This is a genomic window from Kineococcus lubricus, assembly GCF_050871965.1.
GTDB lineage: Bacteria > Actinomycetota > Actinomycetes > Actinomycetales > Kineococcaceae > Kineococcus.
Genome location: NZ_JBJLSK010000012.1, coordinates 1 through 115,343 on the forward strand (window position 1 = coordinate 1; position 115,343 = coordinate 115,343).

Annotated in this window: 102 protein-coding genes (1 of these 102 running past the window's edge); 66 read left to right on the forward strand and 36 right to left on the reverse strand. The window is 74.8% G+C overall.

Annotation, left to right across the window (positions count from 1 at the left end; translation table 11 throughout):
* A partial coding sequence (locus ACRYRX_RS10585) for a nicotinate-nucleotide--dimethylbenzimidazole phosphoribosyltransferase (RefSeq protein WP_432511846.1) occupies positions 1–406 on the reverse strand: 406 nt, incomplete at its 3' end.
* Between the two features lie 161 nt (positions 407–567).
* On the opposite strand from ACRYRX_RS10585, the gene ACRYRX_RS10590 reads away from it, so the two are divergent.
* The 8 genes from ACRYRX_RS10590 to ACRYRX_RS10625 all read left to right on the forward strand — a co-directional run bounded on the left by ACRYRX_RS10590 (position 568) and on the right by ACRYRX_RS10625 (position 9,225).
* On the forward strand, positions 568–1,824 hold the full coding sequence (locus ACRYRX_RS10590) for a GAF domain-containing protein (RefSeq protein WP_432511848.1): 1,257 nt from the start codon (positions 568–570) through the stop codon (positions 1,822–1,824).
* Between the two features lie 88 nt (positions 1,825–1,912).
* Positions 1,913–3,436 (forward strand): aldehyde dehydrogenase, encoded by a 1,524-nt coding sequence (gene adh / locus ACRYRX_RS10595; protein ID WP_432511850.1) that lies wholly within the window; start codon positions 1,913–1,915, stop codon positions 3,434–3,436.
* Position 3,437: 1 nt separating this feature from the next.
* The gene (locus ACRYRX_RS10600; RefSeq protein WP_432511852.1) at positions 3,438–3,794 is read left to right on the forward strand and encodes a DUF779 domain-containing protein; all 357 of its coding nucleotides are present in this window, start codon (positions 3,438–3,440) and stop codon (positions 3,792–3,794) included.
* A 34-nt stretch (positions 3,795–3,828) separates the two neighbouring features.
* Positions 3,829–4,860, forward strand: coding sequence for a Gfo/Idh/MocA family protein (locus ACRYRX_RS10605; RefSeq protein WP_432511853.1), 1,032 nt, complete (start codon positions 3,829–3,831; stop codon positions 4,858–4,860).
* 169 nt (positions 4,861–5,029) lie between these two features.
* A complete protein-coding gene (locus tag ACRYRX_RS10610; protein ID WP_432511855.1) occupies positions 5,030–6,337 on the forward strand; it encodes an MFS transporter in 1,308 nt (435 codons plus the stop codon).
* Between the two features lie 35 nt (positions 6,338–6,372).
* Positions 6,373–7,446 carry a quinone-dependent dihydroorotate dehydrogenase gene (locus ACRYRX_RS10615; protein ID WP_432512013.1) on the forward strand — a complete coding sequence of 358 codons (1,074 nt, stop codon included), beginning with the start codon at positions 6,373–6,375 and terminating at the stop codon, positions 7,444–7,446.
* A gap of 145 nt (positions 7,447–7,591) precedes the next feature.
* The gene (locus tag ACRYRX_RS10620) at positions 7,592–9,001 is read left to right on the forward strand and encodes an MFS transporter (protein ID WP_432512014.1); all 1,410 of its coding nucleotides are present in this window, start codon (positions 7,592–7,594) and stop codon (positions 8,999–9,001) included.
* Positions 9,002–9,015: 14 nt separating this feature from the next.
* On the forward strand, positions 9,016–9,225 hold the full coding sequence (locus tag ACRYRX_RS10625; protein WP_432511856.1) for a hypothetical protein: 210 nt from the start codon (positions 9,016–9,018) through the stop codon (positions 9,223–9,225).
* 56 nt (positions 9,226–9,281) lie between these two features.
* Here ACRYRX_RS10625 and ACRYRX_RS10630 read toward each other — a convergent pair whose 3' ends face one another.
* Genes ACRYRX_RS10630 through ACRYRX_RS10640 form a run of 3 tightly spaced genes read right to left on the reverse strand, consistent with a single transcriptional unit; the run spans position 9,282 to position 11,845 of the window.
* Positions 9,282–10,292 carry an aldo/keto reductase family protein gene (locus ACRYRX_RS10630; RefSeq protein ID WP_432511858.1) on the reverse strand — a complete coding sequence of 337 codons (1,011 nt, stop codon included), beginning with the start codon at positions 10,290–10,292 and terminating at the stop codon, positions 9,282–9,284.
* 25 nt (positions 10,293–10,317) lie between these two features.
* Positions 10,318–11,214 (reverse strand): COX15/CtaA family protein, encoded by an 897-nt coding sequence (locus tag ACRYRX_RS10635; RefSeq protein WP_432511859.1) that lies wholly within the window; start codon positions 11,212–11,214, stop codon positions 10,318–10,320.
* Positions 11,215–11,254: 40 nt separating this feature from the next.
* The gene (locus tag ACRYRX_RS10640) at positions 11,255–11,845 is read right to left on the reverse strand and encodes a DUF3043 domain-containing protein (RefSeq protein WP_432511860.1); all 591 of its coding nucleotides are present in this window, start codon (positions 11,843–11,845) and stop codon (positions 11,255–11,257) included.
* Between the two features lie 79 nt (positions 11,846–11,924).
* Between ACRYRX_RS10640 and ACRYRX_RS10645 the strand changes: the two genes are divergently transcribed.
* From ACRYRX_RS10645 to ACRYRX_RS10680, 8 genes are all read left to right on the forward strand, one after another.
* Positions 11,925–13,316 carry a dipeptidase gene (locus ACRYRX_RS10645; RefSeq protein ID WP_432511861.1) on the forward strand — a complete coding sequence of 464 codons (1,392 nt, stop codon included), beginning with the start codon at positions 11,925–11,927 and terminating at the stop codon, positions 13,314–13,316.
* 78 nt (positions 13,317–13,394) lie between these two features.
* Positions 13,395–13,748 carry a HesB/IscA family protein gene (locus ACRYRX_RS10650; protein ID WP_432511863.1) on the forward strand — a complete coding sequence of 118 codons (354 nt, stop codon included), beginning with the start codon at positions 13,395–13,397 and terminating at the stop codon, positions 13,746–13,748.
* Between the two features lie 55 nt (positions 13,749–13,803).
* Complete coding sequence (gene aat / locus ACRYRX_RS10655; protein WP_432511864.1) at positions 13,804–14,538, forward strand: leucyl/phenylalanyl-tRNA--protein transferase; 735 nt, start codon at positions 13,804–13,806, stop codon at positions 14,536–14,538.
* Positions 14,539–14,666: 128 nt separating this feature from the next.
* The gene (gene ctaC / locus ACRYRX_RS10660) at positions 14,667–15,605 is read left to right on the forward strand and encodes an aa3-type cytochrome oxidase subunit II (protein WP_432511866.1); all 939 of its coding nucleotides are present in this window, start codon (positions 14,667–14,669) and stop codon (positions 15,603–15,605) included.
* Between the two features lie 95 nt (positions 15,606–15,700).
* The gene (gene ctaD / locus ACRYRX_RS10665) at positions 15,701–17,371 is read left to right on the forward strand and encodes an aa3-type cytochrome oxidase subunit I (protein WP_432512015.1); all 1,671 of its coding nucleotides are present in this window, start codon (positions 15,701–15,703) and stop codon (positions 17,369–17,371) included.
* Positions 17,372–17,376: 5 nt separating this feature from the next.
* Positions 17,377–17,778 carry a cytochrome c oxidase subunit 4 gene (locus ACRYRX_RS10670; RefSeq protein ID WP_432511868.1) on the forward strand — a complete coding sequence of 134 codons (402 nt, stop codon included), beginning with the start codon at positions 17,377–17,379 and terminating at the stop codon, positions 17,776–17,778.
* A 349-nt stretch (positions 17,779–18,127) separates the two neighbouring features.
* Positions 18,128–19,186, forward strand: a complete 1,059-nt coding sequence (locus ACRYRX_RS10675; protein ID WP_432511870.1) for a L,D-transpeptidase — start codon at positions 18,128–18,130, stop codon at positions 19,184–19,186.
* On the forward strand, positions 19,183–20,133 hold the full coding sequence (locus tag ACRYRX_RS10680; RefSeq protein WP_432511871.1) for a lysylphosphatidylglycerol synthase transmembrane domain-containing protein: 951 nt from the start codon (positions 19,183–19,185) through the stop codon (positions 20,131–20,133). The genes ACRYRX_RS10675 and ACRYRX_RS10680 overlap by 4 nt, the downstream gene beginning before the upstream one ends.
* A 32-nt stretch (positions 20,134–20,165) precedes the next feature.
* Here the strand turns inward: ACRYRX_RS10680 and ACRYRX_RS10685 are convergent, their stop codons facing one another.
* From ACRYRX_RS10685 to ctaE, 5 genes are all read right to left on the reverse strand, one after another.
* Positions 20,166–20,927 (reverse strand): SDR family oxidoreductase, encoded by a 762-nt coding sequence (locus ACRYRX_RS10685; protein WP_432511873.1) that lies wholly within the window; start codon positions 20,925–20,927, stop codon positions 20,166–20,168.
* Between the two features lie 90 nt (positions 20,928–21,017).
* The gene (qcrB, locus tag ACRYRX_RS10690; RefSeq protein WP_432511874.1) at positions 21,018–22,691 is read right to left on the reverse strand and encodes a cytochrome bc1 complex cytochrome b subunit; all 1,674 of its coding nucleotides are present in this window, start codon (positions 22,689–22,691) and stop codon (positions 21,018–21,020) included.
* On the reverse strand, positions 22,688–23,719 hold the full coding sequence (gene qcrA / locus ACRYRX_RS10695; protein WP_432511876.1) for a cytochrome bc1 complex Rieske iron-sulfur subunit: 1,032 nt from the start codon (positions 23,717–23,719) through the stop codon (positions 22,688–22,690). Before qcrA ends, qcrB begins: the two co-directional genes overlap by 4 nt.
* A gap of 49 nt (positions 23,720–23,768) precedes the next feature.
* A complete protein-coding gene (gene qcrC, locus ACRYRX_RS10700; RefSeq protein WP_432512016.1) occupies positions 23,769–24,563 on the reverse strand; it encodes a cytochrome bc1 complex diheme cytochrome c subunit in 795 nt (264 codons plus the stop codon).
* A 117-nt stretch (positions 24,564–24,680) separates the two neighbouring features.
* Positions 24,681–25,340: an aa3-type cytochrome oxidase subunit III gene (ctaE, locus tag ACRYRX_RS10705; RefSeq protein WP_432511877.1), complete on the reverse strand. Its 660-nt coding sequence runs from the start codon at positions 25,338–25,340 to the stop codon at positions 24,681–24,683.
* Positions 25,341–25,648: 308 nt separating this feature from the next.
* Here ctaE and trpD point away from each other — a divergent pair, with 308 nt between their 5' ends.
* Positions 25,649–26,707, forward strand: a complete 1,059-nt coding sequence (gene trpD / locus ACRYRX_RS10710) for an anthranilate phosphoribosyltransferase (RefSeq protein ID WP_432511878.1) — start codon at positions 25,649–25,651, stop codon at positions 26,705–26,707.
* Between the two features lie 5 nt (positions 26,708–26,712).
* Here trpD and ACRYRX_RS10715 read toward each other — a convergent pair whose 3' ends face one another.
* The 3 genes from ACRYRX_RS10715 to ACRYRX_RS10725 form a co-directional block, all read right to left on the reverse strand.
* Positions 26,713–26,991 carry an Lrp/AsnC family transcriptional regulator gene (locus ACRYRX_RS10715; protein ID WP_432511880.1) on the reverse strand — a complete coding sequence of 93 codons (279 nt, stop codon included), beginning with the start codon at positions 26,989–26,991 and terminating at the stop codon, positions 26,713–26,715.
* Entirely contained in the window at positions 26,988–29,732 is a 2,745-nt protein-coding gene (locus ACRYRX_RS10720; RefSeq protein ID WP_432511881.1) for a DEDD exonuclease domain-containing protein, read from the reverse strand. The genes ACRYRX_RS10715 and ACRYRX_RS10720 overlap by 4 nt, the downstream gene beginning before the upstream one ends.
* Before the next feature lie 83 nt (positions 29,733–29,815).
* A complete protein-coding gene (locus ACRYRX_RS10725; protein ID WP_432511883.1) occupies positions 29,816–30,301 on the reverse strand; it encodes an STAS domain-containing protein in 486 nt (161 codons plus the stop codon).
* A 203-nt stretch (positions 30,302–30,504) separates the two neighbouring features.
* On the opposite strand from ACRYRX_RS10725, the gene ACRYRX_RS10730 reads away from it, so the two are divergent.
* From ACRYRX_RS10730 to ACRYRX_RS10740, 3 genes are read left to right on the forward strand one after another with little or no spacing between them, the layout of a single operon-like run.
* On the forward strand, positions 30,505–30,723 hold the full coding sequence (locus ACRYRX_RS10730) for a hypothetical protein (protein ID WP_432511884.1): 219 nt from the start codon (positions 30,505–30,507) through the stop codon (positions 30,721–30,723).
* Positions 30,724–30,730: 7 nt separating this feature from the next.
* Positions 30,731–31,852 (forward strand): hypothetical protein, encoded by a 1,122-nt coding sequence (locus ACRYRX_RS10735; RefSeq protein ID WP_432511886.1) that lies wholly within the window; start codon positions 30,731–30,733, stop codon positions 31,850–31,852.
* Entirely contained in the window at positions 31,849–33,033 is a 1,185-nt protein-coding gene (locus tag ACRYRX_RS10740) for a glycosyltransferase family 4 protein (RefSeq protein ID WP_432511888.1), read from the forward strand. The genes ACRYRX_RS10735 and ACRYRX_RS10740 overlap by 4 nt, the downstream gene beginning before the upstream one ends.
* Here ACRYRX_RS10740 and ACRYRX_RS10745 read toward each other — a convergent pair.
* Both ACRYRX_RS10745 and ACRYRX_RS10750 read right to left on the reverse strand, forming a co-directional pair.
* Positions 32,933–34,300, reverse strand: a complete 1,368-nt coding sequence (locus ACRYRX_RS10745) for a hypothetical protein (protein ID WP_432511890.1) — start codon at positions 34,298–34,300, stop codon at positions 32,933–32,935. The two genes, ACRYRX_RS10740 and ACRYRX_RS10745, sit on opposite strands and share 101 nt — an antisense overlap.
* Before the next feature lie 22 nt (positions 34,301–34,322).
* Positions 34,323–36,122: an AMP-dependent synthetase/ligase gene (locus ACRYRX_RS10750; RefSeq protein ID WP_432511892.1), complete on the reverse strand. Its 1,800-nt coding sequence runs from the start codon at positions 36,120–36,122 to the stop codon at positions 34,323–34,325.
* Between the two features lie 186 nt (positions 36,123–36,308).
* On the opposite strand from ACRYRX_RS10750, the gene ACRYRX_RS10755 reads away from it, so the two are divergent.
* The 4 genes from ACRYRX_RS10755 to ACRYRX_RS10770 all read left to right on the forward strand — a co-directional run bounded on the left by ACRYRX_RS10755 (position 36,309) and on the right by ACRYRX_RS10770 (position 39,913).
* Positions 36,309–36,953, forward strand: coding sequence for a hypothetical protein (locus ACRYRX_RS10755; protein ID WP_432511893.1), 645 nt, complete (start codon positions 36,309–36,311; stop codon positions 36,951–36,953).
* 106 nt (positions 36,954–37,059) lie between these two features.
* The gene (locus ACRYRX_RS10760; protein WP_432511895.1) at positions 37,060–38,046 is read left to right on the forward strand and encodes an ROK family glucokinase; all 987 of its coding nucleotides are present in this window, start codon (positions 37,060–37,062) and stop codon (positions 38,044–38,046) included.
* A 23-nt stretch (positions 38,047–38,069) separates the two neighbouring features.
* Positions 38,070–39,161: an ROK family glucokinase gene (locus ACRYRX_RS10765; protein WP_432511896.1), complete on the forward strand. Its 1,092-nt coding sequence runs from the start codon at positions 38,070–38,072 to the stop codon at positions 39,159–39,161.
* Positions 39,161–39,913, forward strand: a complete 753-nt coding sequence (locus tag ACRYRX_RS10770) for an endonuclease/exonuclease/phosphatase family protein (protein ID WP_432511897.1) — start codon at positions 39,161–39,163, stop codon at positions 39,911–39,913. The genes ACRYRX_RS10765 and ACRYRX_RS10770 overlap by 1 nt, the downstream gene beginning before the upstream one ends.
* A gap of 18 nt (positions 39,914–39,931) precedes the next feature.
* Here the strand turns inward: ACRYRX_RS10770 and ACRYRX_RS10775 are convergent, their stop codons facing one another.
* On the reverse strand, positions 39,932–40,558 hold the full coding sequence (locus ACRYRX_RS10775) for a hypothetical protein (RefSeq protein WP_432511899.1): 627 nt from the start codon (positions 40,556–40,558) through the stop codon (positions 39,932–39,934).
* Positions 40,559–40,650: 92 nt separating this feature from the next.
* Between ACRYRX_RS10775 and ACRYRX_RS10780 the strand changes: the two genes are divergently transcribed.
* From ACRYRX_RS10780 to ACRYRX_RS10790, 3 genes are all read left to right on the forward strand, one after another.
* Positions 40,651–41,451 (forward strand): lysophospholipid acyltransferase family protein, encoded by an 801-nt coding sequence (locus tag ACRYRX_RS10780; RefSeq protein WP_432511901.1) that lies wholly within the window; start codon positions 40,651–40,653, stop codon positions 41,449–41,451.
* Positions 41,452–41,523: 72 nt separating this feature from the next.
* Positions 41,524–42,555, forward strand: coding sequence for a 6-phosphofructokinase (locus ACRYRX_RS10785; RefSeq protein WP_432511903.1), 1,032 nt, complete (start codon positions 41,524–41,526; stop codon positions 42,553–42,555).
* Positions 42,556–42,597: 42 nt separating this feature from the next.
* Complete coding sequence (locus ACRYRX_RS10790) at positions 42,598–43,995, forward strand: class II 3-deoxy-7-phosphoheptulonate synthase (RefSeq protein ID WP_432511905.1); 1,398 nt, start codon at positions 42,598–42,600, stop codon at positions 43,993–43,995.
* 52 nt (positions 43,996–44,047) lie between these two features.
* Here ACRYRX_RS10790 and pknB read toward each other — a convergent pair whose 3' ends face one another.
* Entirely contained in the window at positions 44,048–45,934 is a 1,887-nt protein-coding gene (pknB, locus tag ACRYRX_RS10795) for a Stk1 family PASTA domain-containing Ser/Thr kinase (RefSeq protein WP_432511907.1), read from the reverse strand.
* Positions 45,935–45,966: 32 nt separating this feature from the next.
* Positions 45,967–47,079 carry a lytic transglycosylase domain-containing protein gene (locus tag ACRYRX_RS10800; RefSeq protein WP_432511908.1) on the reverse strand — a complete coding sequence of 371 codons (1,113 nt, stop codon included), beginning with the start codon at positions 47,077–47,079 and terminating at the stop codon, positions 45,967–45,969.
* A 176-nt stretch (positions 47,080–47,255) separates the two neighbouring features.
* On the opposite strand from ACRYRX_RS10800, the gene ACRYRX_RS10805 reads away from it, so the two are divergent.
* Positions 47,256–47,651: an Rv2175c family DNA-binding protein gene (locus ACRYRX_RS10805; RefSeq protein ID WP_432511910.1), complete on the forward strand. Its 396-nt coding sequence runs from the start codon at positions 47,256–47,258 to the stop codon at positions 47,649–47,651.
* 34 nt (positions 47,652–47,685) lie between these two features.
* Here the strand turns inward: ACRYRX_RS10805 and ACRYRX_RS10810 are convergent, their stop codons facing one another.
* From ACRYRX_RS10810 to ACRYRX_RS10820, 3 genes are read right to left on the reverse strand one after another with little or no spacing between them, the layout of a single operon-like run.
* The gene (locus ACRYRX_RS10810; RefSeq protein ID WP_432511911.1) at positions 47,686–48,669 is read right to left on the reverse strand and encodes a phytoene/squalene synthase family protein; all 984 of its coding nucleotides are present in this window, start codon (positions 48,667–48,669) and stop codon (positions 47,686–47,688) included.
* The gene (gene crtI, locus ACRYRX_RS10815; protein ID WP_432511913.1) at positions 48,654–50,201 is read right to left on the reverse strand and encodes a phytoene desaturase family protein; all 1,548 of its coding nucleotides are present in this window, start codon (positions 50,199–50,201) and stop codon (positions 48,654–48,656) included. Before crtI ends, ACRYRX_RS10810 begins: the two co-directional genes overlap by 16 nt.
* The gene (locus tag ACRYRX_RS10820; protein WP_432511914.1) at positions 50,198–51,307 is read right to left on the reverse strand and encodes a polyprenyl synthetase family protein; all 1,110 of its coding nucleotides are present in this window, start codon (positions 51,305–51,307) and stop codon (positions 50,198–50,200) included. Before ACRYRX_RS10820 ends, crtI begins: the two co-directional genes overlap by 4 nt.
* A gap of 100 nt (positions 51,308–51,407) precedes the next feature.
* On the opposite strand from ACRYRX_RS10820, the gene ACRYRX_RS10825 reads away from it, so the two are divergent.
* On the forward strand, positions 51,408–52,052 hold the full coding sequence (locus ACRYRX_RS10825) for a CDP-alcohol phosphatidyltransferase family protein (protein ID WP_432512017.1): 645 nt from the start codon (positions 51,408–51,410) through the stop codon (positions 52,050–52,052).
* Here ACRYRX_RS10825 and ACRYRX_RS10830 read toward each other — a convergent pair.
* The 8 genes from ACRYRX_RS10830 to ACRYRX_RS10865 all read right to left on the reverse strand — a co-directional run bounded on the left by ACRYRX_RS10830 (position 52,049) and on the right by ACRYRX_RS10865 (position 59,083).
* Positions 52,049–53,515, reverse strand: a complete 1,467-nt coding sequence (locus ACRYRX_RS10830) for a phytoene desaturase family protein (RefSeq protein ID WP_432511916.1) — start codon at positions 53,513–53,515, stop codon at positions 52,049–52,051. The genes ACRYRX_RS10825 and ACRYRX_RS10830 overlap by 4 nt on opposite strands.
* Positions 53,512–54,615 carry a glycosyltransferase family 2 protein gene (locus tag ACRYRX_RS10835; RefSeq protein WP_432511918.1) on the reverse strand — a complete coding sequence of 368 codons (1,104 nt, stop codon included), beginning with the start codon at positions 54,613–54,615 and terminating at the stop codon, positions 53,512–53,514. Before ACRYRX_RS10835 ends, ACRYRX_RS10830 begins: the two co-directional genes overlap by 4 nt.
* Positions 54,612–55,397: a carotenoid biosynthesis protein gene (locus tag ACRYRX_RS10840; protein WP_432511920.1), complete on the reverse strand. Its 786-nt coding sequence runs from the start codon at positions 55,395–55,397 to the stop codon at positions 54,612–54,614. The genes ACRYRX_RS10835 and ACRYRX_RS10840 overlap by 4 nt, the downstream gene beginning before the upstream one ends.
* Before the next feature lie 63 nt (positions 55,398–55,460).
* On the reverse strand, positions 55,461–56,168 hold the full coding sequence (locus tag ACRYRX_RS10845; RefSeq protein WP_432511922.1) for a monooxygenase: 708 nt from the start codon (positions 56,166–56,168) through the stop codon (positions 55,461–55,463).
* A 9-nt stretch (positions 56,169–56,177) separates the two neighbouring features.
* The gene (locus ACRYRX_RS10850; RefSeq protein ID WP_432511924.1) at positions 56,178–56,999 is read right to left on the reverse strand and encodes an alpha/beta fold hydrolase; all 822 of its coding nucleotides are present in this window, start codon (positions 56,997–56,999) and stop codon (positions 56,178–56,180) included.
* Positions 56,996–57,235, reverse strand: coding sequence for a YbaK/EbsC family protein (locus tag ACRYRX_RS10855; RefSeq protein WP_432511926.1), 240 nt, complete (start codon positions 57,233–57,235; stop codon positions 56,996–56,998). Before ACRYRX_RS10855 ends, ACRYRX_RS10850 begins: the two co-directional genes overlap by 4 nt.
* A gap of 373 nt (positions 57,236–57,608) precedes the next feature.
* Positions 57,609–58,247 (reverse strand): PKD domain-containing protein, encoded by a 639-nt coding sequence (locus tag ACRYRX_RS10860; RefSeq protein WP_432511928.1) that lies wholly within the window; start codon positions 58,245–58,247, stop codon positions 57,609–57,611.
* Positions 58,248–58,459: 212 nt separating this feature from the next.
* On the reverse strand, positions 58,460–59,083 hold the full coding sequence (locus tag ACRYRX_RS10865) for a DUF6318 family protein (RefSeq protein ID WP_432511929.1): 624 nt from the start codon (positions 59,081–59,083) through the stop codon (positions 58,460–58,462).
* Positions 59,084–59,434: 351 nt separating this feature from the next.
* Here ACRYRX_RS10865 and ACRYRX_RS10870 point away from each other — a divergent pair, with 351 nt between their 5' ends.
* From ACRYRX_RS10870 to ACRYRX_RS10895, 6 genes are all read left to right on the forward strand, one after another.
* Positions 59,435–59,851, forward strand: coding sequence for a DUF6504 family protein (locus ACRYRX_RS10870; protein ID WP_432511931.1), 417 nt, complete (start codon positions 59,435–59,437; stop codon positions 59,849–59,851).
* Between the two features lie 44 nt (positions 59,852–59,895).
* Positions 59,896–60,330, forward strand: coding sequence for an SAV_6107 family HEPN domain-containing protein (locus ACRYRX_RS10875; protein ID WP_432511933.1), 435 nt, complete (start codon positions 59,896–59,898; stop codon positions 60,328–60,330).
* 78 nt (positions 60,331–60,408) lie between these two features.
* Positions 60,409–64,350: a DNA polymerase III subunit alpha gene (locus tag ACRYRX_RS10880; protein ID WP_432511935.1), complete on the forward strand. Its 3,942-nt coding sequence runs from the start codon at positions 60,409–60,411 to the stop codon at positions 64,348–64,350.
* A 58-nt stretch (positions 64,351–64,408) separates the two neighbouring features.
* Positions 64,409–65,194 (forward strand): methyltransferase domain-containing protein, encoded by a 786-nt coding sequence (locus ACRYRX_RS10885; RefSeq protein WP_432511937.1) that lies wholly within the window; start codon positions 64,409–64,411, stop codon positions 65,192–65,194.
* A 33-nt stretch (positions 65,195–65,227) separates the two neighbouring features.
* A complete protein-coding gene (gene dinB / locus ACRYRX_RS10890) occupies positions 65,228–66,454 on the forward strand; it encodes a DNA polymerase IV (protein ID WP_432511939.1) in 1,227 nt (408 codons plus the stop codon).
* Between the two features lie 200 nt (positions 66,455–66,654).
* On the forward strand, positions 66,655–67,053 hold the full coding sequence (locus tag ACRYRX_RS10895; RefSeq protein WP_432511940.1) for a DUF3040 domain-containing protein: 399 nt from the start codon (positions 66,655–66,657) through the stop codon (positions 67,051–67,053).
* A 128-nt stretch (positions 67,054–67,181) separates the two neighbouring features.
* Here the strand turns inward: ACRYRX_RS10895 and ACRYRX_RS10900 are convergent, their stop codons facing one another.
* From ACRYRX_RS10900 to ACRYRX_RS10910, 3 genes are read right to left on the reverse strand one after another with little or no spacing between them, the layout of a single operon-like run.
* Entirely contained in the window at positions 67,182–69,470 is a 2,289-nt protein-coding gene (locus ACRYRX_RS10900) for a transglutaminase family protein (RefSeq protein WP_432511941.1), read from the reverse strand.
* Positions 69,467–70,774, reverse strand: coding sequence for a DUF58 domain-containing protein (locus tag ACRYRX_RS10905; protein WP_432511942.1), 1,308 nt, complete (start codon positions 70,772–70,774; stop codon positions 69,467–69,469). The genes ACRYRX_RS10900 and ACRYRX_RS10905 overlap by 4 nt, the downstream gene beginning before the upstream one ends.
* Positions 70,771–71,790, reverse strand: a complete 1,020-nt coding sequence (locus ACRYRX_RS10910; protein ID WP_432511943.1) for an AAA family ATPase — start codon at positions 71,788–71,790, stop codon at positions 70,771–70,773. The genes ACRYRX_RS10905 and ACRYRX_RS10910 overlap by 4 nt, the downstream gene beginning before the upstream one ends.
* A gap of 474 nt (positions 71,791–72,264) precedes the next feature.
* On the opposite strand from ACRYRX_RS10910, the gene mraZ reads away from it, so the two are divergent.
* The 29 genes from mraZ to ACRYRX_RS11055 all read left to right on the forward strand — a co-directional run bounded on the left by mraZ (position 72,265) and on the right by ACRYRX_RS11055 (position 106,892).
* On the forward strand, positions 72,265–72,696 hold the full coding sequence (gene mraZ / locus ACRYRX_RS10915; protein ID WP_432511944.1) for a division/cell wall cluster transcriptional repressor MraZ: 432 nt from the start codon (positions 72,265–72,267) through the stop codon (positions 72,694–72,696).
* 197 nt (positions 72,697–72,893) lie between these two features.
* Positions 72,894–74,045 carry a 16S rRNA (cytosine(1402)-N(4))-methyltransferase RsmH gene (gene rsmH / locus ACRYRX_RS10920; RefSeq protein ID WP_432511945.1) on the forward strand — a complete coding sequence of 384 codons (1,152 nt, stop codon included), beginning with the start codon at positions 72,894–72,896 and terminating at the stop codon, positions 74,043–74,045.
* Positions 74,045–74,485 (forward strand): hypothetical protein, encoded by a 441-nt coding sequence (locus tag ACRYRX_RS10925; RefSeq protein ID WP_432511946.1) that lies wholly within the window; start codon positions 74,045–74,047, stop codon positions 74,483–74,485. Before rsmH ends, ACRYRX_RS10925 begins: the two co-directional genes overlap by 1 nt.
* 100 nt (positions 74,486–74,585) lie before the next feature.
* Positions 74,586–76,424, forward strand: coding sequence for a peptidoglycan D,D-transpeptidase FtsI family protein (locus ACRYRX_RS10930; RefSeq protein WP_432511947.1), 1,839 nt, complete (start codon positions 74,586–74,588; stop codon positions 76,422–76,424).
* Between the two features lie 90 nt (positions 76,425–76,514).
* On the forward strand, positions 76,515–78,065 hold the full coding sequence (locus tag ACRYRX_RS10935) for a UDP-N-acetylmuramoyl-L-alanyl-D-glutamate--2,6-diaminopimelate ligase (RefSeq protein ID WP_432512018.1): 1,551 nt from the start codon (positions 76,515–76,517) through the stop codon (positions 78,063–78,065).
* Complete coding sequence (locus ACRYRX_RS10940; RefSeq protein WP_432511948.1) at positions 78,062–79,471, forward strand: UDP-N-acetylmuramoyl-tripeptide--D-alanyl-D-alanine ligase; 1,410 nt, start codon at positions 78,062–78,064, stop codon at positions 79,469–79,471. The genes ACRYRX_RS10935 and ACRYRX_RS10940 overlap by 4 nt, the downstream gene beginning before the upstream one ends.
* On the forward strand, positions 79,468–80,559 hold the full coding sequence (gene mraY / locus ACRYRX_RS10945; protein ID WP_432511949.1) for a phospho-N-acetylmuramoyl-pentapeptide-transferase: 1,092 nt from the start codon (positions 79,468–79,470) through the stop codon (positions 80,557–80,559). Before ACRYRX_RS10940 ends, mraY begins: the two co-directional genes overlap by 4 nt.
* Positions 80,556–82,121, forward strand: a complete 1,566-nt coding sequence (gene murD / locus ACRYRX_RS10950) for a UDP-N-acetylmuramoyl-L-alanine--D-glutamate ligase (RefSeq protein ID WP_432511950.1) — start codon at positions 80,556–80,558, stop codon at positions 82,119–82,121. The genes mraY and murD overlap by 4 nt, the downstream gene beginning before the upstream one ends.
* 1 nt (position 82,122) lies before the next feature.
* Entirely contained in the window at positions 82,123–83,445 is a 1,323-nt protein-coding gene (ftsW, locus tag ACRYRX_RS10955) for a putative lipid II flippase FtsW (RefSeq protein ID WP_432511951.1), read from the forward strand.
* Positions 83,442–84,530, forward strand: coding sequence for an undecaprenyldiphospho-muramoylpentapeptide beta-N-acetylglucosaminyltransferase (gene murG, locus ACRYRX_RS10960; protein WP_432511952.1), 1,089 nt, complete (start codon positions 83,442–83,444; stop codon positions 84,528–84,530). Before ftsW ends, murG begins: the two co-directional genes overlap by 4 nt.
* Positions 84,527–85,918 (forward strand): UDP-N-acetylmuramate--L-alanine ligase, encoded by a 1,392-nt coding sequence (murC, locus tag ACRYRX_RS10965; protein ID WP_432511953.1) that lies wholly within the window; start codon positions 84,527–84,529, stop codon positions 85,916–85,918. Before murG ends, murC begins: the two co-directional genes overlap by 4 nt.
* Entirely contained in the window at positions 85,918–86,871 is a 954-nt protein-coding gene (locus ACRYRX_RS10970) for a cell division protein FtsQ/DivIB (protein WP_432511954.1), read from the forward strand. Before murC ends, ACRYRX_RS10970 begins: the two co-directional genes overlap by 1 nt.
* A 274-nt stretch (positions 86,872–87,145) precedes the next feature.
* On the forward strand, positions 87,146–88,546 hold the full coding sequence (gene ftsZ / locus ACRYRX_RS10975) for a cell division protein FtsZ (RefSeq protein ID WP_432511955.1): 1,401 nt from the start codon (positions 87,146–87,148) through the stop codon (positions 88,544–88,546).
* A 19-nt stretch (positions 88,547–88,565) separates the two neighbouring features.
* On the forward strand, positions 88,566–89,291 hold the full coding sequence (gene pgeF, locus ACRYRX_RS10980) for a peptidoglycan editing factor PgeF (protein ID WP_432511956.1): 726 nt from the start codon (positions 88,566–88,568) through the stop codon (positions 89,289–89,291).
* Positions 89,288–90,001: a YggS family pyridoxal phosphate-dependent enzyme gene (locus tag ACRYRX_RS10985; protein ID WP_432511957.1), complete on the forward strand. Its 714-nt coding sequence runs from the start codon at positions 89,288–89,290 to the stop codon at positions 89,999–90,001. The genes pgeF and ACRYRX_RS10985 overlap by 4 nt, the downstream gene beginning before the upstream one ends.
* A 73-nt stretch (positions 90,002–90,074) precedes the next feature.
* Positions 90,075–90,653, forward strand: a complete 579-nt coding sequence (locus tag ACRYRX_RS10990) for a cell division protein SepF (protein ID WP_432511958.1) — start codon at positions 90,075–90,077, stop codon at positions 90,651–90,653.
* A gap of 30 nt (positions 90,654–90,683) precedes the next feature.
* On the forward strand, positions 90,684–90,983 hold the full coding sequence (locus ACRYRX_RS10995) for a YggT family protein (protein WP_432511960.1): 300 nt from the start codon (positions 90,684–90,686) through the stop codon (positions 90,981–90,983).
* 108 nt (positions 90,984–91,091) lie between these two features.
* Positions 91,092–91,748: a DivIVA domain-containing protein gene (locus tag ACRYRX_RS11000; RefSeq protein WP_432511961.1), complete on the forward strand. Its 657-nt coding sequence runs from the start codon at positions 91,092–91,094 to the stop codon at positions 91,746–91,748.
* Positions 91,749–91,948: 200 nt separating this feature from the next.
* Positions 91,949–92,431 carry a TraR/DksA family transcriptional regulator gene (locus ACRYRX_RS11005; RefSeq protein WP_432511962.1) on the forward strand — a complete coding sequence of 161 codons (483 nt, stop codon included), beginning with the start codon at positions 91,949–91,951 and terminating at the stop codon, positions 92,429–92,431.
* Between the two features lie 85 nt (positions 92,432–92,516).
* Positions 92,517–93,059 (forward strand): signal peptidase II, encoded by a 543-nt coding sequence (gene lspA / locus ACRYRX_RS11010; RefSeq protein WP_432511963.1) that lies wholly within the window; start codon positions 92,517–92,519, stop codon positions 93,057–93,059.
* Positions 93,052–93,975: an RluA family pseudouridine synthase gene (locus ACRYRX_RS11015; protein ID WP_432511964.1), complete on the forward strand. Its 924-nt coding sequence runs from the start codon at positions 93,052–93,054 to the stop codon at positions 93,973–93,975. Before lspA ends, ACRYRX_RS11015 begins: the two co-directional genes overlap by 8 nt.
* A 100-nt stretch (positions 93,976–94,075) precedes the next feature.
* Entirely contained in the window at positions 94,076–97,621 is a 3,546-nt protein-coding gene (dnaE, locus tag ACRYRX_RS11020; protein WP_432511965.1) for a DNA polymerase III subunit alpha, read from the forward strand.
* Entirely contained in the window at positions 97,609–98,097 is a 489-nt protein-coding gene (locus ACRYRX_RS11025; RefSeq protein WP_432511966.1) for a hypothetical protein, read from the forward strand. The genes dnaE and ACRYRX_RS11025 overlap by 13 nt, the downstream gene beginning before the upstream one ends.
* A 239-nt stretch (positions 98,098–98,336) precedes the next feature.
* Positions 98,337–100,367, forward strand: coding sequence for an alginate lyase family protein (locus tag ACRYRX_RS11030; RefSeq protein ID WP_432511967.1), 2,031 nt, complete (start codon positions 98,337–98,339; stop codon positions 100,365–100,367).
* A 170-nt stretch (positions 100,368–100,537) separates the two neighbouring features.
* Positions 100,538–101,887: a DUF1972 domain-containing protein gene (locus tag ACRYRX_RS11035; RefSeq protein ID WP_432511968.1), complete on the forward strand. Its 1,350-nt coding sequence runs from the start codon at positions 100,538–100,540 to the stop codon at positions 101,885–101,887.
* Positions 101,884–102,480 (forward strand): hypothetical protein, encoded by a 597-nt coding sequence (locus tag ACRYRX_RS11040; protein ID WP_432511969.1) that lies wholly within the window; start codon positions 101,884–101,886, stop codon positions 102,478–102,480. The genes ACRYRX_RS11035 and ACRYRX_RS11040 overlap by 4 nt, the downstream gene beginning before the upstream one ends.
* Positions 102,481–102,529: 49 nt before the next feature.
* A complete protein-coding gene (locus ACRYRX_RS11045) occupies positions 102,530–104,809 on the forward strand; it encodes a fibronectin type III domain-containing protein (RefSeq protein WP_432511970.1) in 2,280 nt (759 codons plus the stop codon).
* Positions 104,806–105,972 (forward strand): glycosyltransferase family 4 protein, encoded by a 1,167-nt coding sequence (locus ACRYRX_RS11050; RefSeq protein WP_432511971.1) that lies wholly within the window; start codon positions 104,806–104,808, stop codon positions 105,970–105,972. Before ACRYRX_RS11045 ends, ACRYRX_RS11050 begins: the two co-directional genes overlap by 4 nt.
* Entirely contained in the window at positions 105,969–106,892 is a 924-nt protein-coding gene (locus ACRYRX_RS11055; RefSeq protein ID WP_432511972.1) for a glycosyltransferase family 2 protein, read from the forward strand. Before ACRYRX_RS11050 ends, ACRYRX_RS11055 begins: the two co-directional genes overlap by 4 nt.
* On the opposite strand, the gene ACRYRX_RS11060 is transcribed toward ACRYRX_RS11055, so the two are convergent.
* Together ACRYRX_RS11060 and ACRYRX_RS11065 are read right to left on the reverse strand one after the other, a co-directional pair.
* Positions 106,834–108,294, reverse strand: a complete 1,461-nt coding sequence (locus tag ACRYRX_RS11060) for a hypothetical protein (protein WP_432511973.1) — start codon at positions 108,292–108,294, stop codon at positions 106,834–106,836. The two genes, ACRYRX_RS11055 and ACRYRX_RS11060, sit on opposite strands and share 59 nt — an antisense overlap.
* A gap of 50 nt (positions 108,295–108,344) precedes the next feature.
* On the reverse strand, positions 108,345–109,799 hold the full coding sequence (locus ACRYRX_RS11065) for a Wzz/FepE/Etk N-terminal domain-containing protein (RefSeq protein ID WP_432511974.1): 1,455 nt from the start codon (positions 109,797–109,799) through the stop codon (positions 108,345–108,347).
* Between the two features lie 116 nt (positions 109,800–109,915).
* Between ACRYRX_RS11065 and ACRYRX_RS11070 the strand changes: the two genes are divergently transcribed.
* Complete coding sequence (locus tag ACRYRX_RS11070) at positions 109,916–111,280, forward strand: MATE family efflux transporter (protein ID WP_432511975.1); 1,365 nt, start codon at positions 109,916–109,918, stop codon at positions 111,278–111,280.
* A gap of 3 nt (positions 111,281–111,283) precedes the next feature.
* Positions 111,284–112,414: a glycosyltransferase gene (locus tag ACRYRX_RS11075; RefSeq protein ID WP_432511976.1), complete on the forward strand. Its 1,131-nt coding sequence runs from the start codon at positions 111,284–111,286 to the stop codon at positions 112,412–112,414.
* On the opposite strand, the gene ACRYRX_RS11080 is transcribed toward ACRYRX_RS11075, so the two are convergent.
* The 3 genes in view from ACRYRX_RS11080 to ACRYRX_RS11090 are tightly spaced (at most 12 nt apart) and all read right to left on the reverse strand, a layout consistent with a single transcriptional unit that may run on beyond the window.
* Positions 112,401–113,948 carry a glycosyltransferase family 39 protein gene (locus tag ACRYRX_RS11080; protein WP_432511977.1) on the reverse strand — a complete coding sequence of 516 codons (1,548 nt, stop codon included), beginning with the start codon at positions 113,946–113,948 and terminating at the stop codon, positions 112,401–112,403. The two genes, ACRYRX_RS11075 and ACRYRX_RS11080, sit on opposite strands and share 14 nt — an antisense overlap.
* The gene (locus tag ACRYRX_RS11085; protein WP_432511978.1) at positions 113,945–114,976 is read right to left on the reverse strand and encodes a glycosyltransferase; all 1,032 of its coding nucleotides are present in this window, start codon (positions 114,974–114,976) and stop codon (positions 113,945–113,947) included. The genes ACRYRX_RS11080 and ACRYRX_RS11085 overlap by 4 nt, the downstream gene beginning before the upstream one ends.
* Before the next feature lie 12 nt (positions 114,977–114,988).
* Positions 114,989–115,343: the 3' portion of an adenylyltransferase/cytidyltransferase family protein gene (locus ACRYRX_RS11090; RefSeq protein WP_432511979.1), read on the reverse strand. The gene runs 62 nt beyond the window's last position; the window shows 355 of its 417 coding nt (coding positions 63–417); the start codon falls outside the window, past its right edge; it ends in the stop codon at positions 114,989–114,991.

Here is a 115,343-nt window from a genome sequence, read left to right on the forward strand (position 1 = left end):
CGCCGGCAGCCGGCCCTGCCGGTCCTGCGCCGGGGCGGACCAGGCCGACAGCACCCCCAGCAGCGCCGCGAGGGACCCCGCGGCCGACAGCCACGACGCCGCCGCGGGGGGCCGCCGCGCCCCCCCCCCCCCGCCCCGCGCCGCCCCCCCCCCCCCAGCCCGGCTCCAGGCGGGAGATCCCGCGGGCGGCGACCCCGTGGTCGCCGGCGAACACCACGAGGCGCGCCCGGTCGACCGGGCGGGGCACGTCGCGGTCCTGCGTCCCGGCCAGCCAGCGGGCCAGCTGGTCGGCGCGCGAGGCCGGCAGCAGCGGGGCCACCCGGCGCGGCCGGGCCGCGGGGGTGTGCGGGGACCGCAGGCCCTCGGCGATCTCGCGCAGGTTCAACGGCCGCGGGCCGTCGGTCATCGGGACTCCTCGGGGACGGGACCGGCGTGTGCTCCCGGCATGCTCCCACCCTCCCCGGCCCCCTCCCGCCCGTCCGGGGGGGACGGGGTTGTCCGGTCGGCGACCCCCGCCTACGGTTCTGCGTACCCGGGTCCGAGGGAGGGCCCGACGGGAGGTCACCGGTGTCGGCAGGTCTGTCCAGGGCGCGCGAGGACTGGCTGGCGTCCACCGCCAGCGGGGTCGTGGGCACTCCGCTGCCCGGCGCCCGCGCACTGGTCTCCTCCTCGTGGTGGCGGGCGCGCAGCACCGGCCTGGACCCCGACCGGGTCCTGCCGCCCGTGCTGGCCGACCCCGCGGACCTGCGCTCCCGCCGGGAGGCCCACCCGCTGGCCGCGGTCCTGCCGACCGCCCGTCGCCTGCTGCTGGCCGAGCCGCTGGGGGTGCCGGTGCTGATGGCCGTCAGCGACCGGGACGGCACCCTGCTGTGGGTCGAGGGCGACCCGGGGCTGCGCCGGGCCGCCGAGGCCATGGCCTTCGTCGAGGGCGCCCGCTGGAGCGAGGACGTCGCCGGCACGAACGCCCCGGGCACGGCGCTGGCGCTGGAGCGCCCCGTCCGCGTCCGGCGGGGTGAGCACTACGCGACGGCCGTGGCGGGGTGGAGCTGCTCGGCGGCCCCGGTGCGCGACCCGGTGACCGGGCAGGTGCTCGGCGTCCTGGACCTGACCGGTGGGGACGACCTGGGCCGCGAGCGCGCGCTGGAGCTCGTCCGCGCCGCCGTGGGTGCCGTCGAGGGCGAGCTGCGCGTCGCCGCGGTGCGCCGCCGGCTGGTCCCGGGGGCCGCGGGCACCCCCGCCAGGCCGCGGCTGACCGTGCTGGGGCCCGCCCCGGTCCTGGAGAGCGCCGGGCAGCGCCGGCCGCTGTCCCTGCGGCACGGCGAGCTCCTCGTGCTGCTGAGCACGGGTCCCCGGGACGGGTGGTCGGCCGCGCAGCTGGCCGCGGACCTCGACGACCGCGACCTGGCCCCGGTCTCGGTCCGGGCCGAGGTGCACCGGCTGCGGGCGGTCCTGGCCGACCGCACCCGCGGGGCGCTGGACGTCTGCCCGGCGCCGTACCGGCTGCTGGGGGAGCTGCGCTGCGACGCCCTGGACCTGCGGGAGGCGTTGCGCGCCGGGCGCACCCGCGAGGCGGTGCGGGCCTGGACGGGGGACCTGCTGCCCGGCTCGGACGCCCCCGGCGTCCGCGACCTGCGCGAGGAGCTGCGGCTGGAGCTGCGCTCGGCCGTCCTGGAGGGCGACGACGACCAGGCGCTGCTGGAGTACTCCCGGACCGCGCCCGGGCGCGAGGACGCCGTCGTGGCCCGCGACCTGGTCGCCCGGCTGGGACCGGGGGACCCCGGCCGGGCCGAGGCCGTCGCCCGCCTGCAGCGCCTGCAGGGCTGACCCGCCTGCAACGGGGTTGCAACGCGCCCCGCCGCAGGGTGGGGCCACGGCGACGGAGCAGTCGCCGGTCCCTACCGTGGAGGTCGCCATGACGGTCTACGAGGCACCCGGACGCCCCGGCAGCGTGGTCCAGTACCAGGACCGCTACGACCACTGGATCGGGGGCGAACGCGTGGCCCCCGCCGAGGGCGGGTACTTCGAGAACCCCAGCCCGGTCACCGGCCAGGTCTTCACCGAGGTCGCCCGCGGCACCGCCGCCGACGTCGAACGCGCCCTGGACGCCGCGCACGCCGCGGCACCGGCCTGGGGCCGGACCCCGGTCGCCGAGCGCGCCCTGGTCCTGAACCGGATCGCCGACCGGATCGAGCAGAACCTCGAGAAGCTGGCGGTCGCCGAGACCTGGGACAACGGCAAACCCGTCCGGGAGTGCCTGGCCGCCGACCTGCCCCTCGTGGTGGACCACCTGCGCTACTTCGCCGGCGTGGTCCGCGCCCAGGAGGGCGGGATCTCCCAGATCGACGACGACACCGTCGCCTACCACTTCCACGAACCGCTCGGCGTCGTGGGCCAGATCATCCCGTGGAACTTCCCGCTGCTGATGGCGGTCTGGAAGCTGGCCCCCGCGCTCGCGGCCGGGAACGCGGTCGTCCTCAAGCCGGCCGAGCAGACCCCGGCCTCGATCATGCTGCTGATGGACCTCATCGGCGACCTGCTGCCGCCGGGGGTCGTGAACGTCGTCAACGGGTTCGGCGCCGAGGCCGGCAAGCCCCTGGCGAGCAACCCGCGCATCCGCAAGATCGCCTTCACCGGCGAGACGACCACGGGCCGGCTGATCATGCAGTACGCCAGCCAGAACCTCATCCCGGTGACGCTGGAACTGGGCGGCAAGAGCCCGAACATCTTCTTCGACGACGTCGCCCGTTCCCGCGACGACTTCTACGACAAGGCCCTCGAGGGTTTCACGATGTTCGCCCTCAACCAGGGGGAGGTCTGCACCTGCCCGTCGCGAGCGCTCATCCAGGACGGCATCTACGACACCTTCCTCGCCGACGCGCTGGAGCGCACGAAGGCCGTCAAGCAGGGCAACCCGCTGGACACCGACACGATGATCGGGGCCCAGGCGAGCAACGACCAGCTCGAGAAGATCCTGTCCTACATCGACATCGGCACGAAGGAGGGCGCCCGGCTGCTCACCGGTGGGGAGCGCGCCGACCTCGGCGGCGAGCTGTCCGGGGGGTACTACGTCACGCCCACGGTGTTCGAGGGCGACAACTCGATGCGCATCTTCCAGGAGGAGATCTTCGGTCCCGTCGTCTCGGTCGCGCGGTTCGGCGACCCCGACGACGCCCTGAAGATCGCCAACGACACCCTCTACGGCCTCGGGGCCGGGGTGTGGTCCCGCGACATCCACCTCGCCTACCGCATGGGCCGCGGCATCCAGGCCGGCCGCGTCTGGACGAACAACTACCACGCCTACCCGGCCCACGCGGCGTTCGGCGGGTACAAGAGCTCGGGCATCGGGCGGGAGAACCACCGCATGATGCTCGACCACTACCAGCAGACGAAGAACCTGCTGGTCAGCTACTCCACCTCCAAGCTCGGGTTCTTCTGAGGTGCCCGTCGGCCTCACCCCGGAGGCTGCGGACGAGCTCCGCAGCCTCCGGGCCCGGCACGGGGACCTGATGTTCCACCAGTCGGGCGGGTGCTGCGACGGCAGTTCCCCGATGTGCTTCCCCGACGGGGAGTTCATCGTCTCCGACGCCGACGAGTTCCTCGGCGACGTGCGGGTCCCGGCGCGCGAGGGGGCCGAGGCCTTCACGGTGGGGGTGTGGATGTCCAAGGAGCAGTTCCTGCGGTGGTCGCACACCGAGCTCACCATCGACCTGGTCCCCGGCCGGGGCGCCGGGTTCTCCCTGGAGGCGCCGGACGGGGTCCGCTTCATCGTACGCTCGGACGTCTGCCGCACCTGAGCGCCGGGCGGTGGACGGTCGGTAGCGTTCTGCCGTGACCGAGACCGTGACCTTCGCCCTCGTCGGCTACGGCGGGGGAGCCCGCTACTTCCACGCCCCGATCATCGGGGGTGCGGTGGGGGCCCGGCTGGGGTTCGTCGTCACGACGAACCCCGAGCGCGCCGCGCAGGCCCGGGCCGAGCACGAGGGCGTGCGGGTCGTGGCCTCGCTGGCCGAGGCGGCGGCCGCGGGAGCGGAGGCCGTGGCGATCTCGACGCCCGCCGCCACCCACACGGCGCTGACGGACGAGGCGATCGCCCTCGGCCTGCCGGTGGTGTGCGACAAGCCGTTCGCGCTGGACGCCGCCGCGGCCCGCCGCACGATCGAGGCGGCGCAGGCGGCCGGGGTGCTGCTGTCGCCGTACCAGAACCGCCGCTGGGACTCGGACCTGCTGACGCTGGAGAGGGTGCTGGCCGACGGGGAGCTCGGCGACGTGGTGCGCTTCGAGTCCGCCTTCGAGCGCTGGGACCCGACGGACCCGCCGGCCGCGGGGGGCGGCCTGCTGCGCGACTTCGGGGCGCACCTCGTCGACCAGGCCCTGCACCTGTTCGGCGAGCCCCGCTCGGTGGCCGCCCAGGCCCGCGGCGGCGACGGGGCCGAGACGGACTTCCGGATCCAGCTCGAGCACGCCGGCGGGGTGCGGACCGAGTTGTCGGGGTCGTGGAAGCAGTCCCTGCCGGCGCCGCGGTTCCGCCTGACGGGGACGCGGGGGACCTTCGTGCTCGACTCGCCCATCGACGTGCAGGAGGAGGTCCTGCTGTCCGGGCGCACCCCGGTGTCGCTGGGCGCGGCGTGGGGTGCGGAACCGCGCAGCCGCTGGGGCGTCGTCGCCCTCGCCGGCGGCACCGTGCGGCGGGTGCCGTCCGAGCAGGGGCGCTGGCCCGACTTCTACACGGCCTTCGCCGCTGCGGTGCGGGGGGAGGGGCCGGTCCCGGTCGACCCGTGGGACGCGTTCCGGACGTGCCTCGTGGTGGACGCCGCCCGGGCGTCCATCGAGGACCGCGAGGTCATCCGTCTCAAGGACTGAGACGGGCGTCTCGCCCTTTGGAGAGCTCCCGGTGCGGGGCGTACGATCGCCCCACACCCGGAGGCACGACGGCGACCCCGGTGCAACGCCACACCGGGTGTCGACCGCCCGGACAGGAGGACCCCTGGGGCGGACCACCCGCCCCTCGTCCCGAAGGTTCCTCGAAGTCATGGGCCCCGCCTCCACCTCGGCGCAGACCAGCGCGCCCGCCGCCACCAACCCCGTCGGGAAGGTCGCGGCCGCCAGCCTCATCGGCACCACGATCGAGTTCTACGACTTCTACGTCTACGCCACCGCCGCCGTGCTGGTGTTCCCGGCGCTGTTCTTCCCCTCGGGCAACGAGACCGCCGCCACCCTCGCCTCGCTGGCCACCTTCGCGATCGCCTTCATCGCCCGGCCCGTCGGGTCGATCCTCTTCGGCCACTTCGGCGACCGCGTGGGCCGCAAGACGACCCTCGTCGCCGCGCTGCTCGTGATGGGCGTCTCGACCGTCCTCATCGGCGTCCTGCCCACGCACGCCAGCGTCGGCAACCTCGCCCCGGTCCTGCTGTGCCTACTGCGCTTCGGCCAGGGGTTCGGCCTCGGCGGGGAGTGGGGCGGTGCGGCGCTGCTGGCGACCGAGAACGCCCCGGCCAACCGGCGCGCGCTGTACGGGATGTTCCCGCAGCTCGGGGCGCCGTTCGGGTTCATCATCGCCAACACCCTGTTCATCGTGCTGGCCACGAACATGAGCGACGAGACGTTCATGTCGTGGGGCTGGCGGGTGCCGTTCCTGCTCAGCGCGCTCCTGGTGGTCCTCGGGCTGTGGATCCGGCTGAGCCTGTCCGAGACGCCGGTCTTCGCCAAGGCCCTGGCCGAGCACCAGCAGGTGCGGGTGCCCGTCGCGGAGACCTTCCGGCGCAGCGGGAAGACCGTCGTCCTGGGCGCCTTCTCGGTCATGCTCACCTACACGCTCTTCTACCTGACCACCACGTGGTCGCTGAGCTACGGCACCGGGGCGCTGTCCTACGAGCGCCAGGACTTCCTGCTGATGCTGTGCGTCGCCGTCGTCTTCATGGCGATCGCGACCCCGCTGTCGGGCGTCCTGTCGGACCGCTTCGGCCGCCGCCCGGTGCTGGCCACCGCGATGGTCGGCGGTGCCGTCGTCGGGCTGCTCACCGGGCCGCTGCTGGGGTCGGGGGAGACCTGGAAGGTCATGGTCTGGCTGTGCGCCGGGCTGTTCTTCATGGGCCTGGTCTTCGGCCCGATCGGCGCGTACCTGCCGGAGCTGTTCCCGACCAACGTCCGGTACACGGGAGCCTCGCTGGCGTTCAACTCCGGCTCGATCCTCGGGGCCTCGCTCGCGCCGTACACCGCGGTCAAGCTCGCTGCGGCGCACGACGTCAGCTGGGTCGGCTACTACCTCGCCGGGACGGCCGTCGTCAGCCTGATCGCGCTGGCGCTGCTGCGGGAGACCCGCACGGCCTCCCTCGGCTGAGGACGGTTAGGCTGCAGGGCGTGGCCGGTGGAAACGTGTACAAGACCCTCTACCGGCACGTCCTGACCCGCATCGACGCCGAAGCCGCCCACCACTGGGCCTTCGCCGGGATGCGCCTGGCCGGACGGCTCCCGGTCGCCCCGCAGGTCCTGCGCCGCGCGTTCGTCGAGGACGACGAACGGCTGCGCACGCGCGTCCTGGGCATCGACTTCCCGACCCCGCTGGGGCTGGCGGCCGGGTTCGACAAGAACGCCACGGGGCTGACGTCGCTGAGCCACTTCGGGTTCTCCTGCGTCGAGGTCGGCACCGTCACCGCCCTGCCGCAGCCGGGCAACCCCAGACCCCGGCTGCACCGGCTCGTCGCCGACCGCGCCGTCGTGAACCGCATGGGTTTCAACAACGACGGCGCCGAGGTCGTCGCCAGGCGGCTGCGGCAGTTCCGCGCCGCCCCGCCGGCCCACCCCGTCGTCGTGGGCGTGAACATCGGCAAGAGCAAGGTCGTCGACGAGGCCGACGCCGCCGCCGACTACGCGACGTCGGCGCGGTTGCTGGCCCCCTACGCCGACTACCTCGTCGTCAACGTCTCCTCCCCGAACACCCCGGGGCTGCGGGACCTGCAGGCCGTCGAGAAGCTCCGGCCCGTCCTGCTCGCCGTCCGGGAGGCCGCCGACGCCGCCGCGCACCGGCGCGTCCCGCTGCTCGTGAAGATCGCCCCGGACCTGTCGGACGAGGACGTCGACGCGGTCGCCGACCTCGCGGTCGAGACGGGCCTGGACGGCATCGTCGCGACGAACACCACGATCGGCCGCGAGGGGTTGCGCACGCCCGCGGCCGAGGTCGCGGCGGCCGGGGGCGGGGGCCTGTCGGGCGCCCCCCTGAAGGAACGCTCGCTGGAGGTGCTGCGCCGGTTGTCGGCCCGCACCCACGGGTCGCTGGTCCTCATCGGGGTCGGCGGCATCGAGACCGCCGCCGACGTCGCCGAGCGGCTCGAGGCCGGGGCCTCGCTCGTCCAGGCGTACACGGCGTTCATCTACGAGGGCCCGGGCTGGGCCCGGCGGGTGCTCGCCGAGCTGGCCGCCAGCCGCACCCGCCGGGAGACCGACCGCTAGACCGTCCCGGGTTGTGGGGGCCCGCTCGCCGGGTGAGAGTCAGTTGCCCCGACGAACTCGCCCGAGGAGAGCAGTGACCGACGCCGCACCCGCACCGGACCCGAACCGCTGGCGCGCCCTCGCCGTCTGCCTCGCCGTGGGGTTCATGACCCTGCTGGACGTCTCGATCGTCAACGTGGCCCTGCCGTCCATCGAGGGTTCTCTCGGCGCCGGGCCCAGCCAGGTCCAGTGGATCGTCGCCGGGTACGCCCTGGCCTTCGGGCTGGTGCTCGTCCCCGCGGGCCGCGTGGGCGACCTGTACTCCCGGCGGGGGATGTTCCTCGTGGGGCTGACGGCGTTCGTGCTCACCAGCGCCGTCGCCGGTCTCGTGCAGGACGCCTGGCAGCTGTCGGTGGTGCGCGTCCTGCAGGGGATGTCGGCCGGTCTGGTCAACCCGCAGGTCCTCGCGCTCATCCAGCAGTTGTTCACCGGCGCCGAACGGGGACGGGCCTTCGGCGCCTTCGGCACCACCATCGGGGTCTCCACGGCCGTCGGCCCGCTGCTCGGCGGAGCGATCCTGGCCGTCTTCGGCGAAGCCGAGGGGTGGCGCGGCGTGTTCCTCGTCAACGTTCCCCTGGGGCTGGTGCTGCTGCCCCTGGCCCGGCGGTGGCTGCCCGCGCCCCCGCCGCGCCGGCGCGGACGGCTCCACCTGGACGCCGTCGGGCTGGTCCTGCTCGGGGCCGCCACCGTCGTCGGGATGCTGCCCTTCGTCCTCACCACCGGCCGCGACGACGCGCCCTGGCGCTGGGTCCTGCTGGTGCCGGGTGCCGCGCTGCTGGCCGCGTTCGTCGGGTGGGAACGCCGGGAGGGGCGCCTCGGGCGCGACCCCGTCGTGCCCGGCGCCCTCGTCCGGACCCCCTCGTTCAGCGTGGGGGCCGCCGTCGGCATCGCCTACTTCGCCGGGTTCACCGGCATCTTCCTCGTCGTGACCCTGTACCTGCAGTCCGGGCTCGGCTTCGCGCCGTGGCAGGCCGGGCTCGTCCAGACGCCGTTCGCGGTCCTGTCCGCCCTGACCTCGCAGGTCGGGGGGCGGCTCGTCTCCACTCGTGGGCGCACCGTCGTGGTCGTCGGGCTCGTCCTCGTCGCGCTCGGGCTGACGGCCGCGGACGTCGTCTCGGCGGCCGTCCAGGGCACCGGCGGGGCGATCGCGCTGTCGGCGTGCCTCGCGCTCACCGGTGCCGGCAGCGGGCTGGTCATCTCACCCAACCAGACGCTCACGCTGGCCGACGTCCCCCGCTCCGTCGCCGGGGTCGCCGGCGGCGTCCTGCAGACCGGGCAGCGGGTCGGCTCGGCCGTGGGGGTCGCCGCCGCCACCGCCGTCTTCTTCTCGGCCCTCGCCGCGGACGGCGGGGGTGGGGACGAGGCCCTCGTCGGCCAGGCCCTGTCGCACGGGCTGCGAGTCTCCCTGGGCCTGGTGCTGCTGTCCCTGGCCCTCGCCGTCGTCGACCTGCGCCGCCGCACCGCGCCGCACCACGGGGCTCACGACGCGTCGGTCGCCAAGCACCGGGTCCACTGAGTAGCGTCGCCCGGGTGAGGGCGACGCAGTGGACGTGGACGTACGAGGACGCCGAGGGCCGGCCCGTCGAGGCCGAGGGGACGGTGTTCCCGACGCAGTCGGACGCCGAGACCTGGATCGGTGAGGCGTGGCGGGGGCTGCGCGAGCAGGGCGTCGAGAACGCGCACCTGTGGGCCGACGGGGCGAGGGCCTACGGGCCGCTGTCGCTGCGCCCCGCCGACTGAGCGCGACCGGCCACCGCCGGTGGCCGGCCGCGCTCAGCGGACCGTCGGTCCCGCGGTCAGGACGGACGTTCGGTGGGGGTCCCGGCGGCCGTGCGGCCCGGGTCGCGCTCGACGACGTCGCCGAGCACGGCGTCGATCTTGGCCATCAGCTCCTGGGGGATCTTCACCCCGGACGCCTTGACGTTCTCGTGCACCTGCTCCGGGCGCGAGGCGCCGATGATCGCGGCGGCGACGTTGTCGTTCTGCAGCACCCACGCCACGGCGAGCTGCGCCATGGACAGCTGCAGCTCGCTCGCCACCGACTTCAGCTCCTGGACCCGCGACAGCACGTCGTCGCGCATCCAGCGGCTGATCATCTGCTTGCCGCCCTTCTCGTCCGTCGCGCGGCTGCCCTCCGGCGGCGCCCCGCCGGGGGTGTACTTGCCGGTGAGGACGCCCTGGGCGACGGGGGAGAAGACGACCTGCGAGATGCCCAGGTCCCGCGAGGCCGGCACGACCTGCTCCTCGATGACCCGGTAGAGCGCCGAGTACTGGGGCTGGTTCGAGATGAGCTGGAAACCGAGCTGGTCGGCGAGCTCGCGGCCCTGCCGCAGCTGGTCGGCGGTCCACTCGCTGACGCCGATGTAGAGCGCCTTGCCCGAGCGCACCACGTCGGCGAAGGCCTGCATCGTCTCCTCGACCGGGGTCGACACGTCCCAGCGGTGGGCCTGGTAGACGTCGACGTGGTCGGTGCCCAGCCGGCGCAGGGAGCCGTTGATCGACTCCAGGACGTGCTTGCGGGACAGGCCCGAGTCGTTGTGGCCGCGGGGACCGGTCGGGAAGTAGACCTTGGTGAGGATCTCCAGGCTCTCGCGGCGCTGACCCTTCAGCGCGGTGCCCAGGACCGTCTCGGCGGCGGTGTTGGCGTAGACGTCGGCGGTGTCGAAGGTCGAGATCCCCGCGTCGAGCGCCGCGTGCACGCACGCGATGGCCGCGTCGTTCTCGACCTGCGAGCCGTGGGTCAGCCAGTTGCCGTAGGTGATCTCCGAGATCTTCAGGCCGCTGCGGCCGAGGTGTCTGAACTCCATGGTCGCGAACCTAACGCCAGACGACTCAGACGGCGAGGGCCGCCGGCCGCGTGCGGTCCACCGTGGCCGACCGGGCCGCCAGCAGCACCCGGGTGGCGCCCGCCGCGGTCAGCGCGGCCCCGCCCAGGTGCAGGACGACGGCCAGGCCCGGCAGGCCGTCGAGGCTCTGGTAGAGGCCGAGCGCGGCCTGGGCCACGAACAGGGCGAGCAGGATGGTCGCGCGGCGGGCCACCAGCGCGTCCCCGGCCCGGCGCGCCACCACCACCACGACGGCGGACAGCGCCAGCGCCAGGACGGCGGCGGCCCCGTGGACGACCGTCACGAGCGTCCAGTCGACGGGGATGCGGTGGATCTCGGCGCTGTCGCCGGGGTGCGGCCCGGCCCCGGTGACGACGGTGCCGACGACCACGACGACCCCGGTGACCGCGACCAGCCACCGCGCGAGGCGCCGGGTGGCCGGGGCGGGGGCCGGGATCACCGACCGGTGCGCGATGTCGAAGCTGACGGTCGCCGAGACGAGCAGCGCGACGGCCGCGACGAAGTGGGCGGCCACGACGTACGGGTTCAGGCCCGTCAGCACCGTGATGCCCCCGACCACGGCGTTGAGCAGGACCCCGAGGAACTGGCCCCAGCCCGACCACAGCAGGGTGCGGTGCCGCGGCCTCTGCAGCAGGCAGGCGATGATCACGGCGCCGACGGCGACGACGATGACCGCCGTCAGCACGCGGTTGCCGAACTCGATGGCGCCGTGGATGCCGGTGTCGACCGTGGCGGAGGTGAACGAGTCGTCCGTGCAGCGGGGCCAGGTGGGGCACCCCAGACCCGAGCCGGTGACCCGGACGACACCGCCGGTGACGATGATGAGGATGCTGACGGCCAGGGCGACCGTCGTCGTCCAGCGGACGGCGCGGGAGTGCGTCACGGTTCGGTCCGGTCCTGCTCTGCTCGGTGCTGCGGTGGGGTCAGCTCGGGTGCGCGCCGCGGGCCACCATCGGCACCGGGCGCCGCATGCGGCGGATCTGCAGCGCGCGGGTCACGCCGTAGGACACCAGCCCGCGCTCGGGCTCGGCGAACTTCTCGGTGACCCGGCGGCGGACCCGGCGGCCGAGCAGCACGCTGTCGACGACCACGACGGCGAGCATCCCGTAGATCAGGGCGGTCGTGGCCAGCACGAGCGTCGTGGAGCCGAGGGGCTGGGCGACCATCGACAGCACCAGGGAGATCCCGGCGATGATGAGGAAGTACTCCCCGACGTTGCGCCGCGCGTCGACGACGTCGCGCACGAAGCGCTTCTGCGGGCCGCGGTCGCGCAGGGGCAGGTAGCGCTCGTCCCCGGTCAGCAGGGCGGACTGCATCCTGGCCCGCGCCTCGCGCTGCGCCTCGCGGCTCAGCTTCTGGGCGGCCTTGCGGTCGGCCGGGACGAGGGGCCGGGCGTTGCGGGCCTGCGCCTCGCTGCGCCTGGGCGTCGGGCGTCCCTTGCCACCGACCTTCGTCAGCTCGACGGCGGGCGCCTCCGCGGTGGGGGCTGGCTTCTCCTTCGAGCGTCCGAACACGAGATGAAGGGTACGTCACCGCGCGGGGCCCGGGACCGGGTCCACCGTCCTGGCGGGGCGCTCGAGTAGCGTCTCGCCCGTGAGCGAGCACACCCTCCCGGACGACCGCCTCGAGCTCCTGCGCGCGGCGTCGGCGGCCCAGGACGCCGCGACGCGGGGCGACCTGGAGGCCCTGGTGCGGATCCCCAGCGTGTCCGCCCGCGCCTTCGACGCCGAGCACGTGCACGCCGGCGCCGCGGCCGTGGCCGAGCTGCTGCGGGGCGCCGGGCTGGCGCGGGTCGACGTGCTGACCGCCCGCGCGGGGGACCTGGAGTCGAACCCGGCCGTCGTGGGGCACCGCCCCGCCCCGGCCGGCGCGCCGACCGTCCTGCTCTACGCCCACCACGACGTCCAGCCCCCCGGGCGCGAGGAGGACTGGTCCAGCCCGCCCTTCGAGCCCACCGAGCGCGACGGCCGGCTCTTCGGCCGCGGCGCGGCGGACGACAAGGCCGGGGTCATGGTCCACGTGCACGCGCTGCGCACGCTGCTGCCCACGTGGGGGCCCGACGACGGCGTCGGCGTGACCGTCTTCGTGGAGGGCGAGGAGGAGATCGGTTCCCCGACCTTCGCGGCGTTCCTGGCCGAGCACCGCGAGGCGCTGGCCGCCGACGTGATCGTGGTGGCGGACTCGGGCAACTGGCGCGTGGGCGTGCCGGCCCTGACCACGACCCTGCGCGGGCTGGTGGACTGCGACGTGACGGTCGAGGTCCTCTCCCACGCGGTGCACTCCGGCGTCAACGGCGGGCCGGTGCTGGACGCCCTGACGGTCCTGGCACGGCTGATCGCCACGCTGCACGACGAGAACGGCGACGTCGCGGTCGACGGGCTCCACAGCTCCGCCGCGCCCGTCGTGGACCTCGACGAGGCGACCTTCCGCGCCGACGCCGGGGTGCTGCCGGGGGTCCGGCTGGCCGGGACGGGCACCGTCGCCGACCGGCTGTGGACGAAGCCGGCGATCTCCGTCATCGGCCTGGACGCCACGCCGGTGGACCGGGCCAGCAACACCCTCGTGCCCTCGGCCCGCGCCAAGATCAGCATGCGCATCGCCCCCGGCCAGGACCCGTCGGCCGCGATGACGGCGCTGCGCCGCCACCTGCTGGCCAACGCCCCCTTCGGCGCCCGGGTCCACGTCGCGGACGGCGAGGAGGGCAAGGCCTTCTCGGCGGACACCTCCTCGCGGGCGCACGCGGTGGCCCGCGAGGCGCTGAGCGCCGCGTTCGGGGCCCCCGCGGTGGAGATGGGGATGGGAGGGTCCATCCCCTTCGTCGCGGACCTGTCCGCCGTCTACCCGGGGGCCGCCATCCTCGTCACGGGGGTCGAGGACCCGGACTCGCGGGCCCACGGGGCCGACGAGTCCCTGCACCTGGCCGACTTCGCCCGCGCGTGCCTGGGCGAGGTGCTCCTGCTCGACGGCCTGTCCCGCGAGTCGTAACCTCGTCGGGGAACAGACCGCGCCTGGCCGCGGTTGCACCCGACGACAGCCCCGCGATCGCTTCCGGAGACGATGCACATGACCTCCACCACGGACACGACCCCCACCCACGGGGTCCTGCTGACCGACGTGGCCGCGACCAAGGTCCGCACGCTGCTCGAGCAGGAGGGGCGCGACGACCTGCGGCTGCGCATCGCCGTGCAGCCCGGCGGCTGCTCGGGCCTCATCTACCAGCTCTACTTCGACGAGCGCACCCTCGACGGGGACGCGCTGCGCGACTTCGACGGGGTCGAGGTCGTCGTCGACAAGATGAGCACCCCGTACCTCGACGGCGCGACGATCGACTTCGCCGACACCATCGAGAAGCAGGGCTTCACCATCGACAACCCGAACGCCGGGAGCAGCTGCGCCTGCGGTGACTCCTTCAGCTGACGGCCCGTCCCGCACCACGGCCCCCGCACCCCTCCCGGGTGCGGGGGCCGATCGCGTGTGGGGCGCGCCCTTCCCCCGCACGCCGTCGGGGCGCCCCCGCGCCCACGTCGGGCCGGCGCGGTTCGGCTTCGAGGACCTGCGGACCGAGGACGGGGAGGACCTCGTCGCCTCCGGCGGCGACCTGCACCCGGCGACGCTGCTGGACGCCTACCGCAACGGCTTCTTCCCCATGGGGCTGGGCGGGGGAGGGCGCGGGCCCCTCGGGTGGTGGTCCCCGGACCCGCGGGGGGTCCTGGTGCCCGAGCGCGTGCACGTGTCCCGGTCCCTGCGGCGGTCGTTGCGCCGCTTCGAGGTGCGGCTCGACACGGCCTTCGACGCCGTGGTCGCCGGGTGCGCCGACCCCTCCCGCCCCGGCGCCTGGATCACCGGCGAGGTCGCGCACGCCTACGGCCGCCTGCACCGCCTCGGCTGGGCCCACTCGGTGGAGGTGTGGCAGGACGGCGAGCTCGTCGGGGGCCTGTACGGCGTGAGCCTGGGCGGCCTGTTCGCCGCCGAGTCCAAGTTCCACCGCGTGACCGACGCGTCCAAGGCGGCCGTGGTGGCCCTGGCCGACGTCCTGGTCGCCGACGGTGCCGGCGGCCGGCTGGTGGACGTGCAGTGGCGCACCGACCACCTCGCCACGCTGGGCGTGGAGGAGGTCCCGCGCGGCGCCTACCGCGCGATGCTGAGGACGGCCCTGGCCCGGCCGGTGCCCCCGCTGCTGGACGGCCCCGAACTTCCTCGGACATGACGCGCCCCGAACGGCCGATCGCCTACGACGGGGGGTAGTCTCTCCTCGGAGGGACGAGCCTGCCCAAGACCAACGCGTCGCGGACACAGATCGTCCCCGTTCACTGCACGCACGTGGGAAGGCCGACGTTGGGCACGCGAGACTCGGGCGCGACGCGTCGTCGCCGTCCCCCCAAGGCGCTGGTCGCCGGCGCCCTCACCGGGGGCGCGGCGCTGTTGTTGACCGGTTGCGCGGGGGATTGGCCGGACGCCTCGGCGAGCAACTTCTTCCTCCCCGACGACAGCATCGGGGCCACGAACATGACCGGGCGCATCTCGGCGCTCTGGGACGGTTCGTGGATCGCCGCGCTGGTGGTCGGCGTCCTCGTCTGGGGGCTGACGATCTGGTGCGTGGTGGCCTACCGCCGCCGCAAGAACGACCCGGAGCTGCCCGCGCAGGTCCGGTACAACATGCCGATCGAGATCCTCTACACGATCGTCCCGGTCATGATGGTCGGGGTCCTCTTCTACTACGTGGCGCGGGACCAGCAGGCGATCCTCGACACGTCCAAGGACCCCGCCGTCACGATCCAGGTCGTCGGCAAGAAGTGGTCCTGGGACTTCAACTACCTCGACGGCAACGGCGAGTCCGCCCAGCCCGGGGTCTACGACACCGGACGCCAGGCCGACCTGACCGGTCTGCCCGGGGTGGAGGAGTCCCTGCCGACCCTCTACCTGCCGGTCGACGAGACCGTGGAGTTCGAGCTGTACTCCCGCGACGTCATCCACTCCTTCTGGGTCCCCGCGTTCCTCATGAAGATGGACATGATCCCGGGCAGCCCCAACAAGTTCCAGGTCACCCCCACCAAGGAGGGCGACTTCAAGGGCAAGTGCGCCGAGCTGTGCGGTGAGTACCACTCCGAGATGCTCTTCAACGTCAAGGTCGTCTCGGCCGAGGAGTACCAGCAGCACCTGGACGACCTCGAGGCCTCCGGCCAGACCGGCTCGCTGCCGACCACCTTGGCCGGTGACGAGGAGCTCGCCAACGTCCAGGCCGACTCGGTCCACTCGAACGAGGAGGAGAACTGATGGCTGCTGAGAGCCTCGACCTTCCCGGCACCGCCGCGCGCGTGACGTCGCGCCAGCCGCTGGGGGCCGTCCTGCCGCGCTCGCGCGGTCGCGTCATGGCCAACTGGCTGTCCAGCACCGACCACAAGGTGATCGGCAACCTCTACTTCGTCACCTCGTTCATCTGGTTCCTCCTCGGCGGGATCATGGCGCTGCTCATCCGCGCCGAGCTGTTCGAGCCCGGCATGCAGGTGTTCGCCACCAAGAACGAGTACAACCAGGCGTTCACCATGCACGGCACGGTGATGCTGCTGCTGTTCGCGACGCCGCTCTTCTCCGCGTTCGCGAACGCGATCATGCCGCTGCAGATCGGTGCTCCGGACGTCGCCTTCCCGCGGCTGAACATGTTCGCGTACTGGCTCTTCCTCTTCGGGGGCCTCATCGCCGCCGCCGGCTTCCTGACCCCGAGCGGGGCCGCGAGCTTCGGCTGGTTCGCCTACGCGCCGCTGTCGGACGTCGTCCACTCCCCGGGCCTGGGCGGCAACCTCTGGGTCATGGGCCTGGCCTTCTCCGGGTTCGGCACGATCCTGGGTGCGGTCAACTTCATCACCACGATCATCTGCATGCGCGCCCCGGGCATGACCATGTTCCGGATGCCGATCTTCACCTGGAACACGCTCATCACCAGCGTGCTGATCCTCATGGCCTTCCCGGTGCTGGCCGCCGCGCTGCTCGCCCTGGCCGCCGACCGGATCATGGGCGCCCACGTCTTCGAGGCCGCCAACGGCGGTCCGATCCTGTGGCAGCACCTGTTCTGGTTCTTCGGTCACCCGGAGGTCTACATCATCGCGCTGCCGTTCTTCGGCATCGTGACGGAGATCTTCCCGGTGTTCAGCCGCAAGCCGGTCTTCGGCTACAAGGGCCTGGTCTTCGCGACGATCTCCATCGCCGGTCTGTCCGTGACGGTCTGGGCGCACCACATGTACGTGACCGGCAAGGTCCTCCTGCCGTTCTTCTCGTTCATGACGATGCTCATCGCCGTCCCGACCGGGGTGAAGTTCTTCAACTGGATCGGGACGATGTGGCGGGGGTCGCTGACCTTCGACACGCCGATGCTGTGGAGCGTCGGCTTCCTCGTGACCTTCCTCTTCGGTGGTCTCACGGGCGTCATCCTGGCCGCGCCGCCGCTGGACTTCCAGCTGTCGGACTCCTACTTCGTGGTCGCGCACTTCCACTACGTCGTCTTCGGCACGGTCGTGTTCGCGATGTTCGCCGGCTTCTACTTCTGGTGGCCCAAGCTCACCGGCAAGATGCTGCACGAGGGCTGGGGCAAGCTGCACTTCTGGCTGCTGTTCGTCGGCTTCCACACCACCTTCCTCATCCAGCACTGGCTGGGTGCGGCGGGCATGCCGCGCCGGTACGCCGACTACCTCGTCGGTGAGGGCTTCACGACCATGAACCAGATCTCCACGATCGGGTCGTTCGTGCTGGGCCTGTCCTTCCTGCCCTTCCTCTGGAACGTCTACCGGACCGCCCGGTTCGGCGAGAAGGTCACGGTGGACGACCCGTGGGGCTACGGCGCCTCCCTCGAGTGGGCGACCTCCTGCCCCCCGCCGCGGCACAACTTCACCTCCCTGCCGCGCATCCGCTCGGAGCGTCCCGCCTTCGACCTGCACCACCCCGAGGTCGCGGCGCACGACAACCACGACGGTGGCGGCAACCTGCTGGATGCGGTGTACGGCGGCTCCGACCGTCGTGGCCGTGAAGACGTTCAGAAGGGGCACTGACACCGATGAAGCCTGAAACCTGGCTGTTCTCCGGCGGGATCCTCTTCTTCATCCCCGTCGCCTTCGTCTACGGGCTGCTGACCCAGTGGGACGAGTGGGTGGGCTTCATCGCCCTGCTGCTCACCGGTGGTCTGGCCGTCCTCGTCGGCACCTACCTGACGATCACCGCCCGCCGGATCGACGAGCGTCCCGAGGACAACCCGCGGGCCGACATCTCCGAGGGCGCCGGCGAGCAGGGCTTCTTCTCGCCGCACTCCTGGTGGCCGCTGTACCTGGCCGCCGGCGGGGCGATCACCTTCTTCGGTGTCGCCGTCGGTTGGTGGCTCTGGCTCATCGGCGTCGTCGTCACGATCCCGATGATCGTCGGATGGGTCTTCGAGTACTACAAGGGCGAGCACGCTCACTGAGCCCGCTCGCACGAAGGGCCCCGCACCACGGTGCGGGGCCCTTCGTCGTCCCCGGCGACGTCATCGAACCGTGACGTACCACCGTGCAACAGGACGGGTGTGCGTCGCGTCCTGTCGTTGGACCGCCGGAGTGCGAGGATGGCCGGCGGGGGACAGCACGAGGGGGCGTCCACGCCTCGGGGGAGACACGGTGATCAAGGACATCCATCCGTCGGTGCGTCGGCGCACGCTGGTCGGAGCACTGCTGGCGGCCGCGGTCGTGCCGGTCGTGGCGGGCTGCCAGTCGAGGTCGGGCGCGTCCGGCGCTCCGTCGTCGAGCACCCCGGAAGCCACGCCGGCGCGGATCACCGTGAGCCCGGCGAACGCCGCGCTCGACGTGCGTCCCGACGCACCGGTGACCGTGACGGTCATCGACGGCACGCTCACCGAGGTCACGCTCACCGCCGCGGACGGCACCGCGGTACCGGGAACCCTCGACGAGGCCAGGACGACGTGGACGTCCGCCGCCGGCCTGACCGTCGGCACGGGCTACTCCGTGCACGCCGTCGCCGCCGACCGGTCGGGTGAGCCCACGACCCAGGACTCCACCCTGACGACGCTCACGCCCGCCGAGACGGCGTTCCCCGCGGTCGCCCCGTTGTCGGGCAAGGAGGTCGGCGTGGGCATGCCGATCATCGTCACCTTCGACGCGCCCATCGCCGACGACCGCCGCGGTGTCGTCGAGCAGAACCTCAAGGTCACCGCCTCGCCGCAGGCCGTCGTGGGCTCCTGGAACTGGCAGTCGGACACCAAGGTCGAGTTCCGGCCCGCTGAGTACTGGCCGGCCCGCTCCGCCGTCCACCTCGACGTCGACCTCGGGGGAGTCGAGGTCTCCCCGGGCGTGTGGGGGACGACCCGCGACATCGACTTCACCGTCGGCTCAGCCATGGTCAGCACCGTCGACATCGCCGCCCACACCCTGACCGTCACGCGGGACGGGGAGGTCCTCAAGACCATCCCGGTGACCCTCGGCCAGTCGGGCAGCGGCGGCAAGTTCGTCACGCGCAGCGGGACGAAGGTCATCATGAGCCTGGAGGAGTCGCGGGAGATGAACTCCGAGACGACCGGCATCGGGCAGGACGACCCCGACTACTACAACGTCGACGTGAAGTACGCGTTGCGCGTCACCAACTCCGGTGAGTTCCTGCACGCCGCGCCGTGGTCGGTGGCGTCCCAGGGCAGGGCGAACGTCAGCCACGGCTGCACCGGCATGAGCACCGAGAACGCCCGGTGGATGTTCGAGAACTCCAAGGTGGGTGACGTCGTCGTCTACACCGGCAGCGACCGCGGCATCGAGCCCGGCAACGGCTTCAACGTGTGGAACCAGACGTACGAGCAGTGGCAGCGAGGGTCGGCGTTGCCGGCTTGAACCGGTCGGGTCGGACCAGGGCGGCGCGCCGGCTGTGGCGGGTCGTCCTGGCGGTCGCCACCGTCGTGGCCGTCGTGGTGCTCGTCCGCCGGCTGGAGGCCGCGGACCTGGGGGAGCGGCTGCGGTCGGCGGACCCGGCCTGGCTCTGGGCCGCCGCGGCCTGCGCCCTGGTGCCGCTGTTCGGCAACGTGGCCTCGATGACCGCCTTGTCGCCGGTGCGGCTCCCCGTGGTGCAGACCACGCTGGTCTGGCTGGCGACGTCGTTCGTCAACCTCGTGACACCGTCCAGCACCGGTGGGGTGGCGCTCACCGTCCGCTACCTGCAGCAGCGGGGACTGCCCCTGGCCGTGGCCGCCACCACGATCGGCATCGTCCAGTCGACGTCGTTCGTCGTGACGGCCCTGCTGATCGTCGGCTGCCTCGTCGTGGCCGGTCGCGACCCCGAGAACGCCGTCTCCCTGCCGTGGCCCGTCCTGGGCGTCGCCGCCGGGATCGTGGTCGTGGTCGCCGTCGTGGTGCGTCGGTGGCCGCCGGCGCGTCGGTTCGTCACGGCCAAGGTCGTCGAGCCCGTCCGGGCCGAGTGGCCGCCCTTGCGGCGCGCACTGACCCACCCGGGACGGATCGGGGTGGCGTTCCTGGGGCACCTGGCGGTGCCGCTGGGGTTCGCGGCGACCCTCGCCTGCTGCGCACGGGCCGTGGGCGGGGAGCCGCCCGTCGCGCTGCTCGTCCTGGTCGTGGTGGGCAGCTCCGCCGTCACCGCGGCCGTTCCCGTCCCCGGGGGGATCGGTGCCTCCGAGGCGGCCCTGGCGGCCGGGCTGGTGGCGACGGGCGTGCCCGCCGAGGCGGCGCTCTCCGCTGCCCTCCTGCACCGCGCGCTGACCTTCTGGCTGCGGGTCCCGCCCGCCTGGCTCGCGCTGCTGTGGCTGCGGCGCCGGCGGGCGGTCTGAGCTCGCCCGCCGGCGTCCGACGGTGAGCGGTCTCAGCCCGTGAAGCTCGAGATGTCCCCGACGTAGCGGGTGTGGTCGGCCGGGATCGGCTCGACGGCAGCCAGCGCCACCTCGGCGGCGAACTCCGCCACGTCGTACAGCTTGCCCGCGGCTTCCTTGCGGGTGGCCAGGGCGCCGGGGTTCGAACGCTCCAGGAGCGTGGCCGTGATGGTGCCTTCGATCATGTCCCCGGAGACGACGACGAACTCGACGCCCGCGGCTTCGATCGTGGGGATGAGGGCGCGCAGCGCGTCCTCCCCAGCCCGCTTGCTGCGCGCGACGGGCTCGTACTCCGGCATCGTCTCGACGGTGTTGATGAAGTGCGCCTGGTGGCTCGTCACGAACACGACGCGCGAGCCGGGAGCCATCAGGGGGAGCGCGGTCTCCAGCGCGTTGACCTGCGCGTCGCGGTTGAGCTGCATGGCGTAGTCCTCCGCCATGCCCTGCTCCATGCCTCCGGAGGCGTTGAGGAAGAGCAGGTCCAGCCCGCCGAACTCCTCGCGCACGCGGTCGAACATCGCGGTGACCGATCCGGCGTCGGTCAGGTCCGCGCCGACGGCGATGGCCTGTGCACCGGCCTCCGTGAGGGAGGCCACGAGCTTCTCCGCGCGCGGTGCCTTGCTCCGGTAGTTGATCACGACGGAAGCGCCGGCCTCGGCCACGTAGGTCGCGGTCTGGGCACCGATGCCCCGCGAGGAACCGGTGATCAGGGCGCGCTTGCCGGAGAGGCTGCCAGGGGTGAGGGGATTGGTCACGGGGTGGGAGCCTAACTGCTCGAAGGGGTGGGTCCTCACGACAGAAGGGCCCCGTGCCGGTGGCGGGGGGGCCGTGTGTGGTGGAGCTGATCAGCCGTGCGTCGTCTGGGTCGTCGTGATGGCCGGGTTGCTCGCGTGGTCGATCTCGTCGGCGTGGCCGCCGCCGATCTCGCCGTGGTGGTCGTGGTGCGACGCGGCCAGCTCGGCCGGCGTCACCGGTTCGACGCGGTCCTCGAAGTAGAACTTCGAGAGGCGACGCTGGATCTTGCCGAACAGGGTGCCGGGGTTGCCGGCGTCGAGGCGGTCCTCGATCTCCATGGGACGCAGGACGTCGTGCTGGACGAGGGTCCAGCGCTCCAGGTCCGTCAGGGGGGCGTGGACCTCGATGAACTCACCGTGCGGCAGGCGCACGATGCGGCCGGTCTCGCGACCGTGCAGCGCCTTCTCGCGGTCCTTGCGCTGCAGCCCGAGGCAGATGCGCTTGGTCACGACGAAGGCCAGGGCCGGCAACGCGAACACGAGGACGCGCAGCGTCCGGGTGATGTCGTTGATGGACAGGTTCATCATGTGGGCGACGATGTCGTTGCCGCCGGAGATCCACAGCAGGACGTAGAACGTCAGGGCCATGACGCCCAGCGCGGTGCGGGTCGGCTGGTTGCGCGGCCGGTCCAGCAGGTGGTGCTCGCGACGGTCACCCGTCGCCGCCTGCTCGATCCACGGGTACAGGACCATCACGCCCATCGTGAACAGGATCACCACCGTGGTGGGGATGAAGATGTTCATCGAGAAGGTGAAGCCCCACAGCTCGAACTCGAACCACCCTGGCATGAGGCGGACCGCACCGTCGAGCCAGCCCATGTACCAGTCCGGCTGCGAACCGGCGGTGACGGGTGAGGGGTCGTACGCGCCGTAGGCCCAGATCGCGTTGATCTGCACCAGCGCCCCGAGGGCGGCGATGACGCCGAACACGATGAAGAAGAACCCACCGGCCTTCGCCATGTACACCGGGAACAGCGGGAAGCCGACGACGTTGTCCTCGGTCCGGCCGGGGCCGGGGTACTGGGTGTGCTTGTGCACGACGACCAGCATGAGGTGGACGGCGATGAGCGCCAGGAGGACGGCGGGCAGCAGCAGGATGTGGATGGTGAAGAACCGCGGGATGAAGTCCGTCCCGGGGAACTCGCCACCGAACAGGAAGAAGCTGATGTAGCTGCCGACCACGGGCACCGCGAGGATGATCGCCTGGGCGATGCGGATGCCGGTGCCGGAGAGCAGGTCGTCGGGCAGCGAGTAGCCGGTGAAGCCCTCGAACACCGCGAGGATCGCCAGCAGCGCGCCGATGACCCAGTTGATCTCACGCGGCTTGCGGAAGGCGCCGGTGAAGAACACGCGGGCCATGTGCACGATCGTCGCCGCGACGAACACCAGGGCCGCCCAGTGGTGGACCTGCCGCATGAGCAGACCGCCGCGGATGTCGAACGAGAGCCGCAGCGAGGACTCGTACGCCTCGGAGACGTGCTGGCCGTACAACGGGATGTACTGGCCGTAGTAGGTCGTCTCGGCCGCGCTCGGCTCGTAGAAGAACGTGAGGAACGTGCCGGTCAGCAGCAGGATCACGAAGCTGTACAGCGTGATCTCGCCCAGCATGAACGACCAGTGGTCGGGGAAGATCTTGCGGGCGAACCCGTTGACGACCTTGCTCGCGCCGACGGTGTCGTCGGCGAAGTTGGCGACGCCGCCGGCCGCCTTGTCGATGGTGCTCATCCGCGCTCCCAGAAGCTCGGGCCCACGGCTTCGTGGAAGCCGCTCGTCGCCACCAGGTACCCCTCGTCGTCAACCGCGATGGGCAGCTGGGGGAGAGGACGCTTGGCGGGGCCGAAGATCACCTTGCAGTCCTGCGTCAGGTCGAAGGTCGACTGGTGGCAGGGGCACAGCAGGTGGTGGGTCTGCTGTTCGTACAGGGCCACGGGGCAGCCCATGTGGGTGCAGATCTTGGAGTAGGCGACGGTGCCGTCGACCCCCCACTCGTTCTGCTTCTCGGTGAGCAGGCCCTCGTCGAGGCGCATGATCAGCACGGCCGACTTGGCCTTCTCGTTGAGCGGGTGGTCGACCTCCTCGATGCCCTCGGGCAGGACGTGGACGACCGAGCCCAGCGTCACGTCGGCGGCGCGGATGCGCCCACCCTCGGGGTCCTTGACCAGGTAGGTGCCCTCTTCCCACATCGTGACGGAGAGGTCGTTGCCCGGCAGCGGGCCGGTGTCGCGGAAGAAGAACACCGCGGGGATGGGGAACAGGGCCAGGGCGCCGATGAGCGTGTTGCGGATCAGCGGGCGCCGGCCCAGCCCGGCCTCGGCCGCACCCTCCTTGAGGATGGCGACGGCTTCCTCGCGCTCGGCGGTCGTGCCGCGCTGGCGGTGACGCATGTCGATGCGCTCGTCGTCGGGCATGAGGGTCTTGGCCCAGTGCACGGCGCCGATCCCGAGGGCGAACAGCGACAGGAACATCGACAGGCCGATGGCCTTGGTCGACAGGCTGATCCGCTCGAAGCTGCCGTCGTACTTGATCGCGACGATCGAGACGATGATCCCGATCGAGCCGAGGATCGACAGCAGCAGGAAGAAGGCGACCTGCCGCTCGGCGCGCCTGGCGGCCTTGGGGTCGGTGTCGCCCATCCGGTGCTTGTGCGGCGGGAGGCCCGGGTTCTCGAAGCGGTCGGGAACGCCGCCCCCGGGCTTGGCCAGGGTGGTCCCCGGCTGCCCGTGCGCCTCGTCGGCGCGTTCGATGTCGCTCATGCTCCCTGCCCGTCCGGTTCCTTCGCGTTGTAGCCAGTGGTGGTGCTCATCAGGAGGACTTCATCCCCAGCCAGACCGAGACGCCGATCAGCGCGCCGATGCCCGCGATCCAGGCGACCAGGCCCTCGGAGACCGGGCCCAGGGAGCCCAGCGTCAGCCCGCCCGGGTCGACCCGGGTGTTCTCGCCGCCGCGGTCGGTCAGCCAGGCGATGATGGCCGTCTTGTCCTCGGGGCTGATGTTGTTGTCGTTGAAGACCGGCATCGACTGCGGGCCGGTCTGCATGGCCTCGTAGATGTGCTTCGCCGAGGTGTTCGTCAGGTCCGGGGCGTACTTGCCGGCGGTCAGCGCGCCGCCCTTGCCCTGCGAGTTGTGGCACATGGCGCAGTTGGTGCGGAAGATCGCCGCGCCGCGGGCGACCTGCTCGTCGGTCACGTCCTCGGTGGCGAGCTGCTCCTCGGTCGGGATGGCCGGGCCCGGGGCCAGGGAGGCGATGTACGCCGCCATCTGGTCGATCTGCTCCTGGGTGAAGCGGACCTTGTCGACCTCGGGGGCCTGCGCGCCCGACTGGGACAGCGGCATGCGGCCGGTGCCGACCTGGAAGTCGACGGCCGCGGCGCCCACGCCGATGAGCGAGGGGCCGGCGTTCTTCCCCTCGATCACCGCAGCACCCTCGGCGTTGACGCCGTGGCAGGTGGCGCAGTTGGCCAGGAAGAGCTTCTTGCCCGCCTCGATGTCGTCGGCGGACGCGGTCGCGGTGGTGGCCTGCGCCTCGCGGGGGGCCAGGGCCGCGTAGAGGCCGCCGACGAGGAGGAGCGCCAACGCGATCAGCACGACGACGGCCATGGGGTGGCGCCGCCGGGCGCTGAGTGCGGTGAGGGTCCTGGTCACGGTGCTGGTGCTCGCTTCCTACGGGGCGTTCGGGCTCTGCTGCTGCCCGGGAACAGATCGGGCGGACGTTCGTTACTTGAGGATGTAGATGACCGTGAACAGGCCGATCCACACCACGTCGACGAAGTGCCAGTAGTACGAGACGACGATCGCGCTGGTCGCCTCCTGGTGGCCGAAGCGCTTGGAGGCGTACGACCGGCCGATGACCAGGAGGAAGGCGACCAGGCCGCCGAAGACGTGGATGCCGTGGAAGCCGGTGGCGAGGATGAAGACCGAGCCGTAGGCGTTCGTGGCGATCGTCAGGCCCTCGTGCGCCAGCTCGGCGTACTCGAAGACCTGACCGGCGACGAAGAGGCCGCCGAAGATGTAGGTGAGGATGAACCACTCCTGCATGCCCCACTTGGAGAACTGCAGGAGACCGCCGGTGCGGCGCGGCTGGAAGCGCTCGGCGGCGAAGACGCCGAACTGGCACCAGAACGACGAGATCACGAGGATCGTCGTGTTGACGCTCGAGAACGGCACGTTGAGGAGCTCGGGGCCGGACTCCCACAGGGCCGGCGCGACGGACCGGATCGTGAAGTACATGGCGAAGAGCCCGGCGAAGAACATGAGTTCGCTGGACAGCCACACGATCACGCCGACCGAGACCATGTTGGGTCGGTTCACCGACCCGTGTGCCGGACTCGGGGTACTGCTCTGGACAGCCTGTGCACTCGCCACGTCGCCAATCATGCCCCACCCCTGCCGGGCTTCGCTGCCCGGGCCACCGACAACGTGTCGTAGATCTCCGTTCCGCCGTCCGGGGGAGGTTCCGGCACCCGTGTGCAGACACCGTGCTCGGGGTGCGGATCCCGCACGGAGCTGCGTGGGAGGTGCGTGCAGGGTCCGATGGTAAGGGTTGCCTCAGTCTCGCAGGTCACGGATCGGTCTCGATTCGGCCGCGCCCCGTCGAGCGCGCGTCACAGCCCGGCTGCGGGGATCAGTAGGGTCGGGGCGCGGCGGCCGCCGCAGGCCCACCGACGCAGGGAGTCGACGACGCCATGACCACCGCCGTACCCACGTGGGCCGGGCTGCTGACCGAGCTGATGGCCGGTCGCGACCTCACCGCGGAGCAGGCCGGCTGGGCCATGGACCAGGTCATGCGCGGGGAGGCCGGCGACGTCCAGCTGGCGGGGTTCCTCGTCGCGCTGCGCGCCAAGGGCGAGACGAGCACCGAGCTGGCCGGGCTGGCCGACGCGATGCTCGCCCACGCCGTCCCGCTGTCCGTGCCCGGGGACCTCGTGGACCTCGTCGGCACCGGCGGCGACCGCGCCCACACCGTGAACATCTCCACGATGGGCTCGCTCGTCCTGGCCGGCGCCGGCCGCCGCGTCGTCAAGCACGGCAACCGCGCCGCGACCTCCTCCTCCGGGTCCGCCGACGTGCTCGAGGCGCTCGGGGTGCGGCTCGACCTCCCGCCGCGGCGGGTGGGGGAGCTGGCCGTGGAGGTCGGCATCACCTTCTGCTTCGCCCAGGTCTTCCACCCCGCGATGCGCTACGCCGCCGGCGCCCGCGGCGGCCTCGGCATCCCCACGGCGTTCAACGTCCTCGGGCCCCTGACCAACCCCGCCCGGGCCGGGGCCGCGGCCATCGGCGTGGCCGACCGGCGGATCGCCCCGCTCGTCGCCGACGTCCTGGCCGGGCGCGGGACGCAGGCGCTCGTCTTCCGCGGCGAGGGCGGGCTCGACGAGATCACCACGACCGAGGCGGCGCAGGTGTGGGTCGTCGACGCCGGGACGGTCGTCCCGGTGCGGCTCGACCCCGTCGCCGACCTCGGGATGGCCCCGGCGACCCTGGCCGACCTGCGCGGCGCCGACGCGCGGGCCAACGCCCGCGTCGTGCGGGACCTGCTGGCCGGCGCCACCGGACCGGTCCGCGACGCGGTCGTCCTGAACGCCGCCGCCGCCCTCGTGGCCAGCGGTGTCCGCGCCGAGGGGGCCGGCGACGTCGCGACGTCCCTCGTCGAGCACCTGCGCGAAGGGGTGCGGCTGGCCACCGAGTCCCTGGACTCCGGGGCCGCGGCGGACGTCCTCGACCGGTGGGTCCAGGCCTCGCGCTGAGGCGCTCAGTCGAAGCCGAGGGCGAAGGCGGACTCCAGGTCGTGCCGCGAGTAGGCGCGGAAGGCGATGTTCGTCGTGGTCGACACCACCCCGTCGACCCGGCTGATGCCCCCGGCGATGACGTCGGCGAGGTGGTCGTGCTCGCGCACGCGCACCATGACGACCAGGTCGACGTCCCCGGTCACCGAGTAGACCTCGCTGACGCCGTCGAGCTCGGCCAGGGTCTGGGCGACCTCGGGGATGCGCCGGCCGTCGCAGGCCACGTTGACGATGGCGGTGATCACGCCGGTGAGGTTACCGGGGTCGTGGTGAGGCGGCTCCTCGCCCAGCCCGCCCCCCGCACCGGGCAGGCCCACGGCGCGGCGTCGGGGTCCGCCACGGAGACCAGCCGGACGCCGTCCTGCTCCAGCCAGCCGAGCAGGACGTCGGTCTCCTCCACCAGCAGGCCCGGGCGGCCCGGGCCCGGCGGCGGGACGACCTCGCCGGTGGCGCGCAGCGCCTCGATGTGCGGCACCGGGTCGGCGCCGCGCGGGGTCAGGCAGGTGCCGGCCAGCCGGCCGTACCGGATCAGCACGACCTCCCAGCCGCCCGTGGGCCACCCGGGGGTCGGGGCGCCGCGCCGGGCGGCGACGATCTCGGGGCTGCGCGCCACCGGGTCCCGGCGCTGGGCCCGGTCGGCCGCCGTGAGGAAGGCCTCCAGCCGGTCGCGCGCCGAGGCGGCCTCCTCGTAGCGCTGCTGCGCGGCGAGCGCCCGCAGCCGGTCCCGGCCGTGCTCCAGCGCGGGCGCGGCGTCGGCGCGCAGGGAGCGGCGCACCGCCTCGACGACCTCGGCGTAGGACGCGGCGTCCTGCCCGCCGCGGTCCGCGCCCAGGCAGGGGGCGCCGCACCGGCCGATCTCGGCCAGCACGCAGGCCCCCGGCCCGTCGGCCCTCGGCGCCTTCGGGATCTTGCGCGTGCACTGCCGCAGCGGGTGCACCTCGTGCAGGGCGGCGACCGCGAGCTCGGCCGTGGCCGCGGACCGGAACGGCCCCAGGTACTCCGCGCCGTCGCGCGCGTCGTCCCGGACCTGCTTGACGAGCGACAGGCGGGGCCAGTGCTCGGCCGTCAGCTTCACCCAGGTGACCTTCTCCGGCTGCTTCGACCGGCGGTTGTAGGGCGGGGAGTGCTCGGCGATGAGCCGCAGCTCCCGCACCCGCGCCTCCAGCGGCGTCTCGCACACGACGGGGACGACGGTCGTCGCCGCCCGCACCATCTCGGTCATCCGCGCCCGGGTCTCCGAGGCCGTGAAGTACGACCGGACGCGGCGCTGGACGTCGACGGACGTGCCCACATACAGCACCCGCCCCGACGCGTCGCGGAACTGGTAGACGCCCGGCGCCGACGGCAGCCCCACCGCCAGGTGCTTCTTCGCCCGCCGCGCGGGGTTCACCGCCGTCGCGGTGAAGGCGCGCAGGTCCTCGAGGGTGTGGACCCCGCGGCTGCCGACCCGGCCCAGCAGCGCGTGCAGGACGTCGACCGTGGCCCGGGCGTCGTGCAGGGCCCGGTGGTCCGGGGTCGTCGACGTCCCGAAGAGCCGGGCCAGCGTCCCCAGCTTGCGGTTCGGCGCCTCGTCGCGGTCGACGAGCTGGCGGGCCAGGGCGACCGTGTCGACCACCCGGGGCCCGGGCCACGGACGGCCCGTCAGCTCGCACGCGGCCTTCAGGAAGGAGACGTCGTAGGGCGCGTTGTGCGCCACCAGCACCGCGCCCCGGTCGAACCCGGCGAACTCCAGGAAGCTCGGCAGCACCTCGCGCGTGCTCGGCGAGGAGGCGACCATCCCGTTGGTGATGCCCGTCAGCACCTGCACGAAGGCGGGGATGGGGGAGGCCGGGCGCACCAGCGTCTGGAACTCGCCCAGCACCTGCCCGCCGCGCACCTTCACCGCGCCGATCTCGGTGATCTCCGCGCCCGACGGCGGCCCGCCCGTCGTCTCCAGGTCCAGGACGACGAACGTGCAGTCCGCCAGGGGCTGTCCCAGCTCCTCGAAGCTGATCTGGACGCTCGTGGGACCGGCGGGCACAGCAGGACGGTAGGCGAGGGGACCGACACGACCCGGCAGCGACACGACCACCGCCGTCCCGGGCCGGTGACCCGCGGTCGTCGCGGTGCCGGGCGCGAGCGGCCACCGTCCCAGCTGCCCGGTGGCGGCGACGTCCGCGGCCACGTCCCGCAGCTTGCGGTTGGTGTCCTGGCTGTAGCGGGCCAGGACCGCGAACGCCTGGTCGGCGGTGAGGTGGTGCCGGGCCATCAGGATGCCCTCGGCCTGGCCGATCACGTCCCGGCTGCTCAACGCGACGTGCACGTCGGCCAGCTCCTGGGCGTCGGCCACCGCGATCGCGGCGTGCGAGGCCAGCAGCCCACCGATGTCCTCGGACACGTCGTCGAAGGCGACGCGCTCCTCGGACAGCAGGTTCAGCGCGCCGAGGTCGTCGCCCTCGACGTACAGCTGGAAGCACAGCGCGCTGCGCACCCCGGCCTGCCCGGCCCGGCGGGCCAGGACCGGCCAGCGCTCCTCGGCGGGCAGGTCGTCGACGCGGACCGTGCGGTCCTCGAACAGGGCGTCCAGGCACGGGCCCTGCCCGACCTCCTGCTGCAGCGCGTCGAAGGCGGCAGCCCGGTCGGAGGTGGCGGCGATCGAGGTGACCGTCCTGCGGTTGCCGACCCGGCTGATGCCGGCTCGCCGCGCCCCGGGGACCACCTCGACGGCGGCGGTCACGATGCGGTCCAGGACCTGCTGGGCGGACCGCTCGTGCTGCAGCTGGCGCGCCAGGTCGGCCAGCTGCTCGGCGACCCGGCTGACGGGGGTGCCGCCGCCGTGCTGGAGCGAACGCCGGCCCGGGGCCGCACCCTCGACCCGGCCGGGGGGAGACCCGGCCTCGTGGCCGGGGGCGCCCGGGGGTGCGGACGCCGGGGGCGGGTCCGCCGAGGGCGCGGCGCCTCCCTCGGGGTGGTGGACGGACCGCGGCGCGGGTCGGTGCGCAGGCACGGGGCGACCTCCCGGTGACGGGGGAGCGCGCGTGCCGCGCGGCTGGACACCGGCTCCTGGGGCCCACCACCGCAGCTCCGTGATCAGGGCCGCGCCCAGGGCTGGGTGGCGCCGGCCCGGGTGGGGGCGGGCAGCCGCTCGTCGGGGTCGACGCCCGGGTGCTGCGACGCCAGCCGGCACTCCCCGGCGACGTCGTGGCGACCGCCCAGGACGGGGTACAGGTCCAGGACCGCGAACAGCCGGTGGACGGGCTCGGGCAGGCCGGCGACCGCGACCCGGACCCCGGTGCGGGCGGCCAGGCGGGTCACGGCGACGAGCCGGCCCACGGCGCAGCAGTCCACGAACGTGACCGCGGACAGGTCGACGACCAGGCTGCGGGTGCGCCACAGCGCCGCGGTGGCCACGGTGGCGAAGGTGGGGGCGGTGACGACGTCGAGGTCCCCGACGGGGCTGAGGACCAGGACCGGGCCGATCCGGCGCCGGTGGACCCGCAGGGCGGGCACGTCGGGGGAAGGCGAGACCTCGTGGTCCTGGGAGACGACGGGTACGTCAGGGGTGCCGATGATCACGGAGCGCTCCAGAGGTGGGCGCGAAGGCCCACTGATGGACGCAGCGTCACCGTAGTCCCACTGCTGGTGGTGGGACAACGGTTCCGCCGGGCGACCTCGGGCAGGTGCCGACGTCGAACGCCTGTTCGGGCTCGTGTCGGAGGTGGCTGCTCGAATGCGCAGCACCGGTCGCCAGGGCCGGTCCTGACGAGCTGGAGGTCCCGATGCCCGACCACTCGGCGAGCCACGACTCGGTGCTCATCGACTGCGACCGCTGCACGGCCCGGCCGCTGGCCTGCTCCGAGTGCGTCGTCTCCGTCCTGCTGGGGATGCCCGGCCCGGCGGTGCTGGACGCCGAGGAGGTCGGAGCGGTGGAGGTGCTGGCCGCGTCCGGCCTGGTGCCGCCGCTGCGCCTGCGGACCGCCGCCCGCCGGGCGGGATGATGTCGCGGTGCCCGCCGGACCGTCGATGTCGCGCCGGTCCCTGCTGCTCGCGCCCCTGGTGCCCGCCGCGTGCTCGGCACCGGCGCCGAACGTCCCCGGCCTGCTGACCCGCCGGGGCCGGGCGCTGCTGGACCGCGACCTGCCCGCCGCCGCCCGCGGGTACGCCACTGAGGACCGGGAAGCGTTGCGGCGCAACGACTCGCGGGCGCTCGCGGCCGGTCTGGCGGAGTGGTCCGTCCAGGACGTCGAAGTGGCCGGCCGGGACGTCACCGGCCTGCTGCGCGTGCGCGTGGACGGGGAGGGGCGGGCTGTCGCCGGGGCGTTCCGCGCCGTCTGGGACGGCGAGCTGCACCTGGCCCCGGGCGCGCCGCAGCCCTGGGACCTCGGGGACGTCACCGCCGAGCGCGTCCCCGCGGGGGTCGTCCTGCACGTGGGCCGCCCCGGCGGGGTCGGACGGCAGGTCGCGGCCGACCTCGCCGCGGCCACCGCGCGGGTCGACGCGGTGTGGGGCACGGACTGGCCGCGCGGGACGGCCGTCGTCGTCGTCCCCACCGCCGCGGACGTCGCCCGGCTGGCCGGGACCGGCGACGGGCTGGACGCCGTGGCCGTCGGCCTGGACGCCGCCCTGCCCGACGGGGCACCGGCCGGGGTGCGCGTCGTGCTGTCCACCGAGCGCTTCGCCGCGCTCACCGAGCGGGGGCGCACCCTCACCCTCACCCACGAGCTCGTGCACGTCGCCACCCGCGCCACGCCCCGGCCGGCCGGGGCGGTGGTGCCGCGCTGGCTGACCGAGGGGTACGCCGACCACGTGGCGCGACTGGGCACCGACGTGCCCGCGACCGCCCTCGCCGCGGCGCTGCTGCAGGCCCCCGGTCCGCCCCGCGTCCCGCAGGACGCGGACTTCACCGACCCCGCGCGGGCGCAGGCCGCCTACGCCGCGGCGTGGACCCTGGTGACGTCCGCGGCGCGCACCGCCGGCACCGGCGCGGTGACCGCCCTCGTGCGGGCCGTCTGGACGGGCACGCCCGTCGCCGCCGCCTGCGCCGCGGCCCTGGGCCGGCCCCTGGAGGACGTCGTCGCCACCTGGCGCGCGGACGTCGCGGCCGACCTGGTGGGGTGGGGGCCGTGAGCACGCTCGTCGTCACCAACGACTTCCCGCCCCGCACCGGTGGCATCGAGTCCTTCGTCCACGCCGTCGTGCGGCGGCTCCCGCAGGCCGGCGGCGACCGGGTCGTCGTGCACACCGCGCGCCAGCGCGGCGACGGCGCCACGGACGCCGCGCTGGCCGACGCGGGGATCACGGTGGTGCGCGACCCCTCGCCGCTGATGGTCCCGACCCCCGCCATCACCCGGCGCGTGCAGCGCACCGCCCGCGAGCACGGCGCCGACCGCGTCTGGTTCGGGGCCGCCGCCCCGCTGGGCCTGATGGCGGGGGCCCTGCGTGCGGCCGGGGTCCGGCGCACCGTCGCCACCACCCACGGCCACGAGGTCTGGTGGTCCACCCTGCCCGGGTCGCGGGCGGCGCTGCGGCGCATCGGGGAGCGCAACGACACCGTCACCTACCTCGGGGACTGGTGCCGGTCCCGGATCGAGCGCCCGCTGAGCGCACCGGCCCGGGCCCGCATGCGCCGCCTCACCCCCGGCGTCGACGTCGAGGTGTTCCGCCCCGACCCCGACGCCCGCGCCCGGGTCCGGGCCCGGTACGGCCTGGGGGACCGGCCCGTCGTCGTCTGCGTCTCGCGGGTCGTGGCCCGCAAGGGGCAGGACCTCCTCGTCGCGGCGCTGCCCGCGATCCGGCGCGCGGTCCCCGGTGCGGCGCTGCTCCTCGTGGGCGACGGCCCGCACCGCGCCGCCGTCGAGCGCCTCGCCGAGCGGCACGGGGTCCGCGAGCACGTCGTGCTCACCGGGGCGGTGCCCTGGGAGGAGGTCCCCGGCCTGTACGCCGCGGGCGACGTCTTCTGCATGCCCACCCGCACCCGCCTCGGCGGGCTCGAACCGGAGGCCCTGGGCATCTGCTACCTGGAGGCGGCGGCCTGCGGCCTGCCCGTCGTCGCGGGCGACTCCGGCGGGGCGCCGGACGCCGTGCTGGACGGGATCAACGGCGTCGTGGTCGACGGCCGAGACGCCGGCCGGGTCGCCCGCGAGGTCGCCGGGCTGCTGCGGGACCGGGAACGGGCGAAGGCGTACGGGGTGGCCGGGCGCGAGTGGGTCAGCCGCCGCTGGGGGTGGGCGGAACAGACGCGCCGGCTGGCGGACCTGCTGGCCGGGCGCGACGTTCCGGACGACCCCGCGGCGGGACCGGGCCGCTGAGGGCGCCCGCCGAGGCCGCCACCGCCAGCAGCAGCAGCGCCCCCACCAGCCAGAACTGGTTGTAGAACGCCTGCTTGTTCACCAGGTTCGCCACCAGGAGCACGGCCGCGCACCACGTCAGCAGGCCCGCGAGCCCGACCGGCCGGCGGCGCAGCGTCACGACCGCGGCGGCGAGCACCCCGAGCACGGCGAGCCCGACCAGCGGCAGCGGCAGCCGCACCCCGGTCTCGTTGAGCACCAGCGTGTACACGGTGTCGGCGAACCGCAGCGGCTCCAGCCGCAGCATCGTCAGCACCGTGTCGTGCCAGAACACGCCGAACCCGGTGACGACCCACGGGGCCACGAGCAGCCCCGCCCCGCCGGCCGCGACGACCGAGCGCCGCCACCCGAACCGCGGCCAGGCCGCCAGCAGCGGGAGCAGGGCCACGACGTGCTGCTTGCCGGCCAGCGCCACCGCCAGCGGGACCACCGACCACCAGGCCCGGTCGGTCCGCAGCAGCCAGGCCCACACGGCCAGCCCGACGAGGACCGTCGGCTCGGTCCAGGCCTGCTCGACCAGCGTGCTCGACCCCGGCGCCAGCAGCAGCAGTGCGGCCGCGGCCACGCCCCCGCGCCGCCAGCGGCCCACCGCGGCCACGGCCAGCGCGCTCACGAGCACCAGCGCCAGCATCGCCCACCGCACGTCCCCGGCCACCCAGCGGCCCGGTGCGGCCAGCACCGCCGTCCACGGCAGGTACGCGAACGCGTCGGAGATGCCGGGGGAGCCCACCCACCGCCGGCCGTAGAACGACTCCCCGCGCCCCAGGGCGTCGGCGGCCTGCTGCAGGATCACCCAGACGTCGATGCGGGGTGCCGGGTCGCCGACGACGACCAGCGCCCCGCCGGCCACGGCGCCGGCCGCGGCCACCCCCAGGGCCAGCACCCGGGAGGCCCCCCGGCCCGGCAGCAGCAACCCGGCCACCGCGAAGGACGCGACGCCCAGGGTGAGCTGCACCACCCACAGGGTCGACGCGGACACGTACGAGAACGGCGTCAGCCCCAGGTGGACCAGCCCGACGGCCGCGAGCGCGGCCGAGGGCACCCACCCGCCCGCGCGGGGGACGGGGGTGTCGCGGTCGTCGCGCGCCGTCCGGGCCAGCGCGACCACGACGGCCGCCACGGCGACGTACCCCGCGACGATCCACCACCGGTAGCGGACCACGCTGTGCGTGGCCAGGGCCAGCAGCGCCGTCCACGCCACCAGGGCGCAGGTGTCGCGGCGGCTCACCGGGGGACCGGTCCGAGGTGGCTCACGAGCTGTAGATCGCCTCGACCTCGTCGGCGAGGTCGTGCAGCACCTCGAAGCGCTTCACCTTCTGCGACGGCGTCAGGTAGCCGTTCTCGACGGTGAAGTCGTGCTCCAGCACGCGGAACCGGCGGATCGACTCCGCCCGGCTCACCGACTCGTTCGCCTTGTCGATCGCCGACTGCACCGCGGCCAGCACGTCGGCGTCGGTGCGCGCGCGGGTCAGGTCCAGGCCGTGCTTGCCGTGGTTGGCGCCCCAGGAGGGCAGCGCCTCCTCGTCGAGGGTCACCAGGCAGCCCACGAAGTGCCGGCCGTCGCCCACGACGACGGCCTGGGAGATCAGCGGGTGCGCCCGCAGCCGGTCCTCCAGCGCCGCCGGGACGACGTTCTTGCCGTTGGCGGTGACGATGATCTCCTTCTTGCGCCCGGTGATCGTCAGGAGCCCCGCGGCGTCGATGGAGCCGAGGTCACCGGTCCGGAACCACCCGTCGGCGAACGCCTCGGCGGTCTCCTCGGGCCGCCCGCGGTACTCGGAGAACACGCCCACCCCGCGGGCCAGGACCTCACCGTCGTCGGCGATCCGCAGGTCGGTGCCGGGCAGCGGCGGCCCGACCGTGCCGATCTTGATGCGCGAGGGGCGGTTGACCGCCAGCGGCGCGGTCGTCTCGGTCAGCCCGTAACCCTCGAGCACGATGAGACCGGCCCCGCGGAAGAAGTGGGCCAGGTGCTCGCCCATGGGGGCCCCGCCGGAGACGGCGTACTCGACGCGACCGCCCAGCAGCGCGCGCAGCTTGGAGTAGACGAGGCGGTCGAAGAGCAGGTGCTTCAGCCGCAGCGCCGGGGACGGGCCGCCGGCGTCCTGCGCGCGCGACCACGCGTCGGCCGTCGCGGCGGCCTGCTCGAAGATGCGCGCCTTGAGCCTGCCGCCCGCCGCCGCCTTCTGCTCGGCGCCGTTGTAGACCTTCTGGAACACCCGCGGCACGGCGAGGATGAACGTCGGCCGGAAGCCGGCGAGGTCGGTCAGCAGGTCCTTGGCGTCGGGGGTGTGCCCGACGCGGATGCGGCAGACCAGGCACAGCGCCTGGATGAACCGGGCGAAGACGTGGGCCAGCGGGATGAACAGCAGCGTCGCGGCGTCGGGGCGGCGCAGGACCTCGGGGATGGCGGCCTCGGCGTTGCGGGCCAGGTCGAGGAAGTTGCCGTGGGTCAGCAGGCACCCCTTGGGGCGGCCGGTGGTGCCGGAGGTGTAGATGATCGTCATGGCGTCGCCCGGCCCGGCCACGGACCGGGCCCGGTCGACGTCGGCGTCGGGGACCTCGCGCCCGGCGGCGCGCAGCTCGCCCAGCGCCCCGGCCTCCAGCGTCCACACGTCGCGCAGGGCGGGCAGCCGGTCCCGCACGGCGGCGATGCGGGCGGCGTTCTCGCCCGTCTCCACGAAGCAGGCCACCGCCTCGGCGTCGGACAGGATCCACTCGATCTGCTCCGGTGAGCTGGTCTCGTAGACCGGCACCGTCACCGCGCCGGCGAACCAGCCGGCGACGTCCACGACCGTCCACTCGTAGCTGGTCCGGCCCATGACCCCGATGCGGTCGCCGGGGGAGACGCCGGCCGCCAGCAGACCCTTGGCCACCGACGTCACGTCGGCGAGGAACTCGGTCGCGGTCACGTCGCGCCAGCTGCCGTCCGCGGCCTTGCGGCTGGCGCTGACGTGCCCCGGGTCCTGCTGCGCGGTCTCGACCACGCAGTCGGTCATGTTCCCGGACGTGGCGGGCGGGACGAGCGGGGGCTCGCTGCTGCTCGGCACGGTGGTTCCTCCTGTTTCGCTCTCGCTGCCCCGCGAGGTCGCGATCGTTCCGGTGCCGCCGAGGCCAGCGGGTGCGGACGACCCTACCTGCGCGGACGCGTCGCACCGTTGCGGCGCAGCAGTCGCACTCGGTGGCCTCAACGCGCGGACCTCAAGGCGCGGTTCCCGGCTGCCGATGCCCACCCGGTGAGCCAGGACCAGCGTCGCGAGCCGACGGCCTCGTTCCTCGACGAGCTGTTCCCCGGCGGCGCCGGGGACCTGCCGCTCGTCCCGCGCGGCAGCGCCCGGGACGCGACGACGACGTCGGCCGCCTTCGGGGGCGTCGACGTCGGTCCGCCGGTGAGCCGGCTGAGCCCGCCCGCCCCCCTCCCCGAGCCGGTGCCCGTCCCCCCGGCGCCCTCCGCCGGCCCGCAGCGGTGCCCGTCCTGCGGTGCCCGGGCCCGGGCCGAGCAGGAGTGGTGCTCGCTGTGCCACACCTCGCTGCGGCCCGCCCCGGCGCCCACCGCGCCCGTCGGGCAGCGCGCCGCCACCCCCGACGAGGCCCCCGACGAGGCCCCCGGTGAGGCTCCCGGGCCCGCTCCGGCCCGGGTGGTCGAGGACGGGGACGGGCAGCTCCTGCTGGACCTCGGTCCCGCCGCGACCGGCCCCCGGGCCGGCGTGGACGAGGACGAGGTCGAGCGCATGCTGGACGCCCTGGCCCGTTCCGGCGGGGCCGGGCCGCGGGGCCTGGGCACCCGGAAGGCGAAGGTCCTCCTGGCCGCCGGCGGGGCGCTGGGCCTGAGCGCGCTGCTGCTGGGCGCGATGACCGCCCTGGGCGCGGTCGTCGGCTGATCCCGGGGCGGCCGCGGCGCGGTGACCCGGTAACCTCGCCGGGGCTGCGCGCTCGCGCGGCCGCCCTGCGCTGCGGGGCACACGTCGCAGGGAGAACCGCACCGGCATGGTCGAGCAGAACCTCCTTCCCCCCGCCCTGCCGAACGCGGTGGGCGTCGACATCGGCGGCACCAAGATCGCCGCCGGGGTCGTCGACCAGCACGGTGAGATCCTCGCCCAGACCCGGCGCGAGACCCCCGCCTCGCACCCCTCGGCGATCGCCGACGCGGTCGCCGACGCGGTCGCCGAGCTGCGCCGCACCCACCCCTTCGGGCCGGTCGGCGTCGCCGCCGCCGGGTTCGTCGACGCGACCCGCCGCAACGTCGTGTTCGCCCCCAACCTGGCCTGGCGCGACGAACCCCTCGCCGACCACCTCGAGGCCCGCATCGACGCGCGCGTCGTCGTGGAGAACGACGCCAACGCCGCCGCCTGGGCCGAGTACCGCTTCGGCGGCGGGCTGGACGAGCACGGCAACGCCGTCGACGACCTCGTCATGCTGACCCTCGGCACCGGCCTGGGCGGCGGCATCGTCACCGGCGGGGTGCTGCAGCGCGGCGCCAACGGCGCCGCGGCCGAGCTCGGGCACGTCCGCGCCGTCCCGGGGGGACGGGCCTGCGGCTGCGGGAACTCCGGCTGCTGGGAGCAGTACGTGGCCGGGAACGCGCTGGTCCGCGACGCCCGGGACCTGCTGCGCTCGGGCGACGACGAGGGGAAGGTGCTGCTGGACGCGGTCGGCGGTGACCCCGAGAACGTCACCGGGCCCGTGATCACCCGCCTCGCCCAGGCCGGCGACCCCGGCTGCGCCCGCCTCATCGCCGACGTCGGCCGCTGGCTGGGGGAGGCCGTGGCGAGCTTCGTCGCGATGCTCGACCCCGAGGTCGTCGTGATCGGCGGGGGCGTCTCCAGCGCCGGTGACCTGCTGCTGGGCCCGGCGCGGATCAGCCTGGCCGAGAACCTCCCCGGCCGCACGCACCGCAAGCCGCCGCCGCTGCGCACCGCCCGCAAGGGCAACGACGCCGGGATCATCGGCGCCGCCGACCTCGCCCGCGTCTGAGCCCCCGACCCCCGGAGCCCGCGATGGCCACGCCCCGCACCCCCCGCACGCCCGGCCCGCTGCGTCGCCGGCGCGCCCCCGACCCCCGGCGCGTCGCGCTCCAGCAGCGGCTGCGGCAGCAGACGCGGCGCGTCTTCATCGGTGACGGACCCGCCGTGGGCGTCGACATCGGCGGCACGAAGGTCGCCGCCGGGGTCGTCGACGGGGAGGGCCGCGTCGTCGCGCAGCTGCGCCGGGAGACGCCGACGACGAGCCCGCAGGGCGTCGAGGACACCATCGCCGAGGTCGTCGAGGAGCTCGCGGCCCACCACGACATCGTGTCCGTCGGCATCGGCGCGGCCGGGTTCGTCGACGCCGAGCGCGCCAACGTCCTGTTCGCCCCGCACCTGGCGTGGCGCAACGAACCGCTGCGCGAGGCCGTCGAGCGGCGGGTGCGGGCCCGGCTGGGGCGGCGCGTCGGCCGGCGCACGGTCGTGGAGAACGACGCGAACGCCGCCGCGTGGGCCGAGTACCGCTTCGGCGCCGGGCGCGGGGAGTCCCGCCTGGTCTGCGTGACCATGGGCACCGGCATCGGGGGCGGCATCGTCACCCAGGGCCGGGTGGTGCGCGGTCGCTACGGGATCGCCGGCGAGTTCGGGCACATGATCGTCGTCCCCGGCGGGCACCGGTGCGAGTGCGGCAACCGCGGCTGCTGGGAGCAGTACGCCTCGGGCAACGCCCTGGTCCGCGAGGCCCGTGAGCTGGCCCGGTCGAACTCGCCGGTGGCCCACCACCTGCTCGAGCTCGCCGGGGGCAACCCGGAGGCCATCACCGGCCCCATGGTCACCGACGCCGCCCGGGCGGGCGACCCGGCCGCCGTGGAGCTGTTCGAGGACGTCGGCCGCTGGCTCGGCATCGGCGTCGCGAACCTCGCCGCCGCGCTCGACCCCGGCACCATCGTCATCGGCGGCGGGGTGTCCGACGCCGACGAGCTGCTGCTCGGGCCGTGCCGGGAGGCCTACCGCCGCACCCTGACGGGCCGGGGTTTCCGCCCGGAGCTGACGATCTCCCGCGCCAGCCTGGGACCGGCCGCCGGTCTGGTGGGGGCGGCGGACCTGTCCCGCGGCTGGGGCTGATGCCGCGGCCGGGGGGCCGGGCGGTCGCGCCCATGCGGGTGGCGACGTTCAACGTCCGCGAACTGCTCGACGACACCGACGCCGTCCGGTGGACCCTGCGGTCGCTGGCCGCCGACGTGGTCTGCCTGCAGGAGGTCCCCACGCACGCCCTCGCCCGTCACCGGCTCGGTGACCTCGCGGCCGCGACGGGCCTGTGGGTGGCCGCGAGCGGCCCGGCGGGAGCGGGGACGGCCGTGCTCACCGCCGCGCGCGTCGACGTGCGCGCCGGGTCGGTGCGGTCCCTGCCGACCGCCCGGCGGCGCGGGTGGAAGCCGGTGCGCCGCCGCGGGACCGCCGAGGTGGTGGTGCGGGTCCCGCTGGCCGGCGGCTGGTCCACCGACGTCCTCGTCCGCAGCGTGCACCTGGGCCTGGAGCCCGGTGAGCGGTTCGACCACGCGGTGCGGCTGCTGCCCGGCACGCCCGTCGCCGGACCGGTCGGCCCGTGGTGCCACGCCCCGACCGTGCTGGCGGGCGACCTCAACGAGCAGCCCGGTGGCGCCGTGCACCAGCGGCTGTCGACGGTCCTGGTCGACACGGCCGAGGCCGTGGGCGCCGCCGCGCCGACCCACCCGTCCGCCTCGCCGCGGCGCCGGCTGGACGTCGTGCTGGCCGACCGGTTGCTGACGGTGGTGTCGGTGCGGACGCCGGGGGAGTCCGCCCGGGCCAGCGACCACCTGCCGGTCGTCGCGGACCTGCTGGTCCCGGCCCCCTGAGCGCTCCAGCGGCAGGGGTCAGACGACGGCCCCGTCGTCATCGTCGTCGTCGCGGTGGCTGGGCAGCCGGATCACCAGGGTCGCGAAACCGGCCACGAACACCCCGGCCGTGATCGCGGTCATCAGCTGGGGGACGTCGTCCCAGCCCAGCGCGACGACGAGCAGGAACAGCGGCGCGCCGACCACGGCGACCCACGCGGCCCACCCGACGACGTCGCGCGGCAGGGGTGCGGGGTCGGCCGGGACGAAACCCTCGTCGGCCAGCGCACGCAGTTCCGGCGGGTCCTCGTCGGGCCGGCGGGGGGTGGCGAACCAGTCGGGGTCCGGGACGTCCCCGGTGGACCCCGGGTCCGCCGGAGCGGCGGGGCGGATCAGCCGCGCCCGGTCCTCCGGCTCGTCGGTGCCGTCGTCGGTGCCGGCGTCGGTGCCGTCGCCGGCGAGGTGCCGGGGCGAGCGGTCCCCCTCGTCCACCGCCTCGTCCTGGGCCTCGTCGCGGACGTCGTCCGCGTCCTCGGCCCCGGGGTCCGCGCCGTCGTGCCGGGCACGGTCCGGTTCGACCGGGTCCTCGCCCCAGCGCGCGACGATCTCGGCGAACGCCGCGTCGACGTCGAGGGGACCGGAACCGTCGTCCGGGGTGGGGGGCACGCTTCATCGTGGCACGCCGGGGGCGGACCGGTCGAGGTCTGGGCGTCGCGGAGTGCGGCGCGGCGGGCACGCCCGCCGGTAGCGTTCCACCGGTGCCCCGCTTCCCGGTCCTGTACTGGCCGATCAAGCTGCTCGTCGCCGAGCCGCTGGTCACCGCGGTGTTCCGGCCCTGGGTCCGCGGGCTGGAGAACGTCCCCGCCACCGGCCCGGCGATCCTGGCCAGCAACCACCTCTCGGCGGCCGACACGGTGCTGCTGCCCACCGTCGTCCGGCGCCGCGTCACCTTCATCGCCAAGGCGGACCTGTTCCGCGGCAAGGGGGTGCGCGGCCGGCTGACCGCGGGGCTCATGCACGGCATCGGGCAGCTGCCCGTGGACCGCTCCGGGGGGCGGGCGTCCTCGGCGGCCATCGACAGCGCGGTGCAGGTCCTGCGGGACGGGGAGCTGTTCGGCATCTACCCCGAGGGGACCCGCTCGCGGGACGGCCGGCTGCACCGGGGCCGCACCGGCGTCGCGCGGATCGCGCTGCGGTCCGGCGCGCCCGTCGTCCCCGTCGCGATGATCGGCACCGAGGACCTGCTGCCGTCGGGGCGGCTGCTGCCCCGGGTGCGCCGGGTCGGTGTCGTCATCGGCGAGCCGCTCGACTTCTCCCGCTACGCCGGCCGCGAGGACGACCAGTTCGTCGTCCGCTCCGTGACCGACGAGGTGATGGCCGCGATCCAGCAGCTGTCCCGGCAGGAGTACGTCGACGTGTACGCCGAGCGCAGCGAGCTGCGGTCGGAGCTGTCCAGGAGCACCGGCGTCCCCGAACCGCCGAGCACCTCCGCCGGCGGTCCCGGCGGACGCGCCGCCCCCGACCGCGACGCGCCGGGCCCGGACGACGCGCACGGCTGATCGCGCGGTGGCAGGCTGGGGGCGTACCTGACGGGCACGTCGGCGACGGCGCCGGGGAGCGGGGGAACGGGCATGCGGGTCGGGATCCTCACCGGGGGCGGCGACTGCCCCGGTCTGAACGCGGTGATCCGGGCGGCGGTGCTGGCCGGGACGCAACGGCACGGCATGGAGTTCGTCGGGTTCCTCGACGGCTGGCGCGGGGTCCTCGAGGGGGACACCACCCCCCTCGACGAGGCGGTCGTCCGGCCGCTGCTGACCGTCGGCGGCACGATCCTGGGGTCCTCCCGGACCAACCCGCTGGCCGACGGCGTCGACGAGGGCGTCGCGCGGGTCCGCAAGCAGCTGACCGCGCTGGGCGTCGACGCGCTGCTGGTCATCGGGGGCGAGGACACCCTGGGGGTCGCGACGGCCCTGCACGGGGCGGGGGTGCCGGTGGTGGGGGCGCCCAAGACCATCGACGACGACCTGTCCGCGACCGACGCGACGTTCGGCTTCGACACGGCCGTCCAGACCGCCGTCGACGCCTGCGACCGGCTCGCGACGACGGGCGCCAGCCACCACCGCGCGATGATCGTCGAGGTGATGGGCCGGCACGCGGGGTGGATCGCCCTGCACACCGGCATGGCGGCCGGGGCGCACGTCACGCTGCTGCCCGAGGAGGACGTCGACCTCGACGCGGTGGCGGAGACCGTCCGGGCGGTCCGGGACCGCGGCCAGGCCCCGCTGGTCGTCGTCAGCGAGGGCGCCAGGGTCCACGGCGCGGAGGCGGTCCGGAACGCCCCCCGCGACGCCTTCGGGCACGTCCAGCTCGGGGGCGCCGGAGACGCCCTGGAGCACGAGATCACCGCCCGCGTCCCGGGGCTGTCGACGCGGGTGACCGTGCTGGGGCACCTGCTGCGCGGGGGCACGCCCTCGGCGGCGGACCGGATCCTGGCGACCCGGTTCGGGCTGAGCGCCGTCGAGGCCCTCGCCGCCGGGGACTTCGGGACCATGGCCTCCCTGCACGGCCTCGACGTCACGCAGGTCCCGCTGGCCGACGCGACCGGTGTCCTGCGCACCGTGCCGCCCCACCGGCGGGCGGAGACGGCCGGCCTGCTCTGGTGAGGGTGGCCTCCTGAGGGTGCCGGGAGTGCGACACTGGCCCGTGTGAGCACTCCCACGACGAGCACGCCGTCGTCGGTCACGTCCAGCACGACGTGGCCCGACCTCCCCGCCGCGCAGCAGCCCCAGTGGCCGGACGCCGCCGCGCTGGCCGAGGTGCAGGCGGAGCTCGCGTCGTATCCGCCCCTGGTGTTCGCCGGGGAGGCCGACCAGCTGCGCGCGCAGCTGGCCAAGGCCGCCCGCGGCGAGGCGTTCCTGCTCCAGGGCGGGGACTGCGCCGAGACGTTCGCCGGCGCGACGGCCGACGGCATCCGCCGCCGGCTCAAGACCATGCTGCAGATGTCCGCGGTCCTCACCTACGGCGCCTCCCTGCCGGTGGTGAAGGTCGGCCGGATGGCCGGGCAGTTCTCCAAGCCGCGGTCCTCCAACGACGAGACCCGCGACGGGGTGACGCTGCCGGCCTACCGCGGCGACGCCGTCAACGACTTCGCGTTCACGCCCGAGTCCCGCACCCCGGACCCGCAGCGGCTGCTGCGGGCCTACCACACGTCCTCGGCGACGCTGAACCTCATCCGGGCGTTCACGACCGGTGGCTACGCCGACCTGCGCAAGGTGCACGAGTGGAACCGCGGCTTCGCCGCCACGGCCGCCAACGCGCGGTACGAGGCGCTGGCCCGGGACATCGACAAGGCGATGAAGTTCATGATCGCCTGCGGTGCCGACTTCGACGCGCTGCAGACGGTCGACTTCTGGTCCAGCCACGAGGCCCTGCTGCTCGACTACGAGCGCCCGCTGACCCGCACCCTCGACGAGGAACCGCCGCTGAGCGGCCCCGTCGGCGGCGACGCGCGCCAGGGCGGCCCGTACGACGTGGCCGCGCACATGGTGTGGATCGGGGAGCGGACCCGTCAGCTCGACGGTGCGCACATCGACTTCGCGTCCAAGATCCGCAACCCCATCGGGATCAAGCTGGGCCCGAAGACGTCCGTCGACGACGCGCTCGCGCTCATCGACAAGGTCGACCCGTACCGCGAGCCGGGCCGGCTGACGTTCATCACCCGCATGGGCGCCTCGGTGATCCGCGAGGCGCTGCCCGCGCTCGTCGACGGCGTCACGAAGTCCGGCGCCCAGGTCACCTGGGTGTGCGACCCGATGCACGGCAACACGATCACCTCGACCACCGGGTACAAGACCCGCCGGTTCGACGACGTCGTGGACGAGGTCCGCGGGTTCTTCGAGGTCCACCACTCCCTCGGCACCGTGCCCGGCGGCCTGCACGTCGAGCTGACCGGGGACGACGTGACCGAGTGCCTGGGCGGGGCCATGGACATCGACGACGCGGCGCTCGCGACCCGCTACGAGTCGCTGTGCGACCCGCGGCTGAACCACCAGCAGTCCCTGGAGCTGGCGTTCCTGGCCGCGGAGATGCTCGCGAACCGCTGACGAGCACGGCGAAGGGCCCGGCCCCCTGCGGGGCCGGGCCCTTCGCGCGTCCTCAGACGACGGTGAGGGTGATCGTCGACCCCTTGGGGATCGACTGCCCCGCGGCGGGGTCGCTGTCGCGGACGGTCCCGAAGATGCCGCCGAGGACGTTCTCGACCTTCACCGCGAAGCCGAGCCCCTGGAGCTGCTGACGGGCCGCGTCGACGTTCTTGCCCTGCACCTGCGGCACCTGCACCAGCGGCGGGCCGGAGGAGACGACGAGGGAGACGGCGTCCCCGCGGAACAGCGTCCCGTCGTCGGGGGTCTGGGAGACGACCTGCCCCTTCGGCACGGTCTCGCTGATCTGCTGCTCGACCTCGCCGACGGCGAGCCCGACGTCGGTGATCGCCTTCGTCGCGGCGTCCTGGGTCTGCCCGACGACGCCGGGGACCTCGATCGGCTGCCGGCCCCGGGAGACCACGAGGGCCACCGGGCTGTCGTGCCTGATCACCGTCCCCACCTGCGGGTCGGTGCGGATGACCGCACCCTCGGGGACCTCCTCGTGGAACTCCTCGGTGACGGCGCCGACGGCGAGGCCGGTGGTGGTGATCTCGGTCTCGGCCTCGGCCCTGGGTGCGTTCACGACGTCGGGGACGGCGAACTGCTCGACGCCGCGGCTGACGACGATCGTCACGGTGCCGTCCTTGCGGACCCGTTGCCCGTCGCCGGGGTCGCTGGAGACCACGAGGCCGGCGGGGACGTCGTCGCTGAAGCCCTGCTGCTCCTCGACGGCCAGACCCTCGGCCTGCAGGGCCGCGGCCGCGTCCTGCGGGGACTTGCCGGCCACCGGCGGGGTCGTCGTGTACGCGCCGGGGCCGGCCAGGAAGTACCAGGAGATCCCGGCGGCGACCGCGACGACGAGGAGCACGAGACCGACGAGCAGCCCGCGGCGGGAGCGTCGGCCCTCCTGCGGCGGTTCCCCGGCGGGGGCCGCCTCGGCGGTGCCGGGCGCCGCGACCGCGCCCAGGCGCGTCGTGCTGCCCGGGGCCGCGGGCGCCGCGGGCCGTGCGGCGCGGGTCGCCAGCTGCTGCGGGGTGAGCGAGGCGCGGACCGCGCGCAGCTGCTCGAGCATCTCCCCGGCGTCGGCGGGGCGTTCGTCGGGGTCCTTGGCCAGGGCGTCCAGGACGAGGGCGTCCAGGGCCGCCGGCAGCCCGGGGACCTTCGTCGACGGCGGCGGGACCGCCTCGTGGACGTGCTTGTAGGCGATGGTGAAGGGGCTGTCGCCGGTGAACGGCGGGGCGCCGGTGAGCATCTCGAAGAGCATCACGCCGACGCCGTAGACGTCGCTGCGGGCGTCCGGCTCGCCCGCTTCGAGCTGCTCGGGGGCGAGGTACTCCGCGGTGCCCATGAGGTCGCCCATGCCGACCGTGGTGCTCTGCCCGCTCGCGGAGGCGGCCCGGGCCAGCCCGAAGTCGGCGACCTTGACCCGGCCGTCGTGGGCGACGAGGACGTTCGCGGTCTTCACGTCGCGGTGCAGGACGCCCTTGCGGTGCGCCTCGGCGAGCGCGTCGAGGACGTCGGCGGTGACGCTCAGCGCCTCACCGGGGGTCAGGGCCCCCTCGTCGAGGACGACGTCGCGCAGCGTGCGGCCGTCGACGAGCTCCATGACGAGGTACGCCGTCTCGGTGCCGCCGTCGTGGTCGACGCCCTGGTCCAGGACGGCCACGACCCCGGGGTGGGCCAGGCGCGCCGCGGACTTGGCCTCGCGCACGAAGCGGGACCGGGCCACCGGGTCGTGCGCGAGGTCGGCCCGCAGCACCTTCAGGGCCACGGCCCGGTCCAGCCGCTCGTCCTCGGCGCGGTAGACGACGCCCATGCCCCCGCGCCCGACGCGCCCCAGCACGCGGTAGCGCCCGTCCAGGAGTCGTCCGACGAGCGGGTCGGAGAGGGTCGCGTCCACGGTCAGCGAGTCTAGGTCGGCTCCCGGCCGGCTCAGCTGAAGCGCGCCTGCAGGGTCTGCACGTTCGCGACGTAGCGCCGCGTGTCGTCGTACATCCCGCGCGAGCGGACCGAGGCCTGCCCCTGGTAGTAGGAGGCGATCGCGATGTCCGGGGGGTTGTTCGCGACCAGGGTGCGCAGGATCACCACGCCGGCCTTGGCGTTGTCGTGCGCGTCGAACAGGTCGACGGGCTCGCCGAGCAGGTCCGAGGCCCACTGCCCGGAGCTGGGGATGACCTGCATCGCGCCGATGGCGTTGGCGTGCGAGACGACCTTCATCTGGAAGCCCGACTCCTGCATGCCGATGGCCAGCGCCAGGGAGGGGTCCACCCCGAGCCGCACGGCCGTCGAGCGGATGATCTCGCGCATCTCGGCCTTGCCGGGCTGCTTGCTGGCCCGGATCCGGGCCCGGTTGGCGGCCACGGCGTCCGAGACGGTCGGGGCCTGCGTGGCCGGTGCGGCGGGCTGCTGCACCGGGGCCGGGCCGCCGGTCCGCAGGGTCTGCCCCTCGACGATGAAGCCGGTGCCGTCGAGGTCGTTGAGCTCGACGAGGTCCTCGACGCTGGTGCCGGTGGCCAGGGAGATGTGGGACAGCGTGTCACCGGCGCGCACCGTGTAGGTGCCCGAGCCCGTGACCGCGGGGGTGCTCGTCGCGGGGGCGGTGCCGCCGGGCAGCGTCAGGACCTGCCCGGCGCGGATGAACCCCTCGGCGCTGAGCCCGTTGGCCTCGCGCAGGGCGCCCACCGTGGTGCCGTTGGCCGCGGCGATGTGCGACAGCGTGTCGCCGTCGCGGACGGTGTGGGTGCCGCCGGTGCCGGTCGCGCCGCTGCCGGGGCCGGGGACGCGCAGCTGCTGGCCCTCGACGACGAACGCGTCCGCGTCGAGGCCGTTGGCCTCCACGACCGCTTCGGTGGTGGTCCCGTGGGCGGCGGCGATCGCGCCGACGGTGTCCCCCGCGCGGACCGTGACGACGGTCTCGCCCGTCGCGGCCGCGGCGTGGGCGGCGGGGAGCAGGGCGGTGGGGGCGGCGGCGCCGACGAGGGCGGCGGTGAGCCAGCGACCGCGTCGCGACGTCGAGCTCGGCTTGTCAGTGGTCTCGTCGGCCATGGCATCCCTCGCAGGTCGTGACGGGTGGGGCGGGTGGGGCTGGAGCGACCGGTGGGGTCGTCGTGAACCTACCGGACCGGTCCCGGGGTCCACCTTCCACGATGCTGGACCGACCGTGCGCACCGTGGGAGGTGGGCGGGCATGTCGTCGGAGCGTCCGCACGGCAGACTGGTCCCGTGGTTGCACCGCTGAGAGCAGAGATCGCCCGCGAGACGGGCACCGACGACCTCGACGCCCTCGTCCCCGAGTGGCTGACGGTCCCCGACGTCGCCGAGGTCACCGGCCGCGACCAGCGCGAGGTCCGCCGCTGGTTGCAGGAGCGCGAGATCGTGGCCGTGCGTCGCGGCGAGCGCGCCGTGGCGAGCGTGCCCGCGGGGTTCGTGACGGCCGAGGGGCCCCTGCACCACCTCAAGGGCACCCTGTCCGTCCTGGCCGACTCCGGCTACTCCGACGTCGAGGCGCTGGCGTGGCTGCACACGCCCGACGACACGCTGCCCGGCACCCCGCTGGACGCGCTGCGCGCGAACCGCAAGACCGAGGTGCGCCGGCGGGCGCAGGCCTCCAGCTTCTGAGGCGCCCGCCGGGGGCGGGCCCGCGGCCACGGGGTCAGCGGGTCCGCCACCGGGCCTCGGCGGCCCGGGCCCGCCGGGCCCGCACGAGGCCGGGCACGGCGACCGCGAGCCGTCGCGGCAGCCCCACCCGCACCCGGCGGCCCAGGACGTCGTACCCGGCGGCCTCGACCTCGTCGAGGATGCCGCCGTACAGCAGGTACGCCGTGCGCAGGCAGTCCCGGCTCGTGGGGTGCACCATCGACAGGCCCGGTTCGGCGAACGCGTACAGCTCCCGGGTCCGCTGGGCCTCGTGCGCGAGCAGCTCCCGCACCGGCCCGGGGGTGCGCCCGGCCGCGCGCGCCGCGAACAGGTCCTCGCGGGTCAGCCCGAAGCGGTCGAGGTCCTCGGCCGGGAAGTACACCCGGCCCCGGTCGAGGTCCTCACCGACGTCCCGGACGAAGTTCGTCAGCTGGAACGCCTCGCCCAGCGCCTGCGCGCGGGCGGCCGCGTCCGGGGTCAGCGGTTCCAGGATCGGCAGCATCTGCAGTCCGATCACCGCGGCCGAGCCGTAGACGTACCGGCGCAGGTCGTCGTACGTCGCGTACCCGGTCTCGGTGATGTCCATCCGCATCGAGTCCAGGAACGCCTCGACGTGCTCGCGGGGCAGGTCCCAGCGGCGCATCGTGGCGGCCATCGCGCGCCCGACGGGCTCGGACGGCTCGCCGTGGTCCAGCGACTTCAGGAAGTCGTCCGACCAGGCCACGAGGGCGTCGGGGTCGGGGTCGGTGAGGGAGTCGACGAACTCGTCGGCGTACCGCGCGAACCCGTACAGCGCCCACACGTACGGCCGCTTCGCCGGGGGCAGCAGCAGCGTCGCGAGGTAGTACGTCTTGCCGTGCTCGGCGTGCAGCACCCGGCACGCCTCGAACGCCGCCCGCAGCTGCGGGTCGCGCAACGCGGGGTCGTGCTCCGCGGCGGCGTCCAGGCAGGCCGCGCTGCTGCGCGGCAGGCGTGCGGTGGGGGTCACGAACTGCGCCATGCGCGCGAACGGTACCCCCGGTCGCGACCGGTCACGCGCTCGGCGGCCAGCCGCCCCGAGACGAGCACCATCGGCACCCCGACCCCCGGCTGGGTCCCCGAACCGGTGAACACCACGTTCTCGCCCCACAGGTTCCCCGGCCGGAACGGGCCGGTCTGCCGGAAGGAGTGCGACGCCGCGAACGGCGCGCCGTCGGCCATGCCGCGCCGCTCCCAGTCCGCCGGGGTGGTGACGTCCTCGACCTCGATCCCCTCGGCGAAACCCGGGTACCCGCGCTCGGCCACGACCTCCATGACGTGCTCGCGGTAGCGCGGCGCCAGCCGGTCCCAGTCGATCCGCGAGCTGCCGGCCGACAGGGACGGCGTCGGGAACAGCACGTAGTAGACGTGCTTGCCCGCCGGGGCCAGCGACGGGTCCGACACCGTGGGGCGGGACACCAGCACCGACGGGTCGCTCATGAGCCGGCCGTCGAGCAGCTCGGCGAACACCTCCTTCCACGCCGACCCGAAGTGGATCGAGTGGTGGACCGGGTCGGGGTAGTCGTTGCTCGACCCGGCCAGCAGCAGGTAGCAGCTGGGGGAGTAGGACAGCGAGCGGCGCACCGGGGCGCCCAGGAGCTCGGTGCGGGCCACCGGCAGGTCCGGGTTCAGCACGACGACGTCGGCCGCGAACCGGCGCCCGTCGGTCGTGGTCACCGCGCGGGCGCGCCCGCCGGACAGCTCCACCCCGTCGACGGTCGTGCCGTAGTGGAACTGCACGCCGTGCTTCTCGGCCGCCGCGGCCATCGCCGTCGGCAGCGCGTGCATCCCGCCCTTCGGGAAGAACACCCCCGCGACGGAGTCCATGTACGCGATGACGGCGTACAGGGCGAGCGCGTCGTACGGCGACAGGCCCGCGTACAGCGCCTGGAAGGAGAACATCCGCTGCGTGCGCGGGTCCTTGAGGAACCGGCCCACCTCCGGGGCCATCTTCTTGAAACCGCCCGCGGCCAGCAGCCGCACCAGGTTCGGCTTGAGCAGGTCCAGCGGGGTGTCGATGTTGGAGTCGATGAAGTCGCGGATCTCGTACCGGTAGAGGTTCCCGACGTGCTCGACGAACCGCCGGTACCCGTCCGCCTCGCCCGCCCCGCAGAGGTCGCCGATCGCCTCGGCGGTGCGCTCGACGTCGGCGGACACGTGCAGGCTGGTGCCGTCGGCGAAGTTCCCGCGGTACAGCGGGTCGACCGGGTGCAGGTCCAGCCAGTCGTGCATGTCCTCGCCGAGGGCGTCGAAGCAGTCGGCGATGAGGTCCGGCATCGTCAGCACGGTCGGCCCCGTGTCGAAGCGGTACCCGTCCTTGACGACCAGCCCCGCCCGCCCGCCCGGGACGTCCTCGCGCTCCAGGACGGTCACCGTGCGCCCGGCCCCGGCCAGCCGCATCGCCGCCGACAGGCCCGCGAGCCCGGCGCCCACCACGACGACGTCCTGCGTCGGCCCCGCGACGTGCCGGGTGCGGCCCGGCAGCCAGTCCAGGGTCCGCGCCAGCGCGCTCACGAGCGTCGGCTCGTCGCGGCGACGACGAGTTCGTGCAGGGCCGCGCGAGCGGTCGTGGTCAGTTCCGCCGCGTCGAGCGTGGCGCACGCCACGTCCACCTGCTGCACGATGAGCTCCTCCACCCCGGCGAGGGCGCCGGTGTCCGTCAAGATGGTCCGCAGGGTCTGCACGCCCTCGGCGTCGAGGTCCGGCGCACCGAGCAGCCGTCCCACCTCGGCGGCCTGGGCCGGGGTCGCGTTCTGCACCGCGAGACCGACCAGGACCGTCCGCTTCCCCTCGCGCAGGTCGTCGCCCGCCGGTTTGCCGGTCTCGGCCGGGTCGCCGAACACCCCCAGCACGTCGTCGCGCAGCTGGAACGCCTCCCCGAGGGCGAGGCCGAACCGCGAGTAGTCGGCGAGCAGGTCGGTCGAGGCCCCCGCGAGCGAGCCGCCGAGCAGCAGCGGGTGCTCGATCGAGTACTTCGCGCTCTTGAACGTCAGGACGCGCCGCGCGCGGTCCACGGCCCCGGCCGCGCCCCGCTGGGTCGAGGAGGCCTGCTCCAGCATGTCGAGGTACTGCCCGCCCATGAGCTGGGTGCGCATGGTGTTGAAGACCTGCCGACCGCGGGCCATCGCGTCGGCGGGCAACCGGCTGCGGGAGAACAGCTCGTCGCTCCAGCCCAGGCACAGGTCCCCGGCCAGGACCGCTCCGGCCAGGCCGAAGCGGGTGCTGCTGCCGTCCCAGCCCGTCTCGCGGTGCAGCGCCTCGAACCGGCGGTGCACCGCGGGCTGGCCGCGCCGGGTGTCGGAGTCGTCCATCACGTCGTCGTGGATGAGCGCGGCCGCCTGGAACAGCTCCAGCGCCGCCGCGGCGGTCACGATCCCGTCGTCGGACAGCCCGTCCCCGGTCCCGTGGAAGCCCCAGTAGCAGAACGCCGGCCGCAGCCGCTTGCCACCGGCGAGCAGCGCCGCGATCGCGTCCAGCACGGGTGCGCAGTCGACGCTCACCTCGCGCAGGACCGCGCTCTGGTCGTGCAGGAAGTCCCCGAGGACGGTGGACACGGCGGACCGCAGGTCGTCGCTCAGACGCTTCTGGTCGGGCTGGTGGGTGCTGGAGGGGGGCGGCACAGGGGCACTCTAGGCACCACCCCCCGGGCAGGCGAGTGGACGTCGCCGCTGGTCACACGCAGATCACGGAGAGGTGGGCCCTACCGTGGGCGTCGTGGCGATGGACCGGGAGGCGTACCTGCGGCGCTGGAGCGCGCTGCACGGCGGCGCGCACACCAACGCGCTCGTGCGCGGCTGGCTCAGCGGCGCGCACGCGCTCGCGCGGCCGCTGGCGGGCGCGGGCGTCCCGCCCGCCGCGATCACCCTCGCCGGGGCGCTGCTCGCCGCGGTCGCCGCGCTGCTCGCCGTCGTCGGCGGCCCGGGCGGGGCCGCCGCGGTCGCCGCGGGGGTGCTGCTCGCCGCGGCGGGGGTCTTCGACAACCTCGACGGGGCCGTCGCCGTCATGACCGACCGCACCTCCCGGCGCGGCGCCCTGCTCGACGCCACGTTCGACCGCGTCGGCGACGCCGCCTGCGCCGTGGTCCTGTGGGCCTGCGGGGCCCCGGCCTGGCTGGTCCTGCTCGCCGGTGGCCTCGCCCAGCTGCAGGAGTACGTGCGCGCCCGGGGCCAGGGCCTCGGCGTCGACGACGTGGCGATCGTGTCCGTCGCCGAACGGCCCGTGCGGCTGGCGATCACCGCCAGCAGCGCCATCGCCACCGCGATCGTCGTCTGGCTCGACTGGGCCACCCTCGGCGCCGGGGTGTGGGCCGTGCTCGGGGTCATCGGGTTCGTGCAGGTCACCGCCGCCGTCGGGCGCCGGCTCTAGGCCTTCCCGATCAGGTCCGTGACGATGCGGGCCGACAGACCCACCAGCGGCAGCCCCCCACCCGGGTGCGCCGTGCCGCCGACCAGGAACAGGCCGGGCACGGGGGAGCGGTTCGCCGGTCGCAGGAACGCCGACCGCGGCCCGTTGCTGGCGGTGCCGTAGATCGCCCCGCCGTCGCTGCCGGTCCGGTCGGCCAGGTCCGCGGGCGTGCGGACCTCGCTCCAGCGCAACCGGTCCCGCACGTCCAGGCCGCGGCGGGCCATCGTCGCGAGCACCAGCTCGGTGTGCCGGGCCACGAGCTCCCCGTCCCGCCAGTCCGTCCCGTGGCCGGGGTCGTGGACGGGGGCGTTGACCAGGACGAACCACGCCTCGCAGTTCTCGTCCGGCCGCAGCGCCGGGTCGTCGGGCGCGCTGACGTACACCGTCGGGTCCGCCACCGGCCGGCCCGCGGCCAGGTCGGCGAACTCCGCGTCGTAGTCCTCGGGGAACAGCACCGTGTGGTGCCGCAACCCCGGGGTGCGGCCGTCCAGCGCCAGCAGCAGGACGAAACCCGACGACGACCGCAGCCGCCGGCGCGGCCGCGACCGCGGCCGGGGGAGCAGGTCGCCGTACAGCGCCGCCGCGTCCACCGCCGAGACCACCACGTCGGCCCGCACCCGGGTCCCGTCGGCCAGCTCCACCCCCGACGCCCGCCCCCCGGACTCCAGGACCCTCGCGACCGGGGTGTGCGTCCGGATCCGGGCCCCGTTCTCCCGCGCGCGCTCGGCGACCGCCTGCGCCAGCAGGTGCAGCCCGCCCCGCACGTACCAGGCGCCGAAGGCCTGCTCCACGAACGGGACGGTCGCCAGCGCCGCCGGCGCCTTCGCCGGGTGCGACCCCGAGTACGTCGCGTACCGGTCCAGCAGCGTCCGCAGCCGGGGGTCGTGCAGGTACGTCCGCCCCAGGCCCCGCAACGACGCCCAGGGCGCCACCGTCCGCAGGTCGGAGGTGTTGCGCGCCAGCCTCAGCAGCGTCCGCGGGCCCTCCAGCGCCGACTCCAGGAACGGCTCGCGGGCCACGTCCCAGATCCGCGCCGCCCGCCGCTGGAACGCCGTCCACTGCGCACCCGTCCCGGCGCCCAGGGCGTCGTCGAGGGCGCGCGCCACCGCCGGCAGGCCACCACCGGGCAGGTCGAGCTCCGTACCGTCGCCGAACCGGTAGTGCGCCACCGGGTCCAGCGGGACCACGTCGAGGACGTCCTCGATCGGGGCGCCGGTCTTCAGGAACAGGTCCCGCTGGACCGCCGGCAGGGTCAGCAGCGACGGGCCGGTGTCGAAGGAGAAACCGTCCCGGCTGAACCAGCCCAGCTTCCCGCCGACCTCCGGACCCTGCTCGAACACCTCGACGTCGTGGCCCAGGGCCGCCAGCCGCGCCGCGGCCGACAACCCCCCGAACCCCGCCCCGACGACGACGACGCGGCTCACAGCGCCCGTCCCTTCCACCGCAGCCCGCCCCGGCCCCGGCGGCGCCAGGAGTCGGCGAGCAGCCCCAGCAGCACCGCGACCGAGGCCGGGTGCGCGAACGCGTCCGGCAGCGACCGGCCCCCGGTGCGCTCCGCGGCGGCGTACCGGCCGACCACCCCGGCGAGGTACCCGACGGCGCCGGCGCGCGAACCGCCCAGCGCCGCGACCGGAGGCAGCAGGTACGTCACCGCCAGCCCCGCACCGACCGCGACCGCCGCCGGCCGCGAGCCGAAGGCCGACCACAGCGACTTGGCGTACCCCGCGCGCAGCTCGGCCCACCCCCGGTACATCCGGCACGTCCCCAGCGCCGTCCCGTCGGCCACCCCGCCGCGACCCCCGGCGGCCTTCACCGCCCGCAGCAGCGCCAGGTCCTCCAGCACCTCGCCCCGCACCGCCTCGTGCCCCCCGGCGCGGCGGTACGCCGCGGCGTCCACCACGAGGAACTGCCCGTTGGCCGCCGCCAGCGAGGGCCGCGCGGACACCTCGGCCCGCCGCAGCGGCAACGTCGTCAGCCACGACCACTGCAGCAGCGGCTGGACCAGGCGCTCGCTCCAGGTCAGCGCCAGCTGCCGCGGGTACGGGCACACCACGTCCAGCCCCGCGCCCCGCAGCAGCTCAACCGCCGCCGCCACCGCGTGCGGGGCCAGGACCACGTCGGCGTCCACGAAGACCAGCACGTCACCGCGCGCCCGCTGCGCCAGCAGGTGGCAGGCGTACGGCTTGCCCAGCCAGCCCGGCGGGGGACCGTCACCGCGCAGCGACCGCACCCGCGGGTCACCGGCCGCGACCGCCCCGACGACGTCCGCGGTCCGGTCGGTGGAGTCGTCGTCCAGCACGAGGACCTCGTAGTCCGGCAGCTGCACCTGGTCCAGCAGCGACGTCAGGCACTCCCGGACCACGTCCTCCTCGTCGCGGGCCGGCACCAGGACGCTCACCCGGCCCGGGACCGGCGGCGGGTCCAGCGAGGGCACCCGCAGGGCCCGCGCGTTGAGCAGCGAGTGGACCGTCAGCGCGACCGCGCTCGCCGACCCCGCCCACGTCAGGGCCCGCAGCGGCCTCACCGGCCCGCCAGCAGCGACCGCAGGTACGGCAGGACCGTCAGCCCCATGGCGAGCCCGCCGTAGGCGGCCACCGCGGGGCGGCGGAAGAAGACGGCGTTGGCCAGCGTCGACCCGAGCCACGTCCAGCCCAGCAGGGCCGCCGGCACGGTCTGCGGGGTCGCGCGCTCGGCGGGCAGCACCCGGTGCAGGGCCGCGCACATCACGGCCGAGGTCAGCAGCCACCCCGCGTAGTTGGACAGCGGGATCCCGGGCACCCCCGGCAGGTGCGGTCGCGGCGTCCCGAAGGCCCAGTGCCCCGCGGCGGTCATCTGCGGGTCGAGGAACAGGTCCCAGGAGGCGAGCGTCCAGGCGGCGGCCGAGACGGTGGCGACCTCCCGCCGCGCGCCCGGCAGGTCCCGGGCCAGGTGCCGCCCCAGCCGGACCGCGGGGTGCGCGAGCATCGTCCAGGCCAGCGGCACCACCACGGGCACGCCCAGGACCTGCGGGCCGAGGGTCCCGGCGTAGCGGTACCGGCCGAACGGCAGGCCCGTGCGGGTCCCGACCGCCTCCGCGGCCAGCCCCAGGCCGCCGGCGACCGCGAGCGTCGTCGCCGCCGCCCGCAGGCCACCGCGCCGGGCCGCGTCGGCGACCGAAGCGGCGGCGAAGGTCGCGACCGAGCCGATGGTGGTGCGCCGCAGGGCCTCCCCGCGCAGCAGCGGGTAGGCCACCTGGGACAGGACGGCACCTCCCGCGAGGGCGCCGGGCAGGACTCCGGTGAGCGTTCGGGCGCGGGGGGAGGGCACGTCCAGCACTCTAGGGACGGGCTGCGACACCGGCCGCGCGGGGCCCGGACCGGCCCCGCCGCCTCACGGGGTCCGGCCGCCCAGGGTGCCGCGCACCCCCACGACGTCGAACCGCGCGAACAGCTCCTCGGCGTACCAGCCCTCGCGCGGGGTCCGGACCATGACGTCGCGGTGCGCGGCCCCCCGGTGGGCGAACTCGCGCAACGCCCGCGTGGAGTCCCACAGCGAGAACGTGCCCTGGAAACCCAGCGGGGCCTCGCCGATCCCGAACGCGCAGCGCAGGCCCGGCACCGCGTGCAGCTCGGCGGCCACCGGCGGCACCGCCCGCCAGAACGAGGCGGCCCGGCCCGGGCGGAGGCGGGCGCGGGTGATGGAGGCCACGGGACCGTCCCCGCCCTCCGGCGGGCCGCTGCGCGCGGCGGCCGGGCCGAAGGGCTCACGGCCCGACCAGCGACCGCGGCTGCCGCGCGGGGCGAGGCGGAACTGGACGCGCTCGCGGGCGATCCCGGCCCACGCCCGGACGGGCCGGGAGGTCTCGAACCGCTCGGCGTCGGCGGGGGAGTCCCACGCGACCAGCGCCGCCCAGCGCAGCGGGTCGGCGTCCCGCACGGTGAAGGTGCGGCCGTCGCCGGTGCCCAGGAGCTTGGCGAAACGGGCCCCGGGCAACCGGGGCAGTACCGGGCGGTCGGCGGCCATCCGCCACAGGGCGCGGGGGACGTCGTGCGCCGCCACGGTCCAGACGTCGAGCGTGACGAGGTGCGGGGCGGACACCGGGCGAGGCTACCCGGGGACGGTGGTGCCGACCTGTTCGCGCACCACCGCCGCGCAGTCGGCCGGCCGGTCCCACGGCGGGACGTGCCCGCACTCGGACCACTCGATCCACCGCGCGTGGGCCGGGGCCACCGACCGCCTGCAGTACTGCGGGGGGAGCACCCTGTCCCGGCCGCCCGCGACGATCGTCACCGGCGCGCGGACGTCCTCGGCGCCGGTGAAGGCCCCCGCCGCGATGCCGGCGTCGGCGGCCACGTACCCGGGAGCCGTCGCGATGGCGGTCAGCGCCTCGCGGACGACCTCGACGGGCAGACGGCGCGGGGCCGTGCTCGTCGCGGCCAGCGCGATCGTCACGCCGATCCGGGTGGTCGCGACCCGGCCGGGCAGCCGCCCGGCGAGCCGGGCGAACTGCTGCCCCGTCGGCAGCAGCGGCGGCCGGCGGCGGGGCGTGGTCCACAGCCCCGCGGGCGTGAAGGCCGTCACGTCGGCGACGACGCCGTCCAGCTCCCCGGCCGCGGCCGCCGCCTCGAGGGTGATCCAGCCCCCCAGGGAGTGCCCCACCAGGTGCACCGGTTCCCCCTGCGCCGCGGCGAACCGCTGCAACCGCGACCCCAGGGCGCGGGGCGTCATGCCCGCCGGGGGGACGGGCGGGGCGTCCCCGTGGCCGGGCAGGTCCACCACGACGACCCGGTGGTCGGCCGCCAGGTGCGGCAGCATCAGCGACCACGCCGAGGCGGCCCCTCCCAGGCCGTGCACGAGCACCAGGAGCGGGCGACCGGGGTCGGACGACCCGGTGCGGTGGACGGCGAACCCCTCGATCAGCTCGGTCATCCGAGTTCGACGGGGTGGCCCCCCGTCAGGCGCAGGAGCTCGTCGTAGCGGGTGCGGAAGACGGCGTGCGGGTGGCCCGCCGGCACCCACACCTCCCGGTGCGGGGCGAGGGCGACGTCGACGAACGTCGGCAGCGGTTCGGCCAGGCCCAGGGGGGACGCCGACCCCAGGACCGACCCGGTGCGCCGCAGGACGTCCGTGTCGTCGTCGCGGAACAGCTCCGGCTCGCACAGCACGGCGCCCTGCGGGGCCAGTAAAACCGGGTTGGCCGCTTATTTTATAACCAAAAGTTGGCGGACCTCCGGGTTGCGCAGGAGGCCCGTGGGGGCTAACCCCCCCACCGGGACCCGCAGGTGGCGGGCCAGCGCGGCGGTGTCCCCCGGCGGGACCGGTACCTCCCGGACCTCACCGGCCGCGTCGAGGTCCGCCAGAGCGCCCGCCGTGCACTCGACGGCGGGGACGTGCAGCACGGAGGGCCGGTCGGGAGGGGGAGTCGTCAGGGAGCCACCGCCCGCAGCCGGTTCCTGACGCAGCACCCACCTCATGCCCCCTCAGCGTAGAACCGTTCCCGTTCCCCGTCGCCCCGAGCGACCCCGCGGGCCGGACGCCTCACCCCTCCTCGGCCACCAGCACGTTGCCGCCGCTGAGGACGTGGACGCCCACGCCCGGGGAGGTCGTGGTCGCGGTGCCCTCGATGGGGCGGTAGGGCAGCCCGGCGATGGTGTACTCCCCGGACCAGGTGGTCGTGAGGGTGATCGTGCGGTCGCCGGGCTCGGTGTACGTGTGGGTCAGCGTCTGGTGCGGGTACGCCCGCCCCGGGTCGCTCGTCGGCCCGATGCCCGCCCCGTCCCCGAGGTCCCACGTCCAGTCGGTGGGGGTGGCGCGGATCGTGACGGGGAACCCCAGCACGGTCGTGTCCCGGGTGACCGTCCCGCCGGTGGTGCGCAGCACGAGCGGGACGTTCAGGAGCGCCTGCCCGGTGTCCGGCTGCAGGTGCACCGGACTGGGCGGCAGGCCGACCCGGCGCAGGTCCGCGACCGTGACGGCCGGGATGACGACGGGTTCACCGGCCGGGGCGTCGCTCGTGCAGCGCGCCCCCTCGTTGGTCCAGCGGGCCTCGCCGGCGACCTGGGTCCAGGTGGCGGTGAAGGTCTGCCCCGGGGGGCACGTGTTGTTGGATGCACCGCAGTAGTTGTCGAAGCGGGGACCGTCCGGGCGGTTGTTGGCGCAGGCGGGGACCCTGGTCACCTTGACCGGCGGTTTGGAGGCTTTGCTCCCGCCGGGCTTCCCGCGGCTCGCTCTCGGAGGTTTGTTCAAGCCTGCCTCGACTTCGAACTCCTTGCCGTGTGCTCTGCCTGAGTGCTGAGGAGAGGCGTGGACGACGGCTGATGGGACGACGATCAACGCCGAGGTGAGCGCGATGATCAGAACCAACCACGTCGCCGTACGGATCGAGTCGTTCACTGGGCTTCCCAGACGACCCATCGTCCGTCGACCCATTTCAACCACAGGAAGAAGGGCGTCTCCCCGATACCCTCCACCTCGTCGGTCGTGTGGCCGAACCGGTCCACGATCGTATGGGGCGGTCGGCTGGCGTAGACGTCCATCTGGACTTCGCCGATCTCCTCCTCCCAGGACAGGTAGTGAGTGCCGATGAACTGTGTCTCGAGGCCGACGTGCGAGAGGCCTTCTGCCAAGAAAGTGCTGACGTCGTCGACGTCGTCGGCGCAGCCAGCGCAGTCGACGTCCGAGATCGAGGTGAGGAGCTCGACGTCCCCGGTGTTCCGCGAGTAGTTCAAGACCTTGATGTAGTAGCTGGCGAACGCGCTGGCACCCTCGCGGGAGAACTGCGTCGCCAGACCGCTCAGCTCCGGCGCCGGCAGGTCGCGTGTCGTGGTGGGGTTCGGCGTGGCGCTGGTCGTCGGCGGGGGGACCGGCGCGTCGGTCGACGCGACGGTCGCCCGTGTCGGCGTCGCCGAAGCACTCGCCGCCGGTGCAGCCGCTTCCTCGTTCGAACACCCGGCGAGCAGACCGAGGCAGACGAGCCCGGTGGCGGCCGCGGTGAGGGGACGGAGCTGGATCACCGGCGCACGCTCCCACGTCCGCCGGGGCGGCGGAGGCGCTGGACGGCGCGCTGTGGACAACCTGTCGGCCGTTCGGGTGAGGGGCCGGGGGAGGTCCGGCCGGGTGACCCTCGGCGTTCGGGGGGCGACTCCCCGTCGTGTGGATAACGCGTTCGGCGTTGACGACCGTCGAGGGCCGTGGTGTAGTTCAACGTGTGTTCGAACCGGTGTTCGAACACGATGAGGCCACTCGAGGTGCGGTCCGGTGGGAGGGGAAGCTCCCCGGGCCGCACCCGAGTGCGTCCTCGCGGGCCGCTTCCCCCGGCTCGCCGCGCCGCGCGATCCGCCGCGGCGCCGGCTCGAGTGGGGAGGGTGACGAAGGTGCGACGGTTCTCCGACGAGGTGCACGTCCGGTCCGGCGAACTGGCCGAGGGGGGCCGGGCCCCGGTCCAGTTCATCTGGCGCGGCAGGCTCTACGTGGTCCGCGAGGTGCTGTCCCGCTGGCGCGAGCGCAGCGCCTGGTGGGAGCACGCCGCGATCGCCGCCGTCCACGGCGACGCCACCGAGCCCGACGCCTCCCGCGACCACCGCCCGCGTCCCGTCCTGGAGATCGGCGACCTCGAGCGTGAGGTCTTCCGCGTCGAAGCGGGTTCCGGGCGCACCGGTGGCTGGGGCGTCTACGACCTCGCCCGGCCGGTGGCGCCGGGAACGGCGGTCGTGTCGGAGGTCGCTGGTAGTTCTTCGTCCGAAGCGTCGGAGGACTGGCGGTTGCTGCGGGTCAGCGACTGAGGGCCGTCGACGGGAACCGATCAGACCGACCGGAGGAGCACGCGATGTCCACCCGCCCCGACGTCCCCGCCGGCGTCCCCCGTCCGCTGACGACGGCCGCTCTCGACCTCCTCGCCCGCTGCGAGGACGAACTGCTCACCGCGCTGCGCACCGAGGACGTGGGCGAGCGGTACGTCCACGCGCACCTCGCCGCGCTCCGGGCCGGTGCCGCGCTCGTCGCGGTCAACGGCCGCCCCCCGAGGGGCCGTCGCAGCGGGGGCCCGCGCAGCGTGTGGGAGATGCTGCCCGCCTACGACCCGGCGTTGCAGGGCTGGGCGGACCGGTTCGGGCTGACCGCCTCCGTCCGCGCGGCCGTCGAGGCGGGCCGCGTCGGGGTCGTGGACGCCGCGGCGGCCGACGACCTGCTCGCCGACGCCGAACGGTTCCACCGCGTGGTCGAGTCGATGCTCGGGTTGAGCGCCCTGCCGATCGCCGGCTGACCCGCGGCTGAGCCGCCCCGGACCAGAGAAACCAGAACCACCCGGTCTTCCCCACGGGCACGTTCCGAAGGACGTCCCATGACCACCGCACGACCCGCCAGCCCGTTCCCGCACCTGCACGTCGCCTCGGGGTACTCGTTGCGCCACGGCACCTCGACCCCCGACGCCCTCGTCTCCCGGGCGGCCGACCTCGGGATGCCGACCGTGGCCCTGACCGACCGCGACGGCCTGTACGGGGCGGTGAAGTTCGTCCGGGCCTGCGACCGCGCCGGTCTCCGTCCCGTCCTCGGGGTCGACCTGGCCACCGCACCCACCGGGCTGGTCGACGACCTCCCCGGCTGGGCCGACCCCTCGGCCCGTCTGCGGCGCGAACCCCGGCGGACCCCGGTCCGGGGCGGTGCGGTGGTCGACCCGAGGTTCCCCCGCGCCACCGTCCTCGCGCTGGGGGCCGACGACTGCGGTGCGGGCAACGGGTGGGCGGCGTTGTGCCGGCTGGTGAGCGCGACGCACCTGCGCGGTGAGCGCGGGAAACCGGTCAGCAGCCTCGAACTCGTCGGCGCCCACGCGGCCGGGCCCGGCGGGCGTCCCGCCCTGGCCGTCCTGCTCGGCCCGGGTTCGGAACTGGGGCGGGCGGTGCTCGCCCGCCGCGACGACCTGGCCCGCGCCGTCCTGCGGGCCTGGCGCGACGTCCTGCCGGACGGCTCGCTGCACGTCGAGGTCGTCTGCCACCACGCACCCCCGGGGACGGCCGGCAGCGTCGAGCACGCAGCCCGGGTGCTCGCCCTCGCCCGCTCCGCCGGGGTTCCCGCCGTGCTCACCGCGGCGGTGCGCTCGGCCGGGCCCGACGGCGCGCTGACCGCCGACCTGCTCGACGCGATCCGCCGGCTGGTGCCGCTGGGCACCCGGCACACCGACCGGGTCACCGGCCAGGGGCACCTGCGGCCCACCGCCGACATGGTGCGGACGGCGGCCGACGTCGCCCACGCCGCGGGTGAGCCGGCCGCGGCCGCCGAACTCCTGGGGGCCACCGGCCACCTCGCCGAGCGGGCCCGGCAGGACCCCTCGGCCGACCTCGGCATCGGGATCCACCACCTGCCCGACCCCGCCGCGCTCGGGCTGCGCGAGGACGCCGACCGGGACGCCGTCCTCAGAGCGCGGTGCGAGGCGGGGGTCGGTCGCCGGTACCCGGGGGCCGGCCGGGAACTCGAGACGCGGGTCCGGGACCGCCTCGACCACGAACTCGCGATCGTCCGGACGACGGGGTTCGCCAGCTACTTCCTCACCGTCGCCGAGGTCTGCGACCTCACCCGGGCGATGGGGGTCAGGGTCGCCGCCCGCGGTTCGGGTGCGGGCAGCCTCGTCAACCACCTGCTGGGCATCTCCGACGTCGAGCCGCTCCAGCACCGCCTCCTCGTGGAACGGTTCCTCAACCCTCGGCGCAGGCAGTTGCCGGACATCGACCTCGACGTGGAGTCCGCCCGCCGCGAGGAGGTCTACGCGGCGGTCCTCGACCGGTTCGGGGGTGAACGCGTGACCTGCGTGTCGATGATGGACACCTACCGGGTCCGGCACGCCGTCCGCGACGTCGGCGCCGCGCTCGGGCTGCCTCCGGGGGAGATCGACGCCATCGCGACCTCGTTCCCGCACCTGCGCGCCCGCGACGCCCGCACCGCCCTCGCCGAGCTGCCCGAACTGCGGCGCAGCGGCCTGGCCGAGGAACGCCTCGAGGTGTTCTTCGACCTCGTCGGGCGCCTCGACGGCCTGCCCCGGCACATCGCCCTGCACCCCTGCGGCGTCGTGCTGTCCAACCCCGGCCTCCTGGACCGGACCCCGGTGGAGGCCAGCTGGAAGGGTTTCCCGATGAGCCAGTTCGACAAGGACGACGTCGAGGACGTGGGACTGCTCAAGCTCGACCTCCTGGGGATCCGGATGCAGTCCGCCATGGCCCACGCCGTGCGGGAGGTCGCCCGGGTCGAGCGGGTCGACGTGGACCTCGACGACCGCGACCAGGTCCCCCTGGACGACCCCTCCACCTACGAGCTCATCCGGTCCACCCGGACCCTGGGGTGCTTCCAGATCGAGTCCCCGGGGCAGCGGGAACTGATCGGGAAGTTCGGGCCGCGGACCTTCGACGACCTCATCGTCGACATCTCGCTGTTCCGCCCCGGGCCGGTGAAGTCCGACATGGTCACCCCGTTCCTGGAGGTCCGGCAGGGGTGGGCCGCCCCCGACCACCTCGACGACCGGCTGGCGCACGTCCTGGGCCCCACCGGCGGGGTCGTCGTCTTCCACGAGCAGGTCATCGAGATCATCCAGGCCACCACCGGGCACGACCTCGCCCGCTCCGACGAGTACCGCCGCCGGCTGGGGACCCGGTCCGGGCAGGAGGAGGTGGAACCGCGGTTCCGCCGCCTCGCCCTCGAACGCGGTTACCCCGAGGCGACGGTCGACCGGATCTGGGAGGTGCTCACCGCGTTCGCCTCGTTCGGTTTCTGCAAGGCGCACGCGGCGGCGTTCGCCCTCCCGACGTACCAGTCGGCGTGGCTCAAGGCGCACCACCCGGCGGCGTTCCTCGCGGGTGTCCTCACCCACGACCCGGGCATGTACCCGAAGCGGCTGATCCTCGACGACGCGCGGAACCTCGGCATCACCGTCCTGGGTCTCGACGTCAACGCCTCCGGCGACACCTACCGCGTCGAGGAGGTCGACCCCCCGGCGCAGTTCCCCGGCGACAGCCTCGACCCCTGGCTCGGCGGCCGCGGCGTGCGCAACCCCGACGGTCTCGGGCCGGGCGTCGCGGACGGCACGGGTTTCGGCATCCGGCTGTCCCTCACCGACGTCAAGGGGATCTCGGCGGCGGAGGTGGCGCGCATCCTCGCCGGGCAGCCGTACCGCTCCCTGGCCGACCTGTGGCAGCGGGCGCGTCCCACCCGCCCGACCGCCGAACGCCTCGTCCTGGCCGGGGCGCTGGACTCCCTGCACGGGATGCGGCCGCTCGACCGGGTCACCGACCCCGCCCCCCGGCGCGGCCGGACCACCCGGCGCGACCTGCTCCTGCAGGTCGCCGAACTGGACCGCTGGAGCCGGTCCGGCGCGAACGGCCCGGCGCCGCGGCGAACGGCGCGACGGACCCGCGGCCCCCTCGACGTCCGCGCCGCGGCCGCGGCCCAGTCGCGGGCGGCCCGCCCCGTCGACGACTCCGCCCGGACGGTCCAGCTGGCCCTCGACCTCGGGAACGCCCCCGAGGAGGTCGCGGTCAGCGGGCTGCCCGACATGACCGGTCCCGAGCGGGTCCGCGCCGAGCTCGACGTGCTCGGCCTGGACGTCAGCGCGCACGTCGTCGACCCCTACGTCCCGTTGCTGCGGGCCCTGGGGGTGACCCCGGCCCGGGAACTGCGCTCGCGGCGCAGCCGGTCCGAGGTCCTCGTCGGCGGGGTCAAGGTCGCCACCCAGACCCCACCGGTCCGCTCCGGCCGGCGCGTCGTCTTCCTCACCCTCGACGACACCACCGGACCGGTCGACGCGACGTTCTTCGAGGACGCGCAGGGCCCCTACGCCGCGACGGTCTTCCACTCCTGGCTGCTCCTGGTGCGCGGGGTGCTGCGCCGGACCGGCCCCCGGGGGGTGTCCCTGCGGGCCACCGGAGCGTGGGAGCTGCCCGTGCTGCAGGAGGCCTGGACCTCCAGCGGGCTCGACGCCGTCCACGCGCTCCTCGCCGCCGCCCCCGACCCGGGCTACTCGCACACCGCCACCGGGGCCGCGGCCGCCAGCAGGTCCAGCCGGCCGGTGGTGGTGGTGCCCCCGCCGGCGCGCGCGCAGGAGCCCGGACCGACCGCCGGGGGGACGGGCGCCCGGCGCGTCCTGGTGCACGCCAGCGGCTTCCTGCAGTCGCCCTACGCCGACCTCCGGCCCGCGGGGGAGGACCCCCGCAACTCCCGCGCCCTCGGCCGGGTGGAGGACCCCCGGGACGTCCCCGACCGCAAGCTGTGGCACTCCAGCTCCGGCAGCTCGGGACGGTGACGCCGACGGTGGGAGCGGTCGGTACGGCGCGCGAGCCCGTCGCCACGGGGTGTCTAGGGTGGGGACGCGCAGCACCACCCGCACGAGGCTGGAGGAACGAGTGGCGAAGGACCGGGGCCGCCCCCGCACGTCGACGGTTCTCTGGGGAGGGGTCCAGCGGCTGCTCGCCGAAGCCTCCGCCGACCGGGGCAGCGGCGAACTCGCCGTCGTCGACCTCGGTGGCGGCACCGGCGGGCTGGCGGTGCGCGTGGCCGGTCTGGGGCACCGCGTCGTCGTCGTCGACCCCTCGCCCGACGCCCTCGCCGCGCTGGAGCGCCGCACCGTCGAAGCCGGCCTGTCGGACCGGGTCCGTTCCGTGCAGGGGGACGCGACGGAGCTGTCCGGTCTGCTCGACCCCGGCAGCGCCGACGTCCTGCTGTGCCACGGCGTCCTCGAGGTCGTCGACGACCCCGTCGCGGCCCTGCGCGCCGCCCACGACACCCTGCGCCCCGGGGGCCGCCTCAGCCTCCTCGTCGCGCAGTGGCCCGCGAGCGTGCTCTCGCGCGTCCTGGCCGGTCAGCTCGCCCAGGCCCTGCACGTCCTGTCGGACGAGGGGCGGCGCTGGAGCTCCCACGACCCCCTGCGCCGCCGGTTCGACCGGGCGAGCGCGACGGCGCTGGCCGAGCAGGCCGGTTTCACCGTCACCGCGGTCGAGGGCACCCGGACGTTCAGCGACCTCGTCCCCTCGGCCAGCGCCGAGTCCGACGACGACCGCGCCCTGCTGCAGCAGCTGGAGTCGCTGGCCGCGGCGGAGGAGGAACTCCTCGTCCTGGCCGCCCAGCTGCACCTGCACGCGACCCGCTGACGCCGCCCCGGCGGCGGGCCGGGGCAGGACCCGGTGAGCCGCCGCCCGGTGCCGCGCCCCGACACCCCCGAGGGGTGGGGCCTGGACCACGACGACACCGGGTGCACCGTGCTGCACGTCGACATGGACGCCTTCTACGCCTCGGTCGAGCTGCTGCGCCGCCCCGACCTCGCCGGGACGCCCGTCATCGTCGGCGGCGGCGACCGCGGCGTCGTCCTGTCGGCGACCTACGAGGCCCGCCGGTTCGGGGTGCACGCGGCCATGCCGATGGCCCGCGCCCGACGGCTGTGCCCGACGGCCACCGTCCTCGTCCCGCACCACGAGGACTACGCGCGGATCTCGGCCGGGGTCATGGAGGTCTTCCGCTCGGTCACCCCCGTCGTGGAGCCGCTCAGCCTCGACGAGGCGTTCCTGGACGTCGCCGGCACCGTGCGCCGGCTCGGCAGCCCCGCCCGGATCGGGGAGCTGCTGCGGGCCCGGATCGCCGACGAGCAGGGCATCACCTGCTCGGTGGGGGTCGCGTCGACGAAGTTCGTCGCGAAGCTCGCCTCCGGCGGGGCCAAGCCGGACGGTCTCCTCGTCGTCCCGCACGCCCAGACGGTCACCTTCCTGCACGCGCTGCCCGTCGGCGCCCTGTGGGGGGTGGGGGAACGCACCGAGGAAGCCCTCACCCGCCTCGGGCTGCGCACCGTCGCCGACATCGCGCACACCCCCGTGGCGACCCTGACCCGGGGACTGGGGGAGGCGACGGGCCGCCACCTGCACGCCCTGGCGTGGGGGCGCGACGAACGGCGGGTCGTCGCCGCCGTCCCCGAGCGCAGCATCGGGTCGGAGGAGACCTTCCCCCGCGACGTCGACGACCCCCGGTACGTCCACCGCGAGCTGCTGCGCCTGGCCGAGCGGACCGCCGCCCGCGCCCGGGCCCAGGGGCTGGCCGGCCGGACGGTCGTCCTGAAGGTCCGGTTCTCCGACTTCACGACGATCACCCGGTCCCGGACCCTGCCCGAGCGCACCGACGTCACCCGGGAGATCCACGCCACCGCGCGGGACCTGTTCGACGGCCTGGGTCTGGAGCGGGCCCGGTTGCGGCTGGTCGGGGTCCGCCTCGAGGGGCTGGCGGACTCGGCCACCGCTCCCCGTCAGCTCGTCCTGGGGGAGCGGGCCCACGGGTGGCGCGAGGCCGACGGGGCGGTGGACCGGGCCGGGGCCCGCTTCGGGGCGGGCAGTGTGAGACCCGCCACCCTGCTGCCGCCGCCCTGACCGGGTGGGGCCGGGCGAAGGGCCCGTGACCTGCGGTGGAACCCATCCCGACGCTGTGTCGTTCCCCCGGCGGAGGGACGGGACACGCCAACCGCACTGCAGCACCTCCAGGTGTGAGGGACGATGTGGTAGGTCGAGTTTCGCCCACCGCCGCAGGGACATATCCTTGGACGACAACGTGCGCACGCCAGGAGGTACAGGTGCCGCTCTCGGAACATGAGCAGCGTCTGCTCGAGCAGATGGAACGTGCGCTGTCCGCGGACGATCCCAAGTTCGCCAACGCCATGAAGGGCTCCCGTCACGGACGCGCCGCCAAACGGCGCCTCCTCGTCGGCATCGCTGCCGTCGTGGTGGGTCTCGTGCTCCTCATCATCGGGGCCAGCACGAGTCAGATCTGGCTGGGGGCAGGCGGTTTCATCGTCATGCTCGCCGGCACGATCTGGGCCTTCTCACCGGCTCGGGGAACCCACGGCACGGCCAGCGGGCAGCCTCCCACCACGGGTGCACCGCGCCCGCCGCGACCGGGCCGGTCACGACGGAGCGGTTCGTTCATGGAGCGTCTCGAGCAGCGGTGGGATCGTCGACGGGGTCAGTGGTGATCACTCCCCACCCCGTCTGACGGGGTGGGTCCGAACGGGCGCCGTGGGTCTCCACGGCGCCCGTTCGTCGTCCCGGGCACCGGGGGCGTGGCCCGGCAGCCCCCGCGGGGAGCTGCCGGGCGGCGACGTCAGTCCCGGTCCCACCAGTCCAGCGCCCGCCGTACCCCGGCCATCGGCAGCAGCCGGGCCCGCCACCGCAGCCACCGCGGCCGCCCCGCCGCCACCGCCTCGACGACCACGTCGACGTGCGAGCGCACGAGCCGCCCCACCTGGTTCCCCGTCCGCTGCTCGACCAGGACCCCTCCGGAGGGAACGCCGCGTCCGCCGGTGCCGAACCGGGCGTCCTCGACCGCGGCGAGCAGCCGGGTCAGCTCCCGCGCCGCCGGTGACCCCGGCTCGGTGAACTCCGACAGGTTCGCCGCGCGCTGACGCGGCGTCGTCGAGGCCGGCCAGCGCAGACCGAGGTCGTGCACCCGGTCCTCCAGCTCCTCCCACGCGGCCTCCGCGGACGCCGGGGTGTCACCCACCCGCGCCCAGCGCCGCCGCGACACCCACGCCGAGGACACCCGCGGCGTCAGCGCGGCGACCACCAGCAGCAGCGCCCCCATGAACCACCCCCAGGGCAGCGCCAGGAACCGGTCCCAGCCCGTGGGTTCGGCCTGCGCCGCCGGGTCCGTCGCGGCCGCGGTCGACGTCGTCGCCGGTCCGGTGGGTGCGCTCGCCGCCGCGCTGGGCAGCGGCGCGTTCGCCGACGCGGCCGGTTGCGAGGGGATCGGCTGCAGCGGTTGCGTGTACGCCGGGGACTGCCCGGTGCGGGTCGCCGGGGTCGGCTCGAAGCGGGTCCAGCCGACGCCCTCGAAGTACAGCTCCGGCCACGCGTGCGCGTCCTGCGCGCTGATCCGGTAGCGCCCCCGGGAGGTCTCCTCCCCGGGCAGGAAGCCGATGGCCACCCGGGCGGGGATGTCCAGGGAGCGGGCCATCACCGCCATGGCGGAGGCGAACTGCACGCAGAAGCCCGACTTCTCGGCCAGGAACGTCGCGACCGCGTTCGTCCCGCCGTCGTTCGGTGCCGTCGTGGAGTACGCGAAGCCCCCGCTGGACCGGAAGTAGCGCTGCAGGGCCGCGGCCCTCTCGTAGTCGTCCCGGGCTCCCGCGGTCACCTGCTGAGCGGTCTCGGTGACGATCGCGGGCAGTTCGGGCAGCTCGGTGTACCGCTCCCGGATCTCCTCCGGCGCCTCCGCGGCCGACCGCAGCTCACCCTCGGTCGGCTGGACCTCCAGGTGCGTGACCGTGTACTGCCGTCCCCGCGTGGTCTCCCCGTCACCGACGACGTTGAGGCTGTCGGTCTCGTAGAGCCACTCGCCCGCGATGTCGACGCGCAGCGCCGGGTACGGCAGCGGCAGGTACGTCTGGTCCAGCCCGCGGATCGCGATCGACGTCGACCGCACGACCGAGGAGTCCCGCACCGCGTCGGACAGCCCCGGCGCCGGGGTCAGACCGTCCTGCACCCGCTGGCTGCGGGGGATGTCGCCCCCGGTGCTGGGCGCCCAGGTCCCCCCGTCGAAGACGTCGGCGGTGACGATCCGCAGCGGCGAGGGGTCGGGCTCGTCGGTCTGGTAGGTCACGATCGTCGCCGACGAGCGGGCCCCGAGCGAGGCCTTGAGGTTCAGGATCGGGTTGATCACCGCGATGGTGTCCCCGGGGCCGGTGTCGATCGTCAGGGGGCGCTCGTCCAGCCCCGGCACCGCCGCCGGGACGGCCACGGCCGCGACGAGCGCGACGGCGGCCGTGGCGCCCGCGGTCACCCCGGCGACGGTCCGCGGCCGCCCGGGGCGGGCGGGGGCCGACCGCCAGACGGCGGTGCGCCCGCCGGCCAGCAGGACCAGGTAGGGGACGCCGACGGCCACGAAGGCCACGGCCCCGTACCCGCCGGGGGCCAGCGCCAGCGGGACGGCCATCACCGCCAGCAGGGGCAGACCGGCCAGGGCCGGCCGGCGCAGGGTCACGGCGAACAGGTCCACGACGAGGGCCACCAGCCCGGCCCCGGCGACCAGCAGCAGGCGCAGTCCGCGCAGGTCCACGGCCGGGACGCTGTAGCGCTGGATGACCTGGACCCCGTCGGTGGCGAGCGTCGCGAGGCGCTCGAACGTCGCGGGGGTGGGGACGACGCCGAGCAGCGCCGTCCCGCCGCCGAAGAGGACGACGAGGACGCCCAGCAGGACGACGGCCTGCACGACGACGGCCGCCGCGCGGCGGTGCAGCAGACCGCGCACGACGAGCCCGGCCCCCGCGACGGCGCACACCGCCCCGAGGGCTCCGACCATCCAGCCGGAGGAGACGACCAGCGGGCGCATGCCGGCGACGGCGGCGGCGCTGGCGGCGGCCGCCCACAGGGCGGCTCGGGCGCTGCGGGTCACGGGGTGACCTCCTGGGAGGACGGGGCCGGTGGCGGGGTCGACAGATGGTCCCCGCGCGCGCCGGGGCGGGTCAACCGGGCCCACACGTCGGGGACGTCGTCGTGCGCGCCGGCCACCGCGGTGCGCCAGCCGGCGCGGGCCAGCACGAGCCGGGCCCGTTCCAGGCCGGGCGAGGGGTCGTCGGCGCCGGCCCAGTCCGCGGTGCGCAGCAGCACCGCGAGGGCGGGGACGCCGAGCGGGCGGGCGGCGAGCAGGGGAGCGACGTCGTCCTCGTCGACCCGGCCGAGCACGGCGACCAGGAGCGTGGACTCCGCCCGGCCCAGTTCGGCGGTCGAGCGGGCCAGGCCGTCGGCCCCACCGGGGCGCAGCCGGGCCAGGGACCGCATGAGCCCCCGGACGGCCGACACCTCGTCGAGCTCGCGGGGCGGGTCGTAGGCGCCGTCGTGCAGCAGCCGCACGCGGTGGCGGCGCCGTTGCAGGTGCGCGGCGGCCGAGGCGGCGGCGCTGATGCCCCACTCCAGCGACGAGCCCGCACCGCGGCCGGCGTGGGCCTGCGCGCGGGTGTCGAGCAGGACCACGACGTCGGGCCGTCCGGGGTGCTCGTCGGAGCGGACCATGACGGCCCCCCGGCGGGCGGTGGAGCGCCAGTGCACGCGGCGCAGGTCGTCGCCCACCCGGTACTCGCGGATCGAGACGTCGTCGGGGGCGGCGGCGGCCGAGGCGCTCGCCGAGGAGCCGCGGGCGCCGCCCAGCTCCCCGAGCGTCACCTCCGACAGGGGGTGCACCCGCGGCAGCACGTCCAGGGTGACCGCGGTCCCGACGACGCGGTGGGCGCGGACGAGCCCGAAGACGTCGAGCGCGACGAGGCGGGCGGGGCCGAGGGCGTACGAGCCGCGCACCTCGGCCCTGACCTTGTACTCCAGGTCGAAGGTGTCGCCCTCGTGGACGCGGGGGACCGCGAGGCGGGCCGTCCCGCCCAGGGCCAGGGGAGCGGGGTCCTCCACCACGAGCCGCACCCCGGCCCGGCCGGAAGCGGCCAGGTGCAGCCGGACCGGGCTCGTCGCGCCGGCCTCGACGAGTTCGTCCTTCGACCTCGACACGAGGTCGAGGGTTCGGACCGCCCGGGTGGTGGACCACGCCGCCACCGCGACCAGCACGAGCACGAGCACGCCGATCCGCAGGAGGTCGCGCTGCCCCAGGGCGGCGCCTCCGACGACGGCGACGACGCCCACGAGCGCGAACACCCACCCCCGTGCCGTGGGGCGGGCGAGCGACCGGGACCTCCCGGGGGGCGGGGTGCTCACCGCGGTGAGGGCAGGGCCGTCGTGCGCAGCACGTCCCGCACGACGTCCGACCCCTCGCGACCGGCCAGCAGCGCGTCGGCGGTCGGCAGCAGGCGGTGGGCGACGACGGGGACGGCCAGGGCCTGCACGTCGTCCGGCAGGACGTGGTCGCGCCCCTCCAGAGCGGCGCGGGAGCGGGCCGCGCGCAGCAGGTGCAGGGCGGCGCGCGGGGAGGCCCCCAGCCGCAGGTCGGGGTGGGTGCGCGTGCGGCGCACGAGGTCCACGACGTACTGCTTGAGCGCGTCGGCGGCGTGCACGCCGCGCACGGCCTGCGACAGCGCCCGCACCTGCGCGACGTCCACGACCGCCTGCACCTCGTCCAGCGGGTCGGTGGCCCCGTGCTCGCTGAGCATCGTGAGCTCGGCCTCGGCGGAGGGGTAGCCCATGGAGATGCGGGCCATGAAGCGGTCGCGCTGGGCCTCGGGCAGCGGGTACGTCCCGTCCATCTCGACGGGGTTCTGGGTCGCGAAGACGATGAAGGGGCGGTCCAGGCGCCAGGTGGTGCCGTCGACGGTGACCTGCCCCTCCTCCATGCACTCCAGCAGCGCCGACTGGGTCTTGGGGGAGGCGCGGTTGATCTCGTCCCCGATGACGACGTTGGCGAAGACCGCCCCGGGGCGGAACTCGAAGGCGGCGCGCTCCTGGTTCCAGATGCTGGAGCCGGTGACGTCGCTGGGCAGCAGGTCGGGGGTGAACTGGATGCGCCGGACCGTGCCCTCGACGGCCCGGGCCAGCGACTTGGCCAGCATCGTCTTGCCGACGCCGGGGACGTCCTCGACGAGCAGGTGACCCTCGGCGAACAGGACGGTCAGCGCGAGCCGCACGGTGTCGTCCTTGCCCTGGATGACCCGGTCGACGGCCGCGGCGAGCGCGTCGGCGGTCCCGCGCAGCCGCTCGAGCGCGGCCGGCAGCTCCCGGGCGTCCGGCGGCAGGGGGTCGGCGGGGTGAGAGCCGGGAAGTGCGCTCGTCGTGGTCACGTGCCCTCGTCTCGTTCGGTGGGCGTCCGCGGGTCCGGACGACCGGGGGCGACGCCGGCGCCCGGCCGCAGGGCCGCGGGGACCGGCGACCGGGCGCCGGCGCCGGACGCCCCCACTCTGCCCCACGGTGCACCCCCCACGCCCGTCCACCGCCGGACCCGTCCCGCTCCACCGGCCCCCACCGCCTCCACTTCCCTCCACGGGACCGCCCCGAGCCGTCCCCGAGCCGCCCCGGGCCCGCCCGGCGAGGGGGATCGGCGGCCCGTGCGCGGACGGTGATCGTTCACGCCCCCGCGGGCCCCCCACGACGCCCCACCCCCTCTGACCTGCGTCGACGCGCAGTCACGCCGTCACTCTGGGTCGACTGACGTTGACGGTGGAGGAAAGTGGAGTACCGTGGAGGAGCGCGGTCCAGACAGGGCCGGGCAGCAGGACTCGACGAGGACAACAAGACCGTCCGGTGGGGGTTGCGCGGTGTTCCTGGGCACCCACACCCCCCGTCTGGACGACAAGGGGCGGTTGATCCTCCCGGCGCGCTTCCGGGACCAGCTGCTCGACGGACTGGTCATCACCCGGGGGCAGGACCGCTGCCTCTTCATCTTCACCATGCAGGAGTTCCAGCAGATGCACGAGGAGCTGCGGCGGGCGCCGCTCACCAGCAAGGAGGCGCGCGACTACCAGCGCGTCTTCCTGTCGGGTGCCTCGAGCGAGATGCCGGACAAGCAGGGCCGCTTCACCATCCCACCGAACCTGCGGCAGTACGCGGGCCTGGACCGGGACGTCGCCGTCATCGGCGCCGGCAGCCGGGTCGAGGTCTGGGACGCCCCGACCTGGGACGCCTACCTGGCAGGTGCGGAGACCTCCTTCGCCGAACGTGACGGGGAGGTCCTGCCGGGGATCCTCTGATCCCCTCCCGAGTCCGGTCGAGGCTCGGGGGAACCGCCGGACGCGGCCTCCAGCCGCTCGGACCCGGCGGTCCTGACACCACTTCCCCGGTGCCAGGGCCGACGGGCACGAGCGGATGGGGACCCCGTCCGACGGCGCACGACGGCAGGACACGGGACAGGGAACGGCTCGAGCGGGTGGAGCAGGGGGTGGGCACGGTGGGCGAGCAGCGTCCCGTCGCGGTCGCGCCCCGGGACGGTTCCGCCGCCGACCTCGCCGCCCACGCCGCCGCCCGGCACGCCCCCGTCCTGCTCTCGCGCTGCACCGAGGTGCTCTCGCCGGCCCTGACCCGGCCGGGTGCCGTCAGCGTCGACCTCACCCTCGGCATGGGCGGGCACGCCGCCGAACTCCTGCGCCGCCACCCGGGCCTGCGCCTGGTGGGCATGGACCGCGACCCGCACGCGCTCGAACTGGCCGCGCACCGCCTCCACGAGTTCGCCGGCCGGGTCACGTTCGTGCACAGCGTCTCCGACCGCTTCACCGACGCGCTCGACGAACTCGGCCTCGACGCGGTCGACGCCGTGTTCCTCGACCTCGGGGTCTCCTCGCTCCAGCTCGACGACGACGAGCGGGGTTTCTCCTACGCGCGCGACACCGCGCTGGACATGCGGATGGACCCGGCCACGGGCCCGACGGCGGCCGACCTGCTGAACACCCTGTCGCACGGGGAGCTGACGCGGGTGCTGCGGGTGTACGGCGAGGAGAAGTTCGCCCCGCGGATCGCGTCGGCGGTCCTGCGCGAACGCGCGACCGAACCCTTCACGAACTCCGCACGGCTCGTGGACCTGGTGCGCGCCAACGTCCCCGCCGCCGCCCGGCGCACCGGGGGCAACCCCGCCAAACGCACGTTCCAGGCGCTGCGCATCGCCGTGAACGACGAACTCGGGGTCGTCGAGCGGACCCTGCCGGCGGCCTTCGAACGGCTGGCGCCCGACGGCCGGCTCGCCGTCCTGACGTTCCACTCCCTCGAGGACCGCATCACCAAGAACGTCCTGCGGGAACTGTCCACGAGTTCGGCGCCCCCCGACCTGCCGTTCGTCCCCGCCGGTTCCGGACCCCGGGCCGAACTCCTCACCCGCGGGGGGGAACAGGCCGGCGAGGCCGAACTCGCGGAGAATCCCCGTGCGGCCTCGGCGCGCCTGCGTGCGGTGCGCCGGTTGCCGGACGAGGATCGAGCCGGTTCCACCGGACGCGGTCCAGGACGGGGTGCCCCGGGGAACCGCCGCCCGCAGCCGACGACGCGGAACCGCCGCCCGCAGCAGGACCTCGAGCCGGACGAGCCCGGCACGACCGACGGAAGGACGCCGTGATGAGCCAGCCCCTGATCGCGGCCCGGAACGCTCCGGTCCGCCAGCTCAAGACGTCCCCGGACGCCCGCCCCGAACTCCAGGTCATCGCCCCGCCCGTGCGGCACCGGCTGCGGTTGCCGCTGCCGGTCGCCTGCGTCGTGCTGCTGACCCTGGGACTGCTCGGGCTGCTCATGACGAACATCGCCATCGCCGGCGACGCCTACGAGATCACCGACCTGCAGGTGACGTCCGGGCGCATCGCCGACCAGCAGCAGGCCGTCGCCGAGTCGCTGGCCCGGCAGTCCTCGCCCGAGCAGCTCGCCGCCCGCGCCGCCGAGCTCGGGATGGTCCCCGCCCCCGACGCGGTGCACCTGACGGGTTCCGGCGCGGTGGGCGAGGCCAACCCGGCCCCCACCCCGTCCGCCACCGCCGGGACCCAGGGCCGGACCCCGGCGAACTGACGACAGCCGCCCACCCGTCCTGAGCCCGAGAGGTCACCGCGTGTCCCGTCCACGTCGCCCCGGCGCGTCCCGTCCCGACGCGCCGCGCCCGGACATGAGGATGCGCGTCTACACCCTCGGCGTCCTGGGCGGGTTGACCGTGCTCGGTGGCCGCCTGGTCCAGCTGCAGGGCGCCGACGCCTCGCAGCTGGCGAAGGACGCGCTGGACCAGCGGACGTCGACGACGACGCTGTACGCCAAGCGCGGTGACATCCTCGACTCCTCGGGGGTGGTGCTGGCCACGTCGGTGGAACGGCGCGACGTCATCGCCGACCCGTTGACCATCGGCGGGTTCAACCTGCGCAACGGCAAGCCGTACAAGGAGGGTCGCGGCACCGGCCCGGAGGGGGCCGCCGCGCTCCTGGCCCCGGTCCTGGGCATCGACCCGGCGACCCTGACGGCCAAGCTGACCGGGACCAACCGGTACGCGGTCGTCGCGGTGGGCATCACCCCGCAGCTGTGGCAGCAGGTCTCCGACCTCGGGATCAGCGGCATCACCTCCCAGCGCCAGACCCAGCGCATCTACCCGACCGGCGCGGCGTCCTCGACCCTCGTCGGAATCCTGGGCACCCCCGAGGAGACGGAGGCGGGCGAGTTCACCGACCACCCCCTCTCGGGTCTGGAGATGGCGCGCAACTCCCTGCTGGTCGGTACCGACGGCTGGATGCGGTACGAGCGCAGCGCCGGCGGCCAGGAGATCCCGCTGGGGGACAGCGAGACCGCCGAACCCGTCGACGGGACGTCGCTGCACCTGACGATCGACTCGGACCTGCAGTGGAAGGCGCAGAGCGCCATCGCGGCCAAGGTCGCCGAGACGGGCGCCGAGTCCGGCACCGTCGTCATCATGGACAGGCAGCAGCGGCTGCTCGCCCTGGCCAGCGCGCCCAGCCTGGACCCGACGAACCTCGTCGGCCTGACCAACGACCAGCTGCAGAACACCGCCCTCACCAAGGTCTTCGAACCCGGGTCGACCGCGAAGGTCGTCACCCTGGCCGCGGCCCTGGAGGAGGGCGTCGTCACCGCCGACAGCAGGTTCACGGTCCCCGGCGAACTCGTGAAGTACGACAAGGCGTTCCACGACTCCCACGAGCACGGCGACGAGAAGCTCACCCTCGCCGGCATCCTCGCCGTCTCCAGCAACATCGGGACGATCCTGGCCGGGGAGAAGCTGAACGCCGACCTGAAGACGACCTCGACGATCCTGCACGACTACCACCTGGCGTTCGGGTTCGGCGCCAAGACGACGCTGAAGTTCCCCGGTGAGAGCGCGGGCATCCTGGGCGACCCGGCGAAGTACTCCGGGACCCAGCGGTACACCGTCATGTTCGGCCAGGGCCTGTCGGTGACGGCCGTCCAGGCGGCGTCGGTGTTCGCGACCATCGCCAACGACGGCGTGCGGGTCGAGCCCACGCTCATCGCCGGGACCTCCGACCCGGACGGGAACTACCGGGCCGAACCGGGTGGGCAGACCTCCCGGGTGGTCAGCGCCACGACCGCGAAGACGTTGCGGGACATGATGCAGTCCGTCGTCAGCGAGGCCGGCACCGCGGCCGCCGCGGAGATCCCCGGGTACCTGGTGGCCGGCAAGACGGGCACCGCCAACCGGTACGACGTGGACCTCGGCCGGTACGACGGGTACACCGCCTCCTTCATCGGCCTGGCCCCGGCCGACGACCCCGAACTCGTGGTCGCGGTGATCCTGCAGGACCCCAAGACGAACTACTACGGCGGTTCGGCCGCCGGCCCGGTGTTCAAGGACGTCATGACCTACGCGCTGGCGCGGCGCGGGGTCGCCCCCTCCGCCGAACCCCCGGCGGACCTGCCCCTGACGTGGGGCGGCGACGAGGCGGCCGAGCAGTCGATCAGCACGGGCGCGGTCGGCGACACGGTGGGGCAGTGAGTCCGGCACGATGAGCGACACCTCGACGGTGCGACACGGGACGACCGGTGCGGACCGGGCGGCCGGGGCGGGTAGCCTCCCACCGTGCCGATGACCGACGGCGAACGACCCACCCTCGGGGACCTGGCCCAGGTCCTCGGCACCCCTCTCCCCGGTGCGTCGACCGCCCACCCCCCCACGACGGTCACCGGAGTCACCCTCGACTCCCGCCGCGTCCAGCCCGGCGACCTCTACGCGGCGCTGCCCGGGGCCAACGTCCACGGCGCGCGGTTCAGCGCGCAGGCCGCCACCGCGGGCGCGGTGGCCGTGCTCACCGACCCCGCCGGGCAGCCGGACGCCGCCGCCACGGGTCTGCCCGTCCTCGTCGTCGACGACCCCCGCGCCGTGCTGGGAGACCTGGCCGCCCGCGTCCACGGCCACCCCGGGCGGGCGCTGCGGACCGTCGGGGTGACCGGGACGAACGGCAAGACGACCACGGCCTACCTCGTGGAGTCGCTGCTGCGCGCCGCCGGCTGGACCACGGGGCTGCTCGGGACGATCGAGACCCGCATCGCCGGGGAGCGCATCAGCAGCGTCCGCACCACCCCCGAGGCCCCCGACCTGCACGCCCTGCTGGCGCGGATGGTCGCCGCGGGCGTGCGCGGCTGCGCCCTGGAGGTGTCCTCGCACGCCCTGGCCCAGCACCGGGTCGACGGGCTCGTCGTCGACGTCGCCGCGTTCACCAACCTGTCCCAGGACCACCTGGACTTCCACGGGTCCATGCAGGGGTACTTCGAGGCCAAGGCCGCCCTGTTCACCCCCGGGCACTCCCGGTGCGGTGTCGTCTGGGTCGACCCCACCGACCCCGACCGCTGGGGCGAGCGGCTCGCGGACCGGGCCACCGTGCCCGTCAGCACCGTCGGGCCCGAGGGGGACTGGCGCGTGCGGGAGGTCCACGGCGAACGCGCCGGCAGCACGTTCCGGCTGACCGGCGGCGAGCCGGGCCGCGAGGTCGACCTGCACCTGCGCTGCCCGCTGCCGGGGGAGTTCAACGTCGCGAACGCGGCGCTCGCCGTCGTCGCCGCCCTCGAGCTCGGCCTCGACCCGGACCTGCTCCCCGGCGCGCTGGCCGCGGCCGAGGGGGTCCCCGGCCGCATGCAGCCCGTGGTGCGCGAGGGGGCTCCGCTCGTCGTCGTGGACTACGCGCACACCCCCGACGCCCTCGACCGCGTGCTGCGGACGCTGCGGGAGGCCACCCCGGGCCGGTTGGTGGCCGTCTTCGGCGCCGGCGGGGACCGCGACCGCGGCAAGCGCCCGCTCATGGGCGCCGCCGTCGCCGCGGCCGCCGACGTCGCCGTCGTCACCGACGACAACCCCCGCTCGGAGGACCCGGCCGCCGTCCGCGCCGCCGTCCTGTCCGGCGCGCGGTCGGTGGCCGGGGGATCGGCCGAGGTCGTCGAGGTGCCCGACCGGCGCGCCGCGGTCGCCGCGGCCCTGGCCCGCTGCACCGGCCCGGGGGACACCGTCCTGCTCGCCGGCAAGGGCCACGAACGGGGCCAGGAGACCGCCGGGGTCGTCGCCCCGTTCGACGACCGCGAGGTCGCCGCCCGAGAACTCGAGGAATGGCTCGCGGTGCACGCCGCGCGAGGAGGTACGCAGTGATCGCGCTGACCGCGGCCGAGGTCGCGGAACTGGCCGGGGGCGAGGTCCGCAGCGGGCCGCCGACGGCCCGGACGCAAGGACCGGTGGTCATCGACTCCCGCGCCGCCGCACCGGGTGCGCTGTTCGTGGCCCTGCCCGGGGAACGGGTCGACGGCGCCGAGTACGCCGCGGCCGCCGTGCGCGCCGGGGCGACCGTCGTCCTCGCCGAGCGCGTCGTCGACCTGCCCGACCCGGCCGCCCTGGTGCTCGTCGAGGACGGCGTCGCCGCCCTCGGCCGCCTGGCCGCCGGGGTCCTCGACCGCCTGCGCCGCGACGGCGCCGGCCCGCTGGTGGTCGGGGTCACCGGGTCCCAGGGCAAGACCACGACCAAGGACCTGCTGGCCCAGGTGCTGCCCGGGCCCGTCGTCGCCCCGCAGGGCAGCTTCAACAACGAGATCGGCGCCCCGCTGACCGTGCTGCGCGCCGACGGGTCGACGCGCTCCCTCGTCGTGGAGATGGGGGCCCGCGGGATCGGGCACATCGCCCGGCTGTGCGCCGTGGCCCGCCCCGACGTCGGCGTCGAGCTCGTCGTCGGCGCCGCCCACGCCGGGGAGTTCGGCTCTCTGGAGGCCACCGCGCAGGCCAAGGGCGAACTCGTCGAGGCCCTGCGGCCCGACGGGCTCGCGGTGCTCAACGCCGACGACGACCGGGTCGCCGCGATGGCCTCCCGCACCACCGCGCGGGTCCTGACGTTCGGCCGCAGCCCGCACGCCGACGTCCGCGCCGACGACGTCGCGCTCGACGACCGCGCCCGCGCCCGGTTCGTCCTGCGCACCGGGTCCGAGGCCGCCGACGTCCGGTTGCGCCTGCACGGGGAGCACCAGGTGACGAACGCGCTCGCCGCGGCCGCCGTCGCCCTCGGCACCGGGAGCCCGCTGGCCGACGTCGCGCGGGCGCTGTCGGAGGCGGAGGTCACGAGCCCCGGCCGCATGCAGGTCGTCGAGCGCGCCGACGGCGTGACGATCGTGCACGACGCCTACAACGCCAACCCCGACTCCGTGCGCGCGGCGCTGAAGGCCCTCGTCCAGATGGCCGGGGCCCGCCGCACCTGGGCGGTGCTGGGGGAGATGCTCGAACTGGGCCCCGCCTCCCGCGACGAGCACGACGTCGTGGGCCGCACCGTGGTCCGGCTCGACGTCGACCAGCTCCTCGTCGTCGGCGCCGGCGCGCGCCCCGTCTACACCGGCGCGGTGATGGAGGGTTCCTGGGGCGATGAGGCCGCGTTCGCCGAGGACGTCGACGCCGCCCTGGAGTTCCTCGAACCCCGGCTCCAACCCGGGGACGTGGTCCTCGTGAAGTCGTCCAACGGAGCGGGCCTGGCCCGGCTCGCCCAGACCCTGATCAGTGCGGAGGCGTCGGAGAAGTGAGGACCGTCCTCATCGCGGGAGCGTTCTCGCTCGTCGTCGCCCTCTTCGGGACGCCGCTGTACATCCGGTGGCTCGTGCACCGCAAGTACGGCCAGTTCGTCCGCGACGACGGGCCGACGACCCACCACACCAAGCGCGGCACCCCCACCATGGGCGGGGTCGTCATCATCCTCGCCGCGCTGCTGGCGTACGCCGCGGCGCACCTGTTCACCGGCCGGGCGCCCACGGCGTCCGGGCTGCTCGTCCTGGGGCTCATGACGGGGCTGGGGATCGTCGGTTTCCTCGACGACTTCCTGAAGATCTCCAAGCAGCGCAGCCTCGGCCTCACCGCCCGGGCCAAGCTCATCGGCCAGGGGATCGTCGGCATCGCGTTCGCCGTGCTGGCCCTGCAGTTCCCCGCCGACGACAAGGGCGGCGCGACCCCGGCGTCCACGCACATCTCGGTGCTGCGCGACACCCCGCTCGACCTCGCCTGGTTCGGGGCGATCGGCGGCACCATCGCCTTCGTCGTCTGGGTGCTGCTCATCACCTCCGCCGTCAGCAACGGCGTGAACCTCACCGACGGGCTCGACGGGCTCGCGACGGGGGCCACGACGATGGTCCTGGCCGCCTACGTCCTCATCTGCACGTTCCAGTCGAACCAGAGCTGCTACAGCCTCGCCGAGGTCGAGGCCCGCTGCTACGAGGTCCGCGACCCCCGCGACCTCGCCGTCGTGGCGGCCGCCGTCATGGGGGCCTGCTTCGGGTTCCTGTGGTGGAACGCCAGCCCCGCGAAGATCTTCATGGGTGACACCGGGTCCCTCGCCCTCGGCGGGGCGCTGGCCGGGCTGGCCATCCTGTCCCGCACCCAGATCCTGCTGGTCATCCTCGGCGGGCTGTTCGTCATCATCACGCTGTCGGTCATCCTGCAGGTCGGCGGGTTCAAGCTCACCGGCAAGCGCCTGTTCCGGATGGCCCCGCTGCAGCACCACTTCGAACTGGCCGGCTGGGGCGAGGTCACGATCGTCATCCGGTTCTGGATCGTCGCCGGGCTGTTCGTCTCCCTCGGCCTGGGCATCTTCTACGCGCAGTGGGTGACCGGCGCGTGACCGTCTTCGAGTCCTGGCTCGGCAACCCCAACCCGCGCGCCGACGACACCGACCGCGTCCGCGAGCTGCGCCACGCCACCTCCCGGTGGGCCGGGCTGCGCACCCTCGTCACCGGCATCGGCGTGTCCGGTTTCGCCGCGGCCGACGCCCTCCTCGAGGTCGGCGCCGAGGTCGTCGTCGTCGACGCCGCGACGGGGGAGGCCCAGCGCGAGAAGGCGCAGCTGCTGGAGGTCCTCGGCGCTCGCGTCCACCTCGGTCCCGAGCACGTCACCGCACCACCCGCACCGTGGGACGCCTTCGACCTCGTCGTCACCTCCCCGGGCTGGCACCCCGACGCCCCGCTGCTCGTCTCCGCCGCCCTGGCCGGGGTCCCGGTGTGGGGCGACGTGGAACTGGCCTGGCGCCTGCGGCCCGAGACCGGCGCGGCGCCGTGGCTGACCCTGACGGGCACCAACGGCAAGACGACCGTGGTGGAGCTGCTCGCCTCGATGCTGCGGGCCGCGGGCCTGCGCGCCACCAGCGCCGGGAACGTCGGCACGCCCCTGGTGGAGGCGCTGCGCCACCCCGCCGGGTACGAGGTCCTCGCGGTGGAGCTGTCCAGCTACCAGCTGCACTGGCTGTCGACCGACCTGGAGGCCTCCGTGCGCCCCCGGGCCTCGGCCGTCCTCAACATCGCCCCCGACCACCTGGACTGGCACGGCTCGCTGGAGGCGTACGCCCTGGCCAAGGGGCGCATCTACCAGAACACCGAGATCGCCTGCGTGTACAACGTCGCCGACCCCCGCACCGAGGACCTCGTGCGCGAGGCCGACGTGGTCGAGGGCGCCCGCGCGATCGGGTTCACCCGCGCGGCGCCGCGGCTGTCCATGCTCGGCCTGGTCGAGGACGTCCTGTGCGACCGCGCCTTCGTCGAGCAGCGCCAGTCCCACGCCGCGGAGCTGTGCTCGCTGAAGGACCTGCGGCCGGAGGGGTCGGACGACCCGGTACCGCCGCACACCGTCGAGAACGTGCTGGCCGCCGCGGCGCTGGCCCGCGCGCACGGCGTCCCGCAGGTCGCCGTCCGCGACGGCGTCCTCGCCTTCCGCCCCGCCCCGCACCGGGTCGCGACCGTGCTGGACCCGCGGCGCTCGGCCGGGGTGCGGTACGTCGACGACTCCAAGGCCACCAACGCGCACGCCGCGAACGCCTCGCTGTCGGCCTTCGAGCACGTCGTGTGGATCGCCGGCGGCGACGCCAAGGGCGCCGCGTTCGACGACCTCGTCACGGCGCACGCGGGCCGGCTGCGCGCCGCGGTGCTCATCGGCCGCGACCGCGAGCTGGTGGCCCGGGCGCTGCGGCGACACGCCCCCGAGGTCCCCGTGGTGCTGGTCGACCTCCCGCAGGATGGGTCCGTGAGCGAGCTGATGGACTCCGTCGTGGCGCGCGCCGCCGAGCACGCCCGCGCGGGGGACGCGGTGCTGCTGGCCCCGGCCTGCGCCTCGTGGGACCAGTTCCGCTCGTACGGCCACCGCGGGGACGAGTTCGCCGCCGCCGTCACCCGACGGTTCGCCGCGGGGGCCTGAGGTGGCCGTCGAGGGGACCCGCCAGCGCGTCCCGGGCTGGGTGTCCCGCTCCCGCCGCCCGGAGTGGCTGGGCGCCACGGGGGAGTGGGTCCGCGAGCGCACCCGCCTGCTGGACTCCCCGCTGGCGACGCACCACGTGCTGCTGGCCACCACGTCCGTGCTCGTCGTCATCGGGCTGGTCATGGTGCTGTCCAGCTCCAGCGTCGAGTCGCTGACCGCGAACGGGTCGCCCTACGCCATCTTCAAGAGCCAGGCCATGTTCGCGGTGCTCGGCGGGATCGTCCTGGTCGTGGCCAGCCGCGTCCCGGCCCGGGCCTGGCAGCGGCTGGCGATCCCGGCGCTGCTGGGGTCGGCGCTGCTGCAGCTGCTGGTGTTCGTCCCGGGCATCGGCATCGAGGTCGGCGGGAACCGGAACTGGATCGAGATCGGGCCCCTGCGCGGGCAGCCGTCGGAGGCGGCCAAGGTGGCGCTGGTCCTGGCCCTCTCGCTCGCGCTGACCCGGCGGCGGGACGCGCTGGGCGAGCCGCTGAAGCTGGCCGGGGCGATGGTCCTGCCCGTCGGCCTCACCGTGGGCCTGGTGCTGCTGTCCCGCGACCTCGGGACCGCGCTGATCATGATCGGCGTGGTCGTGGTGATGCTGTGGGTCGCCGGCATCCCCGGCCGCTGGTTCGCCCTGGCCGGCGCCGGGGCGCTGGTGCTCGTGACGCTGCTCGTGGTGACCAGCGAGAACCGGATGCACCGGGTGCAGGACTGGCTCTCCGGCGCGGCCACGACCTCCGAGCAGATCCAAGGACTGGCCTGGCAACCCGTCCAGGGCAAGTACGCCCTGGCCTCCGGGGGGTTCTGGGGCCTGGGCCTGGGCGCCAGCCGGGAGAAGTGGTCGTGGCTGCCGGAGGCCCACAACGACTTCATCTTCGCGATCATCGGCGAGGAGCTCGGGCTGCCCGGGACGCTGACGATCCTCGTCCTGTTCGCCGTCCTGGCCCTCATGGTGCTGCGGCTGGTGCGGCGCTCGGAGAGCTTCTACACCAAGCTCGTCGTGGCCGGCATCGGCGCGTGGATCCTCGGCCAGGCGGTGCTGAACATCGGCGTCGTGCTGAGCCTGCTGCCCGTCATCGGCGTCCCGCTGCCGCTCATCTCCCACGGCGGTTCCGCGCTGCTGCTGACGATGCTGGGCATCGGGATCCTGCTGTCCTTCGCCCGCGCCGAACCGGGCGCACCCGAGGCGATCCGGGCCCGCGAGTCCGTCGTCGCCCGCTCCCTGGCCGTCCTCCCGCAGCGGGGGCGCTCCACCCGCACACGCACGACGAAGGGTCAGCGGTGAACGTCCTGCTCGCCGGTGGCGGCTCGACGGGGCACGTCGCCCCGCTGCTGGCCACCGCCGACCTCCTGCGCCGCCGGGACCCGGCGGCGGGGGTCCTCGTCCTGGGCACCGCCGAGGGGCTGGAAGCCCGCCTGGTGCCCCAGCGCGGGTACGACCTGGCCGTGGTGCCGCGCGTGCCGCTGCCGCGCAAGCCGTCGGGCGACCTGCTGCGGCTGCCCGGCCGGCTGCGCGCCGCCGTCGCCGGGGCGGCCGGGGCGATCCGCGACGTGCGGGCCGACGTCGTCGTGGGGTACGGCGGCTACGTCGCCGTCCCCGCCTACCTCGCCGCCCGCCGCGCCGGCGTCCCGATCGTCGTGCACGAGCAGAACGCGCTGCCCGGCATCGCCAACCGGCTCGGGGCCCGGTGGGCCCGCAGCACCGCGGTCACCTTCCCCGGCACCCCGTTGCCGCGCGCCGTCCACACCGGCATGCCGCTGCGCGCCGAGGTCGTCGCCCTGGCCGCGGCGACCGACCGGGACGCCCGCCGCCGCGCCGCCCGCACCGACCTCGGGCTCGACCCCGACACCCCGACGCTGCTCGTGACGGGCGGGTCGCTGGGGGCCCAGCGCATCAACGACGTCCTCGGCGCCTGCGCGCCGGACCTGACCGCGGCCGGCGTGCAGGTCCTGCACGCCTGCGGCCGGGGCAAGTCCGTCCCCCTCGCCGACGGCGTCGACCCCTCCCGGTACGTCGTGCGCGAGTACCTCGACGGGATGGACACCGCCTACGCCGCCGCCGACCTGGTCCTGGGGCGCAGCGGCGCGGGGACGGTCAGCGAGCTGACCGCGCTCGGCCTGCCCGGGGTCTACGTCCCGCTGCCCATCGGCAACGGCGAGCAGCGGCGCAACGCCGAGTCGGTCGTCGCGGCCGGTGGCGGGCTGCTGGTCGCCGACGCCGACCTGGACGTCGCCTTCGTGCGCTCGCGCGTGCTGCCGCTGCTGACCGACCCCGCCGCCCTGGCCGCCACCGCGCGCGCCGCCGCGGGGTTCGGGGTCCACGACGGGGCCGAGCGCCTCGCCGACCTCGTCGAGGCGGCGGCCCGGTGAGCGCGCTCGCGGACCTGGGCCGGGTGCACCTGCTCGGCCTCGGCGGTGTCGGGGTCTCCGGGGTCGCCCGCCTGCTCGCCGCCCGCGGCGTGGTCGTCTCGGGCACCGACTCCGTCGACTCGCCCACGCTGCGGCGGCTCGCCGAGCTCGGCATCCGCACCTTCGTCGGGCACGACCCGGCGAACCTGGGCGACCTCGGGCCCGGGGACACCCTCGTGGTCAGCTCGGCCGTGCGCGCCGCGAACCCCGAGCTCGTCGCGGCCCGGGAGCGGGGGCTGCGGGTGCTGCACCGCTCCCAGGCCCTGGCCGCCCTCATGGCCGGCCGGCCGGGGGTGGCCGTGGCCGGCACCCACGGCAAGACGACGACCACCTCGATGCTCGCGGTGGCGCTCGTCGCCGCCGGTCTGGACCCTTCCTACGCGATCGGCGGGGAGCTGACCGGCGGCAGCGACGGGGGAGCGCGGCACGGGTCGGGCCCCTTCGTCGCCGAGGCCGACGAGTCCGACGGGTCCTTCCGCGAGTACGAGCCCGTCGTCGACGTCGTGACGAACGTCGAGCCCGACCACCTCGACCACTACGGCACCGCGCAGGCCTACGCCGCCGCGTTCGAGGAGTTCCTGGCCCGGTTGCGGCCGGGGGGCCTGCTCGTGGCGTGCGCCGACGACCCGGGGTCGGCGGCCCTGGCGCGCACGGCCGTCGACCGGGGCGTCCGCGTCCGCACGTACGGCACGTCCGGGGCCGCCGACGTCCGGCTGACCGACGTCCGGCTGGGCACCGCCCCGAGCGCGGTCCTGGACGACGACGGGGTCCGCCGGGACCTGCGGCTCGTCGTGCCCGGCGAGCACAACCTGCGCAACGCGGCGGCGGCCTACTGCGCCGCCGTGGAGCTGGGGGCCGACCCCGCTCCGGTGCTGGAGGGGCTGGCCCGGTTCGGCGGGGCGCGGCGCCGGTTCGAGCCGAAGGGCGAGGCGGCCGGTGTGCGCGTCGTCGACGACTACTCCCACCACCCCACCGAGGTGGAGGCGCTGCTGCGCGCGGCCCGGCCGGTCGCCGGGGACGGACGGGTGGTCGTGGTGTTCCAGCCGCACCTGGTCAGCCGCACCCGCACGTTCGCGGCCGAGTTCGGCCGGGCGCTGGGGCTGGCCGACGAGGTCGTCGTCCTCGACGTCTACGTGGCCCGGGAGGACCCGGACCCGGAGGTCACCGGGGCGCTGGTGGCCGACGCGGTCCCGCTGCCCGCCGAGCACGTGCGGTTCGTCCCCGAGTTCGACGCGGCGACCGGGGTGCTCGCCGGCCTGGTGCGCCCGGGGGACCTGCTGCTGACGGTGGGGGCCGGGGACGTCACGCTCCTGGGCCCGCGGGTCCTCGACGCGCTGGCGGCCCGCTGATGGCTTCGCGCCCGACGCGGCCGCGGCAGCCGCCGTCCGTCCCGCCCGAGCCCGAGGCGAAGGTGGCCGGCACCCCGCAGCGGCGCCGCGCGCTGCGGGCGGCGGGCACGTCCACGACGGTGTCGCGGGCCTCGTCGACGCCGGCGCGACCAGCGCCGCGCCGGGCCGCGCCCTCGCGCACCGCCCCGCCGAAGGCCGCGGAGCGGTCGCGGACGCGGACGCGGGCCGACGTCGCCGACCTGGCCGGGGCCCGCAAGGCGCGCCGCTGGCGGCCGGGCCGGCGGGCGCTGGGCGTCCTGGCGGGCCTGGTCGTCCTGGCCGTCGCCGTCGGCTGGTTGCTGCTGGCCTCGCCGTGGCTGCGGGTCGAGACGATCCGCACGACGGGTCTGGTGCGCACCGACCCGGCCGCGGTGGCCTCGATCCTCGACCGGGCCCGCGGAACCGCGCTGGCCGGGGTGAACACTCGGTCGCTCAGCCGCACGGTCGAGGACCTGCCGCTGGTGGAGCGGGTCGACATCACCCGGTCCTGGCCCTCGACCCTCGTCGTGACCGTGCACGAGCGCCAGGCCGTCGCGGCCGTGCCCTCCACGGCGGGGGGCGTGGACCTCGTCGACGGCGAGGGCAACGTCCTCGTCCACGAGGCGGACGCCCCGGCCGGTGTGCCGACCCTCGAGGTGGACGTCGCGGCGGCGGGCAGCGACGCGCTGACGACGGCGATCGCGGTGAACGCGACGCTGTCGAACGAGCTGCGCAGCCGGGTGTCGTCGATCTCGGCGACGGGTCCGGACGCGGTGACGTTGCACGTCGAGGGTGGCCCGCAGGTGTTCTGGGGCGACGACGGCCGCCCCGAGCGCAAGAGCGAGGTGCTCCTGCGCCTGCTGGCCGAGGACGCGGTGGCCGGGGCGCGCAGCGTGGACGTGTCGGCCCCGGACGCCCCGGCCGTCACCCCCTGAGGCCGGGGGTCTCGAGGGGACCGCAGCAGGTCGTGCCGGTCACGCCTCAACCACTGCGCGTCACTTCCTGAGTACCCACAGCGATTTGAGGGCTGGATCACCCGTCTGCTCGGGGTGTTGTCGCGACACGCCGCACGATCGGTTGCAGTCGGGCCGCTTCGCTCCCTACGGTCACGCCCAGAAGAAGATGACATAACGTTGACCCTCTACCTGAGGGTCAGGGTTGGCTCCATCGAACAGACAGATCAGGCGAAAGAGGCGAGAGGCAACCACCGTGGCAGCTCCGCAGAACTACCTAGCGGTCATCAAGGTCGTCGGCGTCGGCGGCGGTGGTGTGAACGCGGTCAACCGGATGATCGAGGTCGGCCTCAAGGGCGTCGAGTTCATCGCCGTCAACACCGATGCGCAGGCCCTGCTGATGTCGGACGCCGACGTCAAGCTCGATGTCGGCCGCGAGCTCACCCGCGGGCTCGGCGCCGGCGCGGACCCCGAGGTCGGCCGCAAGGCCGCCGAGGACCACGCCGAGGAGATCGAGGAGGTGCTCAAGGGCGCCGACATGGTCTTCGTCACCGCCGGTGAGGGTGGTGGCACCGGCACCGGCGGCGCCCCCGTCGTGGCCCGCATCGCCCGTTCGCTCGGCGCCCTGACCATCGGCGTCGTGACCCGCCCGTTCGTCTTCGAGGGCCGCCGCCGGGCCAACTCGGCCGAGAGCGGCATCGCCGAGCTGCGCGACGAGGTGGACACCCTCATCGTCATCCCGAACGACCGGCTGCTGTCGATCTCCGACAAGCAGGTCAGCATCCTCGACGCCTTCAAGTCGGCCGACCAGGTCCTGCTGTCCGGGGTCCAGGGCATCACCGACCTCATCACCACGCCCGGCCTGATCAACCTCGACTTCGCCGACGTCAAGTCGGTCATGCAGGGAGCCGGTTCGGCCCTCATGGGCATCGGCTCGGCCCGCGGCGACGACCGGGCCATCCACGCCGCGGAGTCCGCGGTCAACTCCCCGCTGCTCGAGGCGAGCATCGACGGCGCCCACGGCGTCCTGCTGTCCATCCAGGGCGGCTCCGACCTCGGCCTGTACGAGATCAACGAGGCGGCCCGGCTGGTCCAGGAGGCCGCCCACCCCGAGGCGAACATCATCTTCGGGACGGTCATCGACGACGCCCTCGGCGACGAGGTCCGCGTGACCGTCATCGCCGCCGGCTTCGACGCGGGCACCCCCAAGACGCGTCGCGACGAGCGTGCCCTCGGGCAGGTCTCCGGCCGCCCCGTCCCGGCCAGCGCGGTGCCCCCGCGCGCCACCCGCCCGGCCTCGGCGGCGCCGGAGCCGACCCACACCCCGGCCCCGCAGCCCCAGTACACCCAGGCGCAGCCCCAGCAGCCGGCGTACGCCCCGCCGCAGCCCGCCCAGCCGGCCCCGCAGCCGCAGTACGCCCAGCCGCAGTACGCCCAGCAGCAGTACGCGCAGCAGCAGACCCCGCCGCCGGCCCAGCACCGCTCGCCCGAGCCGCAGCAGCAGTACGCCCAGCAGGCGCCCCAGGTCGTGCCGACGCCCGATCCCGTCCAGGTGCCGCGCATCATCGAGCTGCCGCAGGAGACCGCGGCCGTCCGCCGTCCCGGTCGCGTGCGCCCGGAGGAGGACGACCTGGACGTGCCCGACTTCCTCAAGTGAGGGTCGCGGTCCGCACGACGTGAGCACGACGAGCGTCCCGCTGCTGGACGCCGGCCTGCCGGCCGGCGTCCGCGGCGGGTTCACCACCCGGGCCGGCGGGATCAGCCGCGCACCCTTCACCGGCCTCAACCTCGGCGACCACGTCGGGGACGACCCCGCGCTGGTCCGCGCCCACCGCGAAGCCCTGCGGCGCAGCCTGCCCGCCGACGCGCTCGTCGTGCCCCAGCAGGTGCACGGCGCCGACGTCGTCGAGGTCGTCACCCCGCCGGCCACGCCCCCCCGGGCCGACGCCCTGTTCACCCGGGTGCCCGGCCTCGCCCTGGCCGTCGTCGTGGCCGACTGCGTCCCGGTGCTGGTCTTCGACGCCGCGGCCGGGCTGGTCGGGGTCGCGCACGCGGGCCGTCCCGGGCTGGTCGCCGGGGTCGTGCCCGCCCTGGTCCGGTCGATGCGCGCGGCGGGGGCCACCCGGCTGGTCGCGGTCCTGGGACCCTCCATCTGCGGGAGCTGCTACGAGGTCCCGCAGCAGATGGCCGACGACGTCGCCGCCGTCGAGCCCGCCGCCCGCGCCCGCACGCGCCGGGGCACCCCGGCCGTCGACGTCCCGGCCGGCGTCCGGGCCCAGCTGCACGCGGCGCGGGTGCCGGTCACCGGCCTCGCGCGCTGCACGGCCGAGCACGACGACCTGTTCTCCTACCGGCGCGACGGCTCCACCGGCCGCTCGGCCGGGGTGGTGGTGCTGACGTGACCCGCGAGCAGGAGCTGACCGCCGCCCTGACCGCGACCCGCGAGCGCGCCGCGCGCGCCGCGCGCGCCGCCGGTCGCGACCCCGCCGAGCTGACCCTCGTCGTGGTGACGAAGTTCTTCCCCGCCTCCGACGTGCGGACCCTGGCCGGGCTCGGCGTGCGCGACGTGGGGGAGAACCGCGACCAGGAGGCGGGTGCGAAGGCGGCTGAGCTCGCCGGCCTGCCGGACCTGCACTGGCACTTCGTCGGGCAGCTGCAGACCAACAAGGCGCGCTCGGTCGTCCGGTACGCCCACGCGGTGCACTCGGTCGACCGGCCGCGCCTGGCGCAGGCGCTGGGACGGGCCGCGGAGCAGGCCGGCCGCGACGTCGGCTGCTTCGTCCAGGTGGACCTGGCCCCCGGGCTGGGGCTGGAGCCCGACGCCGCGCGCGCCGGCGCCGCGGGCGAGGACGTCCTGCGGGTCGCCGACGCCGTCGCCGGGCAGGCCGGCCTGCGGCTGCGCGGCCTGATGGCCGTCGCTCCCCTGGGGGTGGACCCGGCGCGGGCCTTCGCCGAGCTGGTGCGCACCGCCGAGCGGGTGCGGCGGGTGCACCCCGGGGCGCGGGAGCTGTCGGCGGGCATGAGCGGGGACCTCGAGCAGGCCGTCGCGGCGGGTGCGACACACCTGCGTGTCGGCAGCGCGATCCTGGGATCTCGGCCCGGCGCGCGGTAGCGTCCCCGCATCGGCTCCCGCCCCCCGGGAACCCGACCCACGACACGACGAGCACGATCCCGAGGAGCCTGCGATGGCCGGCGCGCTGCGCAATGCGATGGTCTACCTCGGCCTCGCGGAGGACGACCGCTACGCCGAGGACGGTGAGGTCGAGCAGACCCGCCCGCGGCCCGAGCCCACCCACCCGGTGCGGCACGAACCCCGTGAGCAGCCGCGTCCGGAGCCGCGCCTGGAGGTGCGGCACGAACCCCGCCCCGAGCCGGTGGGCGAACGCCGCAGTTCCCCCGCCGCGACGGCCCAGGTGACCCCGATCAGGAAGCAGGTGGCCCACGTGGTCTCCCCGACCTCCAGCTCGTCGTCGTCGGCGTCCGAGCTCCACCGGATCACCACGATCCACCCGCGCACGTACAACGAGGCGAAGATCATCGGTGAGTCGTTCCGCGAGGGCGTCCCGGTCATCATGAACCTCACGGACATGGACGACTCCGACGCCAAGCGGCTCGTCGACTTCTCCGCCGGCCTGGTCTTCGGCCTGCACGGGGCGATCGAGCGCGTGACCAACAAGGTGTTCCTGCTCTCCCCGCAGAACGTCGAGGTGGCGACGCAGGAGGAGGAGCGTCCGGTCGAGCGGACCTTCTTCAACCAGTCCTGACCACGCTCGGTCATCAGGCAGGATGATGCAGTGGCCGTTGTCTTCAGCATCCTCGAGCTCGTCGTCCTGCTCTTCTTCATCTGCCTCATCGGCCGGCTGATCCTCGACTGGGTGCAGGCCCTGTCGCGGGAGTGGCGGCCGCGGGGTGCGGTGCTCGTCGGCGCCGAAGCCGTCTACACCGTGACCGACCCGCCGTTGAAGGTCCTGCGCAAGGTGCTGCCGCCCCTGCGCCTGGGGGCGGTGCAGCTGGACCTGGCGTTCCTGGTGCTCGCCATCCTGTGCTCGATCCTCATGCCGACGTTCGACGGGCTGTCGAAGAGCTACGCCTGACCGGACCGCCCCCTGGGGGCGGACGATCACGTCCGCTACCGTGAGGCCCGGATCGCCGCCCGGCCGGGCGGGTCCGCCACGACCAGCCCGTCAGCAGAGGTGTTGAAGATGCCGCTCACTCCCGAAGACGTCGTCGAGAAGCGTTTCAACCCCACGCGGGTGCGGGAGGGCTACGCCCAGGACGAGGTCGACGACTTCCTCGACGAGGTCGTCGCGGAACTGCGCCGCCTCAACGGGGAGAACGCCGAGCTGCGCGGTCAGCTCGGCCAGTGCCAGGCCCGGGTGGCCGAGCTGACGCGCGCCGGCGCCCAGCCGGCCGGGGCGGAGGCGCCTGCGCCGCAGGAGGCCCCCGAGGTGCAGGTCGTGCACGAGGCCGAACCCGAACCCGAGCCGGTGCAGCCGGTCGTCGCGGCCGCCGAGCCGGCACCGGCCCCGGCGGACGACGCGGCCGCGCGGGCGGCCGGGGTGATCGCCCTGGCGCAGCGGTTGCACGACGAGTACGTGCGCGAGGGTGAGGCGCAGCGCGACGCCCTCCTGCTGGCCGCGCAGGAGGAGGCCGAGCGCGTGGCGGCCGACGCCGAGGTCCGCCGCGACCGTGCGCTGAGCGAGCTGGAGACCCGCCGGGGTGTCCTGGAGGACGCCATCGCGCAGCTGCACACCCGGGAGACGACGTACCGCGAGCAGCTGGAGCAGTTCATCGCCACCCAGCTCGAGGACCTGCGCCGCGTCGCGCGGGTCGTGCCCGACGACGCGGTGAGCCGCTGACGCCCCACCGCCTCCGCCCGCAGCCGCCACCCCTCCGGGTGGCGGCTGTTCGCGTCCACGGGGTCGTGCGCCCCGGGGTGGGAGCACTCGGACGGCCGACCTTAGACAACTTTCTGTTTCCAGTTGCTCACAGAGGGTGATTGTCCCTACTGTCTCCCCACGCGGCAGCACAGCCGCACACGACGAGAGGGGGGACCACGATGCACGGAGTGTCCGCGGGGCCGTCGACGACGGCGCGGGCTGCGGCCGGGGCGAGCGTCACCGGGCGCGCCGCGCGCGCCGCGGCGGTGCGCGAGCTGCCGGTCAAGGACAGCGAGGAGGCCTGGACTCCCGAGGAGCTCGCCGAGGTCCGGTCCGAGCTCATGGCCGAGGTCGACCGCCTGACCCGCCAGCTCGACGACGCCACCTCGTCGTTCTCGGCCCTGGTCCGCTCCAGCGCCGAGGGCGCCGGGGACGACCAGGTGGACCACGGCGCCACCACGGCCGGCCGCGAGCACGAGATGACCATCGCCAACAACGCCCGCGACCTGCTCGAGCAGACCCAGCGGGCCCTGGTGCGCATGTCCTCGGGCGTCTACGGCGTCTGCGAGACGTGCGGCGGCGCCGTCGGCAAGGCCCGTCTGCAGGCCTTCCCGCGCGTGACGCTCTGCATGCCCTGCAAGTCCCGCGGCGAACGCCGCTGACCCCGTCGCGGTGGTCGTGGCCCGGTCCGCCGGCCGCGATCACCGCGGGGGGCGGGGGGCCCGGCCGTGGGAGACTGGGGCCGCCATGAGCGAAGCCGAGATCCCCCAGCGCCCCCGACGCGCCCTGTGGACCCTGGTGGTGTGGGCCGTCGTGTACGCCCTCGACCAGATCACCAAGGTCCTGGCCGTCGCGAACCTCGAACCGGCGACGGCCGAACCGTTCCTCGGCGACTTCCTGCAGTTCTACCTGATCCGCAACCCCGGGGCCGCGTTCAGCCTCGCGACCGGTGCCACGTGGATCTTCACGGTCCTCGCCGCCGTGGTCGTGGTGGTCGTGGTCCGGATGTCCCGCAAGCTGCGCAGCCTGCCGTGGGCCCTGGCGTTCGGGTTCCTGCTGGCCGGTGCCACCGGCAACCTCACCGATCGGCTGCTGCGCGAACCCGGGTTCGCCCGCGGGCACGTCGTGGACTTCCTCATGCTGCCGAACTGGCCGATCTTCAACGTCGCCGACTCCAGCATCTGCGTGGCCGCGGTGTTCATCGCCGTCCTGGCCCTGCGCGGCGTCGGCCTGGACGGCGTGCGCGAGCGCGACCGCGCCGTGGCCCGGAGCGAGGCCGACGGTGCCTGAGCTGCGCAGCCTGCCGGTCCCCGACGGCCTCGAGGGCGAACGCGTCGACGCGGCGCTCTCGCGCCTGCTGGGCCTGTCCCGGACCCGGATCGCCGAGCTCACCGCGGACGGCCGGGTCGTGGTCGACGGTCACGCCGTGGGCAAGTCCGACCGCCTGCGGGCCGGGTCCTGGCTGGAGGTCGAGGTCCCCGACCCGCCCGCCGCGCCGCAGGTCGTCGCCGAGACGGTCGAGGGCCTGACGATCGTGCACGACGACGACGACCTCGTCGTCGTCGACAAGCCCGTCGGGGTCGCGGCGCACCCGAGCCCGGGGTGGACCGGCCCGACGGTCGTGGGCGGGCTGGCCGGGGCCGGCTACCGGATCGCGACGTCGGGGTCGGCCGAGCGGCAGGGGGTCGTGCACCGCCTCGACGTCGGCACCTCGGGCCTCATGGTCGTCGCCAAGAGCGAGCACGCCTACTCCGCGCTCAAGCACGCCTTCAAGGAGCGCACGGTCGAGAAGGTCTACCACGCGCTCGTCCAGGGGCACCCGGACCCGCTGCGCGGCACGATCGACGCCCCCATCGGCCGGCACCCGGGCAGCGCCTGGAAGTTCGCCGTCACGGCCGAGGGCAAGCCCAGCGTCACGCACTACGAGGTGCTGGAGGCCTTCCGCGCGGCCGCGCTGGCCGAGGTCCACCTCGAGACCGGGCGCACCCACCAGATCCGGGTGCACTTCTCGGCGCTGAAGCACCCGTGCGTGGGGGACCTGACCTACGGGGCGGACCCGACGCTCGCCGCGCGCCTGGGGGTCTCGCGGCAGTGGCTGCACGCCGTCCGGCTGGGCTTCGAGCACCCCGGGACGGGGCAGCCGGTGGAGTTCACCAGCTCCTACCCGGCGGACCTGGCCACGGCGCTGGACCGGCTCCAGGACTGACCCGGCAGCGTGTGTCGGGGCGGGGACGTGTCCGCCCGGGCGCCTACCATCGACACGCACGTCCGAACACCCTGCTCGACCTTCTGGAGGCGCTCCACCCATGGCTTCTGCGGACTCGTTCGTCCACCTGCACGTCCACACCGAGTACTCGATGCTGGACGGCGCGGCCAAGGTGGACGACCTCTTCCGCACCGCCGCGGAGATGGGCATGCCGGCCGTCGCGACGACCGACCACGGGTTCGTCTTCGGTGCCTACGACTTCTGGAAGACGGCCAAGAAGCACGGCGTGAAGCCGATCATCGGCGTGGAGGCGTACCTCACGCCCGGCACGGCCCGCCAGGACAAGACCCGCGTGAAGTGGGGCGACCCCAACGGCCGCTCCGGCGACGACGTCTCCGGCGCGGGGTCGTACACGCACATGACGATGCTCGCCCGCGACACCCGGGGCATGCACAACCTGTTCAAGATGAGCAGCCTGGCGAGCCTGGAGGGCTTCCTCTACAAGCCCCGCATGGACCGCGAGCTGCTGTCGCAGTACGCCGAGGGCCTCATCGCCACGACGGGCTGCCCCTCGGGGGAGGTCCAGACGCGGCTGCGGCTGGGGCAGTACGACGAGGCCCGGAAGGCCGCGGCGGACTACCGCGACATCTTCGGCGCGGAGAACTTCTACGTCGAGCTGATGGACCACGGCCTCGACATCGAGCGCCGCGTCCAGGACGACCTGCTCAAGCTGGCCAAGGACCTCGACATCCCGCTGGTCGCCACCAACGACCTGCACTACACCCACGCCGAGGACGCCCGCGCCCACGAGGCCCTGCTGTGCGTGCAGTCGGGGTCGACGCTGGCCGACCCCAAGCGCTTCAAGTTCGACTCCACCGACTTCTACCTCAAGAGCCCGGCCGAGATGCGCCACCTGTGGCGCGACCACCCCGAGGCGTGCGACAACACGCTGCTCATCGCCGAGCGCTGCGAGGTGGAGTTCACCGAGTCGACCGGCGCGTACATGCCCCGCTTCCCCTGCCCGGAGGGGGAGAACGAGGAGAGCTGGTTCGTCAAGGAGGTGTGGGCGGGGCTGAACCACCGCTACGACGGCGCCATCCCCGACGACGTCCGCAAGCAGGCCGACTACGAGATCGAGGTCATCACCTCCAAGGGGTACGCCGGGTACTTCCTCGTCGTCGCGGACTTCATCAACTGGTCCAAGGCGAACGGCATCCGCGTGGGCCCGGGCCGCGGGTCGGGCGCGGGGTCGATGGCGGCGTACGCCATGAAGATCACCGACCTGGACCCGCTGCGGCACGGCCTGTTCTTCGAGCGGTTCCTCAACCCCGAGCGCATGTCGATGCCCGACTTCGACGTCGACTTCGACGAGCGCCGCCGCGGTGAGGTCATCCAGTACGTCGTGGACAAGTACGGGACCGACCGCGTCGCGCAGATCGTCACGTACGGCACGATCAAGGCCAAGCAGGCCGTCAAGGACTCCTCGCGCGTCCTGGGGTTCCCGTTCTCCATGGGCGACCGGATCACCAAGGCGATGCCGCCGGCGGTCATGGGCAAGGACATCCCGCTGTCGGGGATCTTCGACCCGAACCACAAGCGGTACTCCGAGGCCGGGGAGTTCCGCGAGCTCTACAAGTCCGACCCGGAGGTCGTGAAGGTCGTCGACACCGCCCGCGGCCTGGAGGGCCTGAAGCGGCAGTGGGGCGTGCACGCCGCCGGCGTCATCATGTCGTCCGACCCGCTGATCGACCTCATCCCGATCATGAAGCGGGAGTCCGACGGGGCGATCATCACGCAGTTCGACTACCCGACGTGCGAGACGCTCGGGCTGGTCAAGATGGACTTCCTGGGCCTGCGCAACCTCACGATCCTCGACGACGCCCTGAAGAACGTCGTCGCCAACGGCAAGGAGCCGGTCGACCTCGAGAAGCTCGACCTCGACGACGAGGCAACGTTCGAGCTGCTCGGCCGGGGCGACACCCTGGGCGTCTTCCAGTTCGACGGCGGCCCGATGCGGTCGCTGCTGCGCCTCATGCGCCCCGACAACTTCGAGGACATCTCGGCCGTCGGCGCGCTCTACCGGCCCGGCCCGATGGGCGCGGGGTCGCACACGGCGTACGCGCGGCGCAAGAACGGCCAGGAGCCGATCACGCCGATCCACCCCGAGCTGGAGGAACCCCTCAAGGACATCCTCGGCACGACCTACGGCCTGATCGTGTACCAGGAGCAGGTCATGTCGATCGCGCAGAAGGTCGCCGGGTACTCCCTGGGGTCCGCGGACCTGCTGCGCCGGGCGATGGGCAAGAAGAAGCGCGAGGTCCTCGACGCCGAGTACGTCGGTTTCGAGAAGGGGATGCTGGACAACGGGTTCAGCAAGGAGTGCGTCAAGGCGCTGTGGGACATCCTCGTCCCCTTCTCCGACTACGCGTTCAACAAGGCGCACTCGGCGGCGTACGGCCTGGTCTCCTACTGGACGGGCTACCTCAAGGCGAACTACCCGGCCGAGTACATGGCCGCGGTGCTCACCAGCGTGCGCGACGACAAGGACAAGTCGGCGCTGTACCTCAACGAGTGCCGCCGCATGGGGATCAAGGTCCTGCCGCCGGACGTCAACGAGTCGAGCGCGAACTTCACGGCCGTCGGGTCCGACATCCGCTTCGGCCTGACCGCGATCCGCAACGTCGGCGCCAACGTCGTCGACGCGATCGTCGCGGCCCGGCAGGAGAAGTCCCGCTACGAGTCGTTCCAGGACTTCCTCACCAAGGTCCCGGCCGTGGTGTGCAACAAGCGGACCATCGAGTCGCTCATCAAGGCCGGCGCGTTCGACTCCCTGGGCCACCGGCGCCGGGCCCTGGTGGCCAAGCACGAGGACGCCGTCGACGCGGTCGTGGACGTCAAGCGCAACGAGGCGATGGGGCAGTTCGACCTGTTCGCCGGTCTGGGCGGTGACGACGGCGAGGGGGCGGCCGGCGGCTTCGAGGTCGTCATCCCCGACCTGCCGGAGTGGGAGAAGTCCGAGCTGCTGGCCCACGAGCGGCAGATGCTGGGCCTGTACGTCTCCGACCACCCGCTGTTCGGGCTGGAGCGGCTGCTGCAGAACGCCTCGGACGTCAGCATCGCGACGCTGCTGGAGGACGAGTCCCGTCCCGACGGCTCGCAGATCACCATCGCGGGCATGATCACGGGGTTGCAGCGCAAGACCACGAAGCAGGGCAACTACTGGGCCATCGTCACCGTCGAGGACCTCGCGGGCGCGATCGAGTGCCTGTTCTTCCCGCAGGCCTACTCCGACGTCGCCCAGCTGCTGGCCGAGGACCTCGTCGTCGTGGTCAAGGGCCGGCTGAACCGGCGCGACGAGGTGCCGACGATCTACGCCTCGGGGCTGACGGTCCCGGACATCTCCTCCACCGACGGGGTGCCGGTGACGGTGACGCTGCCGACCGCGCGCTGCACCACGCAGGTCGTCGAGCAGCTCAAGACGGTGCTGGAGACGCACCGGGGCGGCACGGAGGTGCGGTTGCGGCTGACGAAGAACGGTGGGAGCGGGGGCACCTTGATGCGCCTGGACGACTCGCTGCGCGTCAACCCCAGCCCGGCGCTGTTCGGCGACCTCAAGCAGCTGCTCGGCCCCGCGTGCCTGGTGTGACGGCCGCGCCGGCGCCCGCCCCGGTGGCGGGGCGCCGGCTGGGGGTGGTCCTGCTGTTCGGGCAGGCGCTGGCGGGGCTGGCGGTGGGCGTGCTGTGGTGGGCGCTCACCCGGCACCCGGCCCCGTGGGTGGTGGGGGAGCCGGTCGTCACCTCCAGCGCCGTCTACCCGATCGCCCGGGACGGCGTCTTCGCCGTCCTGACCGGGCTGGTGGGCCTGGCCGCGGCGGGGGTCGTGCTGACGCGGGGACGCGGGCGGCCGGTGCCTGCGCTGGGGACGGCGCTGGCCGGGGCGCTGGCCTCGGCGCTGCTCGCGCTGGGGGTGGGTGGTTCGCTGCCCCCGTCGGACCCGGGGGACGTGGCCCACGTCACGGTCCACGCCGGGATCGTGCTGCTGGTGCAGCCGTTCGTGGTCGCGGCGGCTGTGGCTCTGGTCACACTCGTCGACGCGCTGTGGCACTGGGCCCGGACGGACTGACGCGGACCTGAGGGAGAACGTCTGCGACGTTTCTCACTCGTTCGGGTCAACGGTGGTCCCGAAAGCCCGTGATCCTCACTCTCCGTGATGCGGATCATGAATTCTCTCGGCATTCCGGTGAACACCGTCACGCACCGTGGAATCAGCGGGAATGATCGGGCCAATGGGTACGTGAATGCGGACGGGTGATCGCCGAAAGCCGGCTCAAGGCGATCGAGAACCGTCCCGATCCCTTCATCGTGACCCCCTCCACGTTCGTTACCACGACCCCCCGTCGTCTCGTCGCTGCCCTCGGCGTCGTCGCCGCTTCCTGCACCTTCCTCGTGACCGCCGGTGACATCGCCCAGGCCGCAACGGCTTCCACCGACAAGGTGGTCGCCAAGGACTCCTTCTCCGGCACCACCCGCGCGGTCGGTGCCGCCGAGGTCGGCGGCACCTGGGCCGTCCAGTCCGCCGGCGGCAAGGTGACCACCGGTGGCGGCCAGCTGAGCTTCCCGACCGTCCCCCGCGGCGGCAGCTTCGCGGCCGGCCTGCCCGCCGTCTCCGCCGGCGACGTCACCGTCAAGCACGGCGTGAAACTGCCCTCGGTCGGTGCCGCGAAGGTCGGTCTCTACGAGACCACCGAGATCCGCCGCCAGTCCGACGGCGACCGCTACGGCACGACCCTGACCATCGGTGCGGGCGGTGCGCTGACCCTCAGCGCCGACCGCGTCGTCGACGGCGCGTCGACCCAGCTGTCGAAGACCAGCCTGAACGTCAAGGCCGCCTCCGACGCGTGGCTGAACGTGGAGACCAAGGTCTCGGGCACCTCGCCCGTCACCGTCCAGGCCCGCGTCTGGCTGGCCGGCCAGGGCACGCCCGAGTGGCAGGTCGTGGCCGAGGACACCAGCGCCGCGGCAGTGAAGAAGGCCGGTTCGGTGGGCGTGAACGGCTACCTGTCCGGCAGCGGCACCCCCACCCCGGTCGCGGTCGGCGCCTTCCAGGCCGTGGCGAGCGTCCAGCAGGCCGCCCCGGTCCAGGCCCCGGCTCCCGCCCCCACGACGACGGCGAGCCCGCGCCCGACCACCGCGACCCCGACGCCGGTCGCCACCACGAACCCGACCAGCACCGCCAAGCCGGCCGCCGGGTCCACCTCCGGCCTGCCCACCCTCAAGCGCGTGGTCACCAACGGGTTCACCCACCCGGGCATCCTCAACGGCACCTCGAACCTGGAGGAGTCCCGCGAGGCCGTCCGGGCCGGCCGGTCCCCGCAGAAGCCCGCCTTCGACAAGATGAAGGGCAGCCGCTACGCGCGCCTGTCGTGGACCCCGAAGCCGACCGCCTACGTGGGCTGCGGCTCCTACAACGTCGTCGACGAGGGCTGCACCGCCGAGACCGACGACGCGCAGGCCGCCTACACGCACGCGCTCATGTGGTACTACACCGGTGACCAGCGCCACGCCGACAAGGCCATCGAGATCCTCAACGCCTACGGCCGCACGCTGAAGGACCACAAGTTCGACACCAAGGTCTACAAGAACGGTCTGCTGCAGGCCGGCTGGGCCGGCCAGACCTTCACCAAGGCCGCCGAGCTGATCCGCTACAGCGGCGCGGGCTGGAGCTCCGCGGACGTCGCGAAGTTCGAGACCATGCTGAAGACCGCGTTCCTGCCCCGCGTCGTCAACGGCTGGACCTGGACCTCGGCGAACTGGCAGCTGACGATGGCCGAGGCCACCATGAACATCGGTGTCTTCACCAACGACCGCGCCACCTGGGACAACGGCGTCGGTGACTGGCGCAACCACGTCAAGGGCTCGTTCTACCTGTCCTCCGACGGCAGCAAGCCGAACTTCCCGGCGAACACCATCATGAAGGACGGCAACTACCGCGAGTACTGGTCGAACCCGAAGCAGTTCGTCGACGGCCTCGCCGCCGAGACGTGCCGCGACGCCTCGCACGTCGCGATGGGCCTGGCCTCCGCCCTCGACGCCGCCGAGACCGCCCGCATCCAGGGCATGGACCTGTACGGCGAGCAGAAGACCCGTCTGGTGAAGGCCATGGAGTTCAACCTGCGCTTCGTCAACAACCCGTCGGCCTCCGGCTGGGTCTGCCCGAAGGCGATGAACCTCGGCGGCACCGGCTACAAGCTCACCTACGCGCTGGGCTACAACCACTACGCCACGCGCGGTGGCGCCTCGCTGCCGGAGACCAAGAAGTTCCTCGGCACCGTGACCCCGACCGGCAGCGGCATCTTCATGAACTGGGAGACGCTGACCCACTCGGCCGGCTGAGCCGCACCGCCCCACCGAACGCCCCACCGAACGCCCCGGACCGCACGGTCCGGGGCGTTCGTGCGTCCACGAACGGCACAATCTTCTAGATAACCCTCCCCATGACCTCCCGATTGGGCTACCGTCATCACTCCGCGTACAGGAGTGAACGCGGATGGGGGGACAACTCGATGACCGTTCACGCCCGCGGACCGTCGACCAGCGGTCTGCGCATCGCCCTGCTCGGGACCCGAGGGGTCCCGGCCCGCTACGGAGGTTTCGAGACCTGCGTGGAAGAGGTCGGCGCCCGGCTCGCCGACCGCGGCCACCACGTCGTCGTCTACGGCGCCGCGCCCCCGGGCGGCGGCCCCGCACCGCGCGAGCACCTGCGCCGGTACCGGGGCATGGAGCTCGTGCCGCTGCCCGCCGTCCGGCGCCGCTCGCTGGAGACGCTCAGCCGGTCCGCGCTCGGCGTCGGCCACCTCGCCGTCCAGCACGGCCTGCGGGGAGCGCTCGCCCGCGGGGGGCGGACCGACGCGGCCGTCGTCTTCAACGCGGCCAACGCCCCGTTCCTGCCGGTCCTGCGCGCCCTCGGCGTCCCGACCGCCACCCACGTCGACGGCCTGGAGTGGAAGCGCGCCAAGTGGGGCCCGGCCGGGAAGCGCTACTACCGCTGGGCCGAGGCGTTCGCCGTCCGGCACTCCGCCGCCCTCATCGCCGACGCCGAGGGCATCGCCACCTACTACCGCCGCCGGTTCGACGCCGACACCACGCTGATCCGCTACGGCGCACCGATCGTCGACGGCGGCGGGGACCCGCGGCGACTGGCCGAGCTCGGCCTCGAACCCGGCGGGTACCACCTCGTCGTGGCCCGCTTCGAACCGGAGAACCACGTCGACGTCATCGTCGCCGGCTACGTCGCGTCCCGGGCCCGCAAACCCCTCGTCGTCGTCGGCTCGGCGCCCTACTCCGACGCCCACACCGCCCGCATCCACGCCCTGGCCGACGAGCGGGTCCGCCTCGTCGGCGGCCTGTGGGACCAGGACCTGCTCGACCAGCTGTACGCCGGGGCGGCCACCTACCTGCACGGGCACTCGGTCGGCGGGACCAACCCGTCCCTGCTGCGGGCCATCGGCGCGGGGACCGCAGTCGACGCCTACGACGTCGACTTCAACCGCGAGGTCCTCGGCCCGGCCGGCACGTACTGGTCGACCGCCGCCGGGGTCACCGCCGCCGTGGAGGCCGCCGAGGCCGACGAGGCGCGGGTGCGCGACCGCGGCCGCGCCAGCCGGTTCCGGGCCGCGAACTACGACTGGGACGACGTCGCCGACGGGTACGAGGACCTGTGCCTGCGCCTCGCCGGACGCCCCGTCCCCGCCCGGGGCCAGTCCGACGCCTCGATCCTGGACCTGACCACCGACCTCACGGTCGACCTCGCGGCGGGGGACACCCCCGGTGCCGCGGCCGAACTCGACCTCGCGGCACCCGGCCGGTACGAGGCCGTCCAGCCCGAACCCCAGGCACGTTGGAGCATCAGGTGAGCCGAACCCAGCCGTCCCGTCCGCCCGCGCGCCGGCTGCTCGCCGCCGGTGCCCTCTGCCTCGCCGCCCTGGCGGCGTGCTCGTCGCCGGGCAGCACCCGCACCGAGCTCGGCAGCGCCGCCACCACGGTCGACCCGGCCGCGGCGGCGCCCGACCCCACCGCGACCGACCCCGAGGCCCCGGCCACCGCCGACGTCGTCGGCACCCGGACCCTGGCGCCGGTCCCCGTGCAGCGCGAAGCCCGCTTCTCCGAGGGGCTCACCGTGAAGGTCACCTCCGTCACCGAGGCCGAGGTCGCCGCCGTGCACCCCGGCGAGGTCAGCGGCCCCGCGATGGTCGTCGCGCTGACCTTCACCAACGCCTCGCCCGACCCGGTCGACCTCGACGGGGTCCGGGTCAACGCCTCCCGGCCCGACGGGACCCCCGCCTCCGGGCTGGAGGGGCCGCCCTACGCGGCACCCACGGGGATCCTCGAGGTCGGGGAGTCGGGGACGGCCACGTTCGTGTACTCCATCGCCGAGGGCACCGCCCGCACCATGACGCTCGAGATCACCTCGGTGAGCTCGACCGACACCGTCATCGTCGACGTCTGATCCCGGACCGCCACGAGGGTCGCCGACAGGCGGCAGCAGGGGAGAACGCATGAACAGCCTCGGCGCCCGGAGGTCGCGCCGCGTCGCGACCGCCGCGCTGACCGCGCTGGTGGTCCTCTTCGGACTACCCGCCGCCACCACCGCCACCGCAGCCGACCCACCGGCCGTGCCCGAGACCGTCACGGCCGACGCCCTGCCGACCGTCCAGGTCAACGGGGTCGTGTGGGCCCAGACCACCGTCGGGAACACCGTCTACGTCACCGGCAAGTTCACCTCGGCCCGCCCCGCGGGCGCCCCCGCCGGCACGGGCGAGACACCCCGCAGCAACATCCTCGCCTACGACCTGACGACCGGGAAACTCATCACGAGCTTCACCGCGTCGCTGAACTCCGAGGGCCTCGGCATCACCGCCTCGCCCGACGGTTCCCGCGTCTACGTCGTCGGGAACTTCACGAAGGCCAACGGCGAGAACAGGTACCGCATCGCCGCGCTGAACGCGCAGACCGGCGCCCTGGTCCCCGGGTTCGCCGCCCAGGTCGACTACCGCGCCCGTGCCGTCGTCGCGACCGACGACGCCGTGTACGTCGGCGGGCAGTTCTCCGTCGCGAACAAGACCGCGCGCAGCCGCCTCGCGGCGTTCAGCCCCACCAACGGGTCGCTGCTGCCGTGGGCCCCCTCGGCCGACAACGAGGTGTTCGCCCTCGTCGCCCCCGACGGCGGCTCCGTGGTCGCCGCCGGCCGGTTCGCGACGCTCAACGACGGCCCCGCCTACGGGATGGGGGCCCTGGACCCGGTCACCGGCGCGAGCGCCCCGTGGGCCGCCACCGACGTGGTGCGCAACGCCGGCGCCAAGGCCGCGATCTACTCCCTCGCCACCGACGGGGAGACCGTCTACGGCACCGGCTACCAGTACCAGTCCGGCAGCGCCGGGAACCTGGAGGGGAGCTTCGCCGCCGACGCGGCCACGGGGAAGCTCGACTGGGTCGTGGGGTGCCTGGGCGACTCCTACTCCGTCCAGCCCCTCGGCGGGGTCGTCTACACCGTCGGCCACGCCCACGACTGCTCACCCGTCGGGGGCTGGCCGCAGGCGAACCCGCAGACGTTCCAGCACGCCATGGCCACGACGGCCGACGCGCGGGGCACCAACACCAAGGGGAAGTTCACCGGGAAACCCGCGCCGAAGCTGCTGAACTGGTGGCCGACGCTGAACGTCGGCACCTTCACCGGGCAGTCCCAGGCGGCCTGGTCGGTCACCGGGAACGCGCAGTACGTCTCCCTCGGCGGGGAGTTCCCCACCGTCAACGGCACCAAGCAGCAGGGCCTGGTGCGCCTGGCCGTCCGGCCGGTCGCCCCCGCGGAGGAGGGGCCGCGGCCCCTGGCCGACCTCAAACCCGAGGTCGCCGTCGCCGGCCCCGGCACCGTGCGGCTGCGCTGGAAGGCGACCTGGGACCCCGAGAGCAGCGACCTGCAGTACCGCGTCGTGCGCGACGGGGACCTGGCCCACCCGGCGGGCACCCTGACCGCCGCCTCCACCTGGTGGACCCGGCCGAACCTGGAGTTCACCGACACCGGCCTGACCCCGGGCACCACCTACAGCTACCGCGTCCACGCCGTCGACGCCGACGGGAACTCGGTGGCCAGCACCGCCGTCACCGTCGACCCCTCGTCGTCGGCGACGCCCGTGACGCTGGCGACCGACACCTTCGGCCGGACCGCGACGAGCGGGTGGGGCACGGCGAACTCCGGAGGCCCCTGGACGACCACCGGCGGCAACTACAACTTCTCCGTCTACAGCGGCGCGGGACGGGTGAAGGCGGCCCGCGGCGGGACCTCCACCGCCGTCCTCGGCACCGTCCTCGCCACGTCGGCCGACGTGCAGTTCACGGTCGCGGCCACGCCGCTGCCGGCCCCGTCGGCGGCGGTCCTGACCACCCTGGGCCGCCGCGTCGACGCCGCCAGCGACTACCGCTCCGCGGTCCGGCTGGTCTCCGGCCAGCCGGTCCAGCTGACCCTGACCGCCCGGGTGGGCGGCGCTCAGACAACGCTGGCCTCCCTCGCCGTGCCCGGCCTCACCGCGACCGCCGGGCAGAAGCTGCAGGTGCGGACCCAGGTCACCGGGGTGAACCCGACGACGGTGCGCGCCAAGGTGTGGCCGGCCGGGACGAGCGAACCCGCGGCGTGGCAGGTCAGCGCGACCGACACCTCGCCCGCCCTGCAGGTCGCGGGCAACCCGGGGCTGTCGGCGGCGCTGCCGGGTTCGGCCAACACCTCCTCGGTGCAGGCCACGTTCGACGACCTGCGCGTCCAGACCGTCGCCGCCGGCGGGTGAGCGACCGGACCGACCACCGGGACCCGCCCCCGCTGCGGGTCCTGGTGACCCACCCGGGCGCGAGCCTGTACGGCTCGGACCGCATGCTGCTCGAAGCGGTCCGGGCCCTGGTCGCGGCCGGGGCCCGGGCCGTCCTCGTCGTCCCGCAGGACGGCCCTCTGGTGGCGCAGGTCCGGGCCCTGGGCGTCGACGTCCGGATCCGCCCCGTGCCGGTGCTGCGCAAGTCGGCCCTCGGCCTTCGGGGGGCGGTGGGCCTGCTGGGCCGCAGCGCGCTGGCGCTGGCCCGCGACAGCGCGCTGCTGCGGCGGCTGCGACCGGACGTCGTCTACGTCAGCACCCTCACCACGCCCACCTGGGTCGTGCTGCCGCGCCTGCACGGCGTCCCCGTGGTCTGCCACGTCCACGAGGCCGAGGGCCGGGCCTCCCCGCTGGTGCAGCGCGCGCTCGCGGCGCCGCTGCTGGCCGCCTCGGAACTGCTCGTGAACAGCGAGTACGCCCTCGGCCTGCTGCTGCGGTCCTGGCCGCGGCTGCGCCCGCGCGCCAGCGTCCTGCTCAACGGCGTCGAGGGCCCCGCCCAGCCCGTCGCGGTCCGCGCCGACCGCGACGGGGTCCTGCGCCTGCTGTACGTCGGTCGGCTGTCCGAGCGCAAGGGCGTCCTGGTCGCCCTCGACGCCCTCGCCGAGGTCCTGCGCGGCGGGCTCGACGCCCACCTCGACCTGGTGGGGGACGTGTTCGCCGAGCACGCCGAGTTCGGCCGCGAACTGTCCCGGCGGTTGCAGCGCCCGGAGTTCGCCGGCCGCGTCGACGTCCACGGCTTCGACCCCGACGTCTTCGCCCACCTGGCCCGCTGCGACGTGCTGCTCGTCCCCTCGGTGCTGCCCGAACCGTTCGGGAACACCGCCGTCGAGGGCGTCCTGGCCGGCCGCCCCGTCATCGCCAGCGACGCCGGGGGACTGCCGGAGGCGCTCGCGGGCGTCGCCAGCGTCCGGCTGGTCCCGGCCGGGGACGTCGCGGCCACCGCCCGCGCGATCGCGGAGGTCGCCGCCGCGCTGCCCGAGCTGGGCGACCTGGCCCTGACCCAGGCCGCCGCCGCGGCCCGCCGGTTCAGCCCGCAGCGGTACCGCAGCGGGATCCGCGACCACCTGCTCGCGGCGGCCCGGTGAGCGGGCTCGGGGTCGTCGTCGTGAACTACGGCGACCCGGCGGTCCTGGAGGAGAACCTGCTGCGGCACGACCTGGCGCCGGTGAGTTCCGTCGTCGTCGTGGTCGACAACTTCTCCGGCGAGCGGAACCGCGAGGCGGCCGAGCGCCTGTGCGCCGGGCGGGGCCTGGAGTTCTGCCCGCTGCCGACGAACGCGGGGTTCGGCCCGGGGGTCAACGCGGGCGCGGCCCGGGCTCTGGAACTGGGCTGCGACGCCGTCCTCGTCGTGAACCCGGACCTGCGGGTGCCGCCGGAGGTGGTGGCCGCGCTGCACGCCGAGGTCGTGGCCGACCCGCGCCGGGTCGTCGCCCCCCGGATCGTGCGCGAGGACGGCCGGCACTGGTTCGACGGGGCGGAGGTGTCGTTGCGCACCGGACGCACCCGGCGCACCGGCCGGTTGCCGGGGCCGGACCTGCGGCCGTGGCTGACCGGGGCGTGCCTCGCGGTCCACCGCGACCTGTGGACCGAACTGGGCGGTTTCGCCGACGGGTACTTCCTGTACTGGGAGGACGTGGACCTGAGCCTGCGCGCGCTGGGGCTGGGGGCCAACCTGCACGTGCGCGCGGACCTGGAGGCGGTCCACCTCGTCGGGGCCACCCAGCAGCAGGGGTTCAAGTCCGCGACGTACGTGGAGTTCAACTGCCGCAACCGGTTGCTGTTCGCCCGGCGCCACCTGCCGCCGCGGCGGGTCGCGCGCTTCGTGGCCAGTTCCCCGGTGTACGCGGCCGAGGTGCTGCGCCGCGACGGGTGGCGGCGGCTGCTGCGCGACCGTTCCCCGGTGCGCGCGGCGGTGCGGGGCACGGTGGCCGGGTGGCGGATCGCGCTCAGCCCGCGGCGGCGGCCCGTCGCCGGCCCCGCCCGGCCGGGACCCGCGCCGCGGTGAGGCCCCGGGCGCGCGGTCGCAGCGCCAGCGCCAGCGCCAGCGCGACGTCGGGCAGGTTGGAGTACATCGGCCCGAACGCCAGGTCCCACAGGGCGCGCAGGCCCAGCAGCAGGACCAGGGCGTCGGCGGTCCGGTCGGTGAGGTGGTCCAGCAGGGCCCGCACGAGCAACCCGGCCAGCAGCAGCGCGAACGCCACCCCGACCCACCCGAAGTTCGACCACGCGTCGGCGACGGTGGAGTGCAGCCGGAACTGCCCGCCGAACATGTAGTTGTCGACGTAGCCGTTGTCCGGGCCGATGCCCACGGTCGCCAGCCCCTCGCGGGCGACGAGGACGTCCTGCGGGCGGGGGATCGCGCCGGGCCCGAAACCGGCGGGGTCGTGGCGCATCAGGCTCCAGGTGCCCGCCCACTCGGGGCGGCCCCCGGCCAGCAGCGACCCGGCGGCGCGCACCTGCGCCTGGGAGCGTTCCTGCAGGACGGTCCCGAACGCGCCGGACAGCAGCAGCTGCTCGGCGGCGCGGTAGAGGGTGAACCCCCCGACCGCGAGCAGGGTCCCGGAGGCGACCCACGTCGCCAGCGTCGCCCCGGGCCGGCGCCGGTACCGGCGCCTCCGCCGGGCGGCCGAGACGGCCTGCCAGCCGACGACGAGGGCGGTGAGGGCGGCGAACCCGAAGAAGCTGCGGTAGTCGTGCAGGACGCTCAGCGCCCCCAGACCGGCCAGCGCCGCCAGCACCACCGCGGTGCGGGCCCGCCCCCGGACGCACTGGGCCAGGGCCAGCACGACGATGGTCACCGGCAGCGCGAGCTGGTACTTCCAGCCGTTCTCCGATCCCGGCAGCCGCGTCAGGTTCACCGCCAGCGCGCCCGCGCCGTAGGCCAGGGCGACGGCCTCGCGCGGCAGGAACCACCGGCACCACAGGGTGAACCCGAACCCGAGGACGACGGCCAGGGTGCGGGTCGCGGTCGCCACCGCGTACCGGGGCTCGATCTCGCGGGCGCCGGGCAGCAGCACCAGCACCAGGCCGCCGGCGAGCGCGGCCCCGGCGAGCAGCAGCACGGCGCGGGCCCCGGGGTAGCGGCCGAGCGCGACGGCCCAGACGGGCAGCAGCCCCGCCACCGCGACCCCGGCGACGGGCAGCACGTCCCCGACGGTGAGGTCGGCGCCCAGCAGGGCCAGCCCGAGCACGGCGACCAGCCGGGTCACGGCCAGGGCGCGCCCGCGGGGGAGCCCCCGGCCGACGGTGACGGCCCCGACAGCGGGGCCGTCCGGGCCGTCCGGGTCGCCGGGGCGCGCCGAGCCGCGCCACCAGGCCAGGACGGTGCCGGGGTGGACCCCGGCGACCGTGCCGACGCGGCGGCAGGCGCGGCGGGTGCTGGACCCGGCGTCGACCTCGGTGCGCACCCGCCGGAGCAGGTTCTCCCGGACCGGGTCCGCAGGCGCCTGTCCCGCCCTCACCGCCGGCCGTGCGGCAGGGGGCGCTCCCGCGGGCCGGTCCCCGCCGGCACCTGCGCCACGTCCACCTCCTGCGGGCGGCTGCGGCGGTCCCGGCGCCCGGGGGCGCCCGCGTGGTCCAGGACGACGCCGAGCACCCGGGCCCGGACCAGTTCCAGGTCCCGCAGGGCGTCGGCCAGGTGCCGGCGGGTCGTCGCCGGGACCTGCGCCACGACGGCGACGCCGTCCACGCCGCTCGCCAGGGCCGCGGCGTCGGCGGCGGCCAGGACGGGGGGCGCGGTCAGCAGGACCAGGTCGAAGCTCGCCTGCAGCTCGTCCAGGACCCGTTGCAGCGCAGCCGACCCGACGAGCTCGTCGGCGCCGGGGGCCAGGTCGTGCCGCCGGGTCCCGGCGGGTAGGACGGACGGTCCGGGAGTCGCCACGCGGCGGACCGCGGCGCCGGCGGGGACGGCGTCGAGCAGGACGTCGGCCAGGCCCGGGCCCGGGCCCAGCCCCAGCGTCCGGGCCAGGGAGGGGGAGCGCAGGTCGGCCTCGACGAGCAGCACGCGGGTCTCGTGGTCGGCCAGCGCGCGGGCCAGTTCCAGGGCGAGGTCGGGCTGGTGCCGGCCGGCGGCGGGGACCACGAGGAGGCGGCGGGACCCGTCCCCGGCCAGGGAGCGGACGGTGGCCCGCAGCCGCCGCACGGCCTCGGTGCGGTCGCCGCGGCCACGACGCAGCCCCTGACGCAGCCCCTGACGCGGGCCCTGACGCGGGCCCTGACGCCGGCCGGGGCGCCGCCCGCGCCCGGGGGCGGGCAGGACGGCCAGCACGGGGACGTCGGTGACGTCCAGGACGTCGTCGCGGTCGCGGACGCGGGTGTCGAGCAGTTCGCGGGTCACGACGACGACGACGACGAGCAGCGCGCCGAGCACGGCGCCGATCCCGGCGTCGAGGCGGCGGTCGGGGGAGAACGGGGCCCGCGGGGCGGTGGCGGGGGCGACGGTGGTGACGTCGATGGTCGTCGCGTCACCGGGCTCGACGGGCGAGAGCGACTCGGTGGCGTCGGCGAGCTGGTCGCCGACGGCGTTGGCGATGGCCGCGGCCGCCTGCGCCGACCCCGCCACGGCGGTGATGTCGATGAGGACGGTGTCCTGCTGGGCCTGCGCGCTCACCTGGTCGGCGAGGGCGTCGGCGGTGGTGTCCAGGCCGAGCTGGTCGACGACGGGTTGCAGCACGGTCGGGGTCACGGCCAGCCGGACGTAGGACTGCACGAGGCTGCGGGTGTAGGAGGAACCCTGCGCCAGTTCCCCGATGGACTGCCCCTGCCCGGGGGACAGGAACACGCTGGCGGTGGCGCGGTACTGCGGTGCGGTCCGGAAGCTGGCGCCGTACCCCAGCGCCCCGCCGACGGCGAAGCAGAGCAGCAGGACGAGCCAGGACCTGCGCAGCAGGGCCAGGTACGCGATGAGGTCCACAGCCGCCTCCCCCGCTCCCGGGACCGTCCTGGGCGCGGCGACTGCAAATATAGGTGCCTTCCCCGGTGGGAGGAGCACATTCGGTGAGGGGTGTTGTACGCGCAGCCAGGAACCGGGTGACCCCGGCCGACCGCGGGACGTGGGGTCCGGTGGGCCGCAGCGCCGGGGCGAAACTCCTCGTGATGGGCGTCTCGGGGCTGGTGTCCGTCGTCTCGATCCGCCTCGTCCTGGGGCACTACGGCGTCGAGGCGTACGCGCAGTACGGGTTGCTGGTCTCGATCGCGGCCCTGCTGCCGTTCGCCGACCTCGGGATGGGCGCCGCGGTCCTGAACAGCGTCGCCGCCGCGACCGACCCGGCCCGCGACGAGCAGGTGCGCCGCACCCTGATCGGGGTGTTCCGCGTCGTCGCGGTGTCCGGGACCCTCATCGTCGCCGCGGGTGCGGTGGTCACCGCGGCGGGCGGCTGGCCGACGCTGCTGGGCGAGGGGCTGCTGCCCGGTTCCGGGCCGGCCGCCGCGATGACGTGCCTGGTGCTGTTCTGCCTGACGCTGCCGCTGGCCGTCGGGCAGCGGATCCTCACGGCGCTGGGCCACAACCACGTCCGGATCCTCGTGCAGGGGCTGGCCTCGCCGCTGTTCGCGACGACGGTCGCCGTCCTCGTCGTCACCGGCGCGCGCGGCGGCGGGTACCTCGCCGCGTTCTCCTACGGCGGCGGCGTCGTCATCGCCGCGCTCGGGTCGCTCCTGGCGTTCCGCCGGCTGCCGGGCCTGGCCGGGGCGGTCCTGCGCGACGTGTGGCGGGTGCGGGCCGTGCGCGGCGCCCCCGTGCTCGCGGTGGCCGGGCCGTGGCTGGTGCTGACCCTCGCGCTGCCGGTCGCGATGCAGACCGACCGGCTGCTCCTGAGCCACCTCGCCGGCAGCACCGAGCTGGCCGAGTACGGGCTGGGTTTCGCCTTGTTCTCCATCCTGAGCCAGACCGTCAGCGCCGCCGGGGTGGCGCTGTGGCCGGTGTTCGCGCGGGCTCGGACCGCGGGGCAGGTCCGCTCGCCGTTCGCGATGGCCGGGGCGTTCGGGGTGGGCGCGGCGGCGGCCGCGGTCGCGCTGGCGCTGGTGCTGCCGTGGGTGGTGCCCGTCGTCGGCGACGGGGCCGTCCGGCTCGACGCGTGGCTGACGTGGGCGCTGGTGGCGCTGGTGGTGGTGCAGGCGGTGAACTACCCGCTCGGCATGTACATGACCGACGCGGCGGGGCTGCGGTTCCAGGTGTTCCCGGTGCTGCTCATGGTGCCGCTGAACCTGGGGTTGTCGTGGTGGCTGACGACGCGCCTGGGCGCGGGCGGTCCCGTCGTCGGGTCGGCGGTCGCGGTGGCGCTGTGCCAGTTCGCCCCGGGCGTCCACTACGTGCGGCGCGACCTCGCGCGCCGCCGGCGGGGAGCCCGCGCCGCCGCGACCCTGCCGGGGGAGACCGGCCCCGGGGTACGTTGAGGCGTGGGCGTCTCCAGAACCCCCGGGTTCGAGCGGGTCCGGTTGTACCGCACCCTGCGCACGGCCCACCTGGAGCAGGCGCTGCAGCTGCACCCGGCCGTCATCGTCTACTCGCGGCGCCGCTACGACTTCGACGACGCCCTGGCCGCGCGCCTGGACCTCGTGCACGCCGGGCCCTGGCGGGCCGCGGCCCTCCTGCTGCGCCGCGGCGCCGCCGAGATCGAGGTCAACGAACCCCTCATGCGGATGGCGGTCCGGCCCACGGCCGTGGCCGTCGCCGCCGCCCGGCTCCGCGGGCTGCTCACCGGCCGGCGCTCGCGCCTGGTCAGCTACGGCATCGAGAACCTCGACCCGTTCCCGGCCCCCCGGAACGCCCGCGCCGCCGTCGCCGCCCACCTGGACCGGGCCCTGACCCGTTTCGTGTGGGGGCAGCTGGACCGCTTCGTGTACGGCACCGAGGCCGCCCGCGACCTGTACGCGCGGCTGCTGCCCCCGTTCGCCGACCCCGCCGGGCACCGGCTGCTGCCGACGCTGCCGCAGCCGTGCGACTGCCCGCCCGCCCCCCGCGACCCCCGGTCGGTGCTGTTCCTGGGCGCCTTCTCGCCCCGCAAGGGGTTCGGTCTGCTGCGGGCCGCCTGGCCCGCGGTCCGCGACGCCCTCCCGGGGACGCACCTGCACCTGGCGGGTCAGGGGGCGCTGGCCGGGGAGGCCGCCGCCTGGGCCGCGGCCGACCCCACGGTCGAGCTGACACCGGACCCGCCCCGCCCGCTGGTGCACGAGGCGCTGCGCCGGGCCCGGGTGCTCGTGCTGCCCTCCCAGCCGCAGCCGGGCTGGCGCGAGCAGCTCGGGTTGCCGCTCACCGAGGCCCTGGCCCACGGCTGCACCGTCGTCACCACCGACGAGACGGGACTGGCCCCGTGGCTGCGCGCGCACGGGCACGTCGTCGTCCCGGCCGGCGGCACCCCCGGCGAGCTCGCCGCCGCGGTCGTCGCCGCCCTGCGCACGGCCCGTCCCGCCGCCGACGTGCTGGCCGACCTGCCCGCCCGCGACGGGCGCCTGGCCGCCGACGACTGGCTCTTCGCGCCCGCGGCGCACGAGGGCACCGGGACGGCGGGCGACCTCAGCGCCGGGTGAACTCCACGACCTCGTCCAGCGTCCCGGTCCACTGCCGCCCCCGCGCGAACCCGGCCGCCGCGAGCACCGCGTCGTCGGCCGCGACCGTCGCGTCGCCCGGCCGCCGCACGACCCAGACGGTGTCGTGGCCGGCGAGGCGGTCCAGGGACGCGCCCAGCGGCCGGGACCGCCCGGTCAGGTCGCCCGCCTCGGTGGCGGAGGCGAGCAGCGTCACGTCGTCGAGCCCGGTGAAGCACCGCGGGTAGGCGACCGAGATCGCCCGCGTGGTGAGCGTCACGACGCCGTCGACCGGCGCGCGCCGGGCCCCGAAGTAGACGGCCTGGCCGGGGGAGGCGTTGCGGCACAGGTACTGCGCGACCTGCGCCCAGTCCGCGCCGCTCTTGGCGTCGGGCTGGCGCTGGGAGGTGAGCACCGGCGCCACCAGCAGCACCGCCAGCGCCGCCACCACCACCCGCGGCCGCCGGCCGAGCGCGGTCAGCCCCGACCCCAGCAGCAGCGCGAGCGCCGGGGTGCAGAAGGCGAAGTAGCGCGGGTTGTGCAGCGGCGCGGCCACCAGGGAGTACCCCGCCACCACGACGGTGGGCAGGACGAGCCAGGGCAGCGTCCACAGCGCGGTCCGGCGCGCGCCGGACGACCCCCTCGCGGCCCGGGCGAGCGCCACCGCGACCAGGGCCCAGCCGAGGACGGCCAGCGCGACCGCGGCCGGGCGCCACCAGTCCACCCCGCGCGCGGGTGCACCGACGACGGTGGGGGTCTCGCCGAGGAAGAACTGGTTGACGACGACGCGCACGGCGAGCTCGACGGGGCCGAGGTGGGCGTCGCCGAGCTGGCCGCTCTGCCGGCGCGCCAGGAGCACGACGGGCGCGGTGACCAGGGCGGCGGCCGCGGCCGACGTCAGCCAGGCCAGCCGGTCGCGCCGGGGCGTCCCGCGCCGCAGCGCGAGGGTGGTCCCGTGCGCGAGCAGCAGCAGGAGGAGGTAGATGTTCAGGACGCAACCCGTCGCCGCGCAGGCGGTGTAGGCGATCCAGGCGCCGGTGCGGCGCCGGTCCAGGGCCCGCGCGAGCAGCACGGTGGCCCAGACCGCGAACGCGGTGGCCGCCGCCGACGACCGGGCCTCGGTGCCCGTCCACGTCACCCGGGGCAGCAGCGCGAACGCCGCCGCGGCCAGCAGCGGCCCCGGCCCCGGCCCGGCGAGGCGGCGGGCCAGGACGAGGACGCCGACGGTCGCGACCCCGACGGCGACGGCGCTGGGGGCCCGCAGCGCGAGCGCGGAGGTGCCGGCCACCGCGGTCCAGACGTGCGCCGCGGCGTAGTACAGCCCGTGGACGGCGTCGAGGTGCTGCAGCAGCCGCCACAGGTCGGCGGGGTCGCGGCCCGCGGCCGAGACCGTCGCGGCCTCGTCGGTCCACAGCGAGGGCCGCCACGCCCCGGTGAGCGAGACCAGCGTGGCGAGCAGGCCGACGAGGGGCAGCAGCACCCGGTCGCGCGGGAGGCGCGCGGTGGGCGATGGGGCGCGGGTGGACAGCGCGCTCACACCGGCACCGGCGTGCGGGGCCGTCCGGCCAGGGCCCGGTACAGGTCGGCGTGCGCCCGCCCGACGACGTCCCAGTCGCGGGCCGACAGGTCCGGGCGGGCCGCCGGCGGGTCGTCGCGCACGGCCGTCAGGGCCCGTTCGAGGTCGGCCGCCCGCAGGGGGCCGTCGAAGGTGTGGACCCAGCCGGGCCCGACCTCGGCGGCCAGCTCGGCGGCGGCCGGCCCGGCGGGCAGCAGCACGGGCCGGTCCAGCGACAGCGCCAGCAGCTGCGCCCCCGACCCGCCGCGGGCGGGGTAGGGCAGCACGACGAGGTCGGCGGCGGTGACGGCGCGCACCAGGTCGTCGTCGTCGAGGTGCCGCAGGTCGGCCAGGACGCGCCGGTCGCGGGCGGCGGCGGCCCGCACCCGCCCGGCCAGCGCCGCGTCGGCCGGGGCGCCGGCGACGTGCAGGGAGCGCTCGCCCGGCAGCGCCGCGAACGCCGCGAGGAGGTCGTCGACGCCCTTGTAGGCGCGCAGCAGCCCGGGGTGGACGATCCGCCCGGGGACCCTCGGCGACCGGGGGTGGCCGGCGTACCAGTCGCGGTAGTGCCCGTGCGGGACGACGACCGGCGCCGAGCCCGGGCAGGCCGCCCCCACGGTCCGGCCGGTGAGGTGGACGGTCGCGGTCGTCACCGCGTCCAGGCGCCGCAGCAGCAGGCGTTCGCGCGCGTCGCCGGGTTCGTGCGGGGTGGGGTTGTGCACGGTCCGCACCACGGGGGTCCGGCGGTGGCGCACCCGCGCCCACAACGCGGCGGTCGCGACGGTCCGCACCAGGCGACCGCGGCGGGTCCGGCTGCGCAGCAGCAGTTCGGGCCAGTGCAGGTGCAGCACGTCGTAGCGGCCGAGCAGGGCGCGGGACCAGGAGAACGTCACGGCCCGCACCCCGTCCGCCGTCCCGGTGGGCAGGTTCTGCAGCAGCAGCGTCAGGTACGGGTTCGACGTGGGCCGCGGGGTTCGGAACGACTGCAGGACCACGGGGTCCCGGGTCACCGGGTCACCGCGTCAGCCGTTGGTCTCGATGAACTGCCGCAGCAGGGTCGAGGTGGTCCCGCGGGTGTAGGGGAAGTACACGACCCGGGCCCCGACGGCCGCCATGCTCGCCTCCAGGACGGCGCCCTTGGGGGTCCCGCGCCAGTCGTCGCCCTTGAACAGGACGTCGAAGTGCAGGCGGTGCCACATGGGCATCTTGTCGCTGGTGCAGTCGTCGACGACGACGCGGTCCACGACGGACAGGCTCTGCAGGATCTCCAGCCGCTCGGCCAGCGGGATGACCGGCCGCCGTCCCTTCGTCGCCTCCAGGACCTCGTCGGTGACGGCGCCGACGACGAGCTCGTCGCAGGACTCCCGCGCCCGGCGC

What these genes read in the sequence shown, in the direction of transcription:
- adh (WP_432511850.1), top strand. Translation starts at nt 1,913, where the DNA reads ATGACGGTCTACGAGGCACCCGGACGCCCCGGCAGCGTGGTCCAGTAC.
- ACRYRX_RS10610 (WP_432511855.1), top strand. Translation starts at nt 5,030, where the DNA reads ATGGGCCCCGCCTCCACCTCGGCGCAGACCAGCGCGCCCGCCGCCACC.
- ACRYRX_RS10620 (WP_432512014.1), top strand. Translation starts at nt 7,592, where the DNA reads ATGACCCTGCTGGACGTCTCGATCGTCAACGTGGCCCTGCCGTCCATC.
- ACRYRX_RS10630 (WP_432511858.1), bottom strand. Translation starts at nt 10,292, where the DNA reads ATGGAGTTCAGACACCTCGGCCGCAGCGGCCTGAAGATCTCGGAGATC.
- ACRYRX_RS10650 (WP_432511863.1), top strand. Translation starts at nt 13,395, where the DNA reads ATGACCTCCACCACGGACACGACCCCCACCCACGGGGTCCTGCTGACC.
- ctaD (WP_432512015.1), top strand. Translation starts at nt 15,701, where the DNA reads ATGGCCAACTGGCTGTCCAGCACCGACCACAAGGTGATCGGCAACCTC.
- ACRYRX_RS10670 (WP_432511868.1), top strand. Translation starts at nt 17,377, where the DNA reads ATGAAGCCTGAAACCTGGCTGTTCTCCGGCGGGATCCTCTTCTTCATC.
- qcrB (WP_432511874.1), bottom strand. Translation starts at nt 22,691, where the DNA reads ATGAGCACCATCGACAAGGCGGCCGGCGGCGTCGCCAACTTCGCCGAC.
- qcrA (WP_432511876.1), bottom strand. Translation starts at nt 23,719, where the DNA reads ATGAGCGACATCGAACGCGCCGACGAGGCGCACGGGCAGCCGGGGACC.
- qcrC (WP_432512016.1), bottom strand. Translation starts at nt 24,563, where the DNA reads ATGGCCGTCGTCGTGCTGATCGCGTTGGCGCTCCTCCTCGTCGGCGGC.
- ctaE (WP_432511877.1), bottom strand. Translation starts at nt 25,340, where the DNA reads ATGATTGGCGACGTGGCGAGTGCACAGGCTGTCCAGAGCAGTACCCCG.
- trpD (WP_432511878.1), top strand. Translation starts at nt 25,649, where the DNA reads ATGACCACCGCCGTACCCACGTGGGCCGGGCTGCTGACCGAGCTGATG.
- ACRYRX_RS10730 (WP_432511884.1), top strand. Translation starts at nt 30,505, where the DNA reads ATGCCCGACCACTCGGCGAGCCACGACTCGGTGCTCATCGACTGCGAC.
- ACRYRX_RS10760 (WP_432511895.1), top strand. Translation starts at nt 37,060, where the DNA reads ATGGTCGAGCAGAACCTCCTTCCCCCCGCCCTGCCGAACGCGGTGGGC.
- ACRYRX_RS10765 (WP_432511896.1), top strand. Translation starts at nt 38,070, where the DNA reads ATGGCCACGCCCCGCACCCCCCGCACGCCCGGCCCGCTGCGTCGCCGG.
- ACRYRX_RS10770 (WP_432511897.1), top strand. Translation starts at nt 39,161, where the DNA reads ATGCCGCGGCCGGGGGGCCGGGCGGTCGCGCCCATGCGGGTGGCGACG.
- ACRYRX_RS10785 (WP_432511903.1), top strand. Translation starts at nt 41,524, where the DNA reads ATGCGGGTCGGGATCCTCACCGGGGGCGGCGACTGCCCCGGTCTGAAC.
- ACRYRX_RS10800 (WP_432511908.1), bottom strand. Translation starts at nt 47,079, where the DNA reads ATGGCCGACGAGACCACTGACAAGCCGAGCTCGACGTCGCGACGCGGT.
- ACRYRX_RS10810 (WP_432511911.1), bottom strand. Translation starts at nt 48,669, where the DNA reads ATGGCGCAGTTCGTGACCCCCACCGCACGCCTGCCGCGCAGCAGCGCG.
- ACRYRX_RS10825 (WP_432512017.1), top strand. Translation starts at nt 51,408, where the DNA reads ATGGACCGGGAGGCGTACCTGCGGCGCTGGAGCGCGCTGCACGGCGGC.
- ACRYRX_RS10850 (WP_432511924.1), bottom strand. Translation starts at nt 56,999, where the DNA reads ATGACCGAGCTGATCGAGGGGTTCGCCGTCCACCGCACCGGGTCGTCC.
- ACRYRX_RS10875 (WP_432511933.1), top strand. Translation starts at nt 59,896, where the DNA reads ATGTCCACCCGCCCCGACGTCCCCGCCGGCGTCCCCCGTCCGCTGACG.
- ACRYRX_RS10880 (WP_432511935.1), top strand. Translation starts at nt 60,409, where the DNA reads ATGACCACCGCACGACCCGCCAGCCCGTTCCCGCACCTGCACGTCGCC.
- ACRYRX_RS10925 (WP_432511946.1), top strand. Translation starts at nt 74,045, where the DNA reads ATGAGCCAGCCCCTGATCGCGGCCCGGAACGCTCCGGTCCGCCAGCTC.
- ACRYRX_RS10930 (WP_432511947.1), top strand. Translation starts at nt 74,586, where the DNA reads ATGCGCGTCTACACCCTCGGCGTCCTGGGCGGGTTGACCGTGCTCGGT.
- ACRYRX_RS10935 (WP_432512018.1), top strand. Translation starts at nt 76,515, where the DNA reads ATGACCGACGGCGAACGACCCACCCTCGGGGACCTGGCCCAGGTCCTC.
- ACRYRX_RS10970 (WP_432511954.1), top strand. Translation starts at nt 85,918, where the DNA reads ATGGCTTCGCGCCCGACGCGGCCGCGGCAGCCGCCGTCCGTCCCGCCC.
- ACRYRX_RS10990 (WP_432511958.1), top strand. Translation starts at nt 90,075, where the DNA reads ATGGCCGGCGCGCTGCGCAATGCGATGGTCTACCTCGGCCTCGCGGAG.
- ACRYRX_RS11000 (WP_432511961.1), top strand. Translation starts at nt 91,092, where the DNA reads ATGCCGCTCACTCCCGAAGACGTCGTCGAGAAGCGTTTCAACCCCACG.
- ACRYRX_RS11005 (WP_432511962.1), top strand. Translation starts at nt 91,949, where the DNA reads ATGCACGGAGTGTCCGCGGGGCCGTCGACGACGGCGCGGGCTGCGGCC.
- lspA (WP_432511963.1), top strand. Translation starts at nt 92,517, where the DNA reads ATGAGCGAAGCCGAGATCCCCCAGCGCCCCCGACGCGCCCTGTGGACC.
- dnaE (WP_432511965.1), top strand. Translation starts at nt 94,076, where the DNA reads ATGGCTTCTGCGGACTCGTTCGTCCACCTGCACGTCCACACCGAGTAC.
- ACRYRX_RS11035 (WP_432511968.1), top strand. Translation starts at nt 100,538, where the DNA reads ATGACCGTTCACGCCCGCGGACCGTCGACCAGCGGTCTGCGCATCGCC.
- ACRYRX_RS11045 (WP_432511970.1), top strand. Translation starts at nt 102,530, where the DNA reads ATGAACAGCCTCGGCGCCCGGAGGTCGCGCCGCGTCGCGACCGCCGCG.